This is a genomic window from Roseovarius sp. MS2, from assembly GCF_051447875.1.
Classification (GTDB): Bacteria; Pseudomonadota; Alphaproteobacteria; order Rhodobacterales; family Rhodobacteraceae; genus Roseovarius; species Roseovarius mucosus_A.
Window position 1 is genome coordinate 2,141,586 of sequence record NZ_JBKHVF010000001.1, and the last position, 115,343, is coordinate 2,256,928.

Here is a 115,343-nt window from a genome sequence, read left to right on the forward strand (position 1 = left end):
TAAAAACCGGCCATGCCGAAGACCTCTGATCTGCTTGAAGAAATCGCCACGTTGAAGGCGTTACTGACTGCCGCAGATGCGCGCGAGCGGCGAAAGGACGAGCGGATCGAACGGCTGGAGAAGCTGGTGGCGGCCTTCAAGCAGGCGGCCTTTGGGCGGCGGTCGGAAAAGAGCGATCCGGACCAATTCGAACTGGCGTTGGAAGACCTCGAAACGGCGATGGCGGTGATCCATGCCGAAGAGGATGCCGAGGACCGGGCCGCCAAGCGCCCTGCCAAACCGCGTGCAGCCAACCGCGGTGCATTGCCCAAGCACCTGCCGCGCATCGAGGAGATCATCGAACCAGACAGCCTGACCTGCGCCTGTGGCGGCTGCCTGCATTGCATCGGCGAGGATGTCTCGGAACGGCTGGACATCGTGCCTGCTCAGTTCCGTGTCATCGTGACCCGCCGTCCCAAGTATGCCTGTCGGTCCTGCACCGACGGGGTCGTCCAAGCCCACGCACCGGCACGGCTGATCGTAGGTGGCATGCCCACCGAGGCCACAGTAGCCTATGTGTTGGTCAGCAAGTATGCAGATCATCTGCCGCTCTACCGACAGGCCCAGATCTACAGCCGCCAGGGCGTCGATCTCGACCGCTCCACCCTTGCCGATTGGGTGGGTCGCGCCGCCTTCGAACTGCGCCCTGTCCATGACGCGCTGATGGCCGACCTGAAACTGTCTACCAAACTCTTCATGGACGAAACGCGCGCCCCGGTCCTCGACCCGGGGGCGAGAAAGACCAAAACGGGATACTTCTGGGCGCTTGCCCGCGATGACCGACCTTGGGGCGGCGCGTCTCCACCAAGCGTGGTCTTCACCTATGCCCCCGGTCGCGGCGGGCAGCATGCCGAGCGGATCTTGCAGGGCTTTGGCGGCATCCTGCAAGTCGACGGCTATGCCGGATACAACCGCCTGATCGCAGCAGACCGGATCGGTCCGGGCATCCAGCTCGCCCATTGTTGGGCGCATGCGCGCCGCAAACTAATCGAGATCACCCGCACCGGATCCGCGCCGATTGCCGAGGAAGGCGTGGCCCTCATCCGCGACCTCTACGCCATCGAGGCCGAGATCCGCGGCAGTGACCCCGTAACGCGATTGGCCATCCGGCGGGACCGCTCCGCTTCGATCATCGCCCGTCTCGACGATTGGCTGACCCACCACCGCGCCCGCGCCTCGGCAAAGTCGCCCTTGGGCGAGGCCCTTGCCTACATCGCAAAATACCGCGACGGCCTTGGCCGCTTCCTCACCGATGGCCGCGTCGAGATCGACAACAACACCGTCGAACGCACCATCCGCCCCATCGCCCTGAACCGCAAGAACGCCCTGTTCGCAGGACACGACGCCGGAGCTGAAAACTGGGCCGTCATCGCCTCGCTGATCGAGACCTGCAAGATGAATGGCGTCGATCCCCACGCATGGCTATCAGCCGCGCTCACCGCCATCGTTCAAGGCCATAAGCAAAGCCAGATCGACGATCTCCTCCCGTGGAATTACCCCGTTCCAGTGTGATCGGGACACCGCTTACGAATTACAGACGCCCGCCGCAGGCACGGGGATGGCGAGTCAGAGATCAGCTTTGCCGCGGATCAGCATGCCGCCATCGAAGGCTTGTAGAATGTCGGGAGCCTTGGTCCATACTAGGTTGGCTGCGCGAAGGCTGCTGCCCTATCGCGGGAAGTCGGCCTGCCGAACTGAGTTCGCGAGTCGCGATCCCAGCCCCGATGCCCGAACCTGACCAATCAGGGGCAAGCCCCAATGGGCGGCTTTCTGCCTTCCTAACGACGGGTCAGCAATAGGTCAACAATTGGACGAATTCCACTTGCGAGATCAGTGGGATACGGGGCAGACAGGATCAGGAACGCGCGAAAACCACAGAAGAGCGCATCTAGTCGATTTTCGCCGATGGTAAGTGCTTTCACAACAAGCCCTCGCCAGAATAAAGGTCTAAATGAATTGGCGTCAGATGCTCTATCCTTCGGCCGATCTCCGATTCCGACCACCAGCTCAGTGCAACCTTAATCACTCCTGAGTGCGTCACGATCAGCGGACGCTCAGATGAAGACCTAATCGTTGCGAGCGTTAGCCTAACGCGGTTTCCGAACGCTTCAAAACTCTCCCCACAGGGGGGGGCTACGGTTACATCGCGTTCCGTTCGGAGTTTCCCCTCGAATACACCCCAATGGCGTTCCTTAAGGCCGTCAAGCACGACTAGGTCTAGGTTGAGGGCGTTTGCAAGAATGTCAGCAGTCTGGCGGCTTCTCATTAGTGGACTTGAGAACAAGGACTTACATTGCAGTTCTCGTAGACTGCCCAAAGCGTCATGGACCTGCTTTATCCCCCGAGCATTGAGTGGAATATCCGTCTGGCCCATGATCAGGCCCTTCTCGTTCCAGTCGGTCCTACCGTGGCGAACAAGATAAACTGCAGAATCCGGTCGAGGACTGAAGCCCGTTCCAAATTCAGAATGCCCGGTCACAAGAGCATCGCGGACGCTATCCGGTGCCGCAAACCTGACTTGTCAACAAGAAGACCTTCAAGGCTGTTGCGAAAATCTCGAGCAACCACGACGAGCTCTCGATATTCGTCTGTCTCGAGGCCAGTAAAACCCTCTTGGTCTAATTTGGCCCGAACACTCTTGCTGTCCATTGCATTTAGAAACGTGGCGTAGGCAGAAAGGGCGCGAGCCGATTCCTCTTCGCCAAAAACTTCAATCAGACGATCAATCGGCGGTTTGGAAAACATCTCTAGAAGAATCGAGCGCTTCTCCGGCGGAGAGACGTCACCTGTCCTACTGATGGCCGCGATCCCTCCAAAATACAACATCATGCGGGCAAAACGTAGCTTAACAAGCCGGACAGCACGTGGCTTCTCGCCATTACCCGTCTTTTCCTCGAAGTCGACGCATATGGTGCGCCAATAGCGAATAATGTCGTTCAAGAGATAGCGACAGAGTTTCCGGTCTTCGAGGTCTTCATCAACGTAATGCTCAATTAGCTGTGCGCGAACTCGGTCAAAGCCCGACTGATTGTGGAGCCAATCGCCCTCAAGGAGATAGAGCATTCTCCGGGTAAGATACTCGTTGGTGTCCTTATCGCCGCCAATGTTGGCGAGCAACTCAGAGACGGCAAGAGGAGCCTCAAACACTCCATCATTCGCAGGCATTTTAATCCCAAGAGCGCGCAGATCACTCCTATAGTCATCTTGAACTCTTCGAGCGCTCTCTACATCATCATCAAGAGTAAGGAAGAATAGGTCTACATCAGACCCACTCGTCACTTCACGGCGCGCCACGCTACCGTTTAGACCCACGATGATGTTTGTATTTCCGACAAGTCTCTTTAGTGCGACGCCACGCATAACGTCGAGCTGGCGGGCTGACTCTTCGTTCAATCTTTTCAGAACTGCTCGAACATCATTGCTATTCGTAACTCTTTCGATCGTCATGCCTTACTATTCCAGGAGATCCGCCAAAGTGACTACAGTCGTCGTCTTTGATTGCCGATAGCGTCTGTTTATTGACGCGTTATCCTCAAGTCGTGCGTCCGATTCTACAAAGAATTCCCTCTTTCGCACGCAAACCTCTAGGCTCCGCCAACTGGACGGAATCTGCGAGCCTACTTCTTTGTCACCGCGTGACGCAGTTCTCAATATCGAGATCAATTCGGGATGATTTCGAAAGATCGATCGCTCAGAGGTCAGGAAATCTTCGGCCCTAAATGAGGAAATATTGGTGCGCATGTATGTCTGCGCAATCGCATCAAGGGCGGCTCCGCGAGGTGCCCCGATGAATAGATTGTAGACATCATGCTTCAACCCCCAGAAGGAATCGAACCAACTTTCAGAATGGTCTGCGCCTTTCGCCCACCTCCGTACTATGCGAGCCGCCATTCCATGTGCAGGTCGTGGCGCAACAAAGGCACGGCATCGAGTAATGCCCTCGAGCGTATCGAGATTGATCGGACTCGAAAATAGGTAGCCTACATCACCATCATGTTCGCCATCGATAAGTGCAATCAACTCTTCTAAGTTGACTCCGGCATCATGAACGACCTCTCGTATGCCTGCGCCGAAAGCAATGTCACCAGTAATAATTCTACGCGATACTAGATGGTGATCTAGCCCAAACGCCTCGAGAAAGACTGGTTCGAGAGTATGAGAAAGAGGCCCGTGCCCGACGTCGTGCAATAGGGCCGCACATAAGAGTAAGCTCCGACGGTCTGCATCAAGTCCCGCCTCGTGAGCATACACATTGGCCAGATGCGCAACTCCAATTGAGTGCTCTAATCTGTTGTGCCGCCGTCGATGCCCATCACGCCCCGAACCATGCTTGACGTAGTCGATTGCTCCCAAGAATCCGATTCCAGCTAAGCGCTTTAGCGGAGCAAGTGATAGAAGTGCTGTAACGACAGGATCATCGAACTTGGGGCGACTGTCCGAACGATAGGGGTCTGGATATGCATGCAAATTCAAAGGCGACAACCACGGTTGCGCCGTTGCCTTCGGTGCATATGTCGCAAGTGTATTCAGTGTCGTCACCTTGTCGAAATCGCCACGACTCCCAGCGGAGCAGTTTTCACTTCGCACATTCGGTGGCTCGCTGTCACGGTCATTCTCACGAAGATGCCTCAGAACCTGTCCGTTTGTGGTCACATCAAGATCGCTTGTTCCAGTTTTGTGGGTCGGATATCCGCATATCCGCGTGGTGGTGCGGTCCGATTGGGACAAATCCAAGGTTGCGCTGGTTTCGGGCGGCGGTTCGGGCCACGAACCTGCCCACGCGGGCTTTGTGGGCGAGGGCATGTTGACGGCAGCGGTCTGCGGCGACGTGTTTGCCTCGCCTTCGGTGGATGCTGTTCTGGCGGCGATCCTTGCGGTGACCGGGACGGCGGGGTGTCTGCTTATCGTCAAGAATTACACGGGCGACCGGCTGAACTTTGGTCTGGCGGCGGAGCGGGCGCGGGCCTTTGGCCACAAGGTCAGCGTGGTGATCGTGGATGATGATGTCGCCTTGCCGAGCCTGCCACAGGCGCGCGGTCTTGCGGGGACGTTGTTTGTCCACAAGATCGTGGGGGCGATGGCCGAAGGGGGGGCCAACCTGGAGGCCTGCACGATTGCCGCCAAGCGGGTGATTGCAGGCTCGCGCAGTATCGGGCTTTCGCTTGATACCTGTTCGGTTCCCGGATCGCTGAAAGAAGACCGTATTCCATTTGGCATGGCCGAGCTTGGGCTGGGTATTCATGGCGAAGCTGGTGTGGCGCAAGTCGCCTCCGCGGGCGCAGCGGATGCGATTGCCAAGATGATTGAGGCTCTTGTTGCGGATATGCCAAGGACGCCACATGTGGCGCTGATCAACAACCTTGGCGGGGCGTCCTGCCTTGAAATGGCGATTCTGACCAACAATCTGCTTGGCTCGGAGATTGGCCAGTATATTCGGCTGGTCGTTGGTCCCAGCGCGATGATGACGGCGCTCGATATGCACGGATTTTCGATTTCGCTATGCGAACTCGCGGACGGAGACGAAGGGTTCCTGAAAGCGCCTGCCAAGGTGACGGGCTGGCCGGGGTGTAACAGCGTGACAGCACCTGCCGTTCTACCGCTGCCGGATGGCTTGACCCCGATCCGCGCGCCTGCGTCAGCACATGCGCCGACACGGGAATTTCTGACCGATTGCTGCAAGGTGCTGATCGCAGCCGAGAACGATCTGAACCTTCTCGATGCGAAATCCGGGGATGGGGATACAGGCTCGACTCTGGCTGGTGCGGCAAGGGCGTTGATTGATGCGATGGACCGGCTGCCCTTGGCCGATCACACGCAGCTTTACCGTGCGATCGGGCTGGAGCTGAGCCAGACCATGGGCGGATCGTCGGGGGTGCTGCTTGCGATTTTCTTTGCGGCAGCGGGGGATGCGTCATCGTCGGGGATGACGATGCGGGATGCGCTGATGGCGGGCCTTGACCGGATGCGCCAGATCGGTGGTGCCAACCCTGGCGACCGGACGATGGTCGATGCCTTGCTGCCCGCGCTGGATGCCCTGAGTGCTGGTTTGCCGCAAGCGGCTGCTGCGGCGCGCAAGGGGGCGAAATACACCGCGACGCTGACATCGGCAAAGGCTGGCCGTGCGAGCTATATCAATGCCGAGCAACTGGAGGGCCATATCGATCCGGGTGCCGAGGCTGTCGCCCGTTTGTTCGAGCATCTGGCCAGCTGAAAAGGGCGACATAACGTCGAGCAATTACCTCGCCCGTTTGGGAGCTTGATCGCTATGTGGCGGGGTTTTTGATCGGTAATTGGCGTTTCCGATGACGAGAGTCTGTGCGGCACCTGCGACGACTTCTTCGGTGAGGGCGACGATTTCGTTGATTCAGGCGATGCGGCGAGCAAACTGCGAGATCCACCGTTGCCTCGTCTCCATGCGCGGGATAATCTTGCAGCCGCCGACATCGCCAGCCGTGACGTCGTGGAGACTGGAATTCACAGTCTGGGTAGATGCCGATTGGCGTCAAGCTGCCGGATGGAATCCACCCGCCAGAAACATTTCGCTCACTGGTTTGAACCGAAACTTCGCGCCCGGGCGACCAGTGCTTTTCGAATTCACGGCTATCCCTCCTGAATTTTCCTGTCTCAGGATAGTGGCACCACACGGATTGAGGCAGAACCCCAAAAGGTAGCTTGTCTCAAAGCTATGTTAGCGCTAACACTTGCCGTAGATAAGGAGGAAGAAAAGCATGGCCACCAGACTCGCAATCGACGGATTTGGGCGGATTGGACGTTGTGTCCTACGCACCTTGATACATGGCCGTCCCCTGAAATTGGCGAGCTGAGGGAATGGTCTCTCGCGTCATCCCAGTATCATCGTTTGATCTGGTCATTTTCGGGGCCACTGGCGATCTGGCACAGCGCAAGATCCTGCCGGGTCTTTTCCGCCGCTTTTCAGTTGGCCAGATGCCGAGAGACGCGCGCATCATTGCCACGGCCCGGTCAGAAATCGATACGGACATGTTCCGGGCTGATCTCAGGACGAGCCTCGCCGAGTTTGCGCCATGCATTTCGGGCGATGCGGAAATGCTTGACCAGTTCCTTGCGACGATTGTTTACATTCATCTTGATGTAATGAGCCAAGAGGGCTGGTCCGAATTGGTCGGATTGCTGCGCGGATCAGCGGTGCGCGCCTTCTATCTGTCGGTCTCCACTTCCCTTTTCGGCACTATCGCATCCAGGCTGAGCAGCTATGGGGCAGTAACACCTGAGAGCCGCATCGTCGTTGAAAAACCCTTCGGAAATGACCTGGCCATTGCACGGGCACTCAACGCGGATTTGCGTCAGGGTTTCGAGGAAAGCCAAATCTATCGCATCGACCACTATCTGGGAAAAGAAACGGTGCAGAACTTGATGGCTCTGCGCTTTGCCAATGCGCTGTGGGAGCCGCTTTGGAATTCGACACACATTGACCATGTTCAGATCACCGTGGCCGAGAGTCTCGGTGTCGAGGGGCGTGGTGAGTATTACAATCGTGCCGGTGCGATGCGGGACATGGTCCAGAACCACCTCATGCAGCTCTTGTGTTTGACGGCAATGGAACCGCCGTCGAGATTTGAGCCGAACGCCGTGCGTGACGAGAAGGTAAAGGTTATCGAGGCGCTCGCACCTGCCAAGCCTCAGGAAATCGTGCGGGGACAGTATCGGGACAAAGAGGGTCAGGGCAGCTACCGCGAGCGTGCGGGCGATCCGACCTCGCGAACAGAGAGTTTCGTGGCGATGAAAGTTGCTATCGCCAACTGGCGATGGGCTGGAACGCCTTTCTACCTCCGCACCGGGAAGAGATTGCGCGCGCGGACTTCGGAGATCGCCGTCGTGTTTCGCGAGCCTCCGCACATGATTTTCCCCGAGATGGAAAACCGACGCAGCAATCAAATGATCATACACCTTCAGCCGGACGAGGGCATCACGCTGCACAATACCATCAAGGAGCCGGGTCCTGGTGGTTTCCGCCTTGCGGAGGTAACGTTGGACATGACCTTTGCAAATGCGCTGGGGGGCCAGACCGATTCACAGGACGCCTATGAGCGTTTGATCATGGATGTCATCCGTGGCGATCAGACGCTCTTTATGCGCGGCGACGAGGTTGAGGCGGCGTGGGCCTGGGTCGACCCTATTATCGCGCGCTGGGAAGAGGCGCGTCATGCACCCGAGCCCTATGATGCAGGCGGTTCGGGCCCCGAAGAGGCCCTGATGCTGATGCATCGGGATGGCCGGCGCTGGCGCGAGATTGGCCGAGTGGAGGACAAATGACTCTCAATTCAACTATCGAAGCCGTAACTGACCGGATCATCGCACGCAGTTCCAAGACACGCGACGCCTACCTGAAGCGCATGCGCGCGGCGCAGTCAAAGGGGCCGGCCCGGTCGCACTTGGCTTGCAGCGGTCAGGCTCATGCCTATGCCGCCGCCGAAAGCGACAAGGCGCGCTTGGTCGAGGACGTCTCAGGCAACCTCGGAATCGTAACGGCCTATAACGATATGCTCTCTGCACATCAGCCCTTCGCCACCTACCCGGACATCATCAAGCATGCTGTGCGCGAAATCGGCGGCACGGCGCAAGTTGCGGGCGGCGTACCGGCGATGTGCGATGGTGTCACTCAGGGCGAAGCCGGCATGGAGCTTAGCCTCTTCTCGCGTGACGTGATCGCGCTCGCCGCATCGGTCGCGCTCAGCCACAACACTTATGACGCGGCGGTTTTTCTGGGTGTCTGCGACAAGATCGTACCAGGCCTTTTGATCGCTGCGCAGGCCTTTGGCCATTTACCCGCTGTTTTTCTGCCCGCAGGCCCCATGACAAGTGGCTTACCCAATGACGAGAAGTCCAAGGTGCGCCAACGCTTTGCCGCTGGCGAAGTCGACCGCGCCGCGCTCATGGAAGCCGAGATGGCGGCCTATCACGGCCCAGGAACCTGCACTTTCTACGGCACGGCCAACACCAACCAGATGCTGATGGAGTTCATGGGGCTACATCTGCCGGGTGCCAGCTTTGTGACACCGAACACGCCCCTGCGCGCTGCTCTCACAGCCGAAGGCGCAAAGCGCGCACTCTCGCTCAGCGCGCTGGGTGAGAGCTATACGCCCGTCTGCGATATTCTAAGCGAAAAGGCCTTTGTAAACGGGATCGTCGGGCTTAATGCTACGGGCGGCTCGACCAACCTTCTCATTCACCTGATCGCCATGGCCCGCGCCGGCGGGATCATCCTTGATTGGGAAGATTTCTCCGATCTTTCCGAAGTCACACCGCTTATCGCGCGGGTCTATCCCAACGGGCTGGCTGACGTGAACCATTTTCACGCCGCAGGCGGGCTTGGCTACATGATCGGCGAGCTTCTCGGCGCTGGCCTTCTACATCCCGATACCAAGACAGTGGCAGGCGAGGGCCTTGAGCATTACACGACAGAGCCAAAGCTCGCCGACGGCATATTGAGCTGGCAACCCGGCGCTCGCAAAAGTCTCGATGACAGAATTCTGCGCACCGTGGCCGACCCGTTCCAGCTCACAGGGGGGCTCGCGCGCCTCTCGGGCAATCTTGGCACAGCGGTGATGAAAGTCTCGGCGGTGGCGCCTGAGCACCAGATCGTTCAAGCGCCCGCGCGGGTGTTTCATGACCAGAACGATGTGAAGGCCGCCTTCAAGGCCGGCGAGCTTATGGGCGATCTTGTGGTTGTCATGCGCTTTCAGGGGCCCAAGGCAAACGGCATGCCAGAGCTTCACAGCCTTACCCCGATCCTGTCGATCCTTCAGGGACGCGGCCAGAAGGTGGCGCTGGTTACAGATGGGCGCATGTCGGGTGCCTCAGGCAAGGTCCCCTCGGCAATCCATGTCAGCCCCGAAGCGCTTGATGGTGGCCTGATTGCCAAGCTCAAGGATGGCGATATCCTGCGCGTCGATGCCACGACAGGGGTGCTTCAATGCCTCACCGAAGGGGTGGGGGAACGCCCCGCAGCAGCACCCGATCTGAGCAGCAATCATCACGGACTCGGCCGCGAGCTTTTCGCAGCTTTCCGGCGCAGTGTCGGCACGGCCGATAAGGGCGCATCTATTTTTGGAGAGTAAACCTTGACCCTGTCCCCCAAAGACGCCAGCCGCCAGACCCGCGCGCTCTGCGAACTCGCCCCGATCGTGCCTGTTCTTGTGATCAACGATGCCGCCGCCGCCCGCCCTCTGGCAGAGGCTCTTGTGGCCGGGGGCCTACCTGTTCTTGAGGTGACCCTGCGCACCCCTGCCGCGCTTGATGCGATCCGCGCCATGGCGCAGGTTAGAGGCGGTCACGTCGGCGCAGGCACATTGGTTACACCCGATGATGTGCGCGCCGCCAAAGCCGCAGGTGCAACCTTCGGTGTCGCCCCGGGCGCTACCGAAAAGCTTCTCGCCGCCTGCGAAGCCGAAGGGCTGCCGCTCCTCCCCGGTGCGGCCACGGCAAGCGAGGCAATGGCCCTTCTAGAGCGTGGCTATGACACGCTCAAGTTCTTCCCCGCCGAGGCGTCGGGCGGCGTAGCCGCTCTCAAAGCCATCGGTGCGCCTTTGCCGCAGATTTCGTTTTGCCCTACGGGCGGGATCAACCCCGACAATGCGCCAAGCTATCTGTCGCTTTCCAATGTCGTCTGCGCCGGTGGCAGTTGGGTCGCACCTGAAGCTCTCGTCGCCATGGGCAAATGGGACGAAATCGAAGAGCTCGCCCGTGAAGCTGCCAAATTGAGAGCCGCACTCTGACAGATATCTGGAACAGGCTGAAAGACAACCAGACCGCAAAAGCCGCGCTCTTCAGCGATGTGGTCAATATCGGCATCGGCAGCTCCAAACTTGGCCCCGCCATGGCAACGCTCTCTCTTGCGCCCTATCACGACGGCCCGCGCTGCCATTTTGTCGCCAACATCGACAGCATCGACGTTCCGCAGGGTTTGGTGCCTCACGGCCAGCGTCCTGTAAACTCAGGTGAACGACAGCATGCCCGCAATCACATCAAGCCGACACCACGGTGCTGGCGCACCGCTTACGAAAATGCTGCTCCTTGAACGAGAGCATATTGCGTCCTTCGATAGGCGCTGCGGCAGGTGAGAACCATCAATCCTTCAGGATACTCGGATCAAGAACAGACGTTTGCGATCGACCATTCGGTAACGATGCGCGTTTTGAGTGCTCAATATCCCGGACGTCGAAAAGGGCGCTTCATCAGTGCTTTTTCACTCTCTGCCAAAGGTCCAGTTGCGGTTGGCGTTGAACGTCAAGAGGAGCATGACGCCGGTCACGGCGACCTGCGCGGCAATGTAGGGAAGGGACAGCAAGGTGATGAGAGCGTGCATCAGGACGAAGTTCAGGATCATGGCGAAAACCGCGATAGCGAGGAATTTCGGCAGGGTTTTGCGGTGCGGGCTTTGGGCCGCAAACGTGAGACGATAGTTCAGCGCGTAGCTGACAAGAGCCCCAACCGCGGCACCGGCGGCGGAGGCAGGGGCAGGATGCGCGAGGCTGCCTTCAACAAGTGCGAGGAGGGTGAGATAGTGTGCCGCTGTCGCAACTGCGCCGACGCCCGCAAAGCTGAGGAACTGGCTGCTCATGGCGTGCCGTCACCGCCGAGAACGCCGATCAGGGCGGCCTGAAGATTTTCGAGAGTGAGGGGAGAGAATGTAAAAGTCACTTTGTTTTGCCCGACTGAAAGATCGACCGCACGAAAGAGGCCGTCCTGAATCATTAGGGGCACAGGCACACCGTTGGCAGTAGCGGTCCATCCGGGATAGGCGAAATCATGCAGCACCAAGCGGCAAGGAGACGTGCATTTGGCGCTGACCTCTACCACGACATTCGTGTAGCGGGTGATGCGGGGTTGTGGGCCAGGTGTAGCCCCAGAACCGGTTGCGGGCAGGAGAACGGCACGAGGCTTTGCATCGCGATTTTCATATAGGTGGAAATTCTGGTCAAGATAGGGAATGACAGCGACCTCTTGCAGCGCATCTTGTGGAAGGGTGCGGTCAATCTTTTCCACTGGCTTGCCGGTCATGATATACCGCAGTCCCAACTGGTCGGCCATCACACTGTCATATGACGTCATAGCTGTTCCGAACCTGCGGTTGGCCGATGCATTGTTCTGGTGCTTGGGTGCTATAAGGCTGTCAAATGCCCTGAGGCGGATAGGGTTATAGCCGAGCAGCGCCTCTATCCCCGCTGCCTGACCGATGTTCTGGGATGAGGCACCAAGGCCAATCGTTTCTACCCGCCACGGTGCGCCGCTCGGGTCGGTTGCTTTCGAGAGCGCTGCGAGGCGCGCGATGTGATCGTAGGCGGCAGGGGTTTCCAGCTGATCGTAAAATTGCGGAAGGCTGGCGTTCAGCCTGATGTTGCTATGGGCCGTGATCAGATCAACGGCGCTAATCAACAGGATTGCTGCGAGGAGGGATCGCTGCAAGGTTCCCCGCACCCGGACCGCCATGATGAGCAATGCGAGGAGAATTGCACTATAGGCAAGGGCGCGTGCGGCGGGTAGACCAAGATCGGCAAGGTGTCCCTGTTTCGCCCCGAGGAGGCCAACAAACACGGCCCCGCTGATGGTCAGGACCAACACCGCGAGACTGCCGACGGTACTCAGACGCGACGGCGCACGCAGCATGTCGTTCATCAGCGCCCCTGTCAAAAGCGCCGCTGAGGCCCCGAAGAGGAAGAGCGCATCGGCAGGGCGTCGAAAGAGGTCGATCCCCGGCACGGTGTCATAAAGCCATTCAAAGACGGGCGTGTAATGCCCCAGCGCATAGATCAGGAAGAGAATTGCCAGCAGCGTAAAGACCAGCGCCTCACGCCGCCAGAGACGCCCCGCGCCGATCCCGTGCCAGAGGATCAGCACGAGCGCCAGCGCGCCGACATACCCATGAAGCATGCCGCGATGCACGAAGAACTGCCCGCCCCACGCATGGCTCGCCGGGCCCCAATAGGCCCCGGCGCGGTCAAGCGGGCCGAAGATGTCGACCATGAACAGCGTCGCCAGCGCGGCGGGATGCAGGGACTGAAGGCTTGCGCCCTCATAATCGAAGCTGGGCCTGTTGCTGATCTCAGCCAGTTGCAGGAGAAGAAGTATCGGGATCGCCGCGAGGCAAAGCGCTGTGATGCCGCCGAGGATCACCGGCGTCTGATGGCGAAGCGGTACCGTTTGGCCCGATCCCGGCCAGCTTCGGCTGAGCCAGTAGAACCCGAGGAACCACGCCGCAAGATACGCCACGTGATTGCGGTCGATCAGCATCAACCCCAGCGCCACGCCAAAGGCGATGCCCCGCCAGATGCCTCCGTGGGTTAGCACCGCTTCCAGCCTCCAGAGGCAAACTGCGAGCCACATCATGCTGACGGTCATCAGAAGGTGTTCGAGCCGGACGGTTAGCGCGCCTGACAGCATAAAGCAGATGGCGGCAGCAGCGCCCGCCTCAACTCGCCAGCCACGCAGGCGGGCAAAGCCGAGAATGGCGAGGCCCATCACAAGCAGATGCAGAAGGTGAATCGCGTCTACCAGCCGCATTGAGGGGGCAGGACCGGCGAGAACGGCGGGCCAGAAGCTGGGTGTGAAAATTACTGATTGTGGGTCAGCGACCATGGGAAAGCCGCCGAAATGATAGGGGCTCCAGAGCGGGCTTTCGCCGCTGTGCCAGGCGAGGGCGAGGAAGCGGACCATGGGGTAGAAATGGTTCTTCGCGTCATGGGGGATGATCTGGCCACCGCCAAGCCACGGCCAGCAAAACACAAGCCATGCCGTTGCGATGAAGACCGCCGCGAGGCGGTAGCCGCCCTGCGGGAACGGGTCAGGACGGATCAAGATACGAACGTGTCCAGCCCGCGCGACGGAGCTTTGGACGGGGCGACGACAGACGGTGGCATCTGGAGGGATGTCTGCGGCATGTAGGGACGCTGATCAAAGCCGATGCGCTCCTGCACGAGAAACATCGGGCGTTGCTTTACCTCTGCGAAAATACGGCTGACATATTCGCCCATGATGCCGAGCCCCAGCAACTGAACACCAGAGAGGAAACAGACCGCAACCATCAGCGAGGCATAGCCGGGCACGTCGATTCCGAAGGCGAGCTTTTGCACGAAGATCACTGCACCGTAGAGCGTGGAGGCGAAGGCGAGCAGGAGGCCGATATAGGTCCAGACTTTAAGCGGAAGGGAGCCGAAGGCCGTCATGGCATCCATCGCGAAGCGGGCCAGTTTTAGCAGCGGCCAGCCGGATTGGCCATGAGCACGCGGTGCGACATCGAAAGGCACCGCCTTACGCCGAAACCCGACCCAAGCATAAAGCCCCTTTGTGAACCTTCCGCGCTCGGGCAATTGCATCAGAGCATCGACGACCTTGCGGTCGAGGAGGATGAAATCGCCCGCCCCCTCCATCAGTTTGACATCGCAGATCAGACCAAAGACACGATAGAAGCTACGCGCCAGAAAACGGCGCATCCAGCTTTCATCCTGGCGAGAGTTGCGTTTGGCATAGACAATGTCGGCACCAAGGCCCCATTCTTTTATCATCGCGTCGATGGTCTCGGGCGGGTGTTGAAGATCGACGTCAATCTGGATCACGAGATCGCCTATGGCATGGGACAGACCTGCATTCAGCGCCGCTTCCTTGCCGAAATTCCGGCTGAGGCGGATCAGCTTGATACGGGCATCCAGTGCACACTGCTCCGCCACGCAGACCGGTGTCTTATCGGCGCTGCCATCATCAACGAAAATGATTTCGCATGCAGCGCGCGTTCTGTCGAGACAGGGAAGCAGGCGGTCGAGAAAGGCACGGATATTCCCCGCTTCATTATAAGCTGGCACGACGACAGAGAGTGACGCGGCACTGCGTGCGCTGCCGTTCTGGTTGGCGGGTGTTGTATCGATCAGGGGGATGTCCTGTTCGAATACAAACTCATGGTCGTTCATAATATTCCCCCCGACATAACCAGACGAAGCCCGATATCAGAACGTTTATATGCATAATGGAGTGAAGGGTTTATAGGGTAACTTCACTTCAGCGGATCACAAGTCAGTGTCCAAAGGTGTTCGGTGTTAAGGCAGGTATCATGGACAAGATTATTGAAACACCGATGACCTGGGGCGGGCGCATTCATCTTTGTGCTGATGATTTCGGTTTGAACGCGGCGGTCGATGAAGGGATTCTGGACCTCGTGCACCTTGGTCGGCTGACGGCAGTCAGCTGCATGGCGGGGGGAGTGGAAATTACGCGCGACATCCCCCGGTTATTGGCTGCGGTCAGCGATGCGCCCCGGCCCGTTCAGATCGGGCTCCACGTGACTTTGACTGAGTATACCACGTTGGGGCCGATCCGCGGCCTTGCGCCTGAGTGCGCCCTGCCGGGGATTGGGACGGTGATGAGGCAGGCATATTTGCGCCGATTGGATGTGCCCGCTATCCGGATGGAGATTGACCGGCAGATGGCCTGCCTTTCTGCGCTGATGGGCCGGGTGCCCGATTTCGTGGATGGCCATCAACATGTGCATCTTCTTCCGGGAATACGCGATGCGGTGGCGGCAAGCTGGAAGGACTGGAACGTGCGGCCGGGCTGGGTCCGGTATTGCGGCGCGCCGGAGCGAGACCTCGCCCAGCTGCCGTCGGCCCAGTTCAAATCCCGCGTGCTAAGCCTGATGAGCCGTGCCGCCGCGCCCTCGCATGATGAAGCCGGCATGGTGACGAATCCGCGCTTTTTCGGCGTGACGGAGTTCTCGCCAGAGGTGCCTTTCGGCCCCCGGATGCGCCGTTGGCTGTCGCTAGCGAACAGCGGCGAGAGCGGCGCGCTCATCATGTGCCATCCGGGACGGGCATCGGTGCCTGCAGCAGGCGATCCGCCTGACCCGATCCATCTCCATCGCCCACAGGAGCTTGCCTATCTCGCGTCTGAAGCTTTCTTGACGGATCTTGCCGAGACAGGTGTTGCGGCGCGATTTGGTCTTTAAGAGGCGGCGCGAAAACTGTGTTTGCCATGTTTGTGGAGTGTCACTGAGCACTGACCCGGCATTTTCATCCAGATCTGAGCCACCCAGTCGTAATGATCTTCTGATTATGATGGCGACAATACTGTTGCCGCCTTTCGCTTTTTCTTTGCTGTCTCGGTGCTGGCCTTGAAGCGGTAGCTGCCAATTCCGGTCTCGAAGATGTGGCAGCGATGGGTGAGATGCTCGGAGGGGCCGATATCAGGTTTTTTGTATCCATCCTAGTCTCGGGACCCGTCTACACCGCAATGCTCATTCTGCGTCCGGAGCCTGCGTATCTTTTTGGGCCAAATGGTGCAGTCTTCGGAATGTCGCACGGCGAGGGCGAAAAAGCGTTTCCGCCCGCTGTTCAGGCTGAAGGTTGAGGTCTGGCAAGGTATTCAAGCAAGCGCGCTCGGGTAACGCCCGCCCGAGCGCCAAGCCTGTGGCGGTCTGCAACATCGCCCTTTGCTCTAGGGCTCACTCTCAGTTCGCGGACGCGCTGGATCATCGCCAAAAACATGATTGAGATCGACAAACACAGACAGGAGTTGCAAATATGATCATCAAACGACTTGAATAGCGTCTGTCGCAAAGTTTCAGTCAAGTTGAGATCAGGCTTACGCTGGACACAATTATGCTGCGCGATGGACGACCTGCTGGAATGCGATCATGTCCTTGCTCTTGAATTGCCCTTTGCGGGTCAAGCCGGCGTCTTTATCCCGGCGAGAGTGGCAGAGGCCGAATAGCCGGCTTTCGCAAGCCTCTTCTTCTATTTAAGCCGCTGAGCGCCTTGAAGTCTGTGATTATCCGACTGCTCAAGGAAATCAACAAAGTGTTGGGTCGGGAGGCGCAGGTTTTCAGATGCCCAGACGGCCTCCGTGACCATGACGTCGTCAATGTCAGAGATCGGCAAAGGCACCAAACCGCCAGTGGCGAAGTCGTAGATGCTTTCGGTCAAGATGGTGATGCCCATTCCGCAGGACACAAGACCAAGAATTCCAACCGAGTTGAAAGCCTCCTGCACGATGCGCGGCTGAAAGCCAGCCTTGCGGCAATGCGGAAAGAGATAGTCGTAGAAATGCGCCCAGGCCTCGGTCGGCCCATGCACGAAATCCTCATCAGCCAGATCGGCCAGCTCAACAGAGGAACGCGATGCCAGGCGATGGCCTTCGGGCACGATGCAGATCGGACGGTCGGTTTGCACGACGCGGCTTCGAAATCCTGGTTGCCGCACCGGCCCGGTAACAAATCCAATATCGAGCTTGTCGTCCCTCAACTGCTGAAGTTGTGCAGCAGTAACCCCGTGATGCGGGCGCACGGTGATGCCGGGGTGCCTTTGATGAAACTGCTTGAGCAATTCGGGCAGCGCATCGGCGATCGCGAAATCAGTATAGCCCACCCGCAGCGCACCGGCCTCGCCGATGCTGACCCGGCGCGTCAGATCGATGGTGGCCTCCACTCCGTTTAGCACGCGCTGACCGCCCTCGCGAAAGGCGCGGCCCGCATCGGTCAGGCGCACGAAGTTCTGTGAACGGTCGAACAACGTAACCTGCAACTCCGCCTCAAGGTGCTGGATCGTGCGGGTGAGGGCAGGTTGCGATATGTGAAGATGTTCCGAGGCGCGTCGGAAATTCAAGTCCTCAGCAAGAACCAGAAAATAGCGGATGTGGCGCAGACCGATTTTCATGATACCTTTTATGCATCAGAAACTAATCAATTGATATTATACTTGCAGGCCTAGCCCGGCTACCCTGATTGGATAACAAAAACAAAAATTCCACATGCAACCGGGAGCGATCATGTCACATTCACCCTTTCAGATCTTCGCCGGGCCACTTGCGGCCCTGACCGTCGTCGCGGGCACGGCCTCGGCGCAAGACGTCACAATCAATCTCGGCTACGCGGCCTCCGAGACCAGCACCTATGCCGTGCTCGCCGACAAGTTCGAGGAGCTGGTTGAGGAATATACCGAAGGCAGCGTTGACGTTAAGGTGCGCTGCTGCGGCCAACTCATGGGCGAGGACGAGGCATTCAAGGCGATGCAGCTTGGAACCGTGGATATGTTCGTTATCACCGGTAACAACATCTCACCGCATTTTCCGCTGATGGACGCGTTCGTTCTGCCCTATATCTTTCAAAACAAGGAGCATGCTTACCGCGTGCTCGAAGGTGAGGTGGGGCGCGATTTCGCCGCGCAGCTTCAGGCCGCGACAAACGTGCATCTGCTGACCTACGGTTTTGTTGGGGATCGCGATTTCTACAATTCCAGAAGTCCAATCGCCTCGGTCGAGGACATGGCGGGGCTCAAGGTGCGTGTCCCCAAGAACCAGGTGATGATCGACACCTACGAGGAATTTGGCGCGGCACCCATTCCGCTGCCTTGGGCCGACACGCCAACTGCGCTTCAGACCGGCACGGTGGAAGGGGCGGATAACGGCACCTCATTCATCAAATCGCAGAAGTTCTACGAGATCATGCCCTATTTCACGGTTCTGGAGCATTTCACCTATTTCTCGCCGCTCTTTGCCAGCGACCGCGTGATGAACAAGCTCGATGAGGCGCAGCGCGACGCAGTGATGCGGGCGGCCGCCGAGGCGGGTGTTTATCACCGCAAGGAAATGGCAGCGCAGACCGACGAAATCCGCGCCTTCCTGACGGGCGAGGGCGGCATGGAAACAACCAACGTCGACCGCTCTGGCTTTATCGAGGCGGGACTGCGCGTGCAGGATCGCTATGCCGCCGACAAAGGGGATGACTTCATTGCCCTTGTGAATGCTATCCGCGCGGAAGCCGAGTAACTCATTCTGAACCACCGCACGGGGGGCAGCGCTACCCCGTGCCATTTTACACCTTCAAGGCGGAGGCGGGGCCATGCTGTCCAAGCTAGACAGGTATTTCGAAGAGGTGATTTGTACGATCTGCCTGACGGTTGTGGTGGGGTCTGTCCTGCTTCAGGTCATCTTGCGCTACTTTTTTTCGACCGCCGCCGCCTGGGCCGAGGAAACCGCGGTCTACGGCATGATCTTTGCGGTCTATCTCGGGGCCACGATGGCGGTCCGCGAACGCGCGCATATCCGCATCACCCTGTTGGTTAGCCGCCTGCCGCGCGCCTTGCAGGTAGGGGCCGTGGTACTGGCCGATGTGCTCTGGGCCGGCTTCGTGATTTTCATGATCGTGCAGACCACGATCTATACGCAGCTTTTGTTCAATGTCACCTACATGACCCCCGGTTTGGGGATTGAGCAGCGATGGGTGCAGATGATCATCCCGATGGCGTTCGGCCTCATGCTTTTTCGTATCCTGCAAGTTTATTGGCGGTGGGGGCGTGACGGCTGGAAGGATCTGCCGCTATGAATGGCCCCCTTGTCATGGCTGCGGCCTTCGTCTTTGCGATGGCGATCGGCGTGCCCATTCCCTTCGCCGCCGGGCTGGCCACGGTCGCAGGCCTGCTGATCGCGGACATTCCCCTCACCCTGATGGCGCAGGCGGCCTGGACAGCGTTCGAGCCGTTTCCGCTGGTGACCATCCCGCTCTTCATCCTTGCGGGACAGTTGATGGAACAGGGCGGCATGTCGGAAAAGCTGGTCACCATCGCAAAGCGCCTTGTGGGCGCCTACAAGGGCGGCATGGGGCTGGTGACGGTGGTGGCCTGCATGTTTTTCGCCGCGCTCTCGGGGTCTGGTCCCGCGACCACCGCCGCTATCGGCTCGATCACCATCCCCGCCATGCAGAAAGAGGGTTACCGCTCGCGCTTTGCCGGGGCCATCGCCGCCTCGGCGGGTGCGCTTGGCAGCATGATCCCGCCCTCCAACCTCCTGATCATCTTCGCGCTGGTCACCGATGTTTCCATTCCGCGCCTCTTTCTGGCGGGGATCCTGCCGGGTCTTATCCTGGGGCTGATGCTGATGGTCGTGGTTTTCGTCATCTCGTGGAAGAATGGCTATGGCGGCACCGAAGAGCGGTTTCGCTGGGGTCCGCTGCTCTGGGCGTTATGGGATGGCAAATGGGCGGTTTTCGCACCGATCCTGATCCTTGGTGGCATCTATGCCGGTATCTTCACCCCGTCCGAGGCGGCGGCAGTGGCAGTCGCATATGGTCTGTTTGTCGGGCTTTTCGTCTACAAGGGCCTGACATGGGTCAAGCTGCTGCACGCGTTCAAGTTCACCGCCATCGTCATAGGCACGGTGCTGTTTATCCTCGGCTCCACCAAGGCATTCGGCCAGTTGGTGACGATCTTCGACATTCCCAGCGATATCCTCACGCTGTTTCAGGGACTGATCGCCTATCCGTGGCTGATCATGCTGTTCATCGGGATCTTCTACATCCTCGTCGGCATGTGGCTGGAAAGCATTCCACAGATCATCATCTTCACCGCCGTGTTCTTTCCGCTGGTGACCAGCCTCGGCATCGACCCGGTGGTGTTCGGCATCTTCACCGTAATGACCTGCGAGATCGGCTTTCTGACACCGCCCATTGGCGTCAATCTCTTTGTCGCAGCTCGGATCAGCAAAATCTCGATCGAAGATATATCTGTCGGAGTGCTGCCGCTGCTCATTCCATACATACTGATGATCCTGATACTCGTCTTTTTCTCGGATTGGGTGACCTGGCTTCCCAATCTCGTCTACGGCCCGCAACTGAGGTAAGCGCATGAATGAAGTCCCCCTAACCGGCTATACCGACCGTCTCTCGGCGCGGCCGGGCGAAGAGATCGCCTTCAAGGTCTCGTCGACCAGTGGTGGCCGCTATCGCGCATGGCTGGCCCGGTCGATCTCCGCCGATCCGAACCCAGAGGGCATGGGCATAACCGAAGAGGATGCCAGCGCATGGTTCGCACCGCGCGACCTGCCCGCCCGGCATCAGCCGTTCTTTCCCGGCTCCTACGGCCTGAGCGACGCGGCCATCACGCTGCCCGCTCAGGGCAACGTCACTCTGTCCGCCACGATCCAACCCACGCACCTCAATGGAGGCGATCAGGCGGTTCTGTCCTGCGGTCCACTGACAATGGGGCTCAATGCAGAGGGCTGCGTTTTCGTAGCGGCGGGTGCGGCACGGGTCACGTCAACGGTGCCACTGCCGACGCATCGCTGGGCGCAGATCGAGGTACGGCTGACGGAGGGGCGTGCCACACTTGTCCAGACAGTTCTGGGGCATCACAGCTGCGAGACGCATGAGGCAAGCGGTGCGCTGCCGCGCACCGCGATCACGGCCCCTGTCGTTCTTGCCGCAGGTTGGGCTGATACCCGGGCGACGGCTTTTTTCAACGGCAAGATCGAGGCCCCGACCATCACAGGCCCAGACGGGCTGATCGCGGTCTGGGATCTGGCCACGGCGATTCCGTCTGCCCAAGTGCCCGCGCTGACCGGACCGGCCTTGTCGCTTGTCAACTTTCCCACCCGTGCGATGACCGGCTCGCAATGGGACGCCTCCGAGATGTGCTGGCGGCACAAGCCCGAACATTACGGTGCGATCCATTTCCACGAGGACGATATCTATGATTTCGGCTGGCAGACCGATTTCACCCTGACCGTCCCTGAGGGCATGCCCTCGGGCGTCTATATCATGCATATCGAGGGCGATCATGGCAGCGACGCCTTACCGTTCTATATCTGTCCACCTCAGGGCATACGGCACGCCGATCTCTGCGTGTTGATCCCGACCTTCACCTATGTGGTCTACGGCAACCATGCCCGGCCCGATTACGACCCGGCATGGCAGAGCCGTATGCGCGACTGGGGTGCCTATCCGCATAATCCGGCGGAATATCGCGAGTATGGCCTGTCGACCTACAACACCCATTCCGACGGGTCAGGCATTTGTCACGCCTCGCATCGGCGGCCGCTCTTCAATCTGCGGCCCGGATTTCTGACCTTCGGCGCGACGGGATGCTCTGGACTGCGGCATTTCGCGGCCGACAGCCACCTGATCAGCTGGCTGCATGCCAAGGGCCTAGAGTATGATATCGTTACAGATCACGAGTTGCATGCCGAAGGGGCCGAGGTTCTGGCGGGGTACAAGGCCGTTACCACCACCACCCACCCCGAATACCACACTGCCGAGACGCTGGACGCGCTGCGTGATTACCGCGATTCTGGCGGCAATCTGCTCTATCTGGGGGGCAACGGATTCTACTGGCGCATCGCGCGGCATACAGAGAATGACAGCCTTCTCGAAATCCGCCGGGCCGAGGACGGTATCCGCGCATGGGCCGCGGAACCGGGCGAGTATTACAACGCCTTCGATGGCACCTATGGCGGTCTTTGGCGGCGCAGTGGGCGGGCACCGCAGGCCCTCGTCGGGATCGGCTTTGCCGCGCAAGGCGAGTTTTACGGCGCACCTTATCAGCGGATGTGCTTTGATCCGAAGTTTGACTGGCTCTTCGAGGGGGTGACCGAGGATCTCTTTGGCGATTACGGGTTCAGTGGCAATGGCGCGGCGGGGTTTGAGCTTGACCATGTCGACCATCGCATCGGCTCGCCGCTGGACCACGTTTTGCTGGCACGCTCCGCAGGCGACAATCAGGCCTTCATGCTGGTCCCCGAAGAGCAGCTTACCCACCTGACCAACCTGACCGGTGGGTCCGAGGAAGACGCCAAACACGCAGATCTGATCTATTTCGACCTGCCAAAAGGTGGATCGGTCTTTTCGGTCGGGTCGATCACCTTTTGCGGCAGCTTGCCATGGAACGGCTTCGACAATGATGTCTCGCGCCTGTTGGACAATTTCCTGCGCTGTAAACTGGGGCAGCAGTAAACCCGAGTTATCCGTGTTCAAGAAGGCTCGGTGATTAAAGCCATTCAAGCGGCGACTAACTCTTGATCATCGGTTTAAGTGCCGCCCCTCCGGGCGGCTTCTTGCGTGATCCCGGCGTGTGAACAATAGGTCATCACCGAATAGTAGACACTATCGGGGCATCATGCCGCTGCCGCGTATTGCCTGAGCGCCTCAAGCGTTCAAGCCGCGCAGCGCGTATTCAGACGAGAGGTTTCAGGACTATCGGCTGTGACGTGGTTGATACCCAGAAGGGCACGCAATGAAGGTGGCATTAGGCGGCGTGCCGTAATGCGCGGCAACGCCATTTCCCGTATCAGCCTGTCGCCGCCGTACATGGCGAGGTACTCTGCGTGGTTGTCAAACGCATCTCGTCCAGTGTAATCGACGAAGCTCTCTGTCGGAAGACCCTCCGCGAGAATGACATCGTGTTCGTCAATCTCAATGTGATAGACGGTATAGCTATTCTCTAACTCGGTGAGGGGAACGGTGACGATAGTCGTTCCATTGACCAGAACGCCTGCATTCACCAACACGCCGTCGATCACCACAGCATGATCAGCCGTCAAAGTTAAGTCTGCGATGGGCAACCCTTCGCCAAGTGCGCCCGCCATGATCCGAACTGGCAGGGCATCGGGACGGCCAAATTTCGTGGACAAGGTCTGTCTGGCCAACCAGACAATTGGAACAATACGACCGGAGGCCGTCATGATCTGATCACCGACGGCGAGCTCTTCTATTGCCTTCATGCCTGACGGTGTCGCGATCCGAGAGCCTGCAAAAAAGCAATTCGGCTCTCCGGGGCTCGGCGTTTGGGTCTCAAAGGTATCTTCACCATCCGTCACGCGCGCAATGCTTTGATCCGCGCCTGCGGCTGTGACGACGTCAATGCCAACCTGATTGGCTGGATTTAATCCTGCAGCGATGATGTCGTCGCCCAGAAATGCATTCCCACCGTTCTCTTGCAAGACGATGAAATCGCCCTCGGGGTTTGCCAGGAACAAATTGACATCGGCGCTCTGGTTCATTTCGATGTCGGCAACTGCGCCTTGGCCAGTGATGTTCGACGGCATGGTCGCAGTGAGGCTGCCGTTGTTGGAGACTATCGTGTAGGTCTCTCCGGCTGCGAGGGTGGTTCCTCCCGGCACGGTGTGGGCCAACTGAGACACAAGCCCGTTATTGATATGGAAATATTGATACCCACTGATGTCGATCGAGGACGCGCTGGTGTTCACTAACTCGACATAGGCTTCGACCCCGCCATTCGCTTGACCATCGCCGTTGTAATCCGTCGTGAATGAAATCGAATGCCACTCGTTGAACGCAATACCACCGTCAAGAACATTGCTCGTGATCGCCATAAAGACCTCCAACATCTGTCAATTTAATTTGTGAAACAGCGTGCAGAGTCTTTGACAATAACACAACCGCTTATTGTGATTTCAAATCAAGGTTGAGGATACTTGGATAAAATGATCCCGGTCAGCACTGCCTTTTCGATCGGGTCAGCGCGCTGTGCAGATTGATTAGGCACCCAGTTTTAGATGATGTTTCAGCGGCTTATGCAAATGGCCACTTTTAGGCGACCCGCCAATCTTACGGCATGGCCAAATAGGCGAAGTTGGTGTCTTTGACATTGCTGATGATTTTGGCAGGGCACCAACTATTGAGGAAAATGTCCGTCGCCAAATGAAATGGGACATCAGACGGGTTTGAGCATGTGAGGTTCAGGTCCGTTTGTGTGATTGATTATGCGGCTTGTATTTGATGTTCCAAGCGGCGTTGGCGGATGGTCTGGGTTTTGAAATTTTCCCTCTCATGCAGGATGGATTTCTCGCGGACAAAGTCGACGTCGACGGGTGTGACGTTGTTTGGCATCACGTGATTGCGCTGGCCCTCTTTCTCTCTCCAAACCGTCGTTTTGAGTTGGGCGAAGGTGCCCTTCAAACGCTCTTCCAAGCCGGTGGTACACCAGCCGAACACGCGCTGCCGGTCAGCGGGCTTGAACTGACCCGGCACTGGCAGTTGGCGCGGGCCTATGACGGACAGATTGTGCTGTGGCAATCCTGGCGGCGGCGCACCGGGGCCAAGGCGCTGTGGCGGTCAAAACTCCGCTCTCCCACGGTCACGCTTTCCCGCTCAAGACGGTCGCCCGGCCCTCAGATTGCGCGCAAGGATCTAAGATCCTCCAGGTGACAGGACGGATTGCCGCATGGCCGGACGTGGTGATACATATCTCTGTATGGTGCAAGGTATCGCTCAGGCCGCACAGATGCGGCGGCATTCGGGTTTTCTGGTCTGGCTGGTGCTTGGCCTGATAGTTCTGTGGGGCGGAGGTGCCTTGGTGCATGCACAGGCCACCCGCGTCTTTCTGAACGAGGCCGCAGGGCGCGCCGAGGGAACGCTACAGCTTGCGACGACAGCGCTGGATGGGTATCTGGAGCGGTTCGAGAGGTTGCCGCCATTGCTGGCCCGGCAACAGCCCATTCTTGATCTGGCCGAAGCCCCCGATGATCCGGCGCGGGTCGACGCCGCCAATCGTTTCTTACGCGATGTAACCGGCGTTCTGGGCGCATCGGACATCTATTTCATGGATACCACCGGCCTGACACGCGCCGCCAGCAACTTTGATCTGCCGCGCAGCTTTGTTGGCGGCAATTTCGCATTCCGCCCCTATTTCAGCGATGCCGTGGCCTCTGGCGCTGGCAGTTTTTATGCGCTGGGAACAACGTCGCGCAAGCGGGGCTATTACTTTGGCGCGCCTGTTCGCAATGGTGACACAGTGCTGGGGGTGGTTGCCCTCAAGATCGACGTGGAAAGTGTCGAGGCCGCTTGGTCCGGCGCGGATTACCACGTGATTGTGACCGATCCCAAAGGTGTCGTCTTTTTGTCCAGCAACCCGGCCTGGCGTTTTGGCATGACACGGCCCCTGACCTCTGAGGGGCAGGATCTGCTTGAAACCACGCGCCGCTATGCAGATTCACCCCTCTTCGACATCCCGCTGCGCGCGCAGACCACCGCACAGGGCCATGTCCTATGGGAAATATCCCTGTCCACTCTGCCCGGCGCGCAGGGGCAGGGCGAGTATCTTCTGGCCTCTGCCGCGATGCCCGAGGCGGATTGGACATTGACCGTCATGCAAAACACCGCGCCTGCAAGGGCCCAGGCTTTGACCTTCACGGCGGGTGCGGTTCTGGCGCTGGCGCTGATCGGGATGATGGTTGCGGTCGTGCGGCAACGCCGCGCGCGATTGCGCGACCTGCTGGTGATGCAGGCGGCGGCCAAGGTTCAGCTTGAGGCGCGGGTTGCCGAACGCACCCGCGAACTGGCTGATGTGAACGAGGCCCTTGGGGCCGAGGTTGCCGAAAGACGTCTGGTCGAGGTCAATCTGCGCCGCGCGCAGGATGATCTGGTGCAGGCGGCGAAGCTGGCGGCGTTGGGCCAGATGTCTGCAGCCCTTGGCCATGAGGTGAACCAACCTTTGGGCGCGCTGCGCAACTATGCCGAAAACGCCGTGGCGCTGTTGACCCGTGATCGCAAAGCCGAGACGCAGACCGCGCTGGAGCGTATTCTGGACATGGCGGACCGCATCAGCGCCATCGCCCGACGGCTGCATACCTTTGGCCGCAGGCCGGGGCAGCAATTGGGCGCGGTCGATGTCACCGAAGCGATCGAGGCGGCGCAGGAAATCGCAGGCCCGCGGCTGCGTCAGGTCGGGGCTACGCTGAGCGTGGACATTGCGCCCGGCCTGTCATTGGTGCGGGCGGGGCCGGTGCGGCTGCAACAGGTGCTGGTCAATCTGTTGACCAATGCCGCCGACGCGGTCGCCGACCGCGCCGAGCGGCGCATTCTGCTGACCGCCCGCGACGAGGCCGAAACCGTCGTTCTGCGGGTCGAAGACAGTGGCACAGGCGTGCCGCCTGATATCGCGCTGCGTATCTTTGATCCTTTCTTCTCGACCAAGGGCGTGGGCAATGGCCTTGGGCTGGGTCTGTCCATCACCTACAACATCATCAAGGATTTTGACGGCGCCATTGCCTTGGTGCCCGGCACACTTGGCGGCGCGGCCTTTGAGGTGCGGCTGATGTCGGCCCCCAAACAGGACCTTGCTGCAGAATGAGCCTTCCCGTTTTCATCCCGCGCGTGCTTATCGTCGACGATGATGCAGACCTGCGGGCCTCGACCGTGCAGGCGCTGGAAATTGCGGGCGCTGCGGTTCAGGATCTGTCCTCGGCAGAACGCGCGCTGGATTTCATCAGCTTTGGCTTTCCCGGCGTGGTGCTAAGCGACATCCGCATGCCCGGCATGGACGGGCTGACACTGATGAGCCGCATCCACGAGATCGACCGCGAGATTCCGGTGATCCTGATGACCGGGCATGGCGATGTGCAACTGGCTGTGCGCGCGATGCGCGAAGGGGCACATGACTTCATCGAGAAACCCTTTTCCGCAAGTCAGATGACCGAGCTGGTTGCCCGTGCCCTCAGCTTCCGCCGCTTGGTGCTGGAAAACCGGGTGTTGCGCGCGGCGGTAGGGCAGGCCGATGATCTGGAGCAGCGGCTGATCGGGCGCTCGAACGCGATGATCGACCTGCGCCGCCGCATCCGCACCATTGGCCCCGCAGAAACCGATGTGCTGATCGTGGGTGAAACCGGGGCGGGCAAGGAAGTGGTCGCGCGCGCGCTGCATGATCTGTCGCCACGGGCGCGGCGGCCTTTTGTCGTCATCGACTGCGCAGCGATCCCGGCCCCCCTGATTGAAAGCGAATTGTTCGGCCATGAACAGGGTGCCTTTGCCGGGGCGATGCGGGCCCGGACGGGCAAGTTTGAACACGCATCGGGCGGAACCGTGCTGCTTGACGACATTGCCGCCTTGCCGCCCCCCCTTCAGGGCAAACTGCTGCGCGTGGTCGAGGATCGCGTCGTCACCCGCCTTGGCTCGAACGAGGCGTATACGCTCGATATCCGTATCATCGCTACGGCACGCGTGCCCCTGATCGGCGAAGTTGATGCAGGCCGTTTTCGCGCCGACCTTCTCTATCGTCTGAATGTCGTGACGCTGGACGTACCCCCCTTGGCCGACCGGCGCGAGGATATCGCGCTGTTATTCCTGCGTCTCTTGGCAGAAGCTGCGGCCCGTCACAGGGTTGATACCGTACCAGAGGTTCCGCCCGCCCTTTTGGCCAACATTGCCGCCCGCGAATGGCCCGGTAACGTGCGCGAGCTGCGCAACGCAGCCGATCGCTTCGCGCTGGGTTTGGGCCTGCAAACCGATGACGAGAAAACACCCGCGCCGCAGCGCCTTGCCGATCGCGTCGCAGCCTTCGAACGGCGTGAGATTGAGGCGGTGCTTGCAGCCAATGGCGGCTCCCTCAAACCCGTCTACGAGGCTCTTGGGCTTAGTCGGAAGTCGCTTTACGAAAAAATCCAGAAACTTGGAATCGACAAAACAGCCTTCATTCTGGATGCCGAGGGGCGGGATCAGGACGGATAGGCGGATTTCGTAACGCTTTTTTGGTCCAATGTCCCCTTTTACACCCATCACGCCAATTTGAGGCCCGTTATCTGCGCGGCCTCCTTTGAAATAGGTTGATGACTTTCGGAAAACCGCTTTATTGCTGCTAACCCCGCCATGAAGCAACGGCGGCGGTGCAAAAGCAAGACAACGATCACCTTGTTGAACTCTGGGAGGAGTCACATGCCATTACGTACTCTCGCGGCCCTGACGGCCGCGGCAACCATCGCATTCGGTGCAGCAGCAGGCGCACAGGATCGTTCCGATTGGCCCAACAGCATGACCATCGGCACCGCCAGCCAAGGCGGCACCTATTTCGTCTATGGCAACGGCTTTGCCAGCTATATCGCTGAAACGCTCGGCGTTGCGGCGACTGGCGAAGTGACCGGCGGCCCGGTTCAGAACGTGACACTGGTGGAAACCGGCGACCACCTGATGGGTCTGGTGACTATGGGCCCCGCCTATGATGCATGGAACGGCAAATCGGAACTGGCCCCCGGTCTGGAGCATAAGTCGATCCGCGCGCTTTTCCCGATGTATCAGACCCCGTTTCAGGTTATCGCGCTGAAATCCTCGGGGATCAACTCGGTCTCCGATCTGGCAGGCAAGCGCGTGTCGGTTGGTCCGGCAGGCGGCACACCCGGCACCTATTGGCCGTTGTTCATGCAAGCCCTCGACGTGGAAGCGACTGTATCCAATGCTGGCGCATCTGACGCCGCAGGCCAGTTGCAGGATGGTCTGATCGACGCCTTCGCCTTTGCCGCAGGCATGCCGATTTCGGCTTTTGCCGAACTGGCCGCGAGCCAGGATGTGGTGATGTTCGGCCTGAGTGAGGAAGAACTGCCCAAGGTTCTGGCCGCCTATCCGGCGATGGCCCCCCTGACGATCCCGGCGGGCACCTATGCCGGTCATGATTATGACCAGCCCACCGTCGCCCTGTGGAACTTTGCCATCGCGCATCAAGACATGCCCGAAAGCCTGGCCTATGAGATCACCAAGCTCGCCATGGGCAATTCTGACCGCATGATCCAGATTCACGCCGCAGCAAAAGAAACGCTGAGCGAGAACTGGGACAAGAACACCTTCATGCCCTTCCACCCCGGTGCTGTACGCTATTTCGAGGAGATCGGGATCACCATTCCCGACACCCTGCGCTAAGCCGACAGTTTTAGAACGGGCGGCGGCCCGCAAGGGCCGCCAATTTTCGTCCGGGCCCCCGCTATGGGTTGGACCTCTTGCCAGAGGCAATTTTTCATGACCACGCAAACAGAAAAGGCGCAGCAGGACACGGCTGCTCAGAACCAAGCCAGCATTGCCGATGGGGTGGATGCGGAAATCTACACATCCAATCAACGCAAGCCCGTCGGTCTTGCTGCAAAGATCGCGGTGATTCTCTGTATCGCCTATACCCTGTTCCATGTGGGTGTGATGAACGGCCTGCATGACCGATTAACAGACTTGCTTGGCATCGGTTCGGTCGACCTGACAGAGCCTTGGCGATATCGTCTGATCCATGTCGGTGGCGGGCTTGCGCTTGGCTTCCTGCTGTTTTCGTCGACCCTGTTCTCGGAGGAACGGAGCGGCACCGCAGACCCGCGCCGCCTTCTGGCTGTGTTGCCGGGTGCCGCCCTTGTTGCGCTGGCCTTTGGTCAGGCCGCGCTGTTCTGGACCACCGGCATGGCCGTCGATCAGGCGGCCGCCGCCAATGCCTATTCCATGACTTTTGGCCTGCCCTTGGTTGTTGGCACCTTCTGGCTGATTGTGGTGGGTTGGTTCTGGCCCGACCGCCGACGCGCAACCTTTGATATCGCTGATTTGTTTCTGGCACTGGCCGCCATCACAGTGGCGATGTATCTGATCTATCACGCCCCCTTCTTGCGTCTGCGCGGCGGCACGGCGCTGGCAAAATCGGCCGACATGTACGCAGCCCTTGCGGGGACCGTGCTGATCCTTGAACTGGCGCGGCGTCTGGCAGGCCTAGCCCTTGTCATCATCGCGTCGATCTTCGTGCTCTATGCCTTTGTCGGGCCATGGCTGCCGGGTATTCTGGAGCATCGCGGTTATTCGATGACCCGTTTCTTCAGCTATGTGTATACAGATCAGGGTATCCTAGGGCCAACAACTGCGATTTCCTCGACCTATATCATCCTTTTCGTGGCCTTCGCCGCCTTTCTTCAAGCCAGCCGCGTCGGCGAGTATTTCGTGAACTTCGCCTTTGCCGTGGCTGGTGGTGCGCGCGGTGGTCCGGCCAAGGTGGCAGTCTTCTCTTCGGGTCTGATGGGGATGATCAATGGAACCTCGGCGGGCAACGTGGTGGCCACCGGCTCGCTGACGATCCCCCTGATGAAGCGGGTCGGCTACAAGCCGCAAACCGCCGCCAGCGTCGAGGCTGCCGCCTCTTCGGGTGGGCAGATTCTGCCGCCGATCATGGGCGCCGGGGCCTTTATCATGTCCGAAATCACGGGCATCCCCTATGCAGAGATCGTGACCGCAGCCATCATCCCGGCGATGCTCTACTTCGCCTCGATCTACTTTAACGTCGATCTGGCGGCGCAAAAGTTCGGGATGAAGGGCTTGCCCCGCTCGGAGCTGCCGCGCTTTGACAAGCTGGCCCGCCAAGCCTTTTTGTTCCTGCCGATCTTCATCCTGATCGGGGCGCTGTTCATGGGCTATTCCGTGATCCGGGCAGGGACCTTGGGGATGGCCTCGGCCGCAGTGGTGAGCTGGCTAACCCCCTATCCGATGGGCCCGCGCCAGATCCTCTTTGCCTTCGAGATCGCGGCCAAGATGACGCTGCAACTCGTGGCTGTCTGTGCCGCAGCAGGGGTGATCGTGGGTGTGATCGCCTTGACGGGGATCGGCACGCGCTTTTCTTCGATGCTGCTGGGGCTGGCCGACCAGAACCAAGCAATCGCGCTGTTCTTTGCCATGATCGTGTCGATCATTCTCGGGATGGGCATGCCGACCACTGCGGCCTATGCGGTGGCGGCGAGCGTGATCGGGCCGGGTCTGGTGCAACTGGGCATCCCGCCCCTGACCGCGCATTTCTTCATCTTCTACTATGCGGTCATGTCCGCGATCACCCCGCCCGTGGCCCTTGCCGCTTATGCCGGGGCCGCGATTGCACAGTCTGACCCGATGAAGACCAGCGTGGAAAGCTTCCGCATCGGGCTTGCCGCCTTTGTGGTGCCGTTCATGTTCTTCTCGTCGCCCGCATTGCTCATGGAGGGCAGCTGGTTCGAGATCATCCATGTCGTCATCTCGGCCTTGTTCGGGATCTACCTGCTGTCCTCGGCGGTGCAGGGTTGGTTCTTTGGTCTGCTTTCGATGCCGCTGCGCGCTGTCCTGCTGATCGCCGCGCTGTCGATGATCGCCCAAGGGTGGTTCACCGACGCCATCGGCCTGAGCGTGGCCATCGGTGTCTGGCTGGTGCAAAAACGGTTTGTTGATCCCAACAAGGTGATCCGCGGCGCCGACTGATCACCGCCACATGAATGCAGGGAAAGGCCGGTCCAGATGGACCGGCCTTTTCTGTCGCGCCCCCAAGCTGTTGTGCATTCCCGTCGACACGGTGCCGTAAAACGCTATGTACCTCAAAATCTCTTCACCGAAATGGCGGGCTCAATGCACGATTTCTATTCCGACACACAATCCCGGCCAACGCGTGCCATGCGTGAAGCCGCTCTTGATATCCCGCTGGGCGACGAACGGCACGATGCAGATCCATCAACGTTGGAGCTATGCGCGCGGGTCGCTGACATGCTTGGTATGGAAGCGGCAGTTTTTCTGCCTTCGGGTACGATGTGCAACGAGATTGCGATCGCGGTGCATACCAGCCCCGGTGACGAGGTGATTTGCACCCGTGAAAGCCATATCATCTTTGCTGAAAGTGGGGGGCCAGCCGCGCTTTCGGGCGTCATGATGCATCCGGTCGATGGCAAGCGTGGAATGTTGACGCAAGAACAGCTGAGCGACGCCATCCGCCCACGCTCCGCCCATGCCCCACGCAGCCGCCTTTTGGTTGCCGAGCAGACCGCAAACCTTGCGGGCGGTGCGATTTGGCCGCTGGACCAGTTGAATACCGTGGCCTCGGCCGCGAAAGCGGCGGGGCTTGCGACACATCTCGATGGGGCACGGCTTTTGAATGCTCAGGTCGCAACCGGCATTCCCGCACGCGATTTTGCGCGCGGATTTGACAGCGCGTGGATCGCCTTCACCAAAGGGCTCGGTTGTCCGGTCGGGGCAGTGCTCGCAGGCTCAAGGGGCTTTGTGGAAGAGGCGTGGCTCCTGAAACGGCGTTGGGGCGGTGCCATGCGCCAGACTGGTGTCTTGACCGCCATGTGTCTTTATGCGCTTGATCACCATGTCGTACGCTTGGCAGAGGATCATTTGCTCGCGCAATCCATTGCCGCGCGCCTTGCGGATCTTCCGATAATTGCCAGCGTGATGCCGGTCGAGACGAATATCGTGATCGCCGATCTTGACCCACAGGCGCCGTATGCCCGTGAAACATCGCGGCTATTGCGGGAAAAGAACGTGACAGTGACCGTTGTCGGGAATAGACGCATACGTATGGTGACGCATCTCGATGTTGGGCCCATGGACGCGGACGCTCTGATATCGGCATTGGGCGCGATTTCGCGGGGCAGATGAGTAAACTGACAGTTTCCGTGTCATGAGGGCGTCAACGGGTGTCGTCGACAGGCCGCGTTCTAAAAATGCCGCGCATGCATCGTGTCCGACCCAGCCCGTGCACCTCGCGCGGGCTTTGTCGTTTCTGATGACGCCAAAGCCATAACACCCGCAAGCCCGCCAAGGCGTTCACTTTGGCGACCGCCCTGATGCTGCCGCAGGAGGCGTATATTGATGCTGATCTGGCCGTAAACCAGTCTGGCGCTGCTGGGATCACTGGCCTTCGGGCACCGCACGGCGGGGTGCGGCTGCGCTCCTCTGATTGCATCGTGTAATGAGACCATGCTCCGGATGAGCGCCCATAACCCCCCTACGCCTAAGCCGTAGAAGGAGGAGACTAGAATGACCTCAGATTATACCGAGTTGTTTTGCTCTGACGGCGGCGCTTGCCCGATTGGTTGCACCCAATATCATGCAGATTTTCCGAACATAGGATTTAACGCTAACCTCTGACACTTGGATCATCCAGGCTATTTCCTTGTTCGTTTTGCCCTCTGCGATTTTACTTAGCACCAGCAAATCACGTTCCGTAAATGACTCCGTGCTTCCTTTGGCACTAGGCTCATTCTGAGATGCGCGAACAAAAACCTCGCCAGTGGACACGAGGCGTATGGCGCTTTCGAGAGATTTGAGCGGTAGGCTTTTAGGGATCAAGCCCATACACCCAAGCTCTAACGCCGCGTTAAGGTCATGGGGATTAGCGGTTCCGGAGAAAAGAACGACGGCTCCCGGCTCATTAAGCTTTATAATCGACGCAATGCTATCCATGCCCTTCATGTCTGGCATGACGAGATCAAGTAGCACGACGTCAATTGGCCCATTTTCTTTGATAAAACTTTCTGCCTCTTGGAAAGAGTTGCACAAGGCGACGTTGAAATCGCTTGAGCTTGATAAGAAGTTTGCGACTGCTTCTGACACTAGCTTGTGGTCATCGACCACTAGAATGGACAGCGTCGGCTCTTCCTGATTGTTCATCGTGTTCTCTTCTCGGTTTTCTAAACCTTCAGCTGACATCTTAGTCTGCTAAAGCATTTGGATGTGCCTCAACATCTTTAGGCTCATCTGACGTTGCCCCCTGCATCTAATCCAGTTTGAGATAGACTCTGGCCCAACCGAAAGGACCAGAGATGAAGCGCAGCAGATTTACCGAAGATCAGATCATTGGCATCCTGAAAGAGCATGAGGCGGGTATTTCCGTGGCCGATCTGTGCCGCAAGCACGGTGTCAGCGATGCAACTGTCTATAAATGGAAAGCCAAGTATGGCGGCATGGATGTCAGTGAGGCGAAGCGTCTGAAGGCGCTTGAGGATGAGAACGGGAAGCTGAAGAAGCTGCTCGCCGACGCCATGTTGGACAACTCGGCTCTGAAAGACTTGCTCGGAAAAAAATGGTGACGCCCGCCGCGAAGCGGCAAGCGGTCGCACATCTTGTGGAAGGCCACGGGATGAGCGAACGGCGGGCGTGTCGGGTCATCGGCTGCTGCAGGATGACGATGCGCTATGAGGCGATCCGGCAGGATGATCCCGCGCTGCGGGAGAGGCTGAAGGAACTGGCACGAGTTCGCCGCAGGTTCGGCTATCGGCGTCTGCATGTGTTTTTGCGGCGTGAGGGCCATGAGGTCAATCACAAGCGGCTGTTCCGCATCTACCGCGAAGAGCGGCTGCATGTGCGCCGTCGCGGTGGGCGCAAACGTGCCATGGGAACACGGGCCCCGATGGTGTTGCCGTTGATGCCGAACCAGCGCTGGTCGTTGGACTTCGTATCCGATCAACTGACGGATGGCCGCCGGTTCAGAATCCTAACCGTGGTCGATGACTGCACCCGCGAATGCCTCGCGCTCATCGCCGACACTTCGCTGTCCGGGGCCAGAGTGGCGCGTGAACTGGCGACGCTGTTCGAGGCCCGTGGAAAGCCCGGAACAGTGGTCAGCGACAATGGGACCGAGTTCACCTCGAACGCGATCCTGACGTTCGCCGATGACCGCAAGATCGACTGGCATTACATCGCGCCAGGCAAGCCGACCCAGAATGCCTTCATCGAAAGCTTCAACGGTCGACTACGCGATGAGCTGTTGAACGAGACCCTGTTTCCGTCCCTGAACCATGCTCGCGTCACGCTGGCCGCCTGGCGCAAGGACTACAACACCGAACGCCCCCATTCCCGCCTCGGCTGGCAAACGCCCGCCGAGTTCGCACAGACCTTCACCCCGCAACGGGGCCTGACGCTGCGCAATACGCAAAGCTCCGCGCCAGACCCCGTTGCCCAATCCGCCGAAAACGGCAAAACTCAAACCCGGAGTCTCGCTCACGCTGGATAAAAGTTGGGGGCAACGTCATAGGGGACAGCCACGGGCGGGACTATTTGATCCAGCCTAAGCTCGACGCAAGCACAGGATCACTCAGGGAGAGAACAACCCCAAACGCCCCGGCCCTCTAGAAATGACCTGTGCCGCTCTCGCTCAGGTGCCGCCTAGATCTGTCTCTGATGCGTCAGGTTCCAGGATCGGAGCCGTCACATGGACAAGCACTCCGCCATCAGTCTCTACAACTCGTAAAATGCCGCCGATCCCCTGCACACGTTTTTGCATTCCGATCATACCCACGCTGTAATGCGGGAATTTTCGTATTTCGGGCGCTTCATTCGCTACCTGACAGGCGCTTGGCGTGACGAGGTTGAAAACTTTGATATCGAACTGACGACTGCTGATAGACAGTGTCACCTTGCTGGCCGAACTGGTCCCATGTTTCCAGGCGTTGTTCAACGCCTCGTAGACAACGCGGTAAGCGACCACCAGTTGTGGCAACGGAAGATGACAATCGGTTGGAGATATTTCCAACTCGATCGTCATGTCCCAATCCTGTTTGACAGCTTCGACAGCCTTGCACACGGCTTCGCACAACGATGCATCCTCAAGTTCGGGCAAAATCAGACCGATGGAGATATTGCGCAATTCTTGAAGCGCTTTCTGAAAGAGGTGCTGGGCTTTTTCTTGAAGAGGGTTGTCCAGCCTCTCTATGTCCGCCTGCCCACGATAAAGAGCGGCAATGGACAGAAGCTGAATTGGCCCATCATGCAATTCTGCGCCGATATGGTTGAGGAGATGCTCATTGGCCTCAGAGGACCGGCGGCGAATATCTTCGGATTGCTTTAGCAATTCGCGATTTCTCTGTGCGAGATTTTCAGTGGCACGCATGCTGGCCAGCAGCTGATTTTCTTGGCGCTGGATATGCTTTTGAGCATAGAAGACCAAAGCGGCCAGAAGCAGCATGCCTAAAAACAACACGCCAAACCGCATCTGATCGATTTTCTTGAGTGTCGCCTGAATGCGCGACGCCAATAGGTCAGAGCTACAATAGGCCTCGAGAACGGCGATCAGCTTGCCATCCAGAGACAGCAGCGGCATGTATACCTCATAGACAAGGTCGCCACTGACGTTATTCGTGATGTTTTCGTGAAGTTCGGTATCGTTGGAGACAATAACGGTTTCGCCTTCCAGAACGCGCTGAACCGTGGGATCTAGCGTGTCGGCTGCGACATATTCTTGGTCCGAGTCGAACAGGAGCCGACCGTCTACACCCCAAAGCTTGATCTTGTTGATATAGCGCGGATTGAGATGCCGGGTGACGACATTCCGAAGCATCGTCTCCACCTCGTTCTCAAGATCACCGACAAGGGGCTGTTGGCCAAGCACCGGCAAGACAAGGCTTCTTGCCATTGCCTGTTCGACTTCGAGAGAGCTTTCAATGAGGCTTGTGGCTGCGATCTGTTTGATAGCCTTGTTCGAGATCGCCGAGATAAAGAGCACTGTAACCGCTACAAGGATCATGAACTGGGTCAGCAGGGAAAGACCGCTCCAAATATGGCGAAGGAATTGCCAAATTTTTGCAGGAAAGCCCTGACTAGAAAGAATGTCTGTTGTGTTTACCATGGTCCGGAAACTCATTACTCGTTTCTCCTTATCCCGAAGCCTATGGTAATCAACGAATTCCGTCACCAAGTTTCGTGCCGTGTCGTGAGGAGCAAAGAGCCTCCTCTTGGTGTCATTCTTCGGTCATTGCGCGGCGAAAACTGTCACGGATTGGTTGAAGGAAGAAGTCGGCCGGTGTTCGCGAGGCGGTTTTGACGTAGACCTCGACGGGCATCCCCGGCATGAGCGCCGTTCCTTCGGGCAAGGCGTCATTCTTGACGGGCAGGGCCTGGGCGAGAAAGTATTCCGCCCGGCTGTTTGGGTCCAACTGGCTGGCGGCGCCCACATGCGTGACAATGCCGAGAATCTCTGGCGTGGTCCGCTGATTAAAAGACAAGAATTTCAATCGTGCTTCTTGTCCGATGGTGATCTGGTCAATATCGGTTGGGCTGATCTGGAACTCGATCACCAAGTCGGCACCCTCCGGGACCAGTTTTACCACGGTTTCCCCGGGCGCAATGATCTGACCCACGGTGTTGACGGGCACCTCGTTCACGATTCCGGCCTCTGGCGCGCGGATCACACTACGAGACAAGCGCGTTTCCAGCGCGGTTATTTCCTGCCGCAGCTCCATGAGGCGTGGCTCGATCTCGCGCAGGCTGCGATGTGCTTCGAGCGCGGCCGTGCTTTGGATGCGGTCGATTTCCAGCGTGATCTCTTCAACTTGCGCGCTATTCTGCGCAATCAAAGAGGCGATCTCACTCTGTTCGCCCGCTAACCGGAGGGTTTCACTTTCGATCTGCATTAACTGGCTTGGCGCAAAAGAGCCGCGCTCGACCAGAGTGCGGGTACGCTCCAGCTCGACTTGTGCGAGAGAAAGCTGGCTACCAATTGAGGCTTGGCGCGACACCAGACCAGCCGTCTCGTGCTGCAGTCGTTCACGGCGAAGACCGAGCGCCGCCCGCGTGGTCGCGCGCTCTTGTTGCGATTGCCGCAACAGCAGTGCCTCGCTGGCGAACAGCTCTTGGGTCATGGCGTCTTGCGGTTCTGACCCGCTATCAATCATGATAAGACCATCGCGTTCAGCGGCAAATCGTGCAGCCTGCGCTGACATATCCGCAAGCTGCGCACGCCGTACGGCGATGGCAGTTTCCAATTCAACCGTATCAAGGCGCATCATGATGTCGCCCGCAGCAACGCGGTCCCCCGGCTTTACCAGGATTTCCGCAAGCATCCCACCTTCGAGGTGCTGTGCCAGCCGAAGCTCCCGATCCACCTTGATTGCGCCGCGTCCGATCACGGCCGAATTGAGTTGGGCGTAGACGGCCCAACCGCCAAAACCTCCGATAAGCGCGAGACCAAGAACGCCGGCCATCAGAAGTTGACGCACGACCCCGAATTCGTCTTGGGGGCTGCGACCTGTATCGTGTTCAAATGTCGATGCGAATGTCATGAGCGCAGGCTCCATTGCTGAAATTAGAGGAACAGGTCCGGGCCGCTGTCGGCCTGAGCGCTGGTGGTGGATTGGTGTGGATCAAAGTCATCCGAGCGGTAGCTCGCGTCCAGCGTGGCATCCTGTGCCAGCCCAGTGCGAACCAGAAAGGCCTCACGCGACGCGTCGTCGTTCAGAACGTTTATGAGCCGATTAAGAGGCGCGCCAATGTCTTGCGGAAGCTGCCCTAGATTGCTGCGAAACTCATCCAAGGTCAGGTCGCGCATAAGATCCCCGATGGCCAAGTCCGTGACACGGTCTACGGTGATATCGGGCCGGTCTTGCAGGGCAATGCCCAAATCCTGAAATAGCGTTGCAAGATCATAAGACTGCGCTGTGGCGGGTGGAGTTGGATCGTTCGTTGTGTTCGGCGGTGGCGCTGAGGTGTCTTGGTCTGTACCTCTCGGTGCCAGTGGTCCGGTATCAGTTGGCAGACCGGGTCCCGAAAAAGCATCACGTCCGCCGAATGGCGCCTGAGCATTTGGCACAAGGCCAGACATGTCGACAGTGAACGGATCAGCTTCAATGCTTCCGCCGCCTTGACGATCCAGCGATGCGCCACGACCAGTTTGCCCGGAGGCCCCGAATGTGGCCAGCGTGGGCAGATCGCCAATCGCATCCGACAAAGTATCTGCTGGGTCATTGCCATCGACACGCGCTGCGGTCGCGGTTTGTGCGGCTATGTCCTGCGCGCTCTCGGAACCGGGCGGCACAGCCGGATCCTCCAAAGCGGTGGCATCTTCGGCAGGCGAGGCTGAGAAAAGGGTCTTGAGATAAACGGCAAAGCCAATGAAAAGAATTGCAAGGCCGCGCACGCCAAACCCTTCGGTCTGATCTTTATCCTCAAAACTGGCCCGTGATGGCGCAGCCTCGGCATTCGAGGATGCATGGTGTGTTGTTCTGATGGCATGTGTCATGCGGGCACCGCTCCGGTCTTGCTGGCCTTGTGCTTGGCCAGATCGACCGCCGCTTGCGCTCGCACGTCACCAACGAGATCGGTGGGCGGTACGACCCGACCCGAATTGTTGCCCAACACCTCTTCCTTGGTGCCAAAGGCCACCAATTTCCCGTTTTGCACGACGGCCAGCATGTCAACAGCGGTCAATACATTCGGCCTGTGGGCTACGACAATAACGATCCCATTGCGGTCACGGATAGCCTTGATCGTATCGTTCAATGCCTTCTCGCCAGCAGCGTCCAACGAGGCGTTTGGCTCGTCTAGAATGACCACAAACGGATTGCCATAAAGCGCCCGCGCCAGACCGATCCGCTGCCGCTGTCCTGCCGATAGCGCGGTGCCGTGGCTGCCCACTTGCGTGTCATAGCCATCGGGCATGTCCACGATCATGCGATGCACACCACTGGTGGTAGCGGCTTCGTAGACAGCGGTCGTGTTTCTGTCTTCACTGAAGCGGTTGATGTTTTCAAGAATACTGCCGTCGAACAGGCTTACCTCTTGCGGCAGATAGCCGATCAAATCGCCCCGCTTATGGGGTGCGATTTGCGATAGGCTAACCCCGTCAAAGCGGACGTTGCCACGCAATGGCTGCCAAACACCGGATAAGGCGCGCAGCAACGTAGATTTTCCACCCCCGCTGGGCCCAACGATGGCGAGAGCCTGCCCCGCCTTCAACTCAAGGCTGACATCGGCCAAAAGGATGCGCCCGGTCGCGGGCGAGGCGACCGTCAAGCCTTCGATCGTCACGTTGTCAGTGGCGCGGGGAAAATCCATCAACTGCTTCTCTTCTTCGCCCAATGCGGAAAGCGTGTCACGCAGTTGAACATACGCGTGCCGCGCACCTGCGATGCCACGCCAGTTGCCGATGACTTGGTCAATGGGTGCCAAGGCGCGGGCAGAGGCAACAGAGACTGCGATTATTGCGCCAGCAGACAACTGTCCTTGAATTGTGAAATAGGCCCCCAGGCCAAGCAGAGCAGATTGCAATATCATCCGCAGAACCCGCGAAAAGGCGGAAATGGTCGATAAAATCTCGGAGTTGCGGGCCTGAATGGCCAGATGGTCATCATTCAGCCGGTTGAACCGCCCAACGGCACGCTCGACAATCCCCATTGCAATCATGGCATCCGCGTTGCGGGCATTAGATTCTGCCGCCGTGTTTCGCGCGATCATGGACCTCTGCGCCGCCTGTGCCAGATTGCGCGAACGCAGCTCGGCAATCACGGTCAAAAGGGTCAGAACCACAGCGCCACCCAAAGCGACAGAACCCAGAACCGGATGCAGAAGAAAGACAAAAATCAGGAAGATAGGCATCCAAGGCAGGTCGAACATCGCCGCGGGTGCCGGGCTGGCCAGAAAGTTGCGCAGGGTATCCACCTGTCGACCGCGTTCAAGCGCCTCAGTCGTCGAAAACCCGTAGCGTGGCATTTCAATGGCCAACTTGTGGGTCAGCGGCGCAAGGCGACGATCCATCCGCGCGCCCAACCTGACCATGATCTTGGATCGCAAGGCATCGAAAGCCCCATGAAAGAAGAACAGACCGATTGCCAGTACCGACAAGAACGCAAGGGTCTCTATCGAACCACTGGTCAGGGCGCGGTCGTAGACTTGCATCATGTAAACAGAACCGGTTAGGGCCAGAATGTTGATCACTCCAGAGATCATGAATATCCAAAGGCCGTAGGCCTTCAGGTCGCGCCCGATCATGTGCTTGGCCTTGAGCGTCTTGCGGATGTCGGATTGGGAACGTGGTTGTGCCATGGTCTGTCCTGCTCTGTGCGGAGAGAATGGGAAGGAGCCGACCCCCGTCGGTAGAACAGGGGTCGGCGAGCCGGATCAGAGATTGAAATCGTCTGCCGAAAGACTTTGAGAGTTGCGGACTTTGAGCGTGAAGTCGGCGCTGCCGTCATCATCGAGGTGACCCGCGATGTTTGTGACACCGTCTGACAGTTCACTCAGCACAAGACTTCCTGCGCCAATCGGATCCCCCTCGTTCATCAGCGTGAAGGATTGGTTGCCCAGTTGCCCTGTGACCGCGTCAATCCGAGACAGATCAATCCGATCGCCGGGAGCAAAGTCATGAATGAAGTCGCCATCCGCCGCCGATGCCGTGTCGAAGCGGAAGGTATCATTGCCCGCGCCGCCAGCCAGATTGTTTTCGGACTCGCCTGCGATAATGGTGTCGTTTCCGCTGCCACCGATCACATCCTCTATCGAGGAAATGCGATCAAAGGTGTTTCCGATACGGATAGAACCCAACGAGCTCAGGCTGTCCAGGGTAATCTCGGCCCTGGCGCTCAGGCCGGTGAGGTCGATGATATCCTGCCCCAAGCCCCCGAAAACAAAGTCTGTCGCGCCATCATGGTTGATCAGGAACGTATCGTTCCCATCGCCGCCGAAAAGCACATCAGACCCATTCCCGCCTTCGATGATATCATCCCCGCTTCCCGCGTCGACGACATCGTTTCCGTCACCGGCAAGGATCAGTTCGGCACCATCGGTCCCGGTGAGATCATCCGCTTCCGCCGTGCCGGAGACAAAGCTTGCTACGGATTCTGGTTGGGTGGGGTCTGTCGCTTCGTCATCCACCGTGTCGTGATTGTTTTCATCGTGATGGCTGTCGTGATCGTCGTCGTCGTCATCGTCATCATCGCCGTGCTCAACCTCACTTGCCGTCACGACCTGAGGAAGCGAGTCCGGTTCTCCGCTGAAGGTAATTGTCGATCCTTCCGCCGTTAGCGTCACAAGGCCTGTCAACTCGTCGAAACTTGCCGCATAGCTGGCCGGATCGACCCCGGCGGGTGCCTCAATGACGTCTTGCGCCCGCAGCGTGCCGACAACCATGTCATTGCCGCCCGCCGTGCGGAACAGGATGCGATGCGCCGAGTCCAGCCCCGTGATGTCGACAACGTCGTCGCCCGCGCCACCGTTTATCGTGATCGTGTTAAAAGAGAGGTTGGTCGGGCTGAAGTCACCAATGATGAGCACCTGATCATTGTCGCTGAAGAAACCACCGCCATTGGTGTTGATAACGATCTCTTCGATTTCTTGCAGTTCGGCAATGACGTTCCCATTAGCTGTCCCGTTGCGGGTGATGACGATCTCGGTTCCCGCCTCAAGGGGGCGAGCCCCGCCCAAGGCAACCCAAGCCGCTGCGGAATAGACACGATAGGTTTCCGCAAGATCCGTGCCGTTGACGACAAAAGTGTCGCCAATCAAGCTTTCCGTGCCGCCGTTTACCACATCGCGACCGTCGGCTCCCAAACCGAGAAATCCGTTGCCAGATGCATTCCACACGATCACATCATCGCCAGCCCCTGCATTGACCGTATCGTTTCCGCCACCCGCATCGATCAGATCGCCGCCCGAACCGCCGTTCAAGGTATTTGCACCACCAGTACCGTTGATCACGTCACCCACTACATCCGATGCCGCAGACACAACGATCGACACATTGCCGTTCAGGTCTGTCACCGTTGCAGCCACGCGCAGGATAGGTTGCGCGGCCGTCGCTGCCGCAGGTGGGGTGTAGCCAACCCCAGTAGCGCCAGGAATATCGGTCCATGTCGCCCCACCATCCAACGATGATTGCCATTGCACCGCGATACTCGCAATGCCGTCCGGGTCAGCGATGGCGGAAAGATCAACCGTGATCCCCTGAGTTTCGGTCGGGCTCTGATCCGACAGGACCGGCGCACCGGTCACAGGCGCATCGTTCAGCGCCGCCAGTTCAATGGCGATATCGCCATCAGCAAAGCGCAATACTTCGATATTGGTCAGCCGGTCGCTGCCTTCTTGTTCCAGCCGCCGTCCCGTCAGCGGATCAAGGCTCAGGTCGATTCCAGTAACGGGATCAATCAGTTCCGCGCTTGCCTGCAGATGTGTGACCGTATAGCTGCCGTCGCCGTTGTCAGTGACCTCGTAATTTTCGCGCAGGTCCCAATAGACCGCCGTGTCAATATCATCGGCTTGCCCACCATCAATGATCTCGCGGATGATAAACAACTGACCCGGTGTAAGCGTGCGGCTGAACATCAGCGACTCAACCGTCGCCCCCCCGAAAAGCAGGCTACCATCCAGACCAAACACCTGCGCCGTCATGCCCGCCGCCGTGGCGAACTCTGCGCCATTTTCGTCGCGCAAACCGATACGGACATTTAGATACCGATCGCCGTCCAGGATATCGTTGCCCGCCATGCCACGTATCAAGTCGGATCCACCGCCGCCCAGCAGAATGTCCTCGCCTGCCGCAGTGTTCAGAACCCCAACTTCAACTTCCTCGGTCGTTCCGTCGGGATGCCGGATCTCAAAGCGCTCAAGATGCGCCACCAATTCACGAAGCCCGTTGATCAGATCAACGTTCCGCTCCAACAGCGCGTTCGAGAAGCTGGCAATCGGCGCATCTGCATCTACTTGGGTCGCGTTGCCATTGGCGTCATAGGCCCCAACCACGACTTCGCGCCCCGTCAATGTGTCATCATAATTCCAACCCGACAGCCCCTCGACAAGGTCGTAACGGTCGCGAAGTATGTTGTTCTGCTGATTGACGAAAATCCCGACATTCATATCCGCATCGGCGGCATAGTTGTTGCCTTGGTAGCTGACCCAGTCAAATCCGGCCATGCCATTGTTGCGGTTGATGCCAATACCTTGCACCATGATGTCATCACCAGACTCTGCGTCGAAATCGGTGTCGTTTTCCCCCGAAAGCATAACGTCATGGCCAATCACTCGGCTGTTGAAGAAAAGCTCTGAGTTGTCGCCCGTCAGTGTGGTCATGAAACCTTGGGCTTCCATCCAGTCGTTGCCTTCATTGCCATAGACAACGCCGCCACCACCAGAGGCCGCACGGATGAAGTCGTTGCCCTCGCCGCCGAAGATGTCCTTGGCCTCGGAACCACCCGACAAGAAGTCGGACCCCGACCCGCCGAAGATCAGGTCAATGCCCATGCCGCCATTGATCACGTCATCGCCGCCTTCGCCCTTAAGGACGTCAGCATCACCGATATCAGTCCCACTATCGGTGATGATGTCATTGCCAGCGCCGCCATGAACATGATCCACGCCGAACCCACCTTCGATCCGGTCGTCACCATCGCCGCCCCAAATGCCATCGTCCCCTGCGCCGCCGACGATCGTATCATTCTCGTCAGTGCCGCCCAGAACCACATGCTCGCCCCCATGGAACTGGATAAAGTCGATATCGCCATCCCCGTCTGTATCGCGGCGGGTGACAAGAGATTGCGTGCCGGTGATGGCGGATAGAACATCTGCCTCCCGCGTCGGGTCAGCGTTCTCCAGCCCCTCGTTATACTGGCGGGACTGATCCATCTCGATGACGTAATCCGCTGTCTGAAAGGCTGCGCCGTTCACATGGAAACCCAAATCAGCAGTATTGGTGTTGCGCGCGATAAGGTCGGCGAAACTGTCACTTTCGAGCTGTGTCAGCAGGTTCATACCCTGCGTCCGGCTGAGATAGTAGAAACGATCACCCGCTTGCAGGTTCTCGATCTGCATCTCGAACACAAAGGAGAAGGTAGAGCCAAGCATCCCGCCGAATGGCATCAGGGCCTCGGCCAGACCGCCAATCCAGAAATCCACGCGGTTCAGGCCCGATTCCAGATCCGCCCAATCGCCGGTGCTGTTGAGATAATCCAGACGGTCTTCGGGTGCGCCATCCCCGCCAAACACGATTTCCCATGCGGCTTCGCGCTTTTCTTCTGTTGTGACAGCGGCCAAGACACTGGCATGGGTTCCGTAGGCGGCGATGAAATTCACGACCGATAGCGGGTTCTTTATATTGGCCGCGAAATCGGCCCAGCTTTCATAGGGACGCAAGAAAGTGTCATTGGTCGCCTCGAAGAACTGTCGCCGGGCCTCGTTCAGTGAGGGAATTCCGGTTTCCCGCGCCCGTGCGATGTTCAATGCTGCCAAATCCAGCGGCAGGCCGACAAGATTGTTGCGCAGCGCCGAAGTCATGAATTCGTCGATCTCATTGCCTGCCTGCGTGCTAATCCCGCGCAGAATTGCCCCAGCTGCGGCATGGGCATCAACCCCGGCTTCCGCAAACGCAATCGGGTTTAGGAACGCCTCAATCAGGCCCACCTCTTCGGGCGTTGCAACGCCTTCGGGGGACAACTGCATCAGCGGCACAGTTTCGTTCAGCATTGAGTGGCCGAAGCGGTAGACGACTTGCGCGAATTCCTCAAATATCGCCCCGTCCACTTCGACTGAATTCGAAAAGACGAAAGGATCGATCTGCGGCGTCACGCTGCGCACGAATTCTTCGAAGACCAGATGCTGATAAACCATCTCTGTTGAAAAGCGTGCCGCCTGAAACAGACGCTCGCCATCCCAGACCAATGATGCCGGATCAAAGCCCGCTTCGACAGGCACCAGCAGCCACTGGTTTAGAAATGCGATGTCGATCTCGCCTGTGGCCCCCTGAGAGAGCAGCGTCTCCTGAATCTCTTCTATCTGACGGTTATGCTCTCCGTGAAAAACCGTGTGGATCGAGGTTAGCGCGATATTCTCGTTCCCGCGTCCATCGCCGACGATGTAATGCGCATCCAGCAACTCGTTGTCATAAGTGGCGTTTTGGCCAAACTCATTCGGGATGATGGGATTTCCGGCAACATCATCGGCATCCGGGGTCTTTTGCGCGGTCTCGCCGGTGAAACGGTCTACGACAAAGGTTCCCGGCACTGCGTTATGCGCGATGTCATCCAAAAATGCGCGTCCTGCGGACAGACCGGACATGCCATCAATGGGACTGGCAAGATTGCCTTCGACTGGCCCATCCGCTGTCATCAGCTGGGGCAAGCCGTTTGCGCCACGCTCAAACTCGCCATACAGGTCGGTAACCAAAAGCGGCACGCTCACGGCATTCAGATCGCTCAGTTCGATCCCCAATAGGTCGCGCGCCTGCGATTTGACATCGGCCCATGTGGGCGGCCCGCCTGCCTCGCTCTCAAGCATCCGCCCGGTAGCTTGGGGGCGCCCGTCCACCATGGCGTATTCGCGCAAGAATACCTGATGCGATGGGTTTGACGTATAAAGCTGGTTCAGGTCGATCCAAGGTGTCGTCTGGTTGGCATGGTCACGGACATCATCCGCCGTACCGATCAGACCATCAGCGCCCGGGTCATTGGTGGCGCGGGTCAGCACCATGAAATTGGTGGGGCTGCCCTCGACATATAGCGGATCATCTGGGTGCAACTGGATGATGACATTTCCGTTGCCGCCTTTGCTGGTCAGGTCCAGACCGTGATCGAAGAACTGGCCAAAAATCGTCATAAAGCTATTGAAGGACGCAGTATCCCCAAGATCGGCGGCAATGTTGCGGATAAAGACGTTATCGCCGTCCATCTCGATCCCGTGGCTGGCAACCATATCCAGAACGGCCTGATCGGCGGCATCGGCGGCGGCGACAGCAGCAGCTGTCGCATCTGTGCCCGTGGGGATCGCGTCGCGCGCTGCAATGGCTTCGTCAAGTTCTGCCTGCGCCGCAGCGTCGACTGTTTCAGCTTCGGTTACTGCTGCTTGGGCTGCGTCAACATCGGCTTGGGCCGTTGCCAGCGCGTCATCGGCTCCGTCGAGCGTTGCTTGAAGCCCTGAAAGATTGGACAATTCCACGATCAGGGTCTGGTTTGCTGCGGTAAAGGCTGCGCTGGCGGCTGTGGCGACAGTGACTGCATCCTCATGCGTGTCCTCGGCCTGAAGGAACGCGATGTTTGCATCCGATGCAACTTCTCGCGCATCGAGATAGGCCTGAAGATTCTCGGGGCTTGGATCAGCACCATAGGCCGCCAACGCGCCCGCCTCGGCCTGTTGCGCCAAGGCGCGCTGCACCGTGGCGATATTGAGGGCCGTCAATGCGGTGGCTTCTGCTTCATCTGCGGCCAGGCTATCGGCCATTGCCGCATCAGAGGCTGCCCGCGCAGTATCGACAACAGCCTGTTGCGCGGTGATCGCTGCTTGCGCGTCTGCCTGAGCAGCCAGTGCCACTGTCAGCAGGCCCTCAGCCGTGTTGAGAGCCTCTTGCGCTGCTGCCAATGCTGATCCCGCGAGTGCTAATTCTGACTCTGCGTCGTCCACCTGTTGTTGGGCCGCATCATAAAGCGCTTGATAGGCCGCCTCGGCATCCTCAACCGCTGCGCGTGCATCTCGTGCCGCTTGTTGTGCGGCCATGATCTCCCGCACGATGTTCAACTGGGCCGCACCGGTGATCCCCAAAGACGCAAGCGCCCCGGCAATTGCGGCTGGGTTGTTCAGCGATTGATCTGCCACAAGGTTCGAAATGACGCGCGGCTGAGAGTCGTAGACCGTGCCATTCGCCTGATCATAGCTGGTTGGGGCCCCGTTGCGCGGGTTCGCTTCGGCTGCATTATAGACCGGGGTCAACAGACGGGTCATGACCTGATCGGATGCGCCGAAACGTTCCATGCCCGGCTGGAAATTGTTGAAACTTCCATCAACAGTACGCAGGCCATAGGGGATGAGCGGGCTGGATACCAATTGTGACAATGCAGCCCCTGGATCGACACCTTCAGCAATAAGACGGGAATGATCTTCTGCGATACGGATCTGCTCGAGAATATGGGCAAGATCGTTTGTATTTAGATGGACCATGGATAAATCTCCTGATTGAGGCCCTTCGGCCACGACGGTTGGCGCTAAAGCGATTTCCGAAAACGGCGACTTTTCGCCACTTTTTGAACACGAATTTGTGAGTTGATTGTTGTGGAGCGCACGAAGCGTTACGAATCCGTAAGTCGGGCGTTTTGCTGACCAAAGGGCCGAATCGGGGCCACACTAAAGTCTCAGTGAGCCCTATACTTTGGTCGGAAATGCGCTCTTTAGATTGAAATCTTTCGATTTCTTGCAGCTTATAGTTGTTAACCGATTGTTATTTGACCGACCCCCGCCGGGACAGCCCGTTCGGCCGGATTAGATCCGGTCGGGATATCTTTTGTAATTTTCCTATGCTTTCAGGTACTTTAGCCGGCCGAAGTGCAATCTGCGGCCTGTTTCCAAAATGGAAACGATGCGTTTTCCCCTAGACCAAACTCACAAAAGATTCGCGCGATACGCGAAATGTGGCAAGAATGTGCCTTGGGGCCTACCAGCCAGACCCAATGTGGCTCGGGGGAAAATTTATATGAAAAAATTACGTATTGTACTTGTTGATGATCATCCGATTGTTTTGTCGGGACTTGAAGATCTGATTGAGAAAACTGGGAAGTACGAGATTGTTGCAACCGGGCGTTCAGCAGAGGATGCCGTTTCGATTGCTCGCGCTCATGCCCCGGACCTATTGGTCATCGACCTGCAAATGCCGGGAGACGTCCAAGCGTCAATCATTGAAATAACGCGAAGACGAGACGCTCCTAGGTTGCTTGTCTTTACCGCTTCTAACCGGCTTGAGGATTGCAACGAAGCGATGGGCAACGGCGCTATGGGCTATGTCGTAAAGGGCAGCTCGGGGGGCGAACTGTTTCATGCTCTGGATTCGCTTGCTTTGGGCGAAGAGTATATTTCGCCCTGCATTGCGTTGAAGGTCATGCGTGATGCACGCAAACCCAAGCAACGCGCAGAGGCATCAGACAGCATAAGCCTGTCCTATCGCGAGGATCAGATTATCGCGCATCTGATGCAGGGCGCATCGAACAAAGAAATAGCCAATGAACTGCATTTGTCGGAAAAAACGGTGAAATATTACATGACGCAGATCATGCAGAAATTCAACGTCAGCAACCGACTGTCGGTGGTTATTGAGGCGCAGAAAACCGGCATTTCGCGCAGTGCTTAATTGGGTTCCCCGTCACGTTGTGTAACGGAAAGGTAGTGTCTGCGCGCTGAGTGGCGGCAGGCCTGCTTTTCCGTGATTTTCTGCATAAAAGGTTTTCAACTCACCTGACCTGCGCCGTGATTGCAGTGCCACGACTTGCACGCCCCACGCCTCGTTCGCTGCCAGGTGCCGGGCGCCTGACGGCTTAATGTTTTGCAAGTGGTCTCGTTAATCCATGAAACAAGCGATGTGACCAGCACCCGCAATAGCAGTTTCGCAAGGAGACACTAACACTACGACTGCGCGCTTCACTCTGTCAGTCGCGGAAACGTTTGGTGCATCGTCCAATCTATGCGGGGTCACTGTCAGCGGTCCTTCGACCGCCGAGCCTGCCCCTTTTGCACCACGCATCGCTACCTACGCGCTGCGATCATCCCGCGATGGCGGCACGGTAGAGGTCTGCGGCATCGTTGTCAGACAGATCGACATCGTCGAGCATCAACACCGCCCCCGCCGGAATGTCGCGCGTCACGCGCACCCCATGGGCCAGACCGATGGGCAACGCCGCGCCCGCCCGGCTAAGCGGCAGCGCCTTGCCCCAGACGGTATAGCCACCCTCGCCATCCAGCACTTCGCCGGCCTTGAGCGCGCGTTTGGCAACCGAAGCCACGGTGCCGCGCATTTCGCGCGCTTGACCCGTTGGCTCATGGCGCAGGGCCGCACTCAGGACCGAGATCGACAATTCCAACCCGATCAAATGAAAGGGTTTATACATTGACGCAAAGCGCCCAGTGGAATCCGTGGGCAGGCCGTATTGCTTGAAACAGGCCGCAGCATAGTCATTGGGGGCCTCAAGCACCACATAGACGCCCCAGCGCAGATCACGGAACACAGGCCGCCCGTCGCGCTCAAGTGACGACACGGTTTCGACCATGCCGCGCCGGTCCAGTTGCCCGCCCACCGCACGCGGGCGCAGCACATGCGCCAAATCGTCCACGCCGCATGGGGGAAAGCTGAGGCCGTTGTCGGGGACATCGAGACCGCAGGCATTGGCAATCGCCACCATTTCGATGGCGCTTTTGGTGCCATCGAGAAACGAGTTGAACATCTGCGGATTCATGCCCGCCGCTTCTGCCTCTTGTGCGGTCAGGCCATAATGCGACCACACGTCATCGGGGGTCACGGCGTGATAGGCGGGCAGGTATTTGGTGCCCTTTCCCGCCGCTGTAACGTGAAATCCAGTGGCGCGCGCCCAATCGACCATGTCAGACACGAGCGCGGGTTGATCGCCATAGGCCATAGAATAGACCACACCCGCAGCGCGCGCCTCGGCGGCAAGCGTGGGGCCTGCCAGCACGTCGGCCTCGACATTCACCATCACCACATGCTTGCCGCCTGCAATGGCAGCGCGCGCATGAATAATCCCGGCGCGCGGGTTACCGGTGGCCTCAATCATCACATCGACATCGTCCCGGGCGGCAAGTGCTGCGCCGTCGTCAATATAGGCGGTGTTGGCGATGCGGGCCTCGTCCCAACCGACTGCGGCGCAGGCTGATTTGGCGCGGTCAGGGTCAAGATCCGCAATCGCCGTCACCTCAAGCCCCGCGATGGTCGGCACTTGGCTAAGGAACATCGAGCCGAACTTGCCCGCGCCAATAAGCCCCACCCGCACGGGATGCCCCCGTTCTGCCGCCTCAGAGGCCAGTCGCGCAAGGTTCATGTCTTGTCTCCACTTTCATCCCAAGGGTCGCCGTATCGAGGCTGCGACCGGGGTCATTTTCCGAACTTCACTTGATCATATCGGGCAGACCCCCGACAAGCGGATTTGAAAGTGGCCTGTCCGCTATTTGATTTCGCAGACCTTTGCATGAATGCGACGGCCCGTCACGGCACAGCAGTGACGCCTGGAATATCGACGGTGCCAAAGACGCGCCCGGAGGGTCTGCCTGTTGGCGAGCCGCCCGGTGGTTCTTCGGAAATGCCCAAAGTCAGCGTTCCGCGTACCGCCGCAATCTCGGGCGGAAGCGCCAGTGCGATGCTCTCGCCATCCGGCCAAAGGCCCACGGATTGTGCCGGCTCTCCCGGACCATGCGCCCAAACCTGCAGGATGCGTCCCGAAGGTGCGGCCCCTGCGGTGCGTGTCAGAACGACCTCATCCCGTACCTTGTCTACCAATGCGATGACCCGGAAATCGCCCGCGTCCGTGGCGATTTCCGCCGCGTAGAGTGGGCCACCGGTGGGCTGTGTCTGCGGCCCCAAATCGAGCACCGCGAGCGCAACGGCAGCCGCGATAGCCCCGCCGCTCAGCACCTGCCAAAACCCAAGACGCTGCCAGAGCGATACGCGCGCAGGCTCGGGGAAGAGCCGCTGCAAAAGCGCGCCCCGCGCCCTTGCGGGCGGCGCAACCGGATCGAGATCGGCCAATGGTGCAAGCTGCCTCTCCCAGTCCAGCACCCGTGCGGCAAAGACGGGGTCAGTGGCGATGCGCATGCGCGCCGCCTCTTGTGCCTCTTCCGCGAGCAGGCCAATCGCATATTCTGCCGCCAGCATGTCATCATCATCCATGGGATCGGTCATCGGGTCATACACTCCCGCAGGGCCGCGAGCCCGCGTCTGAGCCAGGTGCGCATGGTGTTGAGGGGAATATCCGCACGCGCGGCTAATTCGGCATAGCTGAGACCGTCCAGATAAGCGCCGGTGATGGCCTGCCGCCGCTCTTGTTCCAGCTCTTCAAGGCATCGTTGAATACGTCCCGCCTCTGAGCGCGCGAGAGCCACCTGTTCGGGATTGCCCCCCGGTGCGGCGATCCCCTCGTGATACTCTTCAATATCACGGTGCTGCCGCCGCGCCCTGAGCCGGTCAATTGCAGTGTTACGCGCAATCGTGATGAGCCACGTCATCGGCGAATGCCCGGTGACGCGGTAACGCCCGGCATGGGCCCATATCTTGACGTAAGCGTCCTGCATCGCGTCCTCGGCGGCATGATCCTGACCCAAGACACGGGCGCAGACCGCATAAAGTTTCGCACTCGTGGCATCATAAAGCGCCGCAAAGGCAACACGATCCCCGAGTGCACACCGGGAAATCATGTGCTCAAGATCCTCGGCTGTGTTCCCCGCACCCGTGGAAGAGCGGGGATCAGCACCGCTTGTCGCGGACCCTAGGGGCGTAGTCTTGGGATTCGTGGCGATCGTTCTGACCCAATCTCAAAAAATTTTCCACGCCCTGAAACTTCTGTTCCTGTCGAGTCGTGGCTTTCGCAAGTTGGTCCGCATTGGGCGGCCCAATGCAAGCAGAAAGGACCTATTTCATGTCGTTCAAGACCACTTTTGCCCTGACCGCCGTCGCATTCTCGCTTGGCTCTGCCGCGCAGGCCGATGACCATGCGGGTCTGCGAGGCTACGCGCTGGCTCAGGATGGCGGCACGCTTGTCACAATGGCGGACCTTGCCCAGCCCGGCACGGTCGAGACCTACGCGCTTGAAATGCCACTGCGTGCGATTGCGTATCGCCCGGTGACCGGCCAGCTTCTGGGCTATGCGGATGGGGCGATTTACGAGGTCGATCCGGCGTCGGGGAAACTCACGGATCTGGGGGCAACCTTTATGGCGGATGCGGTGATCGCTGAGGGTGCCGTGGCATTTGATTTCAACAATCAGATCGACGCGGTGCGCGCGGTCGGGGCCGATGGTTCCAATCTGGTCTACTTTCCGCAAGGCTTTGGCGATAACGACGAGCGCGCCAACTCTGTTCGCCGCTTTACCGATGCTTTCTACGTCGCGGGCGATATGTCTGCGGGGTCTGACCCCGTGATCTTTGCAAATGCCTATACCAATGCAATTGCGGGCACCAAGGCCGGGTCGACAGCACAATACGCGCTGGACGCAGGCGCGAATGCGCTGGTCACATTGGCGAACAATGCCGGTGAACTGGCAAGCGTTGGAAATCTGAGCATCGAGGGTGCAACCGTGGACGTGTCTGATTGGGGCGGCTTTGACATCGTGTCGCCCGAAGAGGGCAAGGACATGGCCTATGCTATCCTGCAAATCGAGGGTGCAGAGACGGCCGGGCTGTATGCCGTCGATCTGGGTACGGGCGCGCTCACCGAAATGGCCGACCTTGGCATGGGTGGCTTTACTGGATTTGCGGTCGCGCAGGCGCAATAGCCCCGGCATACGCCGCCTAGGGCGCGTATTTTAATGCGTAATACCCCCGGTCATCGACCGGGGGTTTTGTGCGGCTGCGTCACCGTGTTCGTGGCACCCTGTTCTTGGCAGTGCAGTGTGGATGCGATGTCGTGCAGGTCTTGTGCGGCATTCTTGGCGCGCTGCGCGTGTCGCGCCTTTGCAGATCTATGCTCAAGTATCTGATATAAATTCAGTTGTGTTTCGGCCTGCCAATCTCAACTAACGTCATAACAGACGCGCCAAGTCGCTCTTAGGTAGCACTGGTGATGTGCGGCGTTTCGCTGTCCGTAGTCTCTGTCGGGAGCACAATAGACGCTTGGAACCCGGATGCCGCCCCCGGACGCGGCGACTCCAGACAAAGCGGGCTTCCGATCCGGTTTGCGATGGCGGCAACGATGGCAAGACCCAGCCCACTGCCATCCGCGCTTGCGTGCGCACGCTCAAACCGTGCTGTCAGGCGGTTGAGCGTCTCGCGCGGCAGAACTGGCCCCTCGTTGGCCACCGCCAGCCGTCCGACTGCTGTCAGGGTCACATCGACCGGGCCGCTTGCCGCCCCATGGCGGAGCGCATTTTCCACAAGGTTACGGCAAAGGATCGCGAAGGCATCCGGGTCGATATCCGACAGAACGGCAGTGTCTGGTAGGGTGAGCGTGATGCGCCCCGGTGTGGCCATGCGCCCCAGATCGTCTACCACCAGACGCGCGACCTCTCTCAGATCGGTGCGATGGTCCATGCGGAGCTGCCCGCCTTCAGCGCGCGCAAGCTGCATGAGGCGTTCGGAAAACCGCGTCAGGCGCTTGAGCGTCGTCTCAATCTCTGCGGCGCGCGCCTCTGTGGCGGGGTCTGATGTTTCGGCCCTTAGACGTTGCGCCTGCGCGATGGCCCCGGCGAGAGGTGTCCGCAGCTCATGCGCGGCGTTCGCCGCAAAGCTGCGTTCGGCCTCGAACGCGTCGCGCAATCTAGAGAGCAAACCGTTCAAGGTTGCCGCCAGCGGGGCGATTTCATGGGGCAGGTCGTCCGCTGGAACCTCTGAGAGATCCCGCGCGCCGCGCGCTTCAAGTTTGCTGCGGAACCGGCGCAGAGGCGCAAGGCTGAAACGAACGGCAAGGATTATGGCGGCAAGGGCAATTGGCAGCACGACCAACAGCGGCAGGCCGAGGCCCATCTGGATTTCCCGCGCGACAGAGGCGCGATGCTCCAGCGGTTCGGCCACGGTGATGCGGATCGTGTCCTGAAGTGCGGCGTCACTATAAAAGCGATGGCTGGCCGTTTCGTGAAATCCGGCCCCGGTCCAAGGTGGGAACATGGCCGCATCGGCGGCATGGGATTGCAGCAAGACACGCCCCTCGTCATCACGCACGAGATAGGTAAAGAACTCGTCATGTGCGCGGATCGGGGCCAGACGCTGTGTCACGCCTTGGTCTTCTCGCCCGATGATGTCTGTCACGGCTAGGGGCAGGATGCGTTCTGCGGTTTCGCGCAGGGCACTGTCGAACACTTCATCCATTTCGCCCCGGACGATCAGGGCCGTTACCGAGGCGGCGGCCAGCCATAAGATCGTCAGCACAAGACCAAGCGTGAGACCTAGCCGCGCCTGAAGGCTTGCGGGCCACCTCATGCTTTGCCCAAGCGGTAGCCCATGCCGCGTTCTGTCTCGATAACGGCTGCGCCCAGTTTCTTGCGCAGGCGGCTGACATGGACCTCGATCGTGTTGCTCTCGACCTCGGCGTCGAATGTATAGAGCTTTTCTTCCAACTGCGCTTTGGACAAGAGCTGACCGGGCCGTGCAAGAAAGGCTTCGAACAACGCCCATTCGCGCGCGGTCAAATGGACCGGTTTGCCTTCGCGATGCACGTTGCGCGCCGCAAGGTCGATGTCCAGCAGCCCATGAGTAACGATCGGGTTCGGATTGCCGCTATAGCGCCGCGCAACAGAGCCGATGCGCGCGGATAACTCTGCCAGATCAAAGGGTTTCACCAGATAGTCATCGGCACCCGCGTTGAGCCCTTCGATCCGGTCGGAAATCTGGTCGAGCGCAGTCAGGATGATCACGGGGGTCACGTCGCCCCGCGCGCGCAAGCCTTTGAGAAAGCCGATGCCGCGCCCATCAGGCAGCATGAGGTCAAGCAGGATCAAATCATAGGATGCGCTGCGCTGTGCCTCATGTGCGGCATCTAGGCGCGTGACCCAATCGACCGACTGGCCATCGCCCGCGATCTGGTCGCGGACGGCTGCGCCCAGAACCGTGTCATCCTCGATCAGCAAGATGCGCATGCGTGTTTTTCCTTTCTACCGGGACCCGGTTCTTGGCAGGTCAGGCTGACGCAAAACTGACGTGTACAGCCAAGTCTCTTCAGGCTCCTGTCAGCTTTGTCGCGCATCTTTGCTGTCACATTAGCCGCAAATAGGAGTTTGGCCCATGAAGAAGACCATGACAATTCTGGGATTTCTCGCGGTGTTTCCGGCCGGTGCCGCGCTGGCAGATGATGACTGCTTTGTACCGATGGCCGATTGGCAACCCCGCGATGCTGTGGCCCGACTGGCCCAAGAGCAGGGATGGACCGTGCGCCGCATCAAGATCGACGATGGTTGCTACGAGATTGACGGTCGGGATGCGACGGGCCGACGGATCGAAGTAACGGTCCATCCGGCAACACTTGAGGTGATCGAGGTCGAATATGAGGACGAGGACGATGAGTGACGCAAAACCGCAAGCTGCAGGGCAAGCGGGCATCGGCCGTGCCGCAGAGGTCAGGGTCTGGGACCCGGTCGTGCGGCTGTTTCATTGGAGCCTTGTCACTACGTTCGCCGTGGCATGGCTAAGCGCGGAGGATCTCGACAGGCTGCATGAAATTGTGGGCTATGTCGTCATTGGCTTGATCGTCCTGCGCGTTATCTGGGGCCTTGTCGGGGGGCGCTACGCGCGATTTTCCCAGTTTATAAAGGGCCCGCGCGCGACGATGTCCTATCTTGGCGATATCGCACAGGGCACCGAGCGGCGCTATCTTGGCCATAACCCGGCCGGTGCGGCCATGGTGGTGGCGCTGCTGGTGACGCTGTCAGGCACGGCTGTAAGCGGTTGGCTTATGGCAGAACCGGGCCGTTTGGCATTGCTGCCCGATATGCCGCAGATTGTGGCACCCGCCTGGGCGGATGACGATGGCGCTTACGATGGCGGGGCAGAGGACCTGCTGGAAGAGGTCCATGAAACGCTGGCCAACCTGATGCTCGTGTTTGCGGCGCTGCACGTGGGAGGGGTCGTGCTGGCCTCTGTCCGGCACCGCGAAAACCTTGTTCGGGCCATGGTCACGGGGGACAAGCGCGCACCTGAGACGGGGGATGTCGCGTAAGACTCACGAAACACAATCGCTGGCTGCCGCTGCGTTTGCATAAGGCCCCGCTGTCACCGGCGGGGCCATTTTCTTGCTGACGCCAAGCTGAAGCGGAAATCTCTGCGCTGTCAGGGTGGCCTCAGGTCGGTGCGCAAGATTGGGCGCAGCAGACAAAAGGAGACCCTGCCATGAAAAAGACCCTGATATTTCTTGTCGCCTCGACCGCGCTCACTGCCGCGATTGGCGTCCCGGCTTGGAGTGCGATGCGCGCACCTGAGGGCGAGGGCCTTTGGCCGCGCGTCGCGCTTTTTGAGGAAGGATCGCAAGCGCTGCCGCTCCTGCGCGTGAGCGATGATGATGATCGTGATGACGACGATGACCGTGATGACGACGATGACCGTGATGACGACGAAGATGATGAGGACGAAGACGAAGAGGATGATCGCGGTGGTGCCCGCAATCCTGCCCCCGCCAGCACAGTCGCGCCACCTCAGAACGGTCTCTTTGGCACCGGCACCCTGCCGCAAGTCAAGGTCAATTGATCCCTTCCGCGGCGCGGCGAAGACAGCTGCGCCGCAGGTGGAACACCACCCCTCCAATACAAGGAATTTACGGATGAAATCGAACCTCGCAACGCTCGCTCTTGCCGCCGCGCTGACACTTCCCGGATTTGCCATGGCCCGTCCGGTGACACTGACGACGACGCTAAGCACCTATGGCGGAGACGGCGCATATCTGGTGCTCTACGTCACTGATGCGTCAGGGGCCTATGCTGGCAGCCTGTGGATGGCAGGCGGAAAATCCAAATATTACGAGCATTTGAGCGATTGGTATCGCGCCACGGGTGGCGACACCGCGCAGGTCAACGGCATAACCGGTGCCAGCGTCGGAGCGGGCCGCACGCTCGAAATCACGCTTGATATGGCGGATGCGCTTTTTGATGCGGGCTACACGCTTCACGTCGATGCCGCCGTCGAGGACATGCGCGATAGCCCCAATGAGGTGGCCGTGCCCCTGACAACGACAGGCGCGGGCACGCCGGTGCGTGGCCGTCGCTACGTGGCCAGCTTTGCCTACGATATGTGAGGAGAGGGGCCATGATCCGCGCAACCCACCGCTGGCCGGGCATCTTGGCCCTAGCGCTTCTTTGTATCTTGTCCCTGAGCGGCGCGGCGCTGTCAGTCTTTCCTGCGGCGGAGCGCCTGACCGCGCCTCAGGCAGAGGTCGGGCTGACAGTCGCCGTTCTGGCGGATCGCATTCAAGCGGCCTATCCGGGTGTCGAGCAAATCCGGCGCGCACCTTCGGGGCGGATTACGGCCTATTGGTTCGATCAGGGCATACCCGGTGCCGCTGTGATCGATCCTGCAACCGGGCAGGGCGTGGCCTTGGCCGATCCCAACCCGGTGTTGCGGTGGCTGACCAACCTCCATCGCTCGCTCTTCCTTGGGGATGCGGGGCGCATCACCATGGCGATGGGGGCGGTGGCGATGCTGGTTCTGGCGCTCTCGGGCGTGGTGTTGGTTGTGCGGCGGGTAGGGGGCTGGCGGCGCTGGTTCGCGCGCTTGCACGGGCCGCGCGCCAATCGTCTTCATGTTGAAATCGCGCGCATCGCCGTCACCGGCCTTGTCTTGTCATCCGGCACGGCCCTCTGGATGACGGCCTCGACGTTTGCTCTGGTTCCGGACAGCGGCCCCGCACTGGCCATGCCAGCAGAGGTGAGCGGCGAGATGGGGTTTGCATTGGCCCACATCCCGGTCTTGGGCCAGACACCGGTCACTACGCTGCGCGAACTAAGCTTTCCCTTTCCGGGTGATGCGACGGATGTCTATACGCTCCGGACGGATCACGGCATGGGCTATCTCGATCAGGGCACTGGCGCGCTTCTTGGCTGGGAGAACCTGACCGGGTGGGCGCGTCTATCGGAAATAATGATCATGCTGCACACGGGACGGGGTGCGGCCGGGCTGGGGCTGATCCTTGGTCTCTTGACCCTTGGGGTGCCAGCACTGGGCGTGACGGGGCTGTGGGTCTGGCTTGCAGGGCGCCGCGGGCGGCCTCGTATACGGGGCAATCAGCCCATGTCGCGCGCCGATACGATCGTCTTGGTTGGCAGCGAGGGGGGCAGCACTTGGGGGTTCGCCGCTACACTTCATGCTGCACTTACAAACGCCGGTCAGCGCGTTCATATCGGCCCGATGTCAGCTTTTGCGCCAGAGCGCTATGCTGCGGCCCAAAGGATCATCCTGCTTGCGGCGACCTATGGCGATGGCGCGGCCCCCGCCTCTGCCACCGGGTTTCTCGCGCGGCTGCGCGCGCACAACACTGCGCCCCGTATCCCGCTCGCCGTGGTTGGCTTTGGCGACCGCAGCTTTCCAGCCTATTGTGCCTTTGCGGAAGAGGTCGCGGCGGTGGCCGATGCACAGGGCTGGCCCCAATTGGTGCCGTTCGATACGGTCAATCGCCAGTCGCCGCAGGATTTTGCCCGCTGGGGCCGCGCGCTTGGCGAGGCTTTGGGGATTGCGCTCGACCTCTTCCACCAATCCGTGCCGCCGCGAACTGAAACGCTGACTCTCGTTTTGCGTCGGGACTATGGTGCCGAGGTGCAGGCCCCAACTGCCATCCTGCGCTTTGCCCTGCCGCGCGTCTCGCTCTGGCAACGCGTGATCGGTGGGGGCTTTGCCCGGTTCGTGGCGGGTGACCTGATCGGCATCCTGCCCGAGGGCAGCACCCTGCCGCGGCTCTACTCACTCGCCTCTGCGCGGCGCGACGGATTTCTTGAGATTGTTGTCAAGAAACACCCCGGCGGCCTTTGTTCGGGTCAGCTTGCGGCGCTGGAGCCGGGCGACAGGGTGCGCGCATTCCTGCGTTCCAATCCGGGCTTTCATGTCGGACAAGACCGTGTGCCGCTCATTCTGATTGGGGCCGGAACTGGCATCGGCCCGCTGGCAGGTTTTGTGCGGGGCAATGCGCGCCACCGGCCTATTCACCTCTTTTTTGGTCTGCGCCATCCCGATAGCGATTTTCTCTATGGCGATGAGATGTCTCTTTGGTTGACGCAGCAGCGTCTGACGCGATTGGTCACGGCGGTCTCGCGCAGGGCGCGGCCCCGCTATGTACAAGACGCACTGCGGGAAGATGCGACCGAGGTTGTGCAGCTCATTCGCGATGGTGCCCGCGTCATGGTCTGCGGCGGGCGCGATATGGCGGCGGGCGTCGCGGATGCGTTGGCCGATATTTTGGCCCCGACCGGGCTTACGCCTGCGGGTCTCAAGGCGGAGGGGCGATATGTCGAAGATGTCTACTGACGGTGCGCGCAGAGCGCTTAATGGGCCGACCATGGGCACACGGTGGTCAGCGCTTTTCTTTACGGATCCCGGTTTTGACGCGGGCGCAATTCAGATTGCGCTGCAAGCGGCAGTCGATGAGGTGGATGCCCAGATGTCTACCTGGAAGGCGGGCAGTGACCTTATGCGTCTCAACGCAGCACCGGTGGACCAATGGGTGGCGGTTCCCGCGCGGCTGACAGAGGTGTTGCGCCTTGGTCTTGAGATCGGACGCGCCTCAGGTGGGGCCTTTGATATTGGCATGGGCGATGCGGTGAAGGCTTGGGGGTTTGGTCCGGCGGCAGCGGTGCCTGCGGGCATTCGCGCGGCGATGGCCGCTCAACGACACCCGGCGTATGAGGTGCTGGCCCTTGACGCGACAAATGCCCGCAAGCGCGCGCCCATCGCTCTTGACCTCAACGGGATCGCCAAGGGCTATGGCGTGGACCGTCTGGCCGAGATCTTGCGCGATCATGGGATCGCCGATGGTCTTGTCGGGATTGACGGCGAGATGCGCGCGTTTGGCCTGCGGCCCGATGGGCAGGCGTGGACTATCGCCGTCGAAGCACCGGATCGAGCATGCCGCACGCCCCATTCCCTCCTCGCGCTTGAGAATGCCGCCGTGGCCACCTCGGGTGACTATCGCCATTGGGTTGAGGTGCAGGGGCGACGTTTGTCGCACACCATGGACCCAAAGCGCGGCGCGCCTCTGGTCACCTCGCCTGCCTCTGTCAGCGTTGTGGCGCAGAGCTGTGCCGCAGCCGATGCTTGGGCGACGGCGTTGATGGTGCTGGGGCCAGAGGCCGGGGCGGAATTTGCCCGACAGCGTGGGCTTGAGGCGTTGTTTCTGTCGCGGGATGCTGCGGAAAACCTAAGACGCGTCGGGATCGGACGCCTGTTTGCCTAAAGGCCAGCGCCTCCGTTTAGAATAGAAGCTGTGCAGCCAACCGCTCGCCTCTACGGCCGCAGTTTGCGATTGCTAAGGGGTCCTGTGCCAGAGTCGAATGCTCTCGCCTTATTATCCCGCTCAAAAAATGGACAGGCTTCCGCAATATTAGGCAAAATTGCATACAAAATGCAATCGTGTGGTGATTTCTGCGCTGTGGAATCTGGTTTCTGGCCTGTGGAACGACATGGTCTGCCCATCTGCCACCGATGGAAAAGGACAGGACAATGGACAGACGCAAGTTTCTGGCGGCTACGGCCGTCGCCCCTCTGGCCGCGCCGAGCATTGCGCGGGCTCAGACCAGTTTTGCTTGGAAAATGACCAACGCTTATGGCCCCGGTTCCCCGTTCTATGTCGAGGGCCCGGGAAGCCCCAAGGATTTCTGCGACAAGGTTGCGGCGATGTCTGGTGGGCGTCTGACAATTCAACATTTTGCCGCCGGTGAACTGATCCCGGCGCTAGAAGGCTTTGATGCCGTGCGTGGCGGCGCGGTCGAAATGAATGCCGCAAACGCCTATTTCTGGGCGGGTAAACTGCCTGCGGCGCAGTATTTCACGACTGTTCCCTTTGGCATGAACTTTCAGGGCATGACGGCGTGGCTCTATCACGGGGGCGGTATGGCGCTTTGGGATGAGCTTTATGAGCCGCTTGGCCTCAAGGCGCTGCCAATGGGCAATACCGGCGTGCAGATGACCGGCTGGTTCCGTGAGCCGATCGAGAGCATTGCTGATTTCAAAGACCTCAAGATGCGTATCCCCGGTCTTGCCGGCAAGGTTTATGCGGCCTTGGGTGTCGATGTGAAACTCTTGCCGGGCGGCGAGATTTTCCCGGCGCTGGAACGCGGCGTGATTGATGCGGCGGAATTTGTCGGGCCCTATCAGGATCGTCGCCTCGGGCTGCATGATGCGGCCAAATACTACTACACGACCGGCTGGCATGAACCTTCGAACGTCACCGAACTTTTGATCAACAAGGCCGCTTGGGACACGCTGCCCGCCGATCTTCAGGCGATTGTCTCTACCGCAGCCATGGCCTGCAACCTTGAAAGCCACACATGGTGCGAGGCGAATAACGCCGCAGCTCTCAAGGACCTGGTCGAGAATGAAGGCGTGATCGCCAATACCCTGCCTCAGGACGTGGTGGACGAGTTGAAGGCGGTGACGCAAAAAGTCCTCGAAGAAGGCGCTGCCGCTGATCCGGCGACCAAAAAGGTGCATGACGCCTTTATGGCGTTCAAGGCCGAGCATGACAGCTGGGCCTCGGTGTCCGAAAAGCCGCTTTACGCTTTGTGATGCAGGCGGGGATCAAACGCGTGACGGACGGGGCCTCTGGCCTCGTCCGTGTGATCGGGCATGTGGCAGCATGGAGCGCGTTGGCGCTGGTGCTTGTCGTCGCGTTCAACGTGCTGGCGCGCTACCTCTTTTCCTATGGCACCGTCGGCTTGCAAGAGGCCGAGTGGCACATCATGGCGGTGAGCGCGCTTTTTGGCATGTCTTACGGTCTCAATCAGGGGGGCGAGGTGCGGGTCGATATTTTCTATGGGTCGATGCGCCCCAAGACGCAAGCACTGGTCGATCTCGTGTCCAACATTGCGCTTTGTGTGGTTGCGCTTCTCATTGCCTGGCTCTGCATTGCGTATGTGCAATCAAGCTACGCGATCAACGAAGGCTCTCCAGATCCCGGCGGCCTTGGCTACCGCTACTTGCTCAAAGCAGCGATGCCCGTGGCCTTTTTGCTCTTGGCTTTGCAGGCGGTCGCGATGACCGGCCACGCCGCGCTCAAGCTGATGACCCCTCTCCCAGAAAGACAGGAATAGGCACGTCCAATGCCCTACACTGAAATTCTCGCGCTCTGCATGATCGGGGCGTTCTTCATTCTGTTGCTGATCGGCATGCCGGTTGCCGTGTGTCTTGGCGTGACGGGGTTTGTATTTGGTTACATGGGCTTTGGCTCCATGCTCTTCACGCTGATGCCCGCGCGCATCTTTGGGGTGATCACCAATTATACACTTCTGGCACTGCCCCTTTTCATCTTCATGGGGATCATGCTTGAAAAATCCCGAATAGCCGAAGACCTGTTGGAGGTCATAGGCTTTGCCATGGGCGGGCTGCGCGGGGGTATGGCTCTGGCCATTATCCTTGTGGGCGTCTTGATGGGGGCGGCTTCTGGCGTGGTTGGCGCGACAGTGGTCACGATGGGGCTGATCGCCCTTGGCCCGGTGATCAAGCGCGGTTACAGCGCCAGCGTGGCCGCAGGCGTGATCTGTGCCTCGGGCACACTGGGGCAGATCATTCCGCCCAGTCTGGTTCTGATCCTGCTGGCCGACATCATGGGGCAATCCGTGGGCACGCTCTTTGCGGCGGCGCTCTTTCCGGGGCTGATGCTGGCGGGGCTGTTTGTGGGCTACGTGCTCATCCTCGGGTTTCTCTCGCCCAAGACCATGCCCGCCATCCCTCTGGAAGAGCGGGCCGCGATGCTGCGCGGTGAACTGGCAGGCAAATTGCTCAAGGTCGTGTTTCCACCTATTGCGTTGATCGTGCTGGTCTTGGGCTCGATTATCGGCGGTGTCGCAGCCCCGACCGAAGCCGCCTCCATGGGCGCGTTCGGCTCTATCGTGCTGGCGGCACTGGCGGGGCGGCTTAATCTCTCGATCCTGCGCGACGCAGTGCGCGCGGCCTTTGTGACCTCGGCCATGGTGTTCCTGATCCTGATTTTCGCACAGCCGTTCGGGTTGGCCTTTCGCGGGCTTGGCGGCGAACATCTGGTGCAATCGGCGTTCTCCAGCGTTCCGGGGGGCTGGACGGCCAGATCTTTTTCCTGATGCTCTTGCTCTTCGTGCTGGGCTTCTTTCTCGAATGGATCGAGATTTCCTATATCGCCTTGCCGCTCTTTTTGCCGATTTTCATGCAATCTGGCGCGGATCTGACATGGATCGCCATTCTGGTGGCGATGAACCTGCAAACCTCGTTTCTCACGCCACCCTTTGGCTGGGCGCTGTTCTTTCTCAAGGGGGTCGCCCCGCCCGAAGTCACGACGTCGGACATCTACAAAGGGGTTTTGCCCTTCATTGGCCTTCAGCTTGCTGCGCTCAGCCTTGTCTATTTTTCACCGGGGCTGGCCACATGGCTGCCCCAAGCAATCGGATGGTGAACCATGCTTCATGCTGCCTTGGGATATAACGGCGCGGTGTCCGCGCCCCACCGGGCCGCCGCATTGGCGGGACGGGATGTGCTGCGCGACGGTGGCACAGCGATAGAGGCGATGGTCGCTGCTGCGGCGACGATTGCGGTGGTCTATCCGCATATGAACGGCATTGGCGGGGATGGCTTCTGGCTGATCAAGCAACCGGGAAAGCCACCTGTCGGCATCTTTGCGGGCGGGCAGGCGGCGGGGCTGGCGACGCCAGAGTGGTATGCGGCGCGTGGGCATCATAAGGCAATTCCCACGCGGGGCGGTCTGGCTGCGCTGACGGTTCCCGGCACAATCGGCGGCTGGGAGGCGGCGCTTGACGTGCAGGGCACAAAGTTGCCGCTCTCGCGTCTCTTGGCGCCTGCGATTGCCTATGCCGAGCGCGGCATCGCCGTAACCGGCAATCAATCGCGCACCACGGCCGAAAAGCTGGACGGGTTGCGCGACGTGCCGGGCTTTGCCGAGACCTTTCTGATCGGTGGCAAGGTGCCAGAGGCGGGCGCGCATCTGCGCCAGTCGGCCCTTGCCCGAACCCTGCGCCATCTCTCTGACGAGGGGCTGCGCGCCTATTACGATGGCCCTCTGGCCCGCACCCATGCTGCCTATCTTGAGGAGAACGGCAGCCCGCTGCGCGCTGAGGATTTCAGCGCCTATGCCGCAGAGCAGGTGACGCCGCTGAGTTTGGAGACCTCTCAGGGGCGGCTCTACAACATGATCCCACCCACGCAGGGGGTTTCATCCCTGATGATCCTTGGTCTCTTTGACCGACTGGGTGTGACGACGGGTGACGGCTTTGATCACATTCACGGGCTGATCGAATCCACCAAACAGGCGTTCATCCGGCGCAATGCCGAATTGGGTGACCACACCCATATGGCGACACCGGCGCAGGAATGGCTAACAGATGCGGCGCTGGATATGCTGGCGGCACAGATCGACAGAACCAAGGCGCTGCCCTGGCCCTATGAGCCGAAAGAGGGCGATACGATCTGGATGGGGGCCTGCGACGCCGACGGCACGGTCGTCAGCTTCATTCAGTCCGTGTTTTGGGAATTCGGCTCGGGGCTCACCTGCACGGATACAGGCGTCTTCTTTCAGAACCGGGGTGCGGGATTTTCGCTGGCTCCGGGGCCGAACCAGCTCGCCCCCGGCAAGCGCCCGTTCCACACGCTTAATCCCGCCATGGCCGAATTGCACGACGGGCGGGTCATGGCCTATGGCACGATGGGTGGCGAAGGACAGCCCCAGACGCAATCCGCCGTGTTCACCCGCTATGTTCAGTTCGGCATGGGCCTGCAAGAGGCGGTGACAGCGCCCCGTTGGCTCTTGGGCAAGACCTGGGGGCAGGAGACGACATCGCTGAAGCTTGAGGATCGGTTTGATCCGAAGCTGGTTTTAGCGCTGCAAGACGCGGGCCATGAGGTTGAGATGATCCCTGCGTATTCGGATCTTGCGGGCCATGCCGGGGCTGTGGTGCTCCATCCGACCGGGTTGATCGAGGCGGCTGCCGATCCGCGTTCGGATGGGGCCGCGATCACTGATTGAGGTCTGGGGGCAGGGCCGGCCAGTGCGGGTGGGCTCAGGCTGCAACTTGAGCCGCTTGCTGCGCTCTGCCCATCTGGATGACGGTTACGCCTGTTTTCCCCAGATGAACGGGAAACCTCATCCAGTCGCCCGGATCGCTCTCAAGCCCCAGCAAGAGCACTTTGGGGGGCAACAGCCGAATGCGGGCAAGGCCAAGGGCAAAGCGCTCTGTCTGGGTCAGGTTCTTGCCGCCCTCTAGGACTGTTCCGCTCAGCCCTCCAAGACGCTTGAGCAGTGGGCCAAGCCCAACGTCGCGGGCCAGTTGCTCGAGCGTTGCATCCTCTGGGCGATGGTCGCACCCCATCAAAAGGGCGCGGCGCAACGATCCTTGCAGAACCTCTGGCGCAGCGCTGAGACACTGGACGTGGCGGCGCAGGCTGCCCCGGCTCAGATCGCGCAGGTCGATGCCCGACAGCAGGATGCGCCCCGCCCAGGGCGTATCGAGCCCAAGCAGCATATCGCGAACAGCCCGCGCATCCAGCTCGCCAACCGGTAGACAGGTTTTGGTGCCGCCTTTGGCATGCAGGCTCAACATCTGCCCCGACGGCAGAGGCACATTCTCGAACGTGACATCGACAGGCCCTTTGGGCAGGCGTTGCCCGGTGCGGTAGAGATCGCGTTTCTGGCGCGAGAGCGCGGCTTGGGCCTTGGTCGCGGCGACACGAAAGGCAGCGCGGTGGTTCCAGACCCCGCCAAGATCGCGCAGGGGCGACAGCAAAAGCCCAAGCACAGCCAGTGCTGCGGCGATGTTGCCCGTGCCCAACCCGGCGCGGTGCCCCGTCAGGATGACCAGTGCCGCTGCAATTCCCGCCGCAAGATCGGGAAGCGCGTTGAGGGTTTCGGCACTGAGGCGGTGGCGCAGGGCGGCACGGATCATCGCCTCTGTGCGCTTGTCCAGCTGGGCCAGTTCCTTGCGCCGGCGGCCTAGGCGATCAAGTTGCGGCGCCAATGGCATACGCTCGGCCATCTCTGCCGCGATCCGCGCCCGGCGCACCCGCAGGCGGCGGTGCAGAGGGATCAATCGCATCCCCCCGAGCGTGATCGCCAGCAGCGTGATCCCAAAGACCGGCACGACTATCAAGGCAAACACCGGGTCGAGCAGCCAGAGCACGACGAGCATCGTCGGGATCAGCACGGCGCCGGCGACGAGCCGCGGTAACCCCAGCCCCAACCAGTTCCGAAAGGCGGTCATGTCGCCGACGAAACGGAGCGACACATAGCCAGCGCGCCGCTCTGCCACAGCGCTTGCGGGCATATGCGCCGCGTGCTCGAAGAGAGCGGCCCTGATCTGTCGGGCATAGTCCTGGCCAATGCCTTCGCCCAGATATCGCGCGGCGATGCGTGTCATGGCGATCATCGTCCCAGCCCCTGCAAGGACGCTCAGGCCGACAAGCGGTAGCGCGTCGCCGCCATGCATGGTTTCAAAGAGTGCACGGGTGGCAAAGGCAGCGGCCCCGGCCGCCACGCCCTGCATCAGCGTGAGCATGGCAACAAGGGCCAAGCCGCGCCCACGCCCGCGATCCAGAAGCGGGGGCAACGCCATTACGCGGCCCGCCGATCCGTACCAAATGCGCGCAAGGCAAAGACATTCGCCTCAGCCGGATCGGCCAGATCACCTTTGCGCAGGACCGGCACGCCGGTGGCGGTCTCTGCCTCGGCCACAGCCATGGGCGAACAACTGACGATGCCGGTCAATGCATCGGGGCGCAGCCCGTGACGGGCCAGTTCGCTCACCCCGCCCGCAGCCGCAACAGCATCACCGCAGGCAAAGATCACGCTCGACTGACGCGCGCGCAGCCAAGGGTCAGCGATGAGCGCGCCGGTTTCCCGTTGGAAAAGCCCATCGGCGATTTCCATGACAGCGATTTGGCAGCCTCGTTGTGCCGCATGGTCAAGCAGAAGCTCGAGTCCCGCCTTTATCCGCCCCAGGGGTTCGCGGTAGGTGGTGACCATCCCGGCATCTGTGAAATCGGCCACCCAATGTGCGCCTGTGTCGGCATATTCGTTCAAATCGCCAAAGGCGCCGGTGCCTGTGCCTTTGAGTGCGGCCACCTTGTACCCTGCGCGTCGCAGCCCCAACGAGAGCTGAGCCGTGGCCAATGTCTTGCCCGAGTTCATCGCCGTCCCGAGCACGAAGATCACGGGAATATCGCTGGCGGCAGTCGTTGGCGGCAGGGCGTAGCGCCTGAGGTTCACAGGTTTGCCCGTGGCATCGAGCAGTCGGCCAACGGGCAGGAGGCGGGTCGCGTTCTTGATCCGCTCATTCCGAGACACCATCCGGCCGATGCAGCCGCCACCCGCCAGAAGATCGGCCCCGTTCGGGTCAATCTCGGCCAGCCCTTCGAATTGATCGGGGGCATAGCGCGCACCACAGGCCAGCACCACCATATCGCCGGGATAGATCAAGGACGGGCGCCCCGTAGAAAGCTGGACGCGGTGATGTTGTCCAAGGCTTTCGACCTGAGCCAAGATCAGGTCGCCGGGTCGGGCTGCGGCGAATGCGGTATCCAGACCGGCAATATCGGTGTGATTGACCCGCCGGGTCGAGAATGTCCATTTGGCGTCTGTCAGCGAAGAGAGCATGTCATGTGTCATGGGGGTGATCCTCAAGGAAATGAGAGTTATCAGCTTGCCACAGCAAGGGATGGCCATGTGCCGGAGGTGTTGACGCCCCAAGCCACTTTGGTTGCAAGTCCGGCGTCGCGGATCGCTTGGGCCACGTCATGGCCAACGCCGGGCAAATGCGTCAGGCTGATGTCTGGAGTGATCCCAAGGGCCTGCGCAGCCTTGCGGAAATGCGCGACATAGGTCTGCGCCCGCGCAATCCGTGTCAGACCCTGTACGCGATCCAGTTGAGGGGTCTTGCGCAGGGCGTCGTCGCGCAAGGAATCCTCAAGGCCGATGAACACCCGAACCGACAGGCGGAGATAGGCGCTGAGGGCCTGCTGATGTCGCCGTGCCCAAGGCAGGCTTGTGGGTTCCGCGTCGATCCCAAGGCCATAGGGATAGGCCATGCTGGTGTCAGGCAGGCAATACCATCCCGCAGCCGCAAGATTGAGCTGTCCCACCCTGTGCGGATAGAGCATCGCAAAACGATGGGCGAGTTGTGCCCCACCGGAATGCCCGAACAGATCGACCGGACCGGCAAAGGCATTGTCGATCATCGTCAGATGCGACAGCATCGCCAAAAGCGCCTGATCGGGCCGCGCCGCGCGGCAAGGGCGCTGAAAATGCGGCCAGTCAGGTTCCGAAAAATGCGGCACGACCACGATGCGCCCGCGCTTTTCGGCCACTGGTGCGAACAGATCGACCAATTCATCGGCGTTACGCGAAATCCCGTGGAGAACCACCAATGGAGGAAGGCCAGATAACCCTGCCGGATTGATGATCCGCGCGGGCAAGGTGCCCGACGACGAGGCCACGCGATGCGAGGTGACGATTGTCTTGAATGTGGGGCGATGCATGTGTGCCTCCTGTCTGATGTGCTTCTGGACAAACGGGGCACAAAGGGGATTATTCCACTGACCCGAAAATTTCGTGCAGCACCGGGTGCAGAGCCCGTGTTGAATTCTGGGCGCGCCGCGTCATCTGTGCACTCGACTGCAGATTTTTTCGACAGGCTAGAGCCGCGATGACTGAATTGAAGGCGACCCACGCCGAAGGCATGACAAAGCTGGTCGCGTTTGCGCCACGTATGGGGCGGCGCTATGCCAATGGCCGAAACACCGACCATGGGCCGGGGGCGCATAGCGCGGTATCCGGGCTGTCGCCCTATATCCGGCGGCGGCTGGTGCTTGAGTCTGATGTTGTGGCAACTGCGCTTGCGGCGCATGGTCCCGAGCAATCCGAAAAGTTCGTGCAGGAGGTGATCTGGCGCGGCTATTTCAAAGGCTGGTTAGAGCGCAGACCGCAGGTTTGGGTCAGTTATGTGCAGGGGCTTGAAAGGGATCTGGCGGCGCTCGACAATGACCGTCGTCTGCGCCGCGAAGTGGCGCGGGCGACCGACGGGCAAACTGGGCTTGCCTGTTTCGATGCCTGGGCTGCGGAACTGGTTGAGACCGGGTATTTGCACAATCATGCGCGGATGTGGTTCGCCTCGATCTGGATATTCACGCTTGGGCTGCCTTGGCGTCTGGGAGCTGATTACTTTTACAGGCATTTGATTGATGGGGATGCCGCCGCAAATACGTTGGGTTGGCGATGGGTCGCGGGTCTGCATACGCGAGGCAGGCCCTATCGGGCGCGCGCTGACAATATCGCCACCTTTACCAATGGTCGCTTCACGCCCCGCGCCGCAGATTTTGCCGAGGTGACCGAGGGCCTAGAGGCGACCGAGCCTGAGGGGCTGCCCCCCGTGCAGCCCCTGCGCCCGGTCTTGGCACCACAACCCGCACGTCCCACCTTGCTTTTGATCACGGATGAAGACTGCCGGGTTGAGGATTTCGATCATTCCGCGCTTGATATCCGCGCGGTGGTGGCGCTGCGCAGCAGTCATCTTCGCTCATCCTTGCCTGTGTCCGAGGCCGTTCATCAGTTCGAGGCGGGCGCGCTTGCTGATGCTTCTGAACGGCTGGGCGTTGCGGCTGATATGGCCCGTGCCGATCATCCCAAGGCCTTGGTGGATTGGGCCGTCACATCAGGGGCAACGCAGATCGTTACCCCCTATGTCACGCACGGGCCGCTTTTTGACTGGCTCGATACCGCGCGTCCCCATCTTTCAGCGCAGGGTATTGCTTTGGCAGAATGGCAGCGGGCCTGGGATCGCGCAATCTGGCCCCATGCCACGGCGGGGTTTTTCAAAGTGAAACATGCTATTCCGCGCATCCTGCAAGACACAGGTGTTACCTGACTTTGCGTGCAATTCGGCAGAATGCGACATGCTGCGATCAGGGCTGCGAACAAACAGACTTTAGTCGGAAGACCAAAGCGCAAGGATGACGTAAATCCAACGACAGGCTTGACACATCCTGCGGGAACAGACGGAGTTCCTGAGAGAAGCGAGTTTGTTGATGAGGGCGTGATATCCAAGGCACGAAACCGCGTTCATGGTGGCAGGAGAACCCGTGACAGTTTTGGAAAACGACTATGCTGTTGATGGTGCCGGGCCCGAGGACAAGTCTGGCAAGCCTCGGTTGCCGTTGTTGACTGCGTTTCATGACCTACCCCTGCACCGCCGCTTTGCAATTGTTGGGGGGATCGTCAGCCTGATCGGAATGGTGCTGATCGGTGCTTTTGTGAACTCGCGCATCGAGACCGCCGTTGTGCGCAACTCTGCGATTTCTGCCGCTGTTTACATGGAAAGCCTGATTGCACCGCTTTCGCAGGAACTTGCCGATGGGAACGCCCTGTCCGACGAGCGGCGCGCCAAGCTTGAGGAGCTTCTTGCGCGGCCGGCAACGCGCGAAAGGATTCTCTCGGTCAAGATATGGAAGGAAGGCGGGCATGTGGCCTATGCCAGCGATGGCGCGATGATCGGTCAGACATTCAAGGCGCATGACGACCTGTTGCAGGCATGGCAAGGGGATATCATTGCAGGATTTGACGACCTTGATCACGACGAATCCAGAGGGGAGCGGGCGTTTGGTCTACCGCTACTGGAAGTGTACAATCCTATCCATTCGATCCGGACCGGAGAGATCATTGCCGTCGCCGAATTCTATCAAGATGCCAGCGAACTCCATGAAGACCTGCGCGTTGCCCGCTGGACAGCCTGGGCTGTTGTTGCGGCAGTGGCCGGTCTGACCTTTGTAACCTTGTTCGGCATCGTGCGTGCGGGCAGCCGCACGATCGAGTTCCAGCGGTCGGAATTGCAGCAACGTTTGAGGCAGATCACCAAGGTCGGCCTGCAAAATGATTTGCTGCGCCTGCGCATCCAGAGCGCGTCAGAGCAATTCTCGGCGCTTAACGAACAGTTGCTCAGACGGATCGGGGCGGAACTGCATGACGGGCCCGCGCAGGCGCTCGCCTTTGCCAATATGCGGATCAGCGCATGGCGCAAATCCGGGGGCCCCGAGGAGGCGGACCTCATCTTGCACGCGCTGGAAGAGGCTTTGGCGGATATCCGTGGATTGGCGCGCGGGCTGGTGCTGCCCAAGCTGGAAGGCGCAACCATTCTGGAGACGATCCGGAGAGCCGCCGATGCGCATGCAGAACGCACACAAACCGAAGTCATCCTCGACAGCAATGGCAAGGATGGCGACAACCTGCGTCCCGGCCTGCCACAGCTCATTTGCATCTTTCGTTTCGTACAAGAGGGCCTGATGAATGCGTGGCGCCACGCGGGTGGCGTTGGTCAAAAGGTCGAGTTTGCGATGCAGGGCGGTTGTCTTGTCGTTTCGGTCAGTGACCGGGGTCCGGGTTTTGATCCAAAGGCCAATTTCGACAAAGGTCGCATCGGTCTTGCCGGGTTGCGCGAGCGTGTTCAGAGTGTTGGGGGTATTTTTGATGTCGATACAGGGCCGGGCCGGGGCACGCGGTTGACGATGCGTCTACAGATCGAAAAGAGCGCGCGATGACAGAGCGTATTCGGATCGTCATTGCCGACGATCACCCGTTGTTTCGCGGCGGTGTAATCCGCTCTCTTCAAGAGGATGGCGGGTTTGATGTCTTGGCAGAGTGTACAGGCGCAGATGAAGCGGTCACGGCGACGGGGCAAGTGCTGCCTGACCTCGCACTGCTTGATATTTCCATGCCGGGTAACGGTCTGACGGCGGCAGAACGGATATCCGAGCAATTTCCGACCGTTCGTATTGTCATGCTGACTGTGTCTGAGCAGGATGACGATCTGCTGAGGGCGCTCAAAGCGGGGGCCTCTGGCTATGTTCTCAAGGGGGTCGCGGTTGAAACTCTGATCGAAGCGTTGCGCAGCGTATACGCAGGTGGAAGTTTCATCTCGCCCGGACTTGCGGGTAAGGTGCTTTCGGCCATGGGGGCGGGAAAGACCCGGGGCACGCGCAGCGCTGATCCAATATCGGATCTGACGCATCGCGAAGAACAGATCCTCCGTCTTGTGGCGCGCGGGGCCTCCAATCGGGAAATCGGCGACGAGCTTGGTTTGCGCGAGGCCACGGTCAAGCACTACATGAGCTACATTCTACAGAAGCTGCATGTGCGCAACCGGGTCGAAGCGGCCTTGATGGCGCGAGAAAAAGGCCTCTGAGTCCCGGATTTTCCGACTTTAGTTGTGCCGATCACCCTACTTTCGGCCCTATTTAGACGCGGGACCCCGCGCCAATGTTATCCGAAACTCGGATACCGAGAAAAAAAACGACCTTTCCTGCCAGCCACCTGCTCTGCGATCTCTATTCTGCATCACACAGATTTAACGATCCCCGAGCGTCCCCAAGGTACATGGTAACGGCGGTCTTGGCTCCCCAGACCCTGCCGCCGTAGCCCCCGGTTTTTATGCCGGGGGTATTTTTTTGCCCCCTCAGACGAAGGTCTGACGAATTGCCAGACCCTTGGGCGGTTCAAGAGAGGCTGCGGCTCAGTAGGTTAGGTGCATGTTGGAAAACAGGAGTATTCCAAGTGGACATCTTTGCGATTGAACTGAGGCCAGGCACTACAAAGATCGAATATGCTGACGGCTCACGTGAAGAAATTGAGGCGGGGATTTACGAGCGCAAGAATTCGGTTGGCGATACAGTTCAGCAGCGCCGCGCGACGGCTGCCGATATCGCCCGATTGACCACGTTGGCCACAGATTTCGAAGCGGCCAACTCTGCCACTTCCGCTGTCGTGACCCGCGTTGAAGTGCTCGGCACGTCAATTGAAGTTACCTATGATCACGGTACGAAGGAAGAAATTTCCAGTGGGATCTACGAGCGCAAGAACGCCGCGAACAAAACCATAATCGAGCGCGTTGCGACATCGTCGGACACTCAACGTTTGAACAACCTTGCCAATGGCGGAACACCTGCATCGGGCAATGACGACGGCACACCGGATCAAGGCTCGGGTGATGCGGGCGTGACCACGCCGGGCAATGACGATGGCACGCCAGACCAAGGCTCGGGTGATGTGAGCACTGGAACTGGCACCCCTCCCGATATCGCTCTCAATGGCACGAATGCCGCAGAGCGCATGCACGGTCGCTCAAAGGCAGAGCATATCAGCGGCTTTGGCGGCGATGACGATATCCGGGCGCGCGCAGGCAATGACTTGGTCGACGGTGGCTCGGGCGATGACCGCATTCGCGGGGATCGTGGGGATGACACGGTCTTTGGTGGGAGTGGCGATGACACTTTGCGCGGGGATCTCGGGGACGATCTCGTGCAGGGGGGCGATGGCGACGATAATGCGCGCGGCGATGGCGGCAATGATACGGTCTACGGGGGCATTGGCGATGACATCCTGCGGGGCGATGCCGGAAATGACCTTTTGCGTGGTGGCGATGGCAAGGACCGCCTTAAGGGGGGCGGTGGAGATGACACGCTCGAAGGCGGCAACGGCAACGATCGGCTGTTCGGCGGTCGTGGGAACGATACTTTAGAGGGTGGCGAGGGGCGTGATACCTATGACGGTGGCCTCGGCAGTGATGTTTTTGTGTTCTCCCGTGACGGCAGTCTCGACAAGATTGCCGATTTCGCCGCGGGCACGGACATTATCGACCTCAGCGCATATGGGCTTGCCGGATTTGATGCGGTTCTTGATCTTGCGAGCCAGCGCAACGGCGACACTCTCCTGAATTTTGGTGGAGGGGACATCTTGCGGATCGATGATGTCAGGCTTGTCGATCTCGATGCGTCTGATTTCATTCTGTAATCGTGTGGCGGTCCAAGCACGCGTCGCGTGATCCCCACCGCTTACCGTTCTCATGCTCATTCACTCGCCGGGTCAAATCGCCCGGCGAGATGTTTTACGTTTGGTCTACCTGTGACGAGGGAGATATCGAGCGCGTTCCATGTGACGCGGAAAACGACGTTTCCTGCTTCACATTCTTTCCTTGCTTCTACCAAGTAGACGTAGGGCACCCCAGCTTATCCCAGTTCATGGCTTGGTCTTAGGGGCCAGCGCAGAGGTCCGGTTTGCGTCACTGAACGCGCCAGACTGAGAGACTGAATAGGACCCGATCCACACGTTCTAAGGGCTGGATTGCCACAATCACGATTGCGTGATACAATCAGAACATTCTTTGTAAATTTATGTTGAATTTCGAAGTTGCGTATTTCTGGGGAAAGTTCGGGGGAGCTGGGGTATAATTATGCCAGATATTTCTGTGGCATTTGCGGATGATCATCCGGTTTTCTTGACCGGAGTGTGTCAACTTTTTTCGGCCCTTGAGGGCTTTACTGTTGTTGCCTCTGGCAAGACAGCGCAGGACATTGTCAAGATTGCGAGATCAGTCAAGCCTGACATCATCGTAATCGACTTGAACATGCCCGGTGTAATAATTGAAGCGATTGCAAAGGTTGCGACGGAACACTCTCACACAAAAATGGTGGCCTTCACAGCATCAAGCAACAAGGACACAGCAATCTCCGCGTTGGAGGCGGGCGTTCTCGGATATGTTTTGAAGGGCAGCACGCTCGAAGAGTTGGCCGATGCCGTCCGACAGGTTCATATGGGGGATACCTACCTATCGCCAAGCGTCTCTGCGAATGTCGTTGCCGGGCTGAGACAACAGGCCCGCTATCGCACCATGGAGCGGGTCCGGTTCAGCAAGCGAGAGGAAGATGTCCTTCGCTTACTGCTCAGGGGGTCGACAAACCGCGAGATCGCCGATGGGCTGTCGCTGCAAGAGAAGACGGTTAAACATTATATGTCCGTGCTGATTCAAAAGCTTGATGTCCGCAACCGGGTTGAAGTCGTGCTTGCCGCGCAAGAGCTTGCAAGCAGTGGGGCCCTTACGGGCACATCCAAAATGAACTGACAGTCTCTGAGGTTGATTTCGGACGGAATTATTGGCACTTCTGGATCAAATCTGCTGTAGGTCATAGCGCTTGAGCGTGGTGGTGCATCTGAAGCGACTGAAACGCTTTAAGATGTGTCGTCCGGCGATTGTATTGGCAATGTGACATGGAGCGTGGATGAATCCTTTGCGATATCGAGGTCAATACTACCTTCGAATGCGTCGAGCCGACGTCGCATACCTTGCAACCCCAAATGCCAAGGCGTGACTGAAGCGGTAGATTTTGCGCCCTGCGATTTGCCACCATAGATCGTGATGTCCAGGATCGAGCCACGCTGACAAACCTTGACCAGAGGAATTCGGCCTTCGCCATGCCGGACGGCATTACTAAGCCCCTCGCACAGCACGCGGTAGAGACAAATCTTGCGGGGAAGATCCAGTTTGGCCAGAGGCTCTACGATCTCTGTCTCTACGTCGCCAAACATCAGGGCTATATGGCGCTCGACGGCCAGCGTAACCACACCCTTGGCATCCAGATTCTCGAGCTCGGGCAGGATTAACCCAGCTGAAATAGACCGCAATTCCGTCATCACCTGATTGATCAGCCCGCTTATCGACGTGCCATCGGGCAGGTCGGCCTGAGTAGTCCTGCCCTGCATCAGGAAAACCAGACTGAGCAACTGGATAGGACCGTCATGCAACTCGGCACCGACGACATTGAGAACCTGTTCGTTGGCCTTTGCGGCGTCAAATCGCGCGCGGTTGGCGGCGCGACGCAACCGATCATTATGTTTGACCATTCTGCGCTCGGCGTCCAACAGCGCTTCCAACCGCGAGCTTTGGCTGAAGGTCAGAGCCAGCATTGCCAGCATGCTCAGGGCCGCGAGGATCACGGCAGCCCAAGTTGTCCGTTCTACGAATGTCCGGTCACGCAAGAGCTCGGACGCGTCTAGATAGACTTCGCCGACCGCGATCAACGAGCCGTTTACTGGATCGTGGATCGGTGCGTACACTTCGAAATACGGGTAGGCGAGTGGAAACTCAGGATCAACTTCGCCGGACATCTCCAGTTTCACGATGAATTGGCCCTGAATCGCCACCTGAAGAGTCTCCGCCTCGTGATGATCAGCGGTATCGTCTTTAAGTGTCGAGTACAGAAGTGCGCCGTCAAGTGCCCAGACTCGCATTACCAGATTTGGATTCTTCTCAGCAACGTAGCTGAAAGCCTGATCGGAACCACGGTCTGAATTGCCGAGGCTCTCAAAATGGCTCAACGCCAGCGGCGCGAGCAAGTTGTCAATATAGGCGCTTCCAACCCGACCATGCGATTGAACCTGTAGCGAGCGGTATTCGAATATGATGAAGGCCCCGAGCGCACACATGACACCGATAACGATCACGGTGAAAATCGCTGCCAGAGGGCTGGGTGCCACATGGAACCAGCCCAGGATGGCGTTCGATGATTCTCTGGAATGATTCGGCGTTTGTTTCTTGTTTTTGGGCATAATGACTTCTGGGGATGTTCGGGGCCACTTGGTGGCACGCAGCGCCGAATAGTAAAAAATTCATTCAAGTACGCCTATGCGCGCTTCAGGCGATTACCAATGATTAATCTATAGTTAACCAATTCCTACGCTACACGCCGCTGACCATTCAATGGACTTTGAGCCCAGTTTAATAGGGTCTTTGGTCTGAAAATTTCTTGAGCCTTGGTCCCAGTCATCCTGCGGGCTTTCGTGCTGGCGAAGCGAGAGACCTCTGCCCGTGGTGATAATTCGACAACGATGAGACCCTAATCAGGATACTTGGGGCTATTTATGTCATTTTCGTATTTCTGTTTTCCAGGTTCAGAACCTGGCTCCAAGGCATTGAGATAAAACAAAATCTGCTCGCGCAAACACTGCGGCGGGCCACATGGGGAGATGTGTCATGGCTGTCAAACTGAATATCGCGGACCTCGAGTTCTTTCTTCGGCAGGTCAAGATCAGCGAAGCGCATGCGAGCGGAACGCCGCTTACCGAAATCTATGTCGACGCTGACGGCAATGTCGTACCAGAAGGGACACCGGGCGCTGTTCTTGCTATTCCAGAGGCCCTTGTGCCCAACGGTCTGCGCACGGTCGACGGCAGATACAACAATCTGATTGAAGGACGCGAAACATGGGGCGCAGCGGATACTCCTATGCCGCGGCTTCTCAGCCAAACCTTCCTCAACGATCAGGATGGCGACGAGATGCCGCTTGGTGCGCCTGGCGGGCCGCTTGTCACCAACACGGACTATGGCGTGATCGGCACACCGTCGGGCACCAATGGAGGACATACCGGCAACGTCGCCGATGCCGATCCGCGGATCATCTCTAACCTCGTTGTAGATCAGAGTACGGCGAACCCGGCCGTGGTTGAGGCATGGTTTGCGAATGACGCCGCACTGGCGGCGTTCCACGAACGCTATGGCGAAGATGCAATTCCAATTCGTCCCGGCGAAGGCCCCGAGGCCTTGGAACTCTTGAACACAAGTTTCGAGGATCAACCGCTCCTTGATGGCGCACCCGGGGTTACGTCGAACCCGCTGGGCAATTTCACCACGACTGCGCCCAGTGATTGGACGATTACAGGAGGATCAGGCGGTCTATTTGCACCAGTGGACAGCGTAAGTTCAACCGCTGGTCATCCGGGTCCAAACGTTGCGTGGCTGACCGGTGGTGCCACACTGTCTCAGGACAGCGGCACTCTGACCGAGGGTGCGAGCTATCAACTGAGCCTGAGTGTCGGAGATCGCACCGATCAGGTTTGGTCCGGCGGCACCGCCCGCCTTGTTGCCGTAGGCGCTGGCGGCGTGACCACGGTCATTTCCTCTGTTACCCTGCCAGAACCCGCAGATGGGCAGTGGGCCGATCTGACGCTTAATTCAGGTCCGATCTCTGCGGGTCTTGCGGGCCAGACGCTGCGTGTCGAGATTCAGCAAACCGGCGGCTCGCAAGTGCTCGTGGACAATGTTGCGCTGTCGACCTCGAACGGCAACGAGATCGAGATCGACAACATCGACCTTGCAACGATTCCCAATATTGCGCCTGATGACGGCATCTCGGCCCCGTTCAATGCCTGGATGACTTTCTTCGGCCAGTTCTTCGACCATGGCCTCGATCTTATTACCAAGGGCGACAATGGAACGGTCTTTATTCCGCTACAAGCGGACGATCCGCTCGTTCTCGGGGCGGACGGCATTGCTGGAACTGCTGACGATCTTCCGAACCATCTGCGCTTTATGGCGCTCACCCGGTCGACGCCCGTTGACGGGCCCGGTGCGGATGGGGTGCTGGGTACAGCAGATGACACGCAGCATGAGGGGCAGAACACCACCACGCCCTTTGTTGATCAGAACCAGACCTACACGTCGCACGCCTCGCACCAGGTATTCCTGCGCGAGTATGCATTTGATACCGATGGCAACCCGGTCTCAACTGGCAAGCTTTTGGATGGCGCAAATGGCGGAATTCCGACTTGGGCGGAAGTTAAGGCGCAGGCGCGCGATCTTCTCGGGATTGAGCTGACCGATGGCGATGTCCTGAACATCCCACTTTTGCGGACCGATGACTATGGCGAATTCATTCGCGGTCCCAACGGCCTGCCTCAGATCGTGGTGGGTATTGGCGCGGATGGCATTCCGAATACTGCTGACGATGATGTGGTCGAAGGCAACTTGGCAGCCCCCGTAAACACATTCACGGCAGGCGCGATCCGCATCGGGCATGCGTTCTTGGATGATATCGCACATGCCGCAAATCCGTTCGACTCGCAAAGCGGTATGCTCAAAACTGCAGATGACGACACTGCGGTAGGTCTCTCCGATAGTGTCAGCACAGCCGGAACCTATGACAATGAACTGCTTGACCGCCATTTCGTCACCGGTGATGGCCGAGGTAACGAGAATATCGGCCTGACCGCGGTCCACCACGTCTTCCACTCCGAGCACAACCGTCAGGTTGTGGCCCAAAAGAAAACCATTCTGGAGTCGGGCGATATTGATTTTATCAACGAATGGCTTCTTGTCGATCTCGCGGCAGGCGACCCAATTCCAACCGATCCCACTGCGTTGACCTGGGATGGCGAACGCCTGTTCCAAGCAGGGCGCTTCGCGACCGAAATGCAGTATCAGCATCTTGTCTTCGAAGAGTTCGGGCGCAAGATCCACCCGAATATTGATCCCTTCGTCTTCAACGCGGTCACAGACATCAATCCGTCCATCTTTGCCGAATTTGCCAACGTTGTGTATCGGTTCGGACATTCAATGCTGACCGAGAACATGCCGCGTGTCTTGGTGAACGAGCTGACCGGCGAGGTCACTACTGACAACATGGGCCTGATCGCGGCCTTCCTCAATCCGGTTGCCTATGACAACGATGGCGCGATGAGCGCGGATGCGGCGGCAGCCGCCGTGATCCTTGGCATGACGACGGAACAGGGCAGTCAGATTGACGAATTCATTGTCCCCGCGCTGCGCAGCAATCTGCTCGGTCTGCCGCTTGACCTGGCTGCGATCAACATCGCGAGAGGCCGCGACACCGGTATTCCCTCATTCAACGATGCGCGGGCAGAGCTTTTTCAGCAGACCAATTCTGTTTGGCTGAAACCCTATGAAAACTGGGTCGAGTTGGCGGCCAACCTGAAGACTCCAATGACGATTGTGAACCTGCTCGCAGCCTATGGAACCCATTCGACAATCCTCGCGGCAAACACGCTTGAAGAGAAACGTGATGCCGCGTTTGATCTCGTGTTTGGCGGGGGAGGCGTGTCAGATGCCGATCGCTTTGACTTCCTGCTTGGGCGCAATGGGTGGACGTCTGACACCAATGGCCTGAATACGATTGATCTCTGGGTCGGTGGTCTGGCCGAAAGGATCATGCCGTTCGGCGGCATGCTTGGATCGACGTTCACCGCTATTTTCGAGGCGCAGATGGAGGCGCTTCAGGACGGAGACAGGTTCTATTATCTTACGCGAACCCAAGGGCAGAACTTCCTCAACGAACTCGAAGAGAACTCGTTCTCGAAGATGCTTCTGGCCAACACCAGCTTGGCTGATCCGGGCGCAGACGGGATCCGCGGAACCGAAGACGACGTTGTGCGCCACCATATTGGTGTGGATTCCTTTGCGCGCTATGACTTTGTTCTCGAAGTCAATCAGGCCAACCAGTTGATTGACGATCCCGTGGGGAACGATCCGGTGCTTGAAGGTCTTGGCATGGGCAAGGTCGTGCGGGATGATCCCACAACGAGCGAAGTCGAAACCAACTACATTCGCGTCACCGGCGGAGAGCATCTCGCGGTGGGCGGCACCAACGGGAATGACACGATCATCACCTCTGACGGTGACGACGGCATCTGGGGGGATGACGGCGACGATTTCATCGAGTCAGGGTTTGGCGTTGACCTTGTGAACGGCGGTGGGGGCAATGACATCATCCTCGACTCTGGGGATGAAGGTGACTTCCTCAAGGGGGAAGGTGGCGACGACGTTATGGCCTCTGCGAACGGGCTTGACGTTCTCATGGGCGGCACAGGCAAGGATGTCATCTTCCTCGGGGTCGACTCGTCAGAGGTGTTCGGGGGATCAGGCGACGATTTTATCATGGGTGGAGCCGGCGCTGACTTCCTGTTGGGCAACGAAGGTGACGACTGGATGGAAGCCGATGGCGGCTTTGACACGACAGCCGGTGATAACTCCGAGCTGTTCTTCAATAGTAAGATTATCGGCCATGACGTGATGTTCGCGGGATCTGACGAGCATGATTTCGACGCCGAATCCGGTGACGACATCATGGTCCAAGGCGAGAGCGTGATGCGCAACGAGGGCATGTTCGGGTTTGACTGGGTCTCGTACAAGGGCGTGGCAATCGACGCATATGCCGATATGCGTATCAAGATTTTCACCACCGACGAGGAGGACATCCTGCGCAATCGCTTTGACAAGGTCGAAGGGTTGTCAGGGTGGCAGATGAACGACACGCTGATCGGTGACGACCGCGTTGCGCCCGGAACCGGAGAGGGAGCAGAAGCTGAACTCTTTAACGATGGGCTTGATCAGGCAGGCATTGACCGGATTGACGGCCTTTCGGATCTTGTCACGCTCTTGAACGGCGAAGAGTTCTGGGAAAATGGTAACATCATCATGGGTGGTGGTGGCTCTGATCTGATCACCGGCAATGGTGGCGACGATATCATCGACGGCGACCGCTGGCTAAATGTGCGCATTCGTATCACTGGCGATCCGACCGACGAGAATACCGCAGCGAACGAAATTGCGACGGTTGATACGCTTCGGCATATCTTTACCGAAGAGGATGGGGTGGACCCTGCCTGGGTAGGACAAAGCCTTTTCGAACTGCTGGTTTCGCGCACCATCGTGCCGGCCCAGATGAACATCGTGCGCGAAATTCTCGACGGTGGACAAGAGGATGACATCGACATCGCCGTGTTCAGCGATAACCGGGACCAGTACACGATCACCGACCTTGGCAACGATGTCTTTCAGGTGGAACATACCGGGTTTGGCACCAATCCTGCCATCCTGATCGACGACGGAATCGACACGCTGCACAACATAGAGCTGTTGCGCTTTGCGGATGGAGACTTTGCGCTTCCCCGGCCGGCGACAGGCATGCCTGTCATCAACGATCCGACCCCGACAGACGGCCAAGTCTCGCCAGTCGAGGGCCAACTTCTGACGGTGGATACGAGCGGCATCGCCGACGTGAATGGTCTTGGGGCCTTCAGCTTTCAGTGGCAGTTTCTTGATGGTGCGGTCTGGACCGACATTCCCGGTGCGACTGATGCGACGTTCACGCCGAATGACCCAAACTTCATTCAGCAGCTTTTGGGCGACATCAGCGAGATCGGTCGTCAACTTCGAGTCGAGGTAAGCTTTACTGACGGAGTCGGCACGCTCGAGACCGTGTATTCCGAGCCGACCCTTGCGGTGGCCGAGAATACCGGGGTCACGCTGAATGGAACAACATTTTCAAACAACTCCCTCAACGGTAGCGCTGGCAATGATTTGCTGACCGGTGTCAGCCCGTTCTTCGGAGTCGGCGGAAACGACACACTCAACGGCAACGGTGGCGACGATATCCTGAACGGACAGGCTGGTAATGACGTCTTGAACGGTGGAGCAGGTTTTGACCAGTTGGACGGCGGCGGCGGCGCTGATGTTCTCAACGGCGGCGCGGATGACGACATCATCATTGCTGGCGGTGGCACTGACACCATCATTCAGGCATCGACCGATGGGCGCGATGTGGTGGATGGCGGAACTGGCAACGACACCTTCCGCGTTCAAGGCAATGCCGAGGCTGAAACCTTCACTGTCTATGCCATGTCAGGTGGCCAGAACGCTGGCCTTGCTGCCAGCCTCGGGACGTCTTTCCTCGCATCGACCGAGATCGTGATCACCCGCACTGTCGGCACGACGACCACGGTGGTCGCCGAGTTGGACAACATCGAAGAGATCGCTATCGACACCCTCGCCGTGTCCGCAAATGACGGCAACGGCGTGCCAAACGGCGGCGTTGTCGGCGGAGACACGGTCGCGATTGTTGGAAACTTTGTTCCAACGAGCCTTAACTTCAGCACGATCACCGTCAATGGCACAGCCGCCGACGACACTATCGATATATCTGCACTGACATCGGCACACCGGATCGTGTTCCGAGGCGAGGGTGGCAACGACACGATCATTGGCACGCTGCGTCCACAAGACGTGATCGAACTGCCCGGGATCGGCGATCCGGTCGTGACTGTCAACGAAGACGGCATGGTCACGGTAAGCCGGGGTGGATCGAGTGTCACCTTTGACGGATCGAGCGGATTGCCCGGTATTGGGGGTGGTACAACGTCAGACGATGACGTCGCCGATGGGTCATTCTCGCTGAGCGCCCGCGATCTGGAAGGTTTGAAGAACCTCGTCAACGGCGAGTTGGCCTTTGACGGCGACGATGACACCGAAGAAGCTACCGGCGTCAGAACGCTGAGTGGTGAGGGCAACAATGAGGCCAATCCAGCGTATGGGGCGGCGGGTGAACCTTTCATCCGGTTGACCGAGGCACGTTACGGTGATGCGGATGAAAATGGGAACCGGCAGATCAACCCAATCTTTGATGGTCTCGATCCGCGTGCAATCTCTAACATTCTCGGCCCGCATGATGATACGACGGCCCCAAATGCAATGAATGCGAGTGCGCTTTTCATGGCCTTCGGTCAGTACTTCGACCACGGGCTCGACTTCATCGCCAAGAACCCCGCCTTCGGTACGATTGAAATCGGGGGGCCAGGTGCGGAACGCAGCCAGACATCTGACAATCCGGCTGACCTGACGCGCGCAGAAGTCGCGGGTTATGACGAAGACGGCGTGCCGCAACACACCAATATGACGTCGCCCTTCGTCGACCAAAACCAAGCCTATGGCAGCCATGAGCTTGTTGGCCAGTTCCTGCGCGAAAGTGATGGGGCACATGGGTTTGGCATGCGGCTTTTGGGGGGCGAGGCCGATCCTTCGGATCCGGCATTCACGCTCTTGCCAACGTTGCGCGATCTGATCCTGCACCATTGGGAGGCGGAAACATACTTTGAGGATCCAGGGTTGCCTGGTGGCGCGGCAAGACTTCAGGACGTTTTCCCGGATCTGGTCGATGAGATCACCGGGGAGATTGACCCGGACATGGTGCAGGCGCTCGCTTCGGATTTCCTTGGCTCCGGGCAACCTCTACTGCTCGACGCCAATCCGTTCATCGACCTGCTTGACCACCGGATGGCGGGCGATGGCCGCGCGAACGAGAACTTCGCGCTGACATCGGTGCACACAGTCTGGGCGCGGAACCATAACTTCCACGTCGAGAATCTGCTCGCGCAGGGATTTGAGGGAAGCGACGAGGAGATTTTCCAGGCTGCCAAGATGCTCAACGAGAGCGATTATCAGCGCGTTGTGTTCCAAGAGTTCGCGGACAAGCTTCTTGGCGGTTTGCGCAATGCAGACGGTGACAGAGAAGATCACGGCTGGGATGGCTACAATCCCGATGTGGACGCTCGGATCAGTCACGAGTTCGCGGCCGCAGCCTATCGCTTTGGTCACTCGCTGGTTGGAGAGAACCTACAGGTTCAGGGGCCAAATGGAGAACTTATTCAGGTGCCCCTGTACGACGCCTTCCTCAACCCGAGCAATGATCCGTCAGTTTTCAATGGCCCACTACCACAAGGTTACGTTCCCGCTCCTGGCTACGCACAATACGGCGTTGCAGCCATTATCGGCGGCACGGCGGTGCAAGCGGCGGAAGAGGTCGATCTCAGGATCGTGGAGGCGATCCGGTCGGATCTTGTTCGGATCAATGCCGATCTCTTCTCTTTCAACGTCGCCCGTGGCTGGGATGTTGGACTTGGGACGATGAACCAAGTTCGCACTCAGCTTGCGGCTTCGACTGACCCCTATGTTTCCCAAGCTGTGGACATGGCGGGCGATCTGTCACCTTACAGCAGCTGGGCGGATTTCCAGGCGCGCAATGATGTGAGTGACGAAGATATGGCACGGCTGATGGAGGCCTATCCAGATCTGGTTCTGGAAACGCCGGCTCAGATTGCTGCTTTTGTCGCGGTGAACCCGGACGTCGTGCTCGAAGACGGTGCGAACGGCGCCAAGATCGTCAAGGGTATCGACAGGGTCGATCTTTGGACCGGCGGACTTGCTGAAAAGCACGTCAATGGAGGTATGGTTGGTCAGACTTTCTGGGTCGTGCTCCACGAACAGCTCGACCGCCTGCAAGAGGGCGACCGGTTCTACTACATCGACCGGTTTGACAACTTCGACTTCTATCAGGAGTTCGGAGAGGACACGACCTTTGCCAGCATTGTCGCACGAAACACCAGCCTTACGGATATCGACAACAACCTCTTCGATGCCAACGGTATCGACGACGATGATGATAACGCCACAGACGATGACGACGACACTGCCGGTGGCGATGATGACAACGCCACAGACGGTGACGATGACACTGCCGGTGGCGATGAGGACAACGCCACAGACGGTGACGACGACACTGCCGATGGCGATGAGGATACCGCCAGTGACGACCAAGACGATACTGCCGGTGACAACGACACCGAAGGCGACGAGGACGACGACGAGCCTGAAGACAATGACAGCAACGTCACCCCGCCGCTCGCAGCGTCAGGCAATGTGATTGGAACGGCGGCTGCCGACGCGCTCTTTGGCGGTGCCGAAGGGGACAATATCCTGGCCCTGGCTGGACGTGACATGATCTTTGCTGGCGACGGTGACGACAATGTTCTGGCGGGCAGCGGACGGGACATGATCTTTGGCGATGGCGGCAATGACAGGCTCTTCGGTGAAGGCGGTGACGATTTCATCGAGGGCGGGGCTGGCAATGACTTCGTCGTAGGGGGGGCCGGTTCTGATCTGTTCGTGGCGACAATGAATGACGGTGACGACGTTTATTACGGCGATGACGTAACGGGTGGATCAGGTTCCGATACGCTCGACATGTCGCAGATCACAGCAGATACCAGTGTCGATCTTGGAAGCGGCTCCGGTGGAAGAGGATATGCGTCAAGTGCCCAATCTGGGAACGACGTGTTGTGGAGTATCGAGAGCTTCATCGGGGGGCAGGGAACGATACCATCACCGCAGGCAGTGCGCAAAACGAGATGGACGGCGGCGTGGGCAATGATGTCTATCGCTTTCTGTCAGCCTCGGATGCCGATGGTGATACGATCAGCTCCTTTGAACCCGGCGACAAGATCGACCTTTCTCAGATCGACGCGAACGGTTCTGGGCCTGGCAAGGGCACCTTCACACTCGTCTCTGAGGCCTTCTCGGGCGGCGGTCAGATTCTCGTGACCCACGAGACCGGTGCGAATGGTGATGTGACCGTAATTCAGGGCAACATCGAAGGAGATAACGGGCCTGATTTCAGCATTTCGATACGGGGACGCCACGATCTGACTCAGGACGATTTTCAGCTCTGAGTCAGGCTGACAATAGCTCCGGGCGGGTCTTGTCCTGCCCGGAGTGATTGGCTCGGTCATATTTCATTTTTCAGACGCGAGAGCACATCATGGCAAATCAAAAGAACACGTCCGGGAATGCGGCAGCCAAAGCGCTCGGTAGTATCAAGGGATTGATTGTTTTTCTGCTCCTGCTTTCAGGGGTCATCAATATTCTGGCATTGACCGGCGCTTTCTACATGCTCCAGATCTATGACCGAGCGCTGGTCAGCGGGAGCATCCCGACGCTTGTCGCAATTTCTTTTCTGGCAATTGGGCTTTATCTCTTTCAAGGCGTCTTCGACGTCATTCGCACCCAAATTCTCATTCGTGTCGGCGCGCGGCTGGACCGTCGATTGGCACCCGTCGCGCATCAATTGGTCGTCGACATGCCGCGCCTGGGATATTCCACCTCCGAGGCGCTCGAACGCGGTCGAGATGTCGATACACTGCGTGGTTTCTTCGGGTCTCAGGGACCGATTGCATTGTTTGACCTGCCGTGGATGCCAATTTTTCTCGCATTCGTCTACTTCCTGCACCCAATGTTGGGTGCCCTGACAATTGGTGGCGCATTTACTCTGGCTACACTCGCGATAGCGGCAGAACTGCGCACCCGGAGTTGGAGCAGTTCCACCGTGTCAGCGACGATTGAGCGCAATGCAATCGCGGATTCGAACGCACGCAACGCCGAGGTCTTGAAGGCGATGGGCTTTGCGTCGCGTGCCGTTGCGCGTTTCTCAGCCGCCAATGATCGGCATTTGGAACTGCAAACTCGCACCAGTGACATATCAGGCACCTATAGTGCCATTTCGCGGGTGCTTCGGATGTTGTTGCAGTCGTCGATCCTCGGGCTTGCGGCTTATCTCACCATTCGCGGTGAATTGTCGGCTGGGGCTATCATTGCGGCAACCATTGCGTCGGCTCGTGCCATGGCTCCGATAGATCTAGCGATTGGAAATGCAAAGAATATGGAATCTGCGCGCACGTCATGGCGTCGCCTGCGGAACACTGTCGAAGTGCTCGAAAATCAACCCAAGCCAATGTGGCTGCCGGGACCGAAGTATAACCTGAAAGTGGAGGGCATGACTGTCGCTGCGCCAGCAACCGGAAGAGTTTTGCTCAGCGACATCACCTTTGAGGCTGAGGCAGGACAAGCTGTCGGATTCATTGGGCCGAGTGGTGGCGGAAAGACCACGCTGGCCCGCGCATTGACCGGTATCTGGCCCCCGTTGCGGGGATCCGTGCGACTGGACAGTGCCGAGTTGACGCAATGGAGTGACGACGACCGCGGGGCGCATATCGGATACATGCCTCAGGATGTCGCCCTGCTCGATGCGACGGTAGAAGAGAACATCGCGCGTCTTGCGGAAACGCCTGATCCAGAGGCGATCGTTGCTGCTGCACGCGCCGCAAATGTGCATGAGATGCTTGTGCGGCTTCCAGACGGATACCGGACATACCTAGGACCGATGGGCACGTCGATTTCGGGCGGACAGCGGCAGCGTCTGGGATTGGCGCGTGCGCTCTACAAATCACCGTTCTTGGTCGTGCTGGACGAGCCTAATGCGCATCTTGACCCCGAAGGAGAGGCCGCTCTTACCGCGGCCATTGAGGGGGTCAAAAAGCGCGGCGGCATCGTTGTGCTGATCGCTCACCGACCATCAGCGCTTCAGGCATGTGACCTGATTGGCGTGATCCAGGCTGGAAAGCTGACCGCATTCGGTCCACGAGAGCAAATTCTGAACCCGAAACCTGTTTCGGTTGCCAGCGCAACCAAGCCTTCTGTGGCCTCAGAACGGCATTCGACAGAGACACCTGTCGAAAGCCACATGTTGGATGAGGGACGCAAGGCGAAGAAGGGAGGCTGATCGTGATTGATGTCAAAAGTTTCCGCTCCGCAACGACCGCGCAATCGGACCCCGCCGACCCCTTGGGATTGGAACACCCCGAACGCAGTCAAACCAAGCTCCTCAGCGGCTGGTTCGCCGGTCTCCTAGGCTTGGGCCTCTATCTTCGCTCTTTTCTATGGTCAGACCAACATGTTGCTGCCGTGGAAGAAGACGAACCGCCGGAAGAAGACAGCAAAGATATCACTGAAAGCCGTAACACTTCAGGCCTAGCGCTACATGAAAATGCCCCAGATGACAGCGTTGGAGGACCCGGGGACTCTTGGGTTGAAGAAGGACCAACGATCGTTTCATTCCGATATCCGGTGGTTTTAGGCCGCTTTGAGAGCATGTTCATCGAACCGCTGCCAGACTTGGTTTTTGGCACCGAGATTACACGCGTCACGGCGAACACCATTCTTCCGCCGTTCAACTTGTTCCCAGGCATAAACAAGTTTCCCCAAGACAACGGTGTGGAACCGGGGTCTCCACCCTTCATCCCCGATCCGAGCAACGACACGGAGCCGGACGATCCTCCGACAGTGGCAGAGGAAGAAAACCCTGATCAAAATGAGACCGATCCAGAACAGGATCGCAACCGTGGCCCGCGCAACTCAAGCGCCGTTTACCTTGGGGATATCGGCAGCGCTGCCGTCCTCGCTATTTCCCTCGCTCATCTTCTGTCTGAGACAAAGGATCACGATGGCGATCTTCTGGGGGTCTCAATCAACGGCAGCACTGTCGGTCATATGGACCCCAAAGGCGATGGCTGGCTCTATTTCGCAGATACAGATGCTTTGGGCGAGGTCCAAATCAAATACTCGATCACTGACGGCGCGCTCAGCATTGATCAGACTGCAATTTTGAACGTAATCGAAAACGTCTTTACGGGGACTGATGGCGAAGACCTGATCGTTGGCACGCGAGGGCGCGATGCAATTTTTGGATTGAACGATGACGATAATCTAGCCGGGTTTGGCGGGCGTGACAGAATTTACGGTGGCGCAGGTGATGACAATATTTCCGGCGGCGACGGCGACGATAGCCTATTTGGCAACGATGGTGATGACCTCATTGCCGGAGGAGATGGCGACGATTGGATCTCAGGCGGTGCGGGCGACGATCGTCTCTTTGGCGAGGGCGGCAACGACGTGATCTACGGAGACGCTGGCCATGACGAAATTTACGGTGGCGACGGCGAGGACAAGATTTTCGGCGGCACCGGCGACGATACCGTCAAGGCGGGTGATGGCGATGACGAGGTGCGCGGGGGAGCAGACGACGACATCCTCCACGGAGACGCTGGCAATGACCATCTCGATGGCGGAAGAGGAAAGGACCAGATCCTTGGCGGCACTGGCGATGATACCGTCGTTGCGGGGGCCGGTGATGACGAAGCGTGGGGCGAGGATGGCGACGACCTGATCCATGGGGATGCAGGCGATGACGCCCTCGACGGCGGGGCAGGCGACGACGAGATCCTTGGCGGCATCGGCGACGATACCGTCGTTGCGGGGGCCGGTGATGATGAAGCGTGGGGCGAGGATGGCGACGACTTGATCCATGGCGACGCGGGCGATGATGTCCTCGATGCCGGATTGGGCGACGACCAGATTTTTGGTGGCATCGGCGACGATACCGTCGTTGCGGGGGCCGGTGATGATGAAGCGTGGGGCGAGGATGGCGACGACTTGATGCATGGCGACGCGGGCGATGATGTCCTCGATGCCGGATTGGGCGACGACGAGATCCTTGGCGGCACCGGCGATGATACCGTCATGGCGGGGGCCGGTGATGATGAAGCATGGGGCGAGGATGGCGACGACCTCATCCATGGCAACGCGGGCGATGACGCCCTTGATGGCGGGGCGGGCGATGACCAAATCTTTGGCGGCACTGGCGATGATACCGTCGTTGCGGGGGCCGGTGATGACGAAGCGTGGGGCGAGGATGGTGACGACCTGATCCATGGCGACGCGGGCGATGATGTCCTCGATGCCGGATTGGGCGACGACGAGATCCTTGGCGGCACCGGCGATGATACCGTCATGGCGGGGGCCGGTGATGACAAAGCATGGGGCGAGGATGGTGACGACCTGATCCATGGGGATGCAGGCGATGACGCCCTCGATGGCGGGGCAGGCGACGACGAGATCCTTGGCGGCACTGGCGATGATACCGTCGTTGCGGGGGCCGGTGATGATGAAGCATGGGGCGAGGACGGCGACGACTTGATCCATGGCAACGCAGGCGATGATGTCCTCGACGGCGGAGTGGGCGACGACCAAATCTTTGGCGGCACCGGTGATGATACCGTCGTTGCGGGGGCCGGTGATGACCAAGCGTGGGGCGAGGACGGCGACGACTTGATCCATGGGGATGCAGGCGATGACGCCCTCGACGGCGGATTGGGCGACGATCAAATCTTTGGTGGCACCGGCGATGATACCGTCGTTGCGGGGGCCGGTGATGATGAAGCGTGGGGCGAGGATGGCGACGACCTGATCCATGGGGATGCAGGCGATGACGTCCTCGACGGCGGGGCAGGCGACGACGAGATCCTTGGCGGCATCGGCGACGATACCGTCGTTGCGGGGGCCGGTGATGACGACGTGCAGGGCGAGGATGGCGACGACTTGATCCATGGCGACGCGGGCGATGATGTCCTCGATGCCGGATTGGGCGACGACCAGATCCTTGGCGGCATCGGCGATGATACCGTCGTTGCGGGGGCCGGTGATGATGAAGCGTGGGGCGAGGATGGCGACGACCTGATCCATGGGGATGCAGGCGATGACGCCCTCGACGGCGGATTGGGCGACGACCAAATCCTTGGCGGCACCGGCGACGATACCGTCGTGGCGGGGGCCGGTGATGATGACGCGTGGGGCGAGGACGGCGACGACCTCATCCATGGCAACGCAGGCGATGACGCCCTCGACGGCGGATTGGGCGACGATCAAATCTTTGGTGGCACCGGCGATGATACCGTCGTTGCGGGAGCCGGTGATGATGAAGCGTGGGGCGAGGATGGCGACGACTTGATCCATGGGGATGCAGGCGATGACGCCCTCGACGGCGGATTGGGCGACGACGAGATCCTTGGCGGCACTGGCGATGATACTGTCGTGGCGGGGGCTGGCGATGACGACGTGCAGGGCGAGGACGGTGACGACCTGATCCATGGCAACGCAGGCGATGATGTCCTCGATGCCGGATTGGGCGACGATCAAATCTTTGGCGGCACCGGCGAAGATACCGTCGTTGCGGGGGCCGGTGATGATGAAGCATGGGGCGAGGATGGCGACGACTTGATCCATGGCGACGCGGGCGATGATGTCCTCGATGCCGGATTGGGCGACGACCAGATCCTTGGCGGCACCGGTGATGATACCGTCGTTGCGGGGGCCGGTGATGACCAAGCGTGGGGCGAGGACGGCGACGACCTGATCCATGGCAACGCAGGCGATGACGCCCTCGACGGCGGGGCGGGCGACGACCAGATTTTTGGTGGCACTGGCGATGACGCCTTGTCAGGGGGCACCGGCGCTGATCAGCTTGCAGGCGACAGTGGCGACGATGTGATTTTCTCAGACGAAGGCGACGACATATCCCACGGCGGAGCTGGCAATGATGTGCTGTTCGGAGGAGACGGAGACGACCTTCTGGATGGTGGAGATGACGACGACATTGTATCTGGCGATGCGGGTCAGGATAGCCTCTATGGGGGTGACGGCAACGACATCCTCTCGGGAGGGGCAGACGAAGATACTGTCTTGGGTGGGGCGGGTGATGACATTGTCGTAGCCGACGATGATAGCGCCTCCGATACTTATTCCGGTGACGCGGGCCACGATCAACTGAACTATTCCGGCGCGACAGACGGTGTCGAACTTGATCTGATCACGGGTATGGCCTCTGGCGAGAGCATCGGTGACGATAGTTTCTCGGGGTTCGAGGACTATGTCGGCTCCACAGGCGACGACCATTTCCTCGCAGGGTCTGGTCAGGCATCCCTGACAGGCAACGGCGGGTCAGACCTATACAATTTTGTACAGGGCGATACCGTTGATATCATCCGGTCAGTTTATCAGATCAATGATTTCAATAGCGATGACCGGATTTGGATTGGCTCAGGCTCGAGTCATCGGGAAATCCGCAAAGCGCAGAAATCCCTTGAGGAACGTATCGAGGATGACTTGGATGATTATGCCGACGCGCTCGACGTGGATGAACCCCGGCTGACCTATTACCACGATTGGACCGACGATTATCGCCGAACCGTCGTAGAGGTCGATTTCAACCGCGACAGGATCATTGATCTAGAGTTGCGGATCGAGGGTGACCACATCCTCTTGATTGAACACGCCTGACGCGCTGAACAGAAGGATTATTGGAATGACTAAATCTGGTTCTGTCAAAAACGCACCACAATCCCCAGCGGCATTCGACCGGCTCCGCGGGCGCATTATTCTTGGCGTTCTCATGATGTTTGGACTGTTGGGTGGCGTGGGCGCATGGGCGTTCAATGCAAACTTGACCGGAGCTGTCATAGCATTGGGGACGGTCAAGGTTGACCAGAACCTCAAGCAGGTTCAGCACCGCGACGGTGGGATCGTTGAGAAAATTTCCGTGCGCGAGGGCGACGAGGTCGAGGCGGGTCAAGTCATGTTTCGTCTCGATGACGCGCAATCACGGGCAGAGCTATCAATCCTCTCTGCTCAGTTGGACGAGGCTGAGGTTCGGCGCGCGCGTCTCGTTGCAGACCGTGAAGGTGCCGCTGAGGTCAGATTTCCCAAGCGTCTCTCGATGTCTGATCCACAACAAAGCGAGTTGATGTCAGGTGAACTGCGCCTCCATGCTGGGAATATCGTGAACCGCGACAATCAGCGCGAGCAACTTGAACTCGGTATCGCTCAGGTGAACGATGAGATTGTGGCGCTCGTTTCGCAGCGCTCGGCGTTGACAGATGAATTGGCCCTTGTGGAAGAAAGCCACTCGCGTGTTGTAAACCTGTTCGAGAAAGGCTTGATCCAAATGCCTCGGGTGGATGAAGCAAAGCGTGAACTGGTTCAGATGCGTGGCAAACTTGGCGAGCTTGACGCCAATATTGCGCGGTCCCGGTCGCGGATCAGCGAGATCGAGATGCGGATTCTTTCCGTGGACGAAGTTGCAAGAAATGAAGCGCAACGGGAGCTTACGGTGGTCGAAGCACGCATTCAGGAACTGTCCGACCGGTTAACAGCGGTGCAGGACAAACTTTCACGGACGGAAATACGCGCACCGATTTCCGGGCGGATCAACGAACTGTCGGTGTTCACCGAAGGCGGGGTCATCACGCCAGCCGAGATATTGGCAACGATTGTTCCGGCCTCTGCCGAGTTGCGGATAGAGGTTCAATTGCCGACCACAGCAATAGATCAAGTCTATCTTGATCAGACGGCCCGTGTCCGGTTCTCATCCTTCAACCACCGTACAACGCCTGAAATTCTCGGCACGATTTCGCACATTTCACCAGCGACGACCATTTCCGCATCCACCGGGGAGCCATTCTACATCGGCTATGTCGATATATCGCCAGAAGAGTTTGCAAGGCTGAACGGTCTAGCCTTGATGCCGGGAATGCCAACTGAAGTCTATCTCTCCACCCAAGAGCAAACTGCGGCGGCCTATTTCGCACGGCCTCTCATGGATCAATTCGAGAAGGCCTTCCGCGAAGAATGAGTGCCCTGAACCGTACCCAGTGATTTGGACCGAGAGGTCGGTGTACTCGACAGCTTTCCGCACGTCTTCTTCTAACTTTACTCGCTTTTCGGCATCGGGATTTTATTTTGTGTGGTCTCAGTCGGCTCTAAGGCGGACATGGCGGGCTTAGGCTCATCGTGCCTCACGCAGGCGTGTTTAGCAACAACATCGGAGATTGAGCCGTTGACCAATTGTGTGAGTTTCGGCGCTGGGTCACGGACAAGATCGGCCTCAGAGTCGCCTTCAGCAATGTATCCGAACCGCAGCGGCTCGCATTGGACCAACCGAATGGCGAATGACTTTCCAGAAGGACCATCGCGGCGAGTGGATATTTCGATCATTCCATCCCTGCGTTTGTCCATTCCGGTAACGAAGTATTTTGCCTTAGCGACACTTGGAACCGAGAGGCGCTCACCTGGAAGTGGTTTGCCCCCATTAAGTGGTCCAGTTTGTGGGGATCAGATCACGCTCTCTGGTCTATCGGGACGATGCTTTCGGGTACCGGTGGACGGTATCCCAGAGCACTGTGCGGTCTGACAGTGTTGTAGTGGCGCCGCCATTTCTCGATCAGGATCTGGGCCTCGCGGACATGATCTACATGAAACGGTTCAGCCCGCGTGAGCCAATCATTCACAGTTGTCCGGGCCTCTGCCTGTCCATGGTGCCGCACAGCACCCAGGAAGGAGGCCCGGCGCCATCCGTTGGCAGTGGTAGTGAACTGACACGCTTAAATGCTGAAGAAATTCCCCGAATCCAAGTGCAGCATATGGTGGAGCAACTAAGGAAGAATCGAGCCGGATATCTAAGGCAATGCAGGGCGCTATAGCACCCCGCCGGCCCAAAGCCGCCGTGTGTCAAAGTGATCGGCGCTGTGGTGCAGCTTACCCAGTGCGGACATTGGCGCGCTGGAGTTAACTGTGTTCAATTCGGGCGCCTCCGGTCCAGTATGCGACAGTTACGGCAACCTATGTTACGTCCTTCCATGTGTCGGGCGTGACGTAGACGACGCTTTCATCGACGCTGACCATTACATCCCCGTCCTGAATATTGACCTGGAGCTTCATCGCGCGGTTGGCCAGTTTTGCCAATGTGGCCGTATCGGCCTCCGAGAAATTGACGACACGGAGATTGTCGAAACGAGTGGTGCCGTTCTTGACCTTGTCCCACCACATTTCGGCAATTCTGCCGCCATAGGGGTAGACAATCACCTTTGCGGCCTTGTTGCAGGACTGCCGCATGACTTTCTCGCTTGGAAGCCCAAGTGCCACGCACAAATTGATCTCGCCACTCAGGCTCTTCTGCCAGATGTCAGGCTCGTCGTCCGTCGAAAGTCCCTTGGTCATTTCCAAATGCTCGTGGGCATTCAGTGCGAAGGCGACGATGCGCACCATCAGTCGCTCGTCCGTCTCCGAGGGGTGTTTTGCAACGGTCAGTTTATGGGTCTCGTAATAGTGGCGATCCATGTCAGAGACCGACAGTTCAATTTTGTAAATGGTGGCATTCTGCGCCATGATCTTTCCCAAACCTCCAAGGATCGGACTGCCTACCCCGTCAGGTGATCCTTGGGAAGCAGATATAGGGCCCGCAATCAGCCAAGCGGCAACGCAGCGTGCCACAAATGGAGGACGTCACCGTTAACATCGTCGGTCCGAGTCCGCACAGCATCAACGCACTTGGCCCGTTGCTGCCGGTCGCTACATGAAGGCAGCGATCGCGTATCTTCCCCGGATCGGCCATTCATATCGGGCGCGCCAATCTTGACGACGTAAAGTCAGTCGTAAGCACAAAGCCGCCGTATGACGAACGGCGGCTTTCGAGAGGGAAGACAGAGGCGGCGCATATTGTCTTTGAGGATGGGGGTCTTTTGGCTGGCTGCTTCTCGGGGAACGTCAACGTCGAAAAAGTCCTTCTTACTGGTCAAACACGCGTGGGGACCGTCCACCAGCCGGACGGTGCCTGGTGGTCGGTCGCCCTCAAATCTGCTTGGTCCGTGTGCGTGTGGTGAACGCTACAAGAGCGATGGCCAGGCCTGCGCCGGAGAGGGAAAAGACGAAACCAGCCGCACCCCCCCAGATCCATTGCTGCGCCTGCAACAAGTGGACCTGTCACTGAACCGAGTTGATACAAGATCAGAAAGGCGGCTGAGGCAGCGGCCAACTGCGCTGGAGAAAAGCGTTCTCCCAGAAGTATCAGGGACAAGCCATACAGGGCCAGGATCAGCCCACCCGTGATGAATGCCGCGACGAAAACCAGACCGCCTGTTGAAAGTTGAAGCAGCGCCCCAATCGCGATCAGGGCTAGTCCAATCAACCCCAGCAACCGTTGGCGGCCAATGCGATCTGCCATGATACCGACTGCAAATTGCAGCACGACGCCCCCGATGATGCAGGTCGTCAGCAACCGCAGCGCGCCGGTTTCATCCAGCCCGGTTTCAAGCCCCCAGAGTGTCAGCAGCGAAAAGATCAGGGCCTCGGTGAAACCAGCCATAAACGCGCCAACGGCCATGACCGGCACGGCGCGCGCAGCCGACAGAACGCCTGACCCCTGTTCGGCCACGATGGTCGGTGCGAGGCGGCCAACGGCGATCAGCGGCAGGACGGCGAGCGCCAGGGCACCGCAACCCATCGCGAAAGGGGCAATCCCGGTGATCCCGGTGTAGTCCAGCAGCAGCGGGCCAGCGGAAAACCCGATGAACAGGCAGGCGACGTAAGCCGCAATGACCCGTCCCCGGCTTTCCTCCTGCGCAACCGAATTGACCCAGATGTCGCCCGCAAGCCAGGGCAGCGCCAGCCCCGCACCAATCACGAACCGCATCGCAACCCAGACGGGCGCGGTTTGCACCAGATACATCACGACCAGGCCCGCGATCCCGATCCCGCAGCCCAGTATCATCGCCCGGACCGCGCCAAGTTTCTGTGCCACAGACGGCAACACTGGCATGAATAGCAGGATCGCCAGCGGGGCCATTGCCCCGGCCAGACCAACCACCCATGCTGCACTCCCCCAAGCCTCAAGCGTCAGGGAGGTAAGGGGAAAGGTCAAGCCGAGCGTCAGCCCGATGCCGAGCATATGGAGCATGACCGCACCGAGGCTAAGGAGCCGCTCCTGTGCGGTCAATTCCATGCGGTGCTCCATGTCTTGGCAAGGGACGCAGCCTCTGCCTTGGCGGCCTCTAAGGACATAGCGGCGGCGTCCGGCCCTGCGAACATCATGGGCTGTGCAGCCACAAAACTCAGATCGGTAACGCCGAGAAAGCCGAGGATGGCCCGGATATGTGGTGTCAGGCAGTCAAGGCCGTCGAACACATCGCCAGGACCGTAGGTGCCCCCGGTTGCGCTCAGGACTGCAACGCGCGTGTCGCCCAGCAAACCCCTCATGCCGGTGCCGTCGGCGAGAAAGGTTTTTCCGTTGCGCGACACATGATCGAAAAATGCCTTCAGGGTTGATGGCATGCCGAAATTGTAGATCGGCGTGCCGATGACGATGCCGTCCGCCGCCAGCACGCGGGCGACCAACGCGTCAGATGGCGCGATTGCTTGCCTCATTTCTGCGGAATGCTCCGCTTCGGGAAGCGTGATCGCGGCGGTTTCCAGCGCCCCGAAATGCCGTAGGGCATGCAGGGCCAGATCAAGCCGGTCCACGGTGATGGCCAACCCGTTCTCGTGAAGGCAGTCAATGAAATGCGACGACAGGCGGCGGGAGTAAGAGCCCTCCGTTCGGGCGGAGGCGTCAATGTGTAGGATCTTCATGGATTTTCCCTTGGTCTCTTGATCTCCTTCCCCAATGGCGCCTTTCAACTGACAGACTGTGGCAGTTGAGATGGCGTAGTGACAGCGGATCGCTTACAAACCCATCAGGAGAATCCAATGTCGAACGCCATCATCGAAAGCGTCACCTTCAAACTGAACGAGGGCGTCAGCCACGACGCCTTTGTGGCCGCTGCCAAGGGCATGAATGCCTGGGTCGTGGCGTGTCCCGGCTTCGTGCATCGCCGCTTGTCCTGCACCGAAGACGGCACCTGGATCGAGCACATCCAGTGGCAGGACATGCCCTCGGCCAAAGCGGCGGCTGCCGAGATCGGCAAGGTGCCGGGAAATGCCGATTTTCTGTCCGCGATTGACGGCAAAACCGTCCAGCTCATGCATTCCGAGCTGGCAGTGGCCATCAACTGACCGGATGCTGGAGCGCGGCAGACGACTTGCGGATATTGTAGAGATCGTCCGGGACGGGCGGCTCCACCTTGCCCGTGACATTGCCGATGCGCTCGAGGTCTCTGTGCGCACAGTCTACCGCGACATCGGCACGCTGGTGGCGGCCGGCGTGCCGCTAGATGGCGAGCGGGGCGTCGGCTACATGCTGCGCGAGCCGGTGTTCCTGCCGCCCATGTCACTGTCGCTGGTCGAGCTTGAGGCGCTGAGCCTGGGTATGGCTATTGTCCAAGAGGCCGCAGACGCCGAGTTGCAGGTGGCCGCAGCGGGTGTGATGGCCAAGATCGGCGAACACGCATCCAACCGCCGTCAGGCCCCGAAATCCTGGGGCTTTGGCGTTTACGCCTTTGAAAAAGCGCGGGAAGGCTTTCGTCACATGCCGCTGATCCGGCGCGCAATCCGTGAGGGGCTGAAGCTGCGTATCGACTACCGGTCGCTGGATGATCAGATGACAAGCCGTGTGATCCGGCCGCTGCAGACCGAGTATTGGGGCCGGGTCTGGACATGCTCAGCTTGGTGCGAACTGCGGGACGGGTTTCGGGCCTTCCGCATCGACCGCATGCAGGTCTGCGAGGTCACGGGGCGGGGCTTCAAACCTGAAGTGGGCAAGACGATTGAGGATTACTTGACACATGTCGCAAACCAAATGGATCGAGATCGAGACCGTTCATAGCTTCATCACAAATGAACTGGACGGCGTCGTGCCGAAAGACGCGTGGGGCGAAACTTCCTATTTCTACAACCCGGGCCATGTCTTTCAACGTGGCACCTATTTTGCGACCATCAAGCAAAAGGACGGTGCCAATGATCGCGCGTCACACCTTGATCGCAGTGGTGTCTGGCGTCTGAACTTGGGGGTCAGCAAGGAAGTGTTTTTCGGACTGTTCGGTCCTCCGCCCCCGCGCCCTGGAAAGGGTGGAGTTATCGATGGCGGTTGGGACTTTGCTGCAAGCGACCAGCTGATGCCGCATCCGATCTATGGGTGGATGTCATGGATAAATCGCCTTCGCACCAGCTTGGTAAATGCCACCAGCGGCCTAGACGTTAGAGAGGCGAGGGCGGGCTATGCCGATTTGGCCTCAGAACTAAACCGCACCGCACGCGAATCCGAACGCCTGCGCGCCGAAACGATTCAGGTAGCGAACGCCCAAGAACAGGCCACCAGAGAGGCCGAACAGCGAACCGCAGCCCTAAACCGCCTGCGCGCCGCCCATGACCCCCTATTCGCAAATAGCCAAAGATACGAACAGGCCCTCAGAGAGATTCAGACGCTGGAAAGCGCCGGTGCTCTATCAGCCAGACGCGCTGCACTAGCCCGCGAACAGGCCAGTCAATCATTGCTGGCGGCGTCAGCCGCGAACACCGGTTACGCCAGAACGGCGCAGGCCTCTACCTTCCACACTGCAAACATGGCTGCCCAGTTCAATGATATCGGGGTCATGTTGGCCTCGGGGCAAAGCCCGCTGATTTTGGCCGTTCAACAGGGCACGCAGATCAGTCAGGTCCTGAATCAAATGGGTAGTCGAGCGTCCGTCCTATCCACTTTGCGCGCGGGTTTCGCGTCCATGGTATCGCCCGTCTCACTTCTCACCATCGGTGTAATCGCAGGCGGTGCCGCCCTGATTCAATGGGCGGCAGGCGCTCTTGGGGCCTCAGAAGAGACGCAATCATTCTCCGACGCCCTGTCCGCTGCCGACTCCGCTATCAGTACCCTGCGCAGCGCTACAGACGCCCTAGCAGGCGGCAACCTAGAGCGTCTGCGCGAACAATATGGGGCCGTGAATCTGGAATTCGATGCGCACCTAGAACGGCTGCGTCGTGTCGCGGAACTAGAGGCCGGTCTGGCCAATTCGGCCCTGATCGACTCCATTCGCGGCGAACTGACCAGCGACGGCAACATATTAACAAACGATGTGGACGCCGTCCGGCGCGCATTTGAAACGACGAACGATCAGGCCCGGACGCTGCTGTCCTTGATGCAGGACGTCAAGAGCGCCCGGACCTTTGAAGAACAAGCGGACGCGGTCACACGCCTAAGGCAAGCGGTGGAATCCACCACCGGCGGTCTTGATCGCGCGGAAGGGTCTGCAGCCGGGGTATTGACGCAGCTTGTTCGGTCTGAGGATGCAGCCCTTCGACTCCTTGCGGCGCAGAATGGCACGACCAGTGCGACGGACAACGCCGCCGCCAGTTCTCTTGCTGGTCAGGTCGGGACCGCCGCCAATGAAGCCGCCCGTCTTTTGGCAAATCTGGGGTCTGCCCCCGCCGCCTTGAACGCAATCGGTAAATCTGTTCAAGAACAGATTGGCGAAATTCAGGCGCAGAACAAGTCACTGAATCTTTAGATAAGTCAGGGCCTTAACGCCGCAACGGCAAACCGCCGTGTCCAACTCGACACGGTCCTAGCCGACTCCCGCGCGCGCGGCGAAAATGTCGGGGCGGAGTCCATCGCGCCCCGGCTTGCTGAAATCGCCCAGCTTGAACAGGCCGCGACCGAACAAGAGCGCCTGAGAAAGCAACTAAGTGAGGCAAACCGCCCAGCTCGCAAGTCAACCGGCGGCGGTGGTGGCGGCGGGAAGACTCGCGTGGAATCTCTTGGCGACGAAGAACGCCAATTGAAGCGGCTGATCAAGGAAATGAACAATCGAACCTTTTCCCTTGGCGTCGAAAATGAGGCCCTGCAGCTCGTGATATCGGGGCAGGCGTCATCGGTTGAAGTTGGTAAGCTCATGGTCGCGGCGCAGCGCGAAGGCGCAGGGGTCATCGACGGACAAACCGCCGCCATGATCCGGCAATACGACGCTGCGCAGCAACTTAACAAGGAACTGCAGAGCGCCGCCACGCAGGGCGCGAAGGCGTGGCTTGACGCCGTCCCGTCTTATGCTGAAGCCGGTCGCATCATCGAAGAAGATGTCCTCGACTCCCTATCCGCCGGAATCGCTGAATTTGCTAAGACAGGTAAATTGGATTTCGAGCGCCTTGCGGACTCGATCCTTAACACCATGGCAGACCTCGCCGCAAAGCTCGCCGTCAAGGAACTGTTCGGGGACGCTCTATCAGGCGGCGATTCCGGTGGCGGGTTCCTTGCTGGTCTGTTCGGCGGTGGGGACGGCGGTGGCGGCTTTCTTGCAGGCCTATTTGGGGCGGGGTCAGAGGGTGGCTATTCGGGCAACCTACCGGGGCGCGCGGTCGCGCCGATTTCAGCATTCCGACAGGCGCCGCACTTTTCAGAAGGCACGGCGAACACCAGCGGAATTCCTGCCATTCTTCACGACAATGAAGCCGTCATCCCCCTATCCAAGGGCCGCAAGGTACCTGTTGAAGTGAATGGCGGAACGTCTGGCGGCGCGGCGCAGATGCTCAACTACTCGCCCACATACAATATCCAGACCCCGGACGCGGATAGTTTCCGCCGGTCGCAAAATCAGACGGCGGCGGATGGTCTGTCCGCAGCCCAGCGGGCGCTAAGGAAGAACGGGTGATATCATGAGCCGTCTAGGTATCCATGCCGCCAAGATCGAAACCATCCGCGACCAGCGTGGGCTAACGCCCGCCGGTTTTAGGACGGACAGGACGGACCCCGAAGCAACATCAAAGGAAGCGATGCTGCAGGACCTGTATCACCGGGCAGACGCGCGCCTGCCGTCCGGCCTAGGTTACACCCCGCCCCCTGACCCTGCGTCCGACCCCGACGAGTCCGAAGAATAGACCCCATAACACGTTCTGCAAAAAGTAGCCCGCATCCTTCGAAAACGAACTTCAACCTGCCATTTTACTGCCTCTTTTTCCTGCGACCAATTATTTTAAAGGGAACTAAACAGACGAGCACAAAATGAGCACTTCGGATTTCGGCCTGCGCGACGCCCCTCTAAAACAGAAACCCCCCAAATTTGCGGGATTGTTCTTCACAAGGATGTTGGGCCTGTTCGCAACGTTTGTAGGGATCGTGAGCATATTAGGTATATTACTCGCGCTCTACTCAATGTTCCTCCAAAGTGATGGCGGCAATAACGTATGGTCTGGGCTGTCTACAGATTCTGCCATATCGGTTCTATTGATATCCATTAGCTTATTAAGTGGCGCGGCAGTTGTTGGAACACTGGCTGAAATCTCGGAAAACTTGAAAGTTGCTGCTCAGTCATTGTTGGAAAGAACGGGCTGAATATCTGACCAAATCAGCCGGGGCGAGATTTCCCACTGTCGCGCGCGATACCGAAGCCGCCGACTGAAAATCCGCTCCGATTCTCCTACCATGCCGCAAGGGCGGTTTTGCCATGCTTTTGCCATGCAAAAGATGTGTGAAAAGCAAAAAAGCGCCGGAAAATAGCACATCTGGCCAAATTCGGCTTGAAGTTGAATTTGCCCTTAAGTGTCTATTTTTTAACGACTTTTTTGGGTTTTTTGTGGTGCCCGGGGGCGGAATCGAACCACCGACACGAGGATTTTCAATCCACTGCTCTACCCCTGAGCTACCCGGGCATGGGAGAAGGCTGCGCCTTCGGGTGGATGCGTTCTAGGCGAGCGCGGGCGGGGTGTCTAGAGGGTATCAGCAAAAATCAATGGGGTTTTTGCTGCTCTTGTTCCAGCGCGTCGAGGGCCTCTTCGATGTCGGCCGGATCGGAGGAGGGCACGGCGTAATCACCCGCGAACCATTTGCCCAGATCCACGTCGGCGCAGCGGCGCGAGCAAAAGGGGCGGTAGCGGGCATCGGTCTTGCGCAGGCAGATCGGGCAGCTCATTTGAGCAGGTCCGTAAGCGGCTGTCGGTCGCGTTTGCGTTGCAATTCAAAGTGCCCCAAGGGCGTCCAACCCGCGAGAGTGGTTTCGGTCGTGTCCTGGCGTAGCGCGGCGCGCAGGGAGGCTTCGAACGTTCTGCGGTCCTTTTTGGGCATGGGGGCAAGATCGAGGGTGATCTGCCCGCCAAGGCCGCGCAGGCGCAATTGGCGCGGTAGGTCGCGGGCCATGGCGATATTGGCTTTGAGCCCCGCTGCAAGACTGGCGTCGCCGCCGGTGTTGACATCCACAGCTACAAGGGCGCGCGTGGGCTCGATGTAAAAGGATGCGCCGCCGGGCAGGGGGACCAAGGCCTCGCGCAGGGCGTCGAGTTGATCAAGCACGCCGGTTTCCGCGAAAGAGCCCGGATCAGTCAGCACATCAGCAGGCTCTACCCAGTCACGCCAGGCGAGGGTATGGGGGCCGTCGCCCTCGGTCAGGGTCTCTGGCTCGGGGCCGGTGGCATCGGCGAGAACCGCCTCGGCCAGATCGCGCATGGCGTTAACATCCTCTGCGATATCAGCGGCTTCGGCGCTTTCGCATGAGGAGCGCAGGATGAGGCCCATGGGGCTGTCGCCCATTTCGGCATGGGCGATTTCCAAGAGAGAATCGCGCAGGGTCTCGTCCTTGATGGACCGCGATACATTGAGACCGGGCGCGTCGGGTGTGACGATGGCGTAGCGGCTCTTGAACAAGAGTCGGGTCGTGACCGGCAGGGCCTTGCCCGGTTCGGCGTGTCCAGTGACCTGTACGAGTAGCGGCTGACCGGGCGTCAAGCCTTTGATCTGGCGAAGGAAAGCGGAACCGTCGGGTGTGCGCAGGAACATGCCGCCTTGCCCTTTGACGGGGCGATCGGCGATGGCGCGATAGATGGTGCCGGGGCGCGGTTGATCCGAGTCGATCAGCAAGTCCTCAAGCCGCCCACCCACCAGCAGGGCTGCGGCCTCGGCGTCGTTTATGTGGTCGAGCGCGATGGTCCGCAGGGTCATTGGGTGTCCTTCCAGAGCGGGTAGCCAGCGGCGCGCAAAAGGCCCGCGGTTTCAGTCAGAGGCAGGCCGACGACGGCAGTAAAAGATCCTTGAATCCACGGAATTAGCGCGCCTGCGGGGCCTTGTATGGCGTAGCCGCCTGCCTTGCCCTGCCAATCATTTGTGGCAAGGTAGGCGTTCAGCTCCTCATCCGAGAGGCGTTTCATCTGCACGGTGGTTACAACGTCCCGCTCCCATATCCGCGATCCGCGCCGGACAGCGACGGCCGTGATCACCCGGTGCCGCCGCCCGGACAGGGCGAGCAGGAATTGTGCTGCTTCGCCAACATCTTGAGGTTTGCCAAGGATGCGACGGCCAAGCGCCACGGTGGTATCGGCGCAGAGCACGATATCATCGTCCTCGGCCACAACCGTCCACGCCTTTTCCCGCGCCATGCGGGCGCAATAGGGGCGGGGCAATTCAGCCTTGGCCGGGGTTTCGTCGATCTCGGGGGGCTGGATTTTATCCGCCACCACCCCGATTTGTGCCAACAGATCGCGCCGGCGCGGGCTGCCAGAACCGAGGATGAGTCTCATTCCAGATCTGCCTTGTCTTGCAGCGCGGTGGCGTGTGCGCACAAGGTCGCGCCCAAGGAAAACGCAGCGGTGTTAAGCACTGCCTTTGCCTGCGGATCGTTCATTTCCTCAGTCAATTCATGCAGATACGCGACCGCCTCCTTGGAGGCCGCACGATATGCCTGACCATACTCGGCGCTGCAGGCCAAGTTTACTTGAAGCGATAATTGATCCGACCCTTGGTCAGATCATAGGGGGTCATTTCCACCTGAACTTTGTCGCCCGCAAGAACGCGGATGCGGTTCTTGCGCATTTTACCTGCCGTATGTGCGATGATCTCATGGCCGTTTTCAAGCTCGACCCTGAATGTCGCGTTGGGCAGGAGTTCCTTGACGACACCGGGAAATTCGAGCGTGTCTTCCTTGGCCATGGTCTCTCCTTGATATGGCGCCCCGCCGTTTTGCGGAACGCGCTAGTAAATGCGCCGGTTTTGCGCGGTTTTCAAGGGTGTAATCACCGTAGAGGTTCAGATGTGACCGTGACGTCGCGCCCCAGTTGGTCTTCCCAATGGCGGCGGTTGAGCACAACGCCGTCGGCGCGAACATGGGTGATACGGTCCAGATCGACCTCGGCATAGGTCCAGCCGGGGCGGTTGAGCGTGCCCTCGGCGAGGACGCCGGTGGGTGGGAACCCTGTATCTGGGGGGCCAAAGACGCCACCCATACCACAATTGGTATCGACCGCCGGGGACCAATCCGCCGTGCCCACGGTCGAGGCCATGACGGTGACGCATTGCATTTCGAGGGCGCGGGCCATGGCACCGATCCGGACGCGGGAATAGCCGGTCAGAGCCTCGGTGCAAGAGGGCACAAGGATCAGGTCGGCATCGGCCAAAGCCTTGCCCAGCAAGGGAAATTCGCTGTCGTAGCAGATCAGGATGCCGATTTTGCCGAGGCTTGTGTCAAAGAGGCGCAGGGGGCCGCCGGGGGCGACGTGCCATTCCTCGCGCTCGAACCGGGTCATTATCTGTTTGTCCTGCGCGGCGCGCGCCCCGGTGGGGGTAAAAAGCATGGCGCGGTTGACCGGGCGGGGGCCAAGATCTGGATCAAAGACCGGGGCTGAAGCCCCCAGAATATGCAGATTATACTGCGTCGCAAGCTCGGCGTGCAGATCGTAAGCCTCTGACATCACGCCAGAAACGGCGTGCAGCGAGCGCTCTAAATCGCCCGCGGCCTCTGTGCCCGCGAGCATGGCCAATTCCATCGCGCCATATTCGGGAAAGACCGCGAGTTCGGCACCCTGTGCGGCCGCCTCGGCCACCCAATCGGTGAGCTTGCGACCGTAGTCGGCCCAAGAGGTGAGCGGGTCGAGCGGATAGGCGGCGGTGGCGATTTTCATGGGGCGCGCTCCGGGCTGGGATATTTTGTACGCTTTGTAAGGTTTTGGAGGTGATTTTGTAAGGTCTCGATTGGTTTTGCTTGGGTCGCGCGCTATGAGCAACGTTTTCTTAACCTCTGCCTGCCAAGTTGGTCAGGTAAGGCAAGGCAAGAGGCGGGCGATGTATGATGAGATGCCGATCCATCGGGTGCGAACCCGTCTGCGTCGGGTGGTGGATCATCTGGCGGCGGGTGGTCAGCGGGTGATGGTGCTGCGCAACGGGGTGGCGGTGGCGGGCCTTGTCTCGGTCAGCGATCTACAGGCGCTGGAACAGGCGGATCAGGCGCGGATGGAGCATCATGCGATTCGCGCGCAGGCGCGATTGCGGGACATTGGCCTGTTGAAGGCAGGGCTTGATTCGGCACGGCTGGAAGCTAGGGCGCGGTACGGCCCGCCCGATACCAAGCGATGAGCGTGGCGCGTTCCGAGGGTGCCATCGCGGTGAGGTTGGCGGGTGGCATGGCATGGCTGAGCCCGGCCTGGAGGTAGAGGGCGCGGGCCTGACGGGCGAGGTCGGCGGGTGTTTCGAGGATCACGCCTTTGGGGGCGTGGATCATGCCGGGCCAGAGTGGTTCGGTGGCATGACACATGGCGCAGCGCAGGGCCACGATCTCTTGCACCGTGTCAAAGCCGGGGGCCTCGCTCAGGCGGGTCTGGGCAGGGCTGAGGCGCGTGGTCTCTGGGGTGGTGTCTGCGGTGTTCGGGCCGCCCAAAGCTGAGAGCCAGACAGTGGCGGCGAAGATCAGCGCAGTGACGCCCCATGCCCACCAAGGGCGGCCACGCCCGGCGTGCAGGCTATTGAAGAAATGCCGGATGGTGACGCCCATCAGGAAAACAAGAGAGGCGATGAGCCAGTTGTAGGGCGTGGCGAAGGCAAGCGGGTAATGGTTGGACAGCATCAGGAAGATGACGGGCAAGGTGAGGTAATTGTTATGGGTCGAGCGCAGTTTGGCGATCTGGCCATAGCGTGCCTCGGGTGTGCGCCCGGCGCGCAGATCGGCCACCACGATGCGCTGATTGGGCATGATTATGAGAAAGACATTGGCGGTCATGATGGTGGCGGTGAAGGCCCCCAAATGCAGCATCATCGCGCGACCGGTGAACACCTGTGTATAGGCCCAGCCCATCGCGGTCAGAAGCGCGAAGAGCACGAGCATGAGGCGGGTCGGCTGCGCGGCCAGCCCGGATTTGCAAAGCCGGTCATAGATGATCCAGCCAAGGGCCAGCGAGCCCGCCGAGAGAGCGATGCCCTGCGATTGGGTGAGCGGGCTTTCGGCGCTGAGCAGGTAGAGATCGGCAGAGGCCCAGTAGACCAGCATGAGCAGGGCCGCGCCCGAGAGCCAGGTGGCGTAGCTTTCCCATTTGAACCAAGTCAAGTGATCCGGCATCTGCGGCGGCGCCACGAGAAATTTGCGGATATGGTAGAAGCCGCCGCCATGCACCTGCCAGTCTTCGCCCTGCGCGCCCATGGGCAAATCGGGCGCGCGGCGCAGGCCGAGATCAAGCGCGATAAAGTAAAAAGACGTGCCGATCCAGGCCATGGCGGTGATGACATGCAACCAGCGGGCGGCGAATCCGGCCCATTCGAGAAGGATCGCGGGGTCTGGCATCGGCGCGCAGTCCTTTTGGCGGTGTGCGTATGGGGTAGATTAGCGGTTGTGGCGGTGCTGTCTATGGGGCTGCGCGTGGCGGGGGATTGCCGGCGTGTCTTTGCAAATGTAGTCTGGCCCCTATGCGAAGTTGCAAAGGGTGCGCGCCATGGCGATCCAGAAACTCTATGCCGGGGCCAAGCTGCGCGAGACGCGGCAGCGGCTGGGCCTGACGCAAAAGGATTTCGCGGGCAAGCTGGGGGTGTCGCTGCCCTATCTCAACCAGATGGAGAACAACAACCGCCCTGTGAGTACGACGGTGGTTCTGGCCTTGGCGCAGGAATTCGGCTTCGATGTGACAGAGTTGAGCACGGGCGATGCCGAGCGGATGGTGAGCGACATGCGCGAGGCGCTGGCCGATCCGGTGTTTGGCGACGATCCGCCGCCCCTGGCCGATCTGCGGCTGACGGCGTCGAATGCCCCGGCGCTGGCGCGGGCGTTTCTGGAGTTGCACAGCGCCTATCGCCAGACCCACGAGCGATTGGCGAGCCTCGACGAGGCCTTGGGGCGCGAGGATGCGCGCAACCAATCGAGCCCTTGGGACGAGGTGCGCGACTTTTTTCATTATTGCGACAATTACATAGATGCCGTGGACCATGCCGCCGAGCGCTTTGCGGAAGCGGGCGGTGGGCAGGCGATTTCGGATCTGGCCTGCGCGCGGTTGGCGGCGTTGGGCATTTCGGTGGTCGAGGCGGATACCGCACAGTTGCGGCATTACGACCGCGCCGCCGGGGTGCTGACGCTCTCGTCGCGGGCCGCCCCCGAGAGTCGACGGTTTCAGCTTTTGTTGCAACTGGCGTTGGTGATGCAGGATCAATTGCTGGAGGCGACGCTGGATTTCGCGCGGTTCCAGTCAGACGCGGCACGGTCCATCGCCAAGATTGGATTGGCCAATTATTTTGCTGGGGCGGCGATGATGCCCTATGGCCGGTTTCTGACTGCCGCACAGGAGGTGCGTCACGATCTGGAGGTTCTGGCGCATCGGTTCGGCGCCTCGATCGAACAGGTGTGTCACCGTCTTTCGACCTTGCAGCGGCCGGGGGCCAAGGGGATTCCGTTTTTCTTTGTGCGGGTCGATCAGGCCGGCACGATCACCAAGCGGCATTCGGCGACGCGGTTGCAATTCGCGCGGTTCGGCGGGGCCTGCCCGCTCTGGAACGTGCATCGGGCGTTCGAGACGCCGGGGCGGTTCCTGCGGCAATTGGCCGAGACGCCGGATGGCGTGCGCTATATCAGCCTTGCGCGCGATGTCTCGAAACCCGGTGGCAGCTTTGGCGCGCCGGTGCGGCGGTTTGCGATTGCGCTGGGCTGCGAGGTGAAACATGCGGGCGAGTTGGTGTATGCCGACGATCTGGATGTGAGCCGCGCGCGGGCGTTCGAGCCGATTGGCATTTCCTGCCGGATCTGCGAGCGGGCGGAGTGCCATCAGCGATCGGTGCCGCCGCTGGAGCGACGCTTGCAGGTTACCCCGGACGAGCGCGGCGTGTTGCCCTATCGGGTTGGGTAGCCCGGGCCGCGCGGTCAGAGGCTGTCGATGAAGCGTTCGGCCACGCGCGGCTTGATCTCGCCGCGTTCGACCAAAATCTCGAGGCAGCGCAGGGTGATGTCGGTAAAGCCGTAGCAGGTATCACAGAGCAGCGCGATTTTGCGCAAGTCGGTGCTGTCGAGCGTGTCGGGGCGAGAGAGGTCGCGCAGGTAGAGGATATCACCGTCGAGCATCTGTTGCGGCGTGGCATCCGCGATCCGGCCCAACCAGCGGGAGCGCAGGAGCCGTTTCTCGATGTGCAGGAAGGAATGCGGCACCAGCCCATGCGCCTGAAGAAGGCGGTCGATCTCGCCGAAGGAGGGCTGGTTGTCGTAGAGGGGGAAGAAGTTGACCTCGCTTTGCACGGCCAGCGTTTGCGAGAGCGCGGTTTGGGCGTGCGTGAAGATCATCGCTTCGGCCCCCTGCACGTCGATCTTGAGGAAATCGACCCGGCCGATGTCCTCGATCTCGTCGAGTTTGCGGCTGGGCAGATCGACATGGCCGGTGGGGCGCGCGGCGCGGCGCAGGCCGAGCAGGTGGTCAAGTGTGGGCTGGCGGATTTCGAGCAGGGAGGCGAGGCCGGAGCCGCGATAGAGGTTGAGCCGATGCGTCGCCCCATCGCCGACCACGTCGGGAAAATAGGTCTCTTGCGGGGATTTGCGGGCGTTGAGGGCGGCCAGCGCCTCGGGCTGGGGTTCAAACCCGGTGACATGGGCGTGACCTGCGGCGAGCAGCTCTTTGTAGGGGGCGTCATGGTTCATCGGGTTGGCCCCGATATCGAGGATGCGCAGAGGGTCCGTGAGGCCCAAAGTGCGCGTCAGATCGGCCAGGCGCTGCTGCGCGCGCGCCTGGGCAGAGGGGGCAGGTGTAGCGGGATGGGCGGCGGCGATGGGCGTCGGCTGCACCGCTTGAAGGCTGGCACCGGTGCCATCGCGCAGGTCGGTGAGCACCTGCATCATCTGGGCGGCGATGCGCGCGGGCGCGCGGTCTTGGGCGAGGGCCAGGGCCGCGGCGCGGCGGCTACGCAATTCGTCATTGGGCATCTCGACCAGCCGGGTCATCATCCGCAAGAGGCCGCGCGGCGCGCCCGGATCATAGAGAAGATCGTGGTTTTCCGGGGCCACATGGGCGCGCAGAGCCTCGGTATCCGGGCCGATCACAGGCAGGCCAAAGCCCTGCGCCAGCATCACCGAGCCGGAGGTAAAGAGGTTGCCAAAGGGCGCAACAAAGACCTGCGCACGGGCAAAGATGCCGGCGACCTGTTCATCCGGCACGGCCTCGTCGGTGAGGGTGACGCAATCGGTGTCTTGCAGCGCGCGAAAGAGCTTTTGATGACTGCGCGCGGCGCGGCCACAAAGATGCAGGTGAAAAGGCACGTCGCGCCGGATGAGCGTGCGGGCGGTATCGACCAGCGTATCCAGCCCCTTGTTGGCGCGAAAAGCCCCGAAGAAGAGAAAGGCGCGCGCGGCGCAATCGGGCAGATCGCGACCGAGGCTGGTTTCGGCAGGTTCGTAATGCCCAAGATAGCTGGGATGCGGGAGGATGCGCAGGCGCGCGGGATCAACCCCCCAGTCGCGTTGCATATGCAGCGCCGCGTCGGGCGTGTGGACATGCATCAGATCGGCGAGGGTCACGACGCGGGCGCGGGCGGCACGAAAGGTCTCTGGGTCCATGTCGCGATGCGGGGTTCGGTTGTGAACCGTCCAGAGGATACGGCCGCCACCGGCCTTGAAGGCTGCAAGGGCGGCCAGATCGCGCTCGGCCTCGTTGGCATTGGCGGCGCTGTCGCGGGAACGACCAAAGATCAGGTCATCCCAATGCAGGTGCAAGAGGCGATGCCCCTCTGCCAACATCCGGGGCAGATCGGTGATTTCGGTCTTGGCCAAGGGTTCGGGGCGGAAACCGGCGTCGGGGGCGGCATAAAGCAGGGGTTGGTAGGGATTGCCGCGCGACATCGGCAGATTGAGCACCGGCACCGGAGCCGCCGCGACCGGCGTCGGGGCAGTTGTGATCGTTGCGCTTTTTGCCATGCTCTGCCTCTTGCCCAAGAATACCCATTAACGAGGACGGCGGGGGCTCAGCGGAGGAAGGTGGTCTTTGGACGGGGTTTTCGGCCCCGTATTGCCCCTTTGATCCCGTCTGCGGCCCCTATATCCGGCCTTGGTGCCATGATGACCGCAAGCGGTGCGCTAGTCCAGTTCGAACACGGGGATAAAGCTGGCGGGCGCGAGGGTTTCGGCAAGGTCGGTATTGCCGACCATATCGGGGGTTACGAGCATGATCCGGGGGCCGGCATGGCGGGTCTCAAGCGTGCCCTCGATGGCGCGCACGGCCATTTCGATGGCGAGTTTGCCCTGCATGATCGGGAAATCGGTGGGCGCGGCGAGGATGCGGCCGCGACGAATGCCGCGAAACACCGCGTGGCTCATGTAATCCGAGACGATGTTGATCTGCCCTTCGAGCCCGCGCGCGCGCAGGATCGACACGGCCACTTCGGCGGTGGGGGCGCTGCCGACGATGTAGTCGATGGCAACCCCGCTATCGAGCGTTTCCTCGACCAGCGTCACTTGGATTTCGCGGCCCGTGTCGCCGTATTTGGTGAGCACGATCTCTGCCGCGCTCTCGGCGATGGCGTCGCGAAAGCCCGCCTCGACAAAGCTGACCCAACCGGCCCCTTGGGGACCGGGAAACCACGCCAGCCGCACCGGGGCGCTGCCCTTGGGGTGGCGCTCGGCGATGAAGCGCCCGGTGATGGCACCCATGTCATACCAAGAGACCGCCGCCTTGGCCGCGATGCCGGGATCGGCGATGTCATTGACCGTGGCGATGACCGGCACCTGTTCGGAGAGCGCCTGAACGGTGGGGGTCAGCCCCTCGAAAGACACGGTGCCGACCACCAGCGCATCCGCGCCTTGGGCCACGCAATTGGTGATCTGTTCGATCTGACGGTCAAGATTGGGATAGCCGCCCGCCTCGACCAGACGAAAGCCCACGCCAAGGCGCTGGGCCTCTTCGACCATGCCGAAATTGACCGAGAGCCAATAGGCGTCCTTGAGATGCGGATAAGAGATGCAAAGCGTCCAAGGGGATGCGGCACGATCGAGTGGCGTATAGGTGAGCGGACGCGCGGGGCTGGTATAGTCGAAGGGCACCGTATGGGTTTGCAGCGCCCATGGGTCTGCGGCGAGTGGCAGAGGTGCCAAGAGGGCGAGCATACAGGCGATTATTCTTTGCATGAAACACTCACTCCTCTGCGGAAATTACTATAGACTGTCGCGGCAGGACTGCAACAAAAGCGGAGCGGGAAGAGCCGGATGAAGAGCAGAACCGGATTGGGCGCGCGCCTGTTGGCGGCCTTTCTCGTGATTGCCGGCCTGCCCGCGCTGGCGGGTTTCTTTGGCTGGTTCGAGCTGCGCGATGTCACGCAGGCGCAACAGCAGCTCTATGATCGCTCGATCCCGGTGCTGTCGGATATGCGGCGGTTTACCGAGGAAAGTTCGGCCATCATCACGGTGGCGCCGGAATTGGCGGCGGTGGATGATGAGGCGGCGCGGCGCGACCGGGCGGCCTATTTGGGCGCGCGGGTGGCGGCGCTCTCGGATCATCTGAGCCGGTTTCAGGCGGAGCATGGTGGCGGCAGCGGGGGCGAGTTGACCCGTGCCGTGGTGGCGATGGAGGCGGGGATTGCCGAGCTTGACCGCTTGGTCAAGCAACGTCTGTCGCTGGTGCAGGCGCGGCGCGAGGGGCTGGACCGCGCGCTTGGGGCGACGTCGGCGTTGCTCAATATGGCTGATACTTTGGTGGCCAATGCCGAGATGAGCACGGCGGCGGTGATTTCCAACCTCTATGACGATGACACCGGCAGTGCGCAGCATCTGGCGACGCTGGACAAGCTGATCGAGGTTGATCTGTTCGAGCTGGGGTTGATGTTCGAGTTGCGGTCGCGCACGGCGGAGATTGGGCTGCTCTTCAACCGGATTGCCGGGCTGAGCGATGCCGCGGGTTTGGTGCCGATCCGGGCCACGTTGGGCGAGCGGACCGAGATTGTCGCGCGGCGCGTGGCGGCGATCCGTGATCCGGGGCGGGCGGCGCAGGCGCAAACCTTGTTGGGTACGATCCTGTCGCTGAGTGATCCGGCGGGGCCGGGGGGGCTTTTGGGGCTGACCGAGGGCATTCTGGAACTGGATGGCCGGATCGAGAGCGCGCAGGCGGCGCTGCGCGTGTCGGCGGACGGGCTGCATGTGGCGGTGACGGATCTGGCGAGCCGGGTGCAGGCGGAGGCGCAGCGCGCCGGGGCGGCCTCGCTTGAGGTGATCCGGGCCACGCGGTTGCGCAGCGCCGGAGCGGCGGGGCTGGCGCTGTTGCTGTCCTTGGCCGTGCTGTGGTTTTACGTGCGCGGCAATATCTCGCGGCGGTTGGACAACCTGTCGGATATGATGACGCGGCTGGCGGCGGGGCAGCTTGATATGCGCGTGGCCCCGCGTGGCAATGATGAGATTGCGGGCATGGAGCGCGCGGTCGAGGTGTTCCGGCGTCAGGCCATCGCCAACCGCACCTTGGAGGAGGCGCGGCGGCGCAACGAAGAGGAGTTGGCGCGGCATCGCAATGCCTTGCAGGAGTTGGTGGCGGAAAAGACCGAGGCGCTGCGCGGTGAGGTCGAGGCGCATGCCGTGGCGCGGCAAAAGGCGGAGGCGGCGGATCGGGCGAAATCGGAATTCCTTGCGATGATGAGCCATGAGATCCGCACGCCGATGAACGGGGTTCTGGGCATGTTGCGCACGCTTTCGGCTGAGGGCTTGCCAGACGCGCAGTTGGAGCAATTGCGCGCGGCGCGGGCCTCGGGTGAGAGCCTGCTGACGATTTTGAACGACATTCTGAGCTATTCCAAGACCGAGTTGAGCGGCGCGCATCTGGAGCGGGTGGTGTTTTCAGTGGCCGAGGTGATGCAGGTGATCGTAACCCTGTTGGACCCCGGCGCGCGGGAGAAGGGGATCGTGCTCTGGCTTGATCTGCCTGAGGATGCGCCCGCTGCCGTGATGGGTGATATGGCCAAACTGAGGCAGATCCTGTTCAATCTTGTCTCGAACGCGGTCAAGTTCACGGAAGAGGGCGAGGTGGTTTTGCGGCTGCGGGTGCGGGCTGCGGGGGCCGGGCGGGTGACGTTGATTCTGGAGGTCAGCGATACCGGCAAGGGGATTTCAGCGCAGGCGCGGCAGCGTATTTTCGAAGCATTCGAGCAGGAAGACGGTTTGACGGCGCGGCGCTATGGCGGCACCGGGCTGGGCTTGGCGATCTGTCGCAAATTCGCGGAGGTGATGGGCGGCGCGCTGAGCGTGGAAAGCACGCCGCATGTGGGATCGGTTTTTACCTTCATGGCAGATTTCGAATTGGCCGATCCGGCGCTTTTGGCTGAGAGCGTGCCCGAGTGGACCCCTGATCGGGCGGGGCGCAGTCTGCATGCGCTGATTGTCGAGGATCACAGCGTCAACCAGATGGTTGCGCGCAGTTATCTGGAGCGGATGGGGCATACGGCGGTCTGTGTGGACAGTGGTGAGGACGCGCTGGACCTGCTGAAGCGGGAGCGGTTCGACTTGGTCTTGATGGATGTGAACCTGCCGGGCCTGTCGGGCACCGACGCGACGCGGCGGTTGCGCGGGTTGCCCGAGGGCCAAGACCTGCCGGTGATCGGCATCTCTGCCCATGTGCAGGAGGAAGAGGTGGCTCAGCAACTGGACGCGGGGATGGATTGTTTCGTGGCCAAGCCGGTTTCGCCCGAGAGGCTGGCCGCCGCGATTGCGCAGGTGACGGGCGGGCAGCGCCGGGGTGTGTTTCTCTCGCCGCGCTCGGTCTCTTTGCCCATGGGCGGCGCGCGCGACGGGCTGGGTGCCATGCTGGCCGATCTGGGGCCAGAGCAGACGGCTGCGGCGATCCGGCTTTATCTGGATGGGGTCGGGGAAGAGGCGCGGGCC

General features: G+C 59.7%; 84 protein-coding genes, 1 tRNA gene and 3 pseudogenes (1 of these 88 only partly in view). 51 read left to right on the top strand and 37 right to left on the bottom strand.

The window, feature by feature from the left end; genetic code table 11:
* The first annotated feature begins 12 nt into the window (after positions 1-12).
* Positions 13-1,551 (top strand): IS66 family transposase, encoded by a 1,539-nt coding sequence (tnpC, locus tag ACLGGT_RS10540; protein ID WP_375554200.1) that lies wholly within the window; start codon positions 13-15, stop codon positions 1,549-1,551.
* Positions 1,552-1,957: 406 nt separating this feature from the next.
* On the opposite strand, the gene ACLGGT_RS10545 is transcribed toward tnpC, so the two are convergent.
* Genes ACLGGT_RS10545 through ACLGGT_RS10555 form a run of 3 tightly spaced genes read right to left on the bottom strand, consistent with a single transcriptional unit; the run spans position 1,958 to position 4,692 of the window.
* Positions 1,958-2,518 (bottom strand): histidine phosphatase family protein, encoded by a 561-nt coding sequence (locus tag ACLGGT_RS10545; RefSeq protein ID WP_437196009.1) that lies wholly within the window; start codon positions 2,516-2,518, stop codon positions 1,958-1,960.
* Entirely contained in the window at positions 2,515-3,486 is a 972-nt protein-coding gene (locus tag ACLGGT_RS10550; RefSeq protein WP_437196011.1) for a hypothetical protein, read from the bottom strand. Before ACLGGT_RS10550 ends, ACLGGT_RS10545 begins: the two co-directional genes overlap by 4 nt.
* 6 nt (positions 3,487-3,492) lie before the next feature.
* Entirely contained in the window at positions 3,493-4,692 is a 1,200-nt protein-coding gene (locus ACLGGT_RS10555; protein ID WP_437196013.1) for an HD domain-containing protein, read from the bottom strand.
* On the opposite strand from ACLGGT_RS10555, the gene ACLGGT_RS10560 reads away from it, so the two are divergent.
* From ACLGGT_RS10560 to ACLGGT_RS10580, 5 genes and pseudogenes are all read left to right on the top strand, one after another.
* Positions 4,685-6,250: a dihydroxyacetone kinase subunit DhaK gene (locus tag ACLGGT_RS10560; RefSeq protein WP_437196015.1), complete on the top strand. Its 1,566-nt coding sequence runs from the start codon at positions 4,685-4,687 to the stop codon at positions 6,248-6,250. The two genes, ACLGGT_RS10555 and ACLGGT_RS10560, sit on opposite strands and share 8 nt — an antisense overlap.
* 617 nt (positions 6,251-6,867) lie before the next feature.
* Positions 6,868-8,331 (top strand): glucose-6-phosphate dehydrogenase, encoded by a 1,464-nt coding sequence (zwf, locus tag ACLGGT_RS10565; RefSeq protein WP_437196017.1) that lies wholly within the window; start codon positions 6,868-6,870, stop codon positions 8,329-8,331.
* A complete protein-coding gene (gene edd, locus ACLGGT_RS10570; RefSeq protein WP_437196019.1) occupies positions 8,328-10,136 on the top strand; it encodes a phosphogluconate dehydratase in 1,809 nt (602 codons plus the stop codon). Before zwf ends, edd begins: the two co-directional genes overlap by 4 nt.
* 3 nt (positions 10,137-10,139) lie before the next feature.
* A complete protein-coding gene (gene eda, locus ACLGGT_RS10575; RefSeq protein WP_437196020.1) occupies positions 10,140-10,793 on the top strand; it encodes a bifunctional 4-hydroxy-2-oxoglutarate aldolase/2-dehydro-3-deoxy-phosphogluconate aldolase in 654 nt (217 codons plus the stop codon).
* A gap of 29 nt (positions 10,794-10,822) precedes the next feature.
* Positions 10,823-10,990 (top strand): annotated as a pseudogene (locus ACLGGT_RS10580) (glucose-6-phosphate isomerase); the annotation flags it as partial.
* 273 nt (positions 10,991-11,263) lie between these two features.
* On the opposite strand, the gene ACLGGT_RS10585 reads toward ACLGGT_RS10580, so the two are convergent.
* From ACLGGT_RS10585 to ACLGGT_RS10595, 3 genes are read right to left on the bottom strand one after another with little or no spacing between them, the layout of a single operon-like run.
* Positions 11,264-11,638 carry a GtrA family protein gene (locus tag ACLGGT_RS10585; RefSeq protein WP_437196021.1) on the bottom strand — a complete coding sequence of 125 codons (375 nt, stop codon included), beginning with the start codon at positions 11,636-11,638 and terminating at the stop codon, positions 11,264-11,266.
* Positions 11,635-13,872: a hypothetical protein gene (locus ACLGGT_RS10590; protein ID WP_437196022.1), complete on the bottom strand. Its 2,238-nt coding sequence runs from the start codon at positions 13,870-13,872 to the stop codon at positions 11,635-11,637. The genes ACLGGT_RS10585 and ACLGGT_RS10590 overlap by 4 nt, the downstream gene beginning before the upstream one ends.
* Positions 13,869-14,978: a glycosyltransferase family 2 protein gene (locus ACLGGT_RS10595; protein ID WP_437196023.1), complete on the bottom strand. Its 1,110-nt coding sequence runs from the start codon at positions 14,976-14,978 to the stop codon at positions 13,869-13,871. The genes ACLGGT_RS10590 and ACLGGT_RS10595 overlap by 4 nt, the downstream gene beginning before the upstream one ends.
* A gap of 140 nt (positions 14,979-15,118) precedes the next feature.
* Here ACLGGT_RS10595 and ACLGGT_RS10600 point away from each other — a divergent pair, with 140 nt between their 5' ends.
* On the top strand, positions 15,119-16,009 hold the full coding sequence (locus ACLGGT_RS10600; protein ID WP_437196024.1) for a ChbG/HpnK family deacetylase: 891 nt from the start codon (positions 15,119-15,121) through the stop codon (positions 16,007-16,009).
* 104 nt (positions 16,010-16,113) lie between these two features.
* Here the strand turns inward: ACLGGT_RS10600 and ACLGGT_RS10605 are convergent.
* Positions 16,114-16,233 (bottom strand): annotated as a pseudogene (locus ACLGGT_RS10605) (ATP-binding protein); the annotation flags it as partial.
* A gap of 563 nt (positions 16,234-16,796) precedes the next feature.
* Positions 16,797-17,714, bottom strand: a complete 918-nt coding sequence (locus ACLGGT_RS10610; protein WP_437196025.1) for a LysR family transcriptional regulator — start codon at positions 17,712-17,714, stop codon at positions 16,797-16,799.
* Positions 17,715-17,826: 112 nt separating this feature from the next.
* Here ACLGGT_RS10610 and ACLGGT_RS10615 point away from each other — a divergent pair, with 112 nt between their 5' ends.
* The 4 genes from ACLGGT_RS10615 (at position 17,827) to ACLGGT_RS10630 (ending at position 22,780) form a co-directional block, all read left to right on the top strand.
* Positions 17,827-18,825, top strand: coding sequence for a TRAP transporter substrate-binding protein (locus tag ACLGGT_RS10615; protein WP_232279219.1), 999 nt, complete (start codon positions 17,827-17,829; stop codon positions 18,823-18,825).
* Positions 18,826-18,898: 73 nt separating this feature from the next.
* Positions 18,899-19,381 (top strand): TRAP transporter small permease, encoded by a 483-nt coding sequence (locus ACLGGT_RS10620; RefSeq protein WP_219436202.1) that lies wholly within the window; start codon positions 18,899-18,901, stop codon positions 19,379-19,381.
* Positions 19,378-20,673 (top strand): TRAP transporter large permease, encoded by a 1,296-nt coding sequence (locus tag ACLGGT_RS10625; protein WP_081507701.1) that lies wholly within the window; start codon positions 19,378-19,380, stop codon positions 20,671-20,673. Before ACLGGT_RS10620 ends, ACLGGT_RS10625 begins: the two co-directional genes overlap by 4 nt.
* A gap of 4 nt (positions 20,674-20,677) precedes the next feature.
* Complete coding sequence (locus tag ACLGGT_RS10630) at positions 20,678-22,780, top strand: N,N-dimethylformamidase beta subunit family domain-containing protein (protein WP_437196026.1); 2,103 nt, start codon at positions 20,678-20,680, stop codon at positions 22,778-22,780.
* A gap of 200 nt (positions 22,781-22,980) precedes the next feature.
* Here the strand turns inward: ACLGGT_RS10630 and ACLGGT_RS10635 are convergent, their stop codons facing one another.
* The gene (locus ACLGGT_RS10635; protein ID WP_437196027.1) at positions 22,981-24,159 is read right to left on the bottom strand and encodes a Hint domain-containing protein; all 1,179 of its coding nucleotides are present in this window, start codon (positions 24,157-24,159) and stop codon (positions 22,981-22,983) included.
* A gap of 406 nt (positions 24,160-24,565) precedes the next feature.
* On the opposite strand from ACLGGT_RS10635, the gene ACLGGT_RS10640 reads away from it, so the two are divergent.
* From ACLGGT_RS10640 to ACLGGT_RS10670, 7 genes are all read left to right on the top strand, one after another.
* Entirely contained in the window at positions 24,566-24,994 is a 429-nt protein-coding gene (locus ACLGGT_RS10640; protein WP_437196028.1) for a hypothetical protein, read from the top strand.
* 16 nt (positions 24,995-25,010) lie between these two features.
* Positions 25,011-26,918, top strand: a complete 1,908-nt coding sequence (locus tag ACLGGT_RS10645; protein WP_437196029.1) for a sensor histidine kinase — start codon at positions 25,011-25,013, stop codon at positions 26,916-26,918.
* The gene (locus ACLGGT_RS10650) at positions 26,915-28,291 is read left to right on the top strand and encodes a sigma-54-dependent transcriptional regulator (RefSeq protein WP_008281731.1); all 1,377 of its coding nucleotides are present in this window, start codon (positions 26,915-26,917) and stop codon (positions 28,289-28,291) included. Before ACLGGT_RS10645 ends, ACLGGT_RS10650 begins: the two co-directional genes overlap by 4 nt.
* Positions 28,292-28,495: 204 nt before the next feature.
* Entirely contained in the window at positions 28,496-29,470 is a 975-nt protein-coding gene (locus ACLGGT_RS10655) for a TAXI family TRAP transporter solute-binding subunit (protein ID WP_219436196.1), read from the top strand.
* Positions 29,471-29,566: 96 nt separating this feature from the next.
* Positions 29,567-31,792 (top strand): TRAP transporter permease, encoded by a 2,226-nt coding sequence (locus ACLGGT_RS10660; RefSeq protein WP_050775770.1) that lies wholly within the window; start codon positions 29,567-29,569, stop codon positions 31,790-31,792.
* Positions 31,793-31,936: 144 nt separating this feature from the next.
* A complete protein-coding gene (locus tag ACLGGT_RS10665) occupies positions 31,937-32,965 on the top strand; it encodes a threonine aldolase family protein (RefSeq protein ID WP_437196031.1) in 1,029 nt (342 codons plus the stop codon).
* Positions 32,966-33,138: 173 nt separating this feature from the next.
* The gene (locus ACLGGT_RS10670; protein WP_422002749.1) at positions 33,139-33,279 is read left to right on the top strand and encodes a hypothetical protein; all 141 of its coding nucleotides are present in this window, start codon (positions 33,139-33,141) and stop codon (positions 33,277-33,279) included.
* A gap of 73 nt (positions 33,280-33,352) precedes the next feature.
* Here the strand turns inward: ACLGGT_RS10670 and ACLGGT_RS10675 are convergent, their stop codons facing one another.
* Positions 33,353-33,979: a response regulator transcription factor gene (locus ACLGGT_RS10675; protein WP_037298058.1), complete on the bottom strand. Its 627-nt coding sequence runs from the start codon at positions 33,977-33,979 to the stop codon at positions 33,353-33,355.
* Positions 33,980-34,131: 152 nt separating this feature from the next.
* Here ACLGGT_RS10675 and ACLGGT_RS10680 point away from each other — a divergent pair, with 152 nt between their 5' ends.
* Both ACLGGT_RS10680 and ACLGGT_RS10685 read left to right on the top strand, forming a co-directional pair.
* The gene (locus ACLGGT_RS10680) at positions 34,132-34,398 is read left to right on the top strand and encodes a transposase (protein ID WP_437195341.1); all 267 of its coding nucleotides are present in this window, start codon (positions 34,132-34,134) and stop codon (positions 34,396-34,398) included.
* Positions 34,383-35,321: pseudogene (locus ACLGGT_RS10685) on the top strand (IS3 family transposase); the annotation flags it as partial. The gene ACLGGT_RS10680 and the pseudogene ACLGGT_RS10685, both read left to right, overlap by 16 nt.
* Before the next feature lie 141 nt (positions 35,322-35,462).
* Here the strand turns inward: ACLGGT_RS10685 and ACLGGT_RS10690 are convergent.
* From ACLGGT_RS10690 to ACLGGT_RS10710, 5 genes are all read right to left on the bottom strand, one after another.
* Complete coding sequence (locus tag ACLGGT_RS10690) at positions 35,463-36,947, bottom strand: sensor histidine kinase (protein WP_437196034.1); 1,485 nt, start codon at positions 36,945-36,947, stop codon at positions 35,463-35,465.
* A gap of 97 nt (positions 36,948-37,044) precedes the next feature.
* On the bottom strand, positions 37,045-38,364 hold the full coding sequence (locus ACLGGT_RS10695) for an HlyD family type I secretion periplasmic adaptor subunit (RefSeq protein WP_437196036.1): 1,320 nt from the start codon (positions 38,362-38,364) through the stop codon (positions 37,045-37,047).
* Between the two features lie 23 nt (positions 38,365-38,387).
* On the bottom strand, positions 38,388-39,320 hold the full coding sequence (locus tag ACLGGT_RS10700; RefSeq protein WP_437196038.1) for a hypothetical protein: 933 nt from the start codon (positions 39,318-39,320) through the stop codon (positions 38,388-38,390).
* A complete protein-coding gene (locus ACLGGT_RS10705; RefSeq protein ID WP_081507711.1) occupies positions 39,317-41,122 on the bottom strand; it encodes a type I secretion system permease/ATPase in 1,806 nt (601 codons plus the stop codon). Before ACLGGT_RS10705 ends, ACLGGT_RS10700 begins: the two co-directional genes overlap by 4 nt.
* Positions 41,123-41,197: 75 nt before the next feature.
* Positions 41,198-47,992 (bottom strand): peroxidase family protein, encoded by a 6,795-nt coding sequence (locus ACLGGT_RS10710; RefSeq protein ID WP_437196039.1) that lies wholly within the window; start codon positions 47,990-47,992, stop codon positions 41,198-41,200.
* A 529-nt stretch (positions 47,993-48,521) separates the two neighbouring features.
* Here ACLGGT_RS10710 and ACLGGT_RS10715 point away from each other — a divergent pair.
* Positions 48,522-49,172 (top strand): LuxR C-terminal-related transcriptional regulator, encoded by a 651-nt coding sequence (locus tag ACLGGT_RS10715; protein WP_198385530.1) that lies wholly within the window; start codon positions 48,522-48,524, stop codon positions 49,170-49,172.
* A 409-nt stretch (positions 49,173-49,581) separates the two neighbouring features.
* Here ACLGGT_RS10715 and ACLGGT_RS10720 read toward each other — a convergent pair whose 3' ends face one another.
* From ACLGGT_RS10720 to ACLGGT_RS10730, 3 genes are all read right to left on the bottom strand, one after another.
* Positions 49,582-50,871: an NAD(P)H-dependent oxidoreductase gene (locus ACLGGT_RS10720; RefSeq protein WP_437196041.1), complete on the bottom strand. Its 1,290-nt coding sequence runs from the start codon at positions 50,869-50,871 to the stop codon at positions 49,582-49,584.
* A gap of 164 nt (positions 50,872-51,035) precedes the next feature.
* On the bottom strand, positions 51,036-51,728 hold the full coding sequence (locus ACLGGT_RS10725; RefSeq protein ID WP_437196043.1) for an anti-sigma factor: 693 nt from the start codon (positions 51,726-51,728) through the stop codon (positions 51,036-51,038).
* The gene (locus ACLGGT_RS10730; protein WP_081507716.1) at positions 51,725-52,240 is read right to left on the bottom strand and encodes a sigma-70 family RNA polymerase sigma factor; all 516 of its coding nucleotides are present in this window, start codon (positions 52,238-52,240) and stop codon (positions 51,725-51,727) included. The genes ACLGGT_RS10725 and ACLGGT_RS10730 overlap by 4 nt, the downstream gene beginning before the upstream one ends.
* A 221-nt stretch (positions 52,241-52,461) precedes the next feature.
* Between ACLGGT_RS10730 and ACLGGT_RS10735 the strand changes: the two genes are divergently transcribed.
* Positions 52,462-53,316: a DUF4394 domain-containing protein gene (locus tag ACLGGT_RS10735; RefSeq protein WP_081507717.1), complete on the top strand. Its 855-nt coding sequence runs from the start codon at positions 52,462-52,464 to the stop codon at positions 53,314-53,316.
* 271 nt (positions 53,317-53,587) lie between these two features.
* On the opposite strand, the gene ACLGGT_RS10740 is transcribed toward ACLGGT_RS10735, so the two are convergent.
* A complete protein-coding gene (locus tag ACLGGT_RS10740; protein ID WP_437196044.1) occupies positions 53,588-54,955 on the bottom strand; it encodes a sensor histidine kinase in 1,368 nt (455 codons plus the stop codon).
* A complete protein-coding gene (locus tag ACLGGT_RS10745; protein ID WP_151978300.1) occupies positions 54,952-55,611 on the bottom strand; it encodes a response regulator transcription factor in 660 nt (219 codons plus the stop codon). The genes ACLGGT_RS10740 and ACLGGT_RS10745 overlap by 4 nt, the downstream gene beginning before the upstream one ends.
* A gap of 145 nt (positions 55,612-55,756) precedes the next feature.
* Between ACLGGT_RS10745 and ACLGGT_RS10750 the strand changes: the two genes are divergently transcribed.
* The 11 genes from ACLGGT_RS10750 to ACLGGT_RS10800 all read left to right on the top strand — a co-directional run bounded on the left by ACLGGT_RS10750 (position 55,757) and on the right by ACLGGT_RS10800 (position 65,672).
* Positions 55,757-56,038, top strand: a complete 282-nt coding sequence (locus ACLGGT_RS10750; protein WP_437196045.1) for a PepSY domain-containing protein — start codon at positions 55,757-55,759, stop codon at positions 56,036-56,038.
* Positions 56,031-56,687: a cytochrome b/b6 domain-containing protein gene (locus ACLGGT_RS10755; RefSeq protein WP_437196046.1), complete on the top strand. Its 657-nt coding sequence runs from the start codon at positions 56,031-56,033 to the stop codon at positions 56,685-56,687. The genes ACLGGT_RS10750 and ACLGGT_RS10755 overlap by 8 nt, the downstream gene beginning before the upstream one ends.
* Before the next feature lie 170 nt (positions 56,688-56,857).
* The gene (locus ACLGGT_RS10760) at positions 56,858-57,211 is read left to right on the top strand and encodes a hypothetical protein (protein ID WP_437196048.1); all 354 of its coding nucleotides are present in this window, start codon (positions 56,858-56,860) and stop codon (positions 57,209-57,211) included.
* Positions 57,212-57,284: 73 nt separating this feature from the next.
* The gene (locus ACLGGT_RS10765) at positions 57,285-57,755 is read left to right on the top strand and encodes a DUF2271 domain-containing protein (protein WP_081507723.1); all 471 of its coding nucleotides are present in this window, start codon (positions 57,285-57,287) and stop codon (positions 57,753-57,755) included.
* Positions 57,756-57,766: 11 nt separating this feature from the next.
* The gene (locus ACLGGT_RS10770) at positions 57,767-59,974 is read left to right on the top strand and encodes a PepSY domain-containing protein (protein WP_437196050.1); all 2,208 of its coding nucleotides are present in this window, start codon (positions 57,767-57,769) and stop codon (positions 59,972-59,974) included.
* Positions 59,955-60,899 carry an FAD:protein FMN transferase gene (locus tag ACLGGT_RS10775; RefSeq protein ID WP_437196052.1) on the top strand — a complete coding sequence of 315 codons (945 nt, stop codon included), beginning with the start codon at positions 59,955-59,957 and terminating at the stop codon, positions 60,897-60,899. Before ACLGGT_RS10770 ends, ACLGGT_RS10775 begins: the two co-directional genes overlap by 20 nt.
* 266 nt (positions 60,900-61,165) lie before the next feature.
* Complete coding sequence (locus tag ACLGGT_RS10780) at positions 61,166-62,230, top strand: TRAP transporter substrate-binding protein (protein ID WP_081507726.1); 1,065 nt, start codon at positions 61,166-61,168, stop codon at positions 62,228-62,230.
* Positions 62,231-62,250: 20 nt separating this feature from the next.
* Positions 62,251-62,754, top strand: coding sequence for a TRAP transporter small permease subunit (locus ACLGGT_RS10785; protein ID WP_254700093.1), 504 nt, complete (start codon positions 62,251-62,253; stop codon positions 62,752-62,754).
* A gap of 9 nt (positions 62,755-62,763) precedes the next feature.
* On the top strand, positions 62,764-63,759 hold the full coding sequence (locus tag ACLGGT_RS10790) for a TRAP transporter large permease (protein WP_437196054.1): 996 nt from the start codon (positions 62,764-62,766) through the stop codon (positions 63,757-63,759).
* Positions 63,759-64,088 carry a TRAP transporter large permease subunit gene (locus ACLGGT_RS10795; RefSeq protein ID WP_437196056.1) on the top strand — a complete coding sequence of 110 codons (330 nt, stop codon included), beginning with the start codon at positions 63,759-63,761 and terminating at the stop codon, positions 64,086-64,088. Before ACLGGT_RS10790 ends, ACLGGT_RS10795 begins: the two co-directional genes overlap by 1 nt.
* A gap of 3 nt (positions 64,089-64,091) precedes the next feature.
* Complete coding sequence (locus ACLGGT_RS10800; RefSeq protein ID WP_437196058.1) at positions 64,092-65,672, top strand: gamma-glutamyltransferase family protein; 1,581 nt, start codon at positions 64,092-64,094, stop codon at positions 65,670-65,672.
* Between the two features lie 34 nt (positions 65,673-65,706).
* On the opposite strand, the gene ACLGGT_RS10805 is transcribed toward ACLGGT_RS10800, so the two are convergent.
* Genes ACLGGT_RS10805 through ACLGGT_RS10815 form a run of 3 tightly spaced genes read right to left on the bottom strand, consistent with a single transcriptional unit; the run spans position 65,707 to position 69,175 of the window.
* Complete coding sequence (locus ACLGGT_RS10805; protein WP_437196060.1) at positions 65,707-67,254, bottom strand: ABC transporter transmembrane domain-containing protein; 1,548 nt, start codon at positions 67,252-67,254, stop codon at positions 65,707-65,709.
* A complete protein-coding gene (locus tag ACLGGT_RS10810; RefSeq protein WP_437196062.1) occupies positions 67,254-68,306 on the bottom strand; it encodes a hypothetical protein in 1,053 nt (350 codons plus the stop codon). Before ACLGGT_RS10810 ends, ACLGGT_RS10805 begins: the two co-directional genes overlap by 1 nt.
* Before the next feature lie 29 nt (positions 68,307-68,335).
* Entirely contained in the window at positions 68,336-69,175 is an 840-nt protein-coding gene (locus ACLGGT_RS10815) for an alpha/beta fold hydrolase (protein WP_437196064.1), read from the bottom strand.
* 167 nt (positions 69,176-69,342) lie between these two features.
* Here ACLGGT_RS10815 and ACLGGT_RS10820 point away from each other — a divergent pair, with 167 nt between their 5' ends.
* The 5 genes from ACLGGT_RS10820 to ACLGGT_RS10840 all read left to right on the top strand — a co-directional run bounded on the left by ACLGGT_RS10820 (position 69,343) and on the right by ACLGGT_RS10840 (position 75,582).
* Positions 69,343-70,560: an FAD-binding domain-containing protein gene (locus ACLGGT_RS10820; protein ID WP_437196066.1), complete on the top strand. Its 1,218-nt coding sequence runs from the start codon at positions 69,343-69,345 to the stop codon at positions 70,558-70,560.
* A 214-nt stretch (positions 70,561-70,774) separates the two neighbouring features.
* Positions 70,775-72,226, top strand: a complete 1,452-nt coding sequence (locus ACLGGT_RS10825) for a sensor histidine kinase (protein ID WP_157667308.1) — start codon at positions 70,775-70,777, stop codon at positions 72,224-72,226.
* Positions 72,223-72,870, top strand: a complete 648-nt coding sequence (locus tag ACLGGT_RS10830) for a response regulator (protein WP_437196068.1) — start codon at positions 72,223-72,225, stop codon at positions 72,868-72,870. The genes ACLGGT_RS10825 and ACLGGT_RS10830 overlap by 4 nt, the downstream gene beginning before the upstream one ends.
* A gap of 368 nt (positions 72,871-73,238) precedes the next feature.
* Positions 73,239-74,474: a calcium-binding protein gene (locus ACLGGT_RS10835; protein WP_437196069.1), complete on the top strand. Its 1,236-nt coding sequence runs from the start codon at positions 73,239-73,241 to the stop codon at positions 74,472-74,474.
* Positions 74,475-74,913: 439 nt separating this feature from the next.
* The gene (locus tag ACLGGT_RS10840) at positions 74,914-75,582 is read left to right on the top strand and encodes a response regulator (RefSeq protein WP_081507737.1); all 669 of its coding nucleotides are present in this window, start codon (positions 74,914-74,916) and stop codon (positions 75,580-75,582) included.
* Between the two features lie 107 nt (positions 75,583-75,689).
* Here the strand turns inward: ACLGGT_RS10840 and ACLGGT_RS10845 are convergent, their stop codons facing one another.
* Positions 75,690-77,066, bottom strand: coding sequence for a sensor histidine kinase (locus ACLGGT_RS10845; RefSeq protein WP_437196071.1), 1,377 nt, complete (start codon positions 77,064-77,066; stop codon positions 75,690-75,692).
* 424 nt (positions 77,067-77,490) lie between these two features.
* Between ACLGGT_RS10845 and ACLGGT_RS10850 the strand changes: the two genes are divergently transcribed.
* The 4 genes from ACLGGT_RS10850 (at position 77,491) to ACLGGT_RS10865 (ending at position 94,219) form a co-directional block, all read left to right on the top strand.
* Positions 77,491-86,463, top strand: a complete 8,973-nt coding sequence (locus ACLGGT_RS10850) for a peroxidase family protein (protein ID WP_437196073.1) — start codon at positions 77,491-77,493, stop codon at positions 86,461-86,463.
* Between the two features lie 217 nt (positions 86,464-86,680).
* The gene (locus tag ACLGGT_RS10855; protein WP_437196076.1) at positions 86,681-88,477 is read left to right on the top strand and encodes a type I secretion system permease/ATPase; all 1,797 of its coding nucleotides are present in this window, start codon (positions 86,681-86,683) and stop codon (positions 88,475-88,477) included.
* A gap of 491 nt (positions 88,478-88,968) precedes the next feature.
* Positions 88,969-92,868: a calcium-binding protein gene (locus ACLGGT_RS10860; protein ID WP_437196077.1), complete on the top strand. Its 3,900-nt coding sequence runs from the start codon at positions 88,969-88,971 to the stop codon at positions 92,866-92,868.
* 25 nt (positions 92,869-92,893) lie between these two features.
* Positions 92,894-94,219, top strand: coding sequence for an HlyD family type I secretion periplasmic adaptor subunit (locus ACLGGT_RS10865; protein WP_008281747.1), 1,326 nt, complete (start codon positions 92,894-92,896; stop codon positions 94,217-94,219).
* 484 nt (positions 94,220-94,703) lie between these two features.
* On the opposite strand, the gene ACLGGT_RS10870 is transcribed toward ACLGGT_RS10865, so the two are convergent.
* The 4 genes from ACLGGT_RS10870 to ACLGGT_RS10885 all read right to left on the bottom strand — a co-directional run bounded on the left by ACLGGT_RS10870 (position 94,704) and on the right by ACLGGT_RS10885 (position 97,989).
* Complete coding sequence (locus ACLGGT_RS10870) at positions 94,704-94,910, bottom strand: integrase core domain-containing protein (protein ID WP_437196080.1); 207 nt, start codon at positions 94,908-94,910, stop codon at positions 94,704-94,706.
* Between the two features lie 295 nt (positions 94,911-95,205).
* A complete protein-coding gene (locus ACLGGT_RS10875) occupies positions 95,206-95,751 on the bottom strand; it encodes a YaeQ family protein (protein WP_008281748.1) in 546 nt (181 codons plus the stop codon).
* A 406-nt stretch (positions 95,752-96,157) separates the two neighbouring features.
* Complete coding sequence (locus ACLGGT_RS10880) at positions 96,158-97,363, bottom strand: MFS transporter (RefSeq protein ID WP_437196082.1); 1,206 nt, start codon at positions 97,361-97,363, stop codon at positions 96,158-96,160.
* Positions 97,354-97,989, bottom strand: coding sequence for an FMN-dependent NADH-azoreductase (locus ACLGGT_RS10885; protein ID WP_437196083.1), 636 nt, complete (start codon positions 97,987-97,989; stop codon positions 97,354-97,356). The genes ACLGGT_RS10880 and ACLGGT_RS10885 overlap by 10 nt, the downstream gene beginning before the upstream one ends.
* Before the next feature lie 117 nt (positions 97,990-98,106).
* Here ACLGGT_RS10885 and ACLGGT_RS10890 point away from each other — a divergent pair, with 117 nt between their 5' ends.
* From ACLGGT_RS10890 to ACLGGT_RS10915, 6 genes are all read left to right on the top strand, one after another.
* On the top strand, positions 98,107-98,412 hold the full coding sequence (locus tag ACLGGT_RS10890) for a hypothetical protein (protein ID WP_237183491.1): 306 nt from the start codon (positions 98,107-98,109) through the stop codon (positions 98,410-98,412).
* A 4-nt stretch (positions 98,413-98,416) separates the two neighbouring features.
* Complete coding sequence (locus ACLGGT_RS10895) at positions 98,417-99,121, top strand: helix-turn-helix transcriptional regulator (RefSeq protein ID WP_437196085.1); 705 nt, start codon at positions 98,417-98,419, stop codon at positions 99,119-99,121.
* Entirely contained in the window at positions 99,081-100,793 is a 1,713-nt protein-coding gene (locus ACLGGT_RS10900) for a DUF6194 family protein (protein WP_437196087.1), read from the top strand. The genes ACLGGT_RS10895 and ACLGGT_RS10900 overlap by 41 nt, the downstream gene beginning before the upstream one ends.
* Positions 100,794-101,033: 240 nt before the next feature.
* A complete protein-coding gene (locus ACLGGT_RS10905) occupies positions 101,034-101,930 on the top strand; it encodes a phage tail tape measure C-terminal domain-containing protein (protein WP_437196089.1) in 897 nt (298 codons plus the stop codon).
* Positions 101,931-101,934: 4 nt separating this feature from the next.
* Positions 101,935-102,156, top strand: a complete 222-nt coding sequence (locus tag ACLGGT_RS10910) for a hypothetical protein (RefSeq protein WP_437196091.1) — start codon at positions 101,935-101,937, stop codon at positions 102,154-102,156.
* Positions 102,157-102,280: 124 nt separating this feature from the next.
* Positions 102,281-102,610, top strand: a complete 330-nt coding sequence (locus tag ACLGGT_RS10915) for a hypothetical protein (protein WP_437196093.1) — start codon at positions 102,281-102,283, stop codon at positions 102,608-102,610.
* Between the two features lie 242 nt (positions 102,611-102,852).
* Here the strand turns inward: ACLGGT_RS10915 and ACLGGT_RS10920 are convergent.
* The 6 genes from ACLGGT_RS10920 to ACLGGT_RS10945 all read right to left on the bottom strand — a co-directional run bounded on the left by ACLGGT_RS10920 (position 102,853) and on the right by ACLGGT_RS10945 (position 106,161).
* Positions 102,853-102,927: transfer RNA gene (locus ACLGGT_RS10920), tRNA-Phe, on the bottom strand.
* Between the two features lie 77 nt (positions 102,928-103,004).
* Complete coding sequence (locus ACLGGT_RS10925; protein WP_437196095.1) at positions 103,005-103,187, bottom strand: DNA gyrase inhibitor YacG; 183 nt, start codon at positions 103,185-103,187, stop codon at positions 103,005-103,007.
* The gene (locus ACLGGT_RS10930; RefSeq protein WP_437196097.1) at positions 103,184-104,209 is read right to left on the bottom strand and encodes a ribonuclease E/G; all 1,026 of its coding nucleotides are present in this window, start codon (positions 104,207-104,209) and stop codon (positions 103,184-103,186) included. Before ACLGGT_RS10930 ends, ACLGGT_RS10925 begins: the two co-directional genes overlap by 4 nt.
* The gene (locus ACLGGT_RS10935; RefSeq protein WP_437196098.1) at positions 104,206-104,784 is read right to left on the bottom strand and encodes a Maf family protein; all 579 of its coding nucleotides are present in this window, start codon (positions 104,782-104,784) and stop codon (positions 104,206-104,208) included. Before ACLGGT_RS10935 ends, ACLGGT_RS10930 begins: the two co-directional genes overlap by 4 nt.
* 190 nt (positions 104,785-104,974) lie before the next feature.
* The gene (gene infA / locus ACLGGT_RS10940) at positions 104,975-105,193 is read right to left on the bottom strand and encodes a translation initiation factor IF-1 (protein ID WP_005978431.1); all 219 of its coding nucleotides are present in this window, start codon (positions 105,191-105,193) and stop codon (positions 104,975-104,977) included.
* Between the two features lie 83 nt (positions 105,194-105,276).
* On the bottom strand, positions 105,277-106,161 hold the full coding sequence (locus tag ACLGGT_RS10945) for a carbon-nitrogen hydrolase family protein (protein ID WP_437196101.1): 885 nt from the start codon (positions 106,159-106,161) through the stop codon (positions 105,277-105,279).
* 160 nt (positions 106,162-106,321) lie between these two features.
* On the opposite strand from ACLGGT_RS10945, the gene ACLGGT_RS10950 reads away from it, so the two are divergent.
* The gene (locus ACLGGT_RS10950) at positions 106,322-106,612 is read left to right on the top strand and encodes a type II toxin-antitoxin system Phd/YefM family antitoxin (protein ID WP_081507779.1); all 291 of its coding nucleotides are present in this window, start codon (positions 106,322-106,324) and stop codon (positions 106,610-106,612) included.
* On the opposite strand, the gene ACLGGT_RS10955 is transcribed toward ACLGGT_RS10950, so the two are convergent.
* Complete coding sequence (locus ACLGGT_RS10955) at positions 106,575-107,810, bottom strand: urate hydroxylase PuuD (RefSeq protein ID WP_437196102.1); 1,236 nt, start codon at positions 107,808-107,810, stop codon at positions 106,575-106,577. The two genes, ACLGGT_RS10950 and ACLGGT_RS10955, sit on opposite strands and share 38 nt — an antisense overlap.
* A gap of 148 nt (positions 107,811-107,958) precedes the next feature.
* Here ACLGGT_RS10955 and ACLGGT_RS10960 point away from each other — a divergent pair, with 148 nt between their 5' ends.
* Positions 107,959-109,356, top strand: a complete 1,398-nt coding sequence (locus tag ACLGGT_RS10960; protein WP_081507781.1) for a helix-turn-helix domain-containing protein — start codon at positions 107,959-107,961, stop codon at positions 109,354-109,356.
* Between the two features lie 14 nt (positions 109,357-109,370).
* Here ACLGGT_RS10960 and ACLGGT_RS10965 read toward each other — a convergent pair whose 3' ends face one another.
* On the bottom strand, positions 109,371-111,404 hold the full coding sequence (locus tag ACLGGT_RS10965) for an FkbM family methyltransferase (RefSeq protein WP_437196103.1): 2,034 nt from the start codon (positions 111,402-111,404) through the stop codon (positions 109,371-109,373).
* A 159-nt stretch (positions 111,405-111,563) separates the two neighbouring features.
* Positions 111,564-112,610, bottom strand: coding sequence for a TMAO reductase system periplasmic protein TorT (torT, locus tag ACLGGT_RS10970; protein ID WP_237183457.1), 1,047 nt, complete (start codon positions 112,608-112,610; stop codon positions 111,564-111,566).
* Between the two features lie 78 nt (positions 112,611-112,688).
* Between torT and ACLGGT_RS10975 the strand changes: the two genes are divergently transcribed.
* Positions 112,689-115,343: the 5' portion of an ATP-binding protein gene (locus ACLGGT_RS10975; protein ID WP_437196105.1), read on the top strand. The gene runs 261 nt beyond the window's last position; only the first 2,655 of its 2,916 coding nucleotides appear in the window; the start codon lies at positions 112,689-112,691; the stop codon falls past the right edge of the window.

Bases quoted from the DNA above. Each gene is read 5' to 3' on its own strand.
- tnpC (WP_375554200.1), top strand. From the start codon at position 13: ATGCCGAAGACCTCTGATCTGCTTGAAGAAATCGCCACGTTGAAGGCG.
- ACLGGT_RS10635 (WP_437196027.1), bottom strand. From the start codon at position 24,159: ATGGCGATCACGAGCAATGTTCTTGACGGTGGTATTGCGTTCAACGAG.
- ACLGGT_RS10890 (WP_237183491.1), top strand. From the start codon at position 98,107: ATGTCGAACGCCATCATCGAAAGCGTCACCTTCAAACTGAACGAGGGC.
- ACLGGT_RS10735 (WP_081507717.1), top strand. From the start codon at position 52,462: ATGTCGTTCAAGACCACTTTTGCCCTGACCGCCGTCGCATTCTCGCTT.
- ACLGGT_RS10900 (WP_437196087.1), top strand. From the start codon at position 99,081: ATGTCGCAAACCAAATGGATCGAGATCGAGACCGTTCATAGCTTCATC.
- ACLGGT_RS10610 (WP_437196025.1), bottom strand. From the start codon at position 17,714: ATGAAAATCGGTCTGCGCCACATCCGCTATTTTCTGGTTCTTGCTGAG.
- edd (WP_437196019.1), top strand. From the start codon at position 8,328: ATGACTCTCAATTCAACTATCGAAGCCGTAACTGACCGGATCATCGCA.
- ACLGGT_RS10965 (WP_437196103.1), bottom strand. From the start codon at position 111,404: ATGGCAAAAAGCGCAACGATCACAACTGCCCCGACGCCGGTCGCGGCG.
- ACLGGT_RS10755 (WP_437196046.1), top strand. From the start codon at position 56,031: ATGAGTGACGCAAAACCGCAAGCTGCAGGGCAAGCGGGCATCGGCCGT.
- ACLGGT_RS10630 (WP_437196026.1), top strand. From the start codon at position 20,678: ATGAATGAAGTCCCCCTAACCGGCTATACCGACCGTCTCTCGGCGCGG.
- ACLGGT_RS10855 (WP_437196076.1), top strand. From the start codon at position 86,681: ATGGCAAATCAAAAGAACACGTCCGGGAATGCGGCAGCCAAAGCGCTC.
- ACLGGT_RS10720 (WP_437196041.1), bottom strand. From the start codon at position 50,871: ATGAACCTTGCGCGACTGGCCTCTGAGGCGGCAGAACGGGGGCATCCC.
- ACLGGT_RS10620 (WP_219436202.1), top strand. From the start codon at position 18,899: ATGCTGTCCAAGCTAGACAGGTATTTCGAAGAGGTGATTTGTACGATC.
- ACLGGT_RS10705 (WP_081507711.1), bottom strand. From the start codon at position 41,122: ATGGCACAACCACGTTCCCAATCCGACATCCGCAAGACGCTCAAGGCC.
- ACLGGT_RS10805 (WP_437196060.1), bottom strand. From the start codon at position 67,254: ATGGCGTTGCCCCCGCTTCTGGATCGCGGGCGTGGGCGCGGCTTGGCC.
- ACLGGT_RS10875 (WP_008281748.1), bottom strand. From the start codon at position 95,751: ATGGCGCAGAATGCCACCATTTACAAAATTGAACTGTCGGTCTCTGAC.
- ACLGGT_RS10830 (WP_437196068.1), top strand. From the start codon at position 72,223: ATGACAGAGCGTATTCGGATCGTCATTGCCGACGATCACCCGTTGTTT.
- ACLGGT_RS10845 (WP_437196071.1), bottom strand. From the start codon at position 77,066: ATGCCCAAAAACAAGAAACAAACGCCGAATCATTCCAGAGAATCATCG.
- ACLGGT_RS10925 (WP_437196095.1), bottom strand. From the start codon at position 103,187: ATGAGCTGCCCGATCTGCCTGCGCAAGACCGATGCCCGCTACCGCCCC.
- ACLGGT_RS10730 (WP_081507716.1), bottom strand. From the start codon at position 52,240: ATGATTTCCCGGTGTGCACTCGGGGATCGTGTTGCCTTTGCGGCGCTT.
- ACLGGT_RS10790 (WP_437196054.1), top strand. From the start codon at position 62,764: ATGCCCTACACTGAAATTCTCGCGCTCTGCATGATCGGGGCGTTCTTC.
- ACLGGT_RS10810 (WP_437196062.1), bottom strand. From the start codon at position 68,306: ATGACACATGACATGCTCTCTTCGCTGACAGACGCCAAATGGACATTC.
- ACLGGT_RS10915 (WP_437196093.1), top strand. From the start codon at position 102,281: ATGAGCACTTCGGATTTCGGCCTGCGCGACGCCCCTCTAAAACAGAAA.
- ACLGGT_RS10725 (WP_437196043.1), bottom strand. From the start codon at position 51,728: ATGACCGATCCCATGGATGATGATGACATGCTGGCGGCAGAATATGCG.
- ACLGGT_RS10660 (WP_050775770.1), top strand. From the start codon at position 29,567: ATGACCACGCAAACAGAAAAGGCGCAGCAGGACACGGCTGCTCAGAAC.
- ACLGGT_RS10645 (WP_437196029.1), top strand. From the start codon at position 25,011: ATGGCCGGACGTGGTGATACATATCTCTGTATGGTGCAAGGTATCGCT.
- ACLGGT_RS10550 (WP_437196011.1), bottom strand. From the start codon at position 3,486: ATGACGATCGAAAGAGTTACGAATAGCAATGATGTTCGAGCAGTTCTG.
- ACLGGT_RS10945 (WP_437196101.1), bottom strand. From the start codon at position 106,161: ATGAAAATCGCCACCGCCGCCTATCCGCTCGACCCGCTCACCTCTTGG.
- ACLGGT_RS10955 (WP_437196102.1), bottom strand. From the start codon at position 107,810: ATGCCAGACCCCGCGATCCTTCTCGAATGGGCCGGATTCGCCGCCCGC.
- ACLGGT_RS10745 (WP_151978300.1), bottom strand. From the start codon at position 55,611: ATGCGCATCTTGCTGATCGAGGATGACACGGTTCTGGGCGCAGCCGTC.
- ACLGGT_RS10650 (WP_008281731.1), top strand. From the start codon at position 26,915: ATGAGCCTTCCCGTTTTCATCCCGCGCGTGCTTATCGTCGACGATGAT.
- ACLGGT_RS10760 (WP_437196048.1), top strand. From the start codon at position 56,858: ATGAAAAAGACCCTGATATTTCTTGTCGCCTCGACCGCGCTCACTGCC.
- ACLGGT_RS10585 (WP_437196021.1), bottom strand. From the start codon at position 11,638: ATGAGCAGCCAGTTCCTCAGCTTTGCGGGCGTCGGCGCAGTTGCGACA.
- ACLGGT_RS10950 (WP_081507779.1), top strand. From the start codon at position 106,322: ATGTATGATGAGATGCCGATCCATCGGGTGCGAACCCGTCTGCGTCGG.
- ACLGGT_RS10680 (WP_437195341.1), top strand. From the start codon at position 34,132: ATGAAGCGCAGCAGATTTACCGAAGATCAGATCATTGGCATCCTGAAA.
- ACLGGT_RS10895 (WP_437196085.1), top strand. From the start codon at position 98,417: ATGCTGGAGCGCGGCAGACGACTTGCGGATATTGTAGAGATCGTCCGG.
- ACLGGT_RS10715 (WP_198385530.1), top strand. From the start codon at position 48,522: ATGAAAAAATTACGTATTGTACTTGTTGATGATCATCCGATTGTTTTG.
- ACLGGT_RS10850 (WP_437196073.1), top strand. From the start codon at position 77,491: ATGGCTGTCAAACTGAATATCGCGGACCTCGAGTTCTTTCTTCGGCAG.
- ACLGGT_RS10750 (WP_437196045.1), top strand. From the start codon at position 55,757: ATGAAGAAGACCATGACAATTCTGGGATTTCTCGCGGTGTTTCCGGCC.
- ACLGGT_RS10840 (WP_081507737.1), top strand. From the start codon at position 74,914: ATGCCAGATATTTCTGTGGCATTTGCGGATGATCATCCGGTTTTCTTG.
- ACLGGT_RS10930 (WP_437196097.1), bottom strand. From the start codon at position 104,209: ATGACCCTGCGGACCATCGCGCTCGACCACATAAACGACGCCGAGGCC.
- ACLGGT_RS10935 (WP_437196098.1), bottom strand. From the start codon at position 104,784: ATGAGACTCATCCTCGGTTCTGGCAGCCCGCGCCGGCGCGATCTGTTG.
- torT (WP_237183457.1), bottom strand. From the start codon at position 112,610: ATGCAAAGAATAATCGCCTGTATGCTCGCCCTCTTGGCACCTCTGCCA.
- zwf (WP_437196017.1), top strand. From the start codon at position 6,868: ATGGTCTCTCGCGTCATCCCAGTATCATCGTTTGATCTGGTCATTTTC.
- ACLGGT_RS10775 (WP_437196052.1), top strand. From the start codon at position 59,955: ATGTCGAAGATGTCTACTGACGGTGCGCGCAGAGCGCTTAATGGGCCG.
- ACLGGT_RS10780 (WP_081507726.1), top strand. From the start codon at position 61,166: ATGGACAGACGCAAGTTTCTGGCGGCTACGGCCGTCGCCCCTCTGGCC.
- ACLGGT_RS10740 (WP_437196044.1), bottom strand. From the start codon at position 54,955: ATGAGGTGGCCCGCAAGCCTTCAGGCGCGGCTAGGTCTCACGCTTGGT.
- ACLGGT_RS10600 (WP_437196024.1), top strand. From the start codon at position 15,119: ATGGACAAGATTATTGAAACACCGATGACCTGGGGCGGGCGCATTCAT.
- ACLGGT_RS10675 (WP_037298058.1), bottom strand. From the start codon at position 33,979: ATGAACAATCAGGAAGAGCCGACGCTGTCCATTCTAGTGGTCGATGAC.
- ACLGGT_RS10910 (WP_437196091.1), top strand. From the start codon at position 101,935: ATGAGCCGTCTAGGTATCCATGCCGCCAAGATCGAAACCATCCGCGAC.
- ACLGGT_RS10595 (WP_437196023.1), bottom strand. From the start codon at position 14,978: ATGAACGACCATGAGTTTGTATTCGAACAGGACATCCCCCTGATCGAT.
- ACLGGT_RS10885 (WP_437196083.1), bottom strand. From the start codon at position 97,989: ATGAAGATCCTACACATTGACGCCTCCGCCCGAACGGAGGGCTCTTAC.
- ACLGGT_RS10640 (WP_437196028.1), top strand. From the start codon at position 24,566: ATGTTCCAAGCGGCGTTGGCGGATGGTCTGGGTTTTGAAATTTTCCCT.
- ACLGGT_RS10625 (WP_081507701.1), top strand. From the start codon at position 19,378: ATGAATGGCCCCCTTGTCATGGCTGCGGCCTTCGTCTTTGCGATGGCG.
- ACLGGT_RS10960 (WP_081507781.1), top strand. From the start codon at position 107,959: ATGGCGATCCAGAAACTCTATGCCGGGGCCAAGCTGCGCGAGACGCGG.
- ACLGGT_RS10665 (WP_437196031.1), top strand. From the start codon at position 31,937: ATGCACGATTTCTATTCCGACACACAATCCCGGCCAACGCGTGCCATG.
- ACLGGT_RS10820 (WP_437196066.1), top strand. From the start codon at position 69,343: ATGACTGAATTGAAGGCGACCCACGCCGAAGGCATGACAAAGCTGGTC.
- ACLGGT_RS10765 (WP_081507723.1), top strand. From the start codon at position 57,285: ATGAAATCGAACCTCGCAACGCTCGCTCTTGCCGCCGCGCTGACACTT.
- ACLGGT_RS10865 (WP_008281747.1), top strand. From the start codon at position 92,894: ATGACTAAATCTGGTTCTGTCAAAAACGCACCACAATCCCCAGCGGCA.
- ACLGGT_RS10655 (WP_219436196.1), top strand. From the start codon at position 28,496: ATGCCATTACGTACTCTCGCGGCCCTGACGGCCGCGGCAACCATCGCA.
- ACLGGT_RS10815 (WP_437196064.1), bottom strand. From the start codon at position 69,175: ATGCATCGCCCCACATTCAAGACAATCGTCACCTCGCATCGCGTGGCC.
- ACLGGT_RS10700 (WP_437196038.1), bottom strand. From the start codon at position 39,320: ATGACACATGCCATCAGAACAACACACCATGCATCCTCGAATGCCGAG.
- ACLGGT_RS10695 (WP_437196036.1), bottom strand. From the start codon at position 38,364: ATGACATTCGCATCGACATTTGAACACGATACAGGTCGCAGCCCCCAA.
- ACLGGT_RS10690 (WP_437196034.1), bottom strand. From the start codon at position 36,947: ATGAGTTTCCGGACCATGGTAAACACAACAGACATTCTTTCTAGTCAG.
- ACLGGT_RS10615 (WP_232279219.1), top strand. From the start codon at position 17,827: ATGTCACATTCACCCTTTCAGATCTTCGCCGGGCCACTTGCGGCCCTG.
- ACLGGT_RS10880 (WP_437196082.1), bottom strand. From the start codon at position 97,363: ATGGAATTGACCGCACAGGAGCGGCTCCTTAGCCTCGGTGCGGTCATG.
- ACLGGT_RS10800 (WP_437196058.1), top strand. From the start codon at position 64,092: ATGCTTCATGCTGCCTTGGGATATAACGGCGCGGTGTCCGCGCCCCAC.
- ACLGGT_RS10770 (WP_437196050.1), top strand. From the start codon at position 57,767: ATGATCCGCGCAACCCACCGCTGGCCGGGCATCTTGGCCCTAGCGCTT.
- infA (WP_005978431.1), bottom strand. From the start codon at position 105,193: ATGGCCAAGGAAGACACGCTCGAATTTCCCGGTGTCGTCAAGGAACTC.
- ACLGGT_RS10795 (WP_437196056.1), top strand. From the start codon at position 63,759: ATGCTCTTGCTCTTCGTGCTGGGCTTCTTTCTCGAATGGATCGAGATT.
- ACLGGT_RS10710 (WP_437196039.1), bottom strand. From the start codon at position 47,992: ATGGTCCATCTAAATACAAACGATCTTGCCCATATTCTCGAGCAGATC.